Annotated in this window: 99 protein-coding genes and 1 pseudogene (1 of these 100 cut by a window edge); 49 read left to right on the plus strand and 51 right to left on the minus strand. The window is 68.6% G+C overall.

The features are described from left to right. From R5H32_RS12465 to R5H32_RS12475, 3 genes are all read right to left on the minus strand, one after another. Nucleotides 1-823, minus strand: partial view of an efflux RND transporter periplasmic adaptor subunit gene (locus R5H32_RS12465; RefSeq protein WP_318339008.1) — the 5' portion only. The gene continues 635 nt to the left of window position 1, outside the view; the window shows 823 of its 1,458 coding nt (coding positions 1-823); it begins with the start codon at nt 821-823; its stop codon lies off the left edge, out of view. Between the two features lie 88 nt (nt 824-911). Then, nucleotides 912-1,454, minus strand: a complete 543-nt coding sequence (gene moaB / locus R5H32_RS12470) for a molybdenum cofactor biosynthesis protein B (protein ID WP_318339009.1) — start codon at nt 1,452-1,454, stop codon at nt 912-914. Beyond that, a complete protein-coding gene (locus R5H32_RS12475; RefSeq protein ID WP_318339010.1) occupies nt 1,451-2,242 on the minus strand; it encodes a uracil-DNA glycosylase in 792 nt (263 codons plus the stop codon). The genes moaB and R5H32_RS12475 overlap by 4 nt, the downstream gene beginning before the upstream one ends. 109 nt (nt 2,243-2,351) lie before the next feature. Between R5H32_RS12475 and R5H32_RS12480 the strand changes: the two genes are divergently transcribed. Genes R5H32_RS12480 through R5H32_RS12500 form a run of 5 tightly spaced genes read left to right on the plus strand, consistent with a single transcriptional unit; the run spans nt 2,352 to nt 5,961 of the window. Next, on the plus strand, nt 2,352-3,314 hold the full coding sequence (locus R5H32_RS12480; protein WP_318339011.1) for an aspartate carbamoyltransferase catalytic subunit: 963 nt from the start codon (nt 2,352-2,354) through the stop codon (nt 3,312-3,314). Next, nucleotides 3,311-4,612 carry a dihydroorotase gene (pyrC, locus tag R5H32_RS12485; protein ID WP_318339012.1) on the plus strand — a complete coding sequence of 434 codons (1,302 nt, stop codon included), beginning with the start codon at nt 3,311-3,313 and terminating at the stop codon, nt 4,610-4,612. The genes R5H32_RS12480 and pyrC overlap by 4 nt, the downstream gene beginning before the upstream one ends. Further along, entirely contained in the window at nt 4,605-5,213 is a 609-nt protein-coding gene (plsY, locus tag R5H32_RS12490) for a glycerol-3-phosphate 1-O-acyltransferase PlsY (protein ID WP_318339013.1), read from the plus strand. The genes pyrC and plsY overlap by 8 nt, the downstream gene beginning before the upstream one ends. Further along, nucleotides 5,210-5,476, plus strand: a complete 267-nt coding sequence (locus R5H32_RS12495; protein WP_318339014.1) for a hypothetical protein — start codon at nt 5,210-5,212, stop codon at nt 5,474-5,476. The genes plsY and R5H32_RS12495 overlap by 4 nt, the downstream gene beginning before the upstream one ends. A 59-nt stretch (nt 5,477-5,535) precedes the next feature. Continuing rightward, a complete protein-coding gene (locus R5H32_RS12500) occupies nt 5,536-5,961 on the plus strand; it encodes a DUF805 domain-containing protein (protein WP_318339015.1) in 426 nt (141 codons plus the stop codon). Here R5H32_RS12500 and R5H32_RS12505 read toward each other — a convergent pair. The 4 genes from R5H32_RS12505 to R5H32_RS12520 all read right to left on the minus strand — a co-directional run bounded on the left by R5H32_RS12505 (nt 5,955) and on the right by R5H32_RS12520 (nt 9,378). Next, nucleotides 5,955-7,325: a glutamate--cysteine ligase gene (locus R5H32_RS12505; protein WP_318339016.1), complete on the minus strand. Its 1,371-nt coding sequence runs from the start codon at nt 7,323-7,325 to the stop codon at nt 5,955-5,957. The two genes, R5H32_RS12500 and R5H32_RS12505, sit on opposite strands and share 7 nt — an antisense overlap. A gap of 114 nt (nt 7,326-7,439) precedes the next feature. Next, complete coding sequence (locus tag R5H32_RS12510) at nt 7,440-7,955, minus strand: hypothetical protein (protein ID WP_318339017.1); 516 nt, start codon at nt 7,953-7,955, stop codon at nt 7,440-7,442. Beyond that, nucleotides 7,952-8,656, minus strand: coding sequence for a hypothetical protein (locus R5H32_RS12515; protein ID WP_318339018.1), 705 nt, complete (start codon nt 8,654-8,656; stop codon nt 7,952-7,954). Before R5H32_RS12515 ends, R5H32_RS12510 begins: the two co-directional genes overlap by 4 nt. After that, entirely contained in the window at nt 8,653-9,378 is a 726-nt protein-coding gene (locus R5H32_RS12520) for a 16S rRNA (uracil(1498)-N(3))-methyltransferase (protein ID WP_318339019.1), read from the minus strand. Before R5H32_RS12520 ends, R5H32_RS12515 begins: the two co-directional genes overlap by 4 nt. A 12-nt stretch (nt 9,379-9,390) precedes the next feature. Between R5H32_RS12520 and ubiA the strand changes: the two genes are divergently transcribed. From ubiA to R5H32_RS12535, 3 genes are all read left to right on the plus strand, one after another. Then, nucleotides 9,391-10,356, plus strand: coding sequence for a 4-hydroxybenzoate octaprenyltransferase (ubiA, locus tag R5H32_RS12525; RefSeq protein WP_318339020.1), 966 nt, complete (start codon nt 9,391-9,393; stop codon nt 10,354-10,356). A gap of 80 nt (nt 10,357-10,436) precedes the next feature. After that, nucleotides 10,437-12,389, plus strand: coding sequence for an OmpA family protein (locus R5H32_RS12530; RefSeq protein WP_318339021.1), 1,953 nt, complete (start codon nt 10,437-10,439; stop codon nt 12,387-12,389). 48 nt (nt 12,390-12,437) lie between these two features. Continuing rightward, nucleotides 12,438-12,764, plus strand: coding sequence for a hypothetical protein (locus R5H32_RS12535; protein WP_318339022.1), 327 nt, complete (start codon nt 12,438-12,440; stop codon nt 12,762-12,764). 23 nt (nt 12,765-12,787) lie between these two features. Here the strand turns inward: R5H32_RS12535 and R5H32_RS12540 are convergent, their stop codons facing one another. From R5H32_RS12540 to pgsA, 4 genes are read right to left on the minus strand one after another with little or no spacing between them, the layout of a single operon-like run. Next, on the minus strand, nt 12,788-14,080 hold the full coding sequence (locus tag R5H32_RS12540) for a SulP family inorganic anion transporter (RefSeq protein ID WP_318339023.1): 1,293 nt from the start codon (nt 14,078-14,080) through the stop codon (nt 12,788-12,790). A 34-nt stretch (nt 14,081-14,114) separates the two neighbouring features. Beyond that, complete coding sequence (locus R5H32_RS12545) at nt 14,115-14,555, minus strand: molybdenum cofactor biosynthesis protein MoaE (protein WP_318339024.1); 441 nt, start codon at nt 14,553-14,555, stop codon at nt 14,115-14,117. 2 nt (nt 14,556-14,557) lie between these two features. Continuing rightward, nucleotides 14,558-14,806 (minus strand): molybdopterin converting factor subunit 1, encoded by a 249-nt coding sequence (gene moaD / locus R5H32_RS12550; RefSeq protein ID WP_318339025.1) that lies wholly within the window; start codon nt 14,804-14,806, stop codon nt 14,558-14,560. Further along, the gene (gene pgsA / locus R5H32_RS12555) at nt 14,803-15,468 is read right to left on the minus strand and encodes a CDP-diacylglycerol--glycerol-3-phosphate 3-phosphatidyltransferase (RefSeq protein WP_318339026.1); all 666 of its coding nucleotides are present in this window, start codon (nt 15,466-15,468) and stop codon (nt 14,803-14,805) included. Before pgsA ends, moaD begins: the two co-directional genes overlap by 4 nt. Before the next feature lie 349 nt (nt 15,469-15,817). Between pgsA and R5H32_RS12560 the strand changes: the two genes are divergently transcribed. Continuing rightward, nucleotides 15,818-16,402, plus strand: a complete 585-nt coding sequence (locus R5H32_RS12560) for a hypothetical protein (protein WP_318339027.1) — start codon at nt 15,818-15,820, stop codon at nt 16,400-16,402. A gap of 45 nt (nt 16,403-16,447) precedes the next feature. Here the strand turns inward: R5H32_RS12560 and uvrC are convergent, their stop codons facing one another. The 6 genes from uvrC to R5H32_RS12590 form a co-directional block, all read right to left on the minus strand. Next, nucleotides 16,448-18,313 (minus strand): excinuclease ABC subunit UvrC, encoded by a 1,866-nt coding sequence (gene uvrC / locus R5H32_RS12565; protein ID WP_318339028.1) that lies wholly within the window; start codon nt 18,311-18,313, stop codon nt 16,448-16,450. Nucleotides 18,314-18,636: 323 nt separating this feature from the next. After that, nucleotides 18,637-19,416: an SDR family oxidoreductase gene (locus R5H32_RS12570; protein ID WP_318339029.1), complete on the minus strand. Its 780-nt coding sequence runs from the start codon at nt 19,414-19,416 to the stop codon at nt 18,637-18,639. Continuing rightward, nucleotides 19,413-19,577 (minus strand): hypothetical protein, encoded by a 165-nt coding sequence (locus R5H32_RS12575; protein WP_318339030.1) that lies wholly within the window; start codon nt 19,575-19,577, stop codon nt 19,413-19,415. The genes R5H32_RS12570 and R5H32_RS12575 overlap by 4 nt, the downstream gene beginning before the upstream one ends. A 1-nt stretch (nt 19,578) precedes the next feature. Then, nucleotides 19,579-20,382 carry a S49 family peptidase gene (locus R5H32_RS12580; RefSeq protein WP_318339031.1) on the minus strand — a complete coding sequence of 268 codons (804 nt, stop codon included), beginning with the start codon at nt 20,380-20,382 and terminating at the stop codon, nt 19,579-19,581. Between the two features lie 63 nt (nt 20,383-20,445). Continuing rightward, nucleotides 20,446-21,924 carry a glycerol kinase GlpK gene (glpK, locus tag R5H32_RS12585; protein ID WP_318339032.1) on the minus strand — a complete coding sequence of 493 codons (1,479 nt, stop codon included), beginning with the start codon at nt 21,922-21,924 and terminating at the stop codon, nt 20,446-20,448. Nucleotides 21,925-21,966: 42 nt separating this feature from the next. Continuing rightward, complete coding sequence (locus R5H32_RS12590; protein WP_318339033.1) at nt 21,967-22,851, minus strand: LysR family transcriptional regulator; 885 nt, start codon at nt 22,849-22,851, stop codon at nt 21,967-21,969. 125 nt (nt 22,852-22,976) lie between these two features. On the opposite strand from R5H32_RS12590, the gene R5H32_RS12595 reads away from it, so the two are divergent. Further along, entirely contained in the window at nt 22,977-23,996 is a 1,020-nt protein-coding gene (locus R5H32_RS12595) for a D-cysteine desulfhydrase (protein ID WP_318339034.1), read from the plus strand. Nucleotides 23,997-24,022: 26 nt separating this feature from the next. On the opposite strand, the gene R5H32_RS12600 is transcribed toward R5H32_RS12595, so the two are convergent. Genes R5H32_RS12600 through R5H32_RS12620 form a run of 5 tightly spaced genes read right to left on the minus strand, consistent with a single transcriptional unit; the run spans nt 24,023 to nt 28,565 of the window. Further along, nucleotides 24,023-24,412 (minus strand): carboxymuconolactone decarboxylase family protein, encoded by a 390-nt coding sequence (locus R5H32_RS12600; protein WP_318339035.1) that lies wholly within the window; start codon nt 24,410-24,412, stop codon nt 24,023-24,025. Between the two features lie 7 nt (nt 24,413-24,419). Beyond that, on the minus strand, nt 24,420-25,136 hold the full coding sequence (locus R5H32_RS12605) for a glutathione S-transferase family protein (RefSeq protein ID WP_318339036.1): 717 nt from the start codon (nt 25,134-25,136) through the stop codon (nt 24,420-24,422). A 15-nt stretch (nt 25,137-25,151) separates the two neighbouring features. After that, nucleotides 25,152-26,600 (minus strand): aldehyde dehydrogenase family protein, encoded by a 1,449-nt coding sequence (locus R5H32_RS12610; RefSeq protein ID WP_318339037.1) that lies wholly within the window; start codon nt 26,598-26,600, stop codon nt 25,152-25,154. Further along, complete coding sequence (locus R5H32_RS12615) at nt 26,593-27,681, minus strand: aromatic ring-hydroxylating dioxygenase subunit alpha (RefSeq protein ID WP_318339038.1); 1,089 nt, start codon at nt 27,679-27,681, stop codon at nt 26,593-26,595. The genes R5H32_RS12610 and R5H32_RS12615 overlap by 8 nt, the downstream gene beginning before the upstream one ends. Continuing rightward, nucleotides 27,678-28,565: a MurR/RpiR family transcriptional regulator gene (locus tag R5H32_RS12620; RefSeq protein WP_318339039.1), complete on the minus strand. Its 888-nt coding sequence runs from the start codon at nt 28,563-28,565 to the stop codon at nt 27,678-27,680. The genes R5H32_RS12615 and R5H32_RS12620 overlap by 4 nt, the downstream gene beginning before the upstream one ends. A gap of 68 nt (nt 28,566-28,633) precedes the next feature. On the opposite strand from R5H32_RS12620, the gene R5H32_RS12625 reads away from it, so the two are divergent. The 6 genes from R5H32_RS12625 to R5H32_RS12650 are packed head-to-tail and all read left to right on the plus strand — an operon-like array spanning nt 28,634 to nt 36,763. Next, on the plus strand, nt 28,634-31,093 hold the full coding sequence (locus R5H32_RS12625) for an FAD-dependent oxidoreductase (protein ID WP_318339040.1): 2,460 nt from the start codon (nt 28,634-28,636) through the stop codon (nt 31,091-31,093). 5 nt (nt 31,094-31,098) lie between these two features. Then, a complete protein-coding gene (locus R5H32_RS12630) occupies nt 31,099-32,163 on the plus strand; it encodes an alcohol dehydrogenase family protein (protein ID WP_412099020.1) in 1,065 nt (354 codons plus the stop codon). Further along, complete coding sequence (locus R5H32_RS12635; RefSeq protein WP_318339042.1) at nt 32,160-33,266, plus strand: mandelate racemase/muconate lactonizing enzyme family protein; 1,107 nt, start codon at nt 32,160-32,162, stop codon at nt 33,264-33,266. The genes R5H32_RS12630 and R5H32_RS12635 overlap by 4 nt, the downstream gene beginning before the upstream one ends. Continuing rightward, nucleotides 33,263-34,372: a mandelate racemase/muconate lactonizing enzyme family protein gene (locus R5H32_RS12640; protein ID WP_318339043.1), complete on the plus strand. Its 1,110-nt coding sequence runs from the start codon at nt 33,263-33,265 to the stop codon at nt 34,370-34,372. Before R5H32_RS12635 ends, R5H32_RS12640 begins: the two co-directional genes overlap by 4 nt. A 3-nt stretch (nt 34,373-34,375) precedes the next feature. Further along, nucleotides 34,376-35,479 carry a mandelate racemase/muconate lactonizing enzyme family protein gene (locus tag R5H32_RS12645; RefSeq protein WP_318339044.1) on the plus strand — a complete coding sequence of 368 codons (1,104 nt, stop codon included), beginning with the start codon at nt 34,376-34,378 and terminating at the stop codon, nt 35,477-35,479. A 9-nt stretch (nt 35,480-35,488) separates the two neighbouring features. Further along, nucleotides 35,489-36,763 carry an aspartate aminotransferase family protein gene (locus tag R5H32_RS12650; protein WP_318339045.1) on the plus strand — a complete coding sequence of 425 codons (1,275 nt, stop codon included), beginning with the start codon at nt 35,489-35,491 and terminating at the stop codon, nt 36,761-36,763. A gap of 6 nt (nt 36,764-36,769) precedes the next feature. Here the strand turns inward: R5H32_RS12650 and R5H32_RS12655 are convergent, their stop codons facing one another. Beyond that, nucleotides 36,770-37,162, minus strand: a complete 393-nt coding sequence (locus R5H32_RS12655) for a DUF3775 domain-containing protein (protein ID WP_318339046.1) — start codon at nt 37,160-37,162, stop codon at nt 36,770-36,772. Between the two features lie 183 nt (nt 37,163-37,345). Here R5H32_RS12655 and R5H32_RS12660 point away from each other — a divergent pair, with 183 nt between their 5' ends. After that, a complete protein-coding gene (locus R5H32_RS12660; protein WP_318339047.1) occupies nt 37,346-37,945 on the plus strand; it encodes a hypothetical protein in 600 nt (199 codons plus the stop codon). Nucleotides 37,946-37,960: 15 nt separating this feature from the next. On the opposite strand, the gene R5H32_RS12665 is transcribed toward R5H32_RS12660, so the two are convergent. The 9 genes from R5H32_RS12665 to R5H32_RS12705 form a co-directional block, all read right to left on the minus strand. Continuing rightward, entirely contained in the window at nt 37,961-39,139 is a 1,179-nt protein-coding gene (locus R5H32_RS12665; RefSeq protein ID WP_318339048.1) for a DNA recombination protein RmuC, read from the minus strand. Continuing rightward, nucleotides 39,136-40,983, minus strand: a complete 1,848-nt coding sequence (gene mutL, locus R5H32_RS12670; protein ID WP_318339049.1) for a DNA mismatch repair endonuclease MutL — start codon at nt 40,981-40,983, stop codon at nt 39,136-39,138. Before mutL ends, R5H32_RS12665 begins: the two co-directional genes overlap by 4 nt. Before the next feature lie 69 nt (nt 40,984-41,052). Beyond that, nucleotides 41,053-42,363 carry a pitrilysin family protein gene (locus R5H32_RS12675; RefSeq protein WP_318339050.1) on the minus strand — a complete coding sequence of 437 codons (1,311 nt, stop codon included), beginning with the start codon at nt 42,361-42,363 and terminating at the stop codon, nt 41,053-41,055. After that, nucleotides 42,360-43,700 (minus strand): pitrilysin family protein, encoded by a 1,341-nt coding sequence (locus tag R5H32_RS12680; RefSeq protein ID WP_318339051.1) that lies wholly within the window; start codon nt 43,698-43,700, stop codon nt 42,360-42,362. The genes R5H32_RS12675 and R5H32_RS12680 overlap by 4 nt, the downstream gene beginning before the upstream one ends. A 49-nt stretch (nt 43,701-43,749) precedes the next feature. Beyond that, nucleotides 43,750-44,346: a DUF3035 domain-containing protein gene (locus R5H32_RS12685; protein ID WP_318339052.1), complete on the minus strand. Its 597-nt coding sequence runs from the start codon at nt 44,344-44,346 to the stop codon at nt 43,750-43,752. A gap of 52 nt (nt 44,347-44,398) precedes the next feature. Then, on the minus strand, nt 44,399-44,869 hold the full coding sequence (lspA, locus tag R5H32_RS12690; RefSeq protein WP_318339053.1) for a signal peptidase II: 471 nt from the start codon (nt 44,867-44,869) through the stop codon (nt 44,399-44,401). A 6-nt stretch (nt 44,870-44,875) separates the two neighbouring features. After that, entirely contained in the window at nt 44,876-46,477 is a 1,602-nt protein-coding gene (purH, locus tag R5H32_RS12695) for a bifunctional phosphoribosylaminoimidazolecarboxamide formyltransferase/IMP cyclohydrolase (RefSeq protein ID WP_318339054.1), read from the minus strand. Nucleotides 46,478-46,492: 15 nt separating this feature from the next. Next, complete coding sequence (locus R5H32_RS12700; RefSeq protein ID WP_318339055.1) at nt 46,493-48,238, minus strand: heparinase II/III family protein; 1,746 nt, start codon at nt 48,236-48,238, stop codon at nt 46,493-46,495. Nucleotides 48,239-48,348: 110 nt separating this feature from the next. Continuing rightward, complete coding sequence (locus tag R5H32_RS12705) at nt 48,349-49,629, minus strand: RsmB/NOP family class I SAM-dependent RNA methyltransferase (protein ID WP_318339056.1); 1,281 nt, start codon at nt 49,627-49,629, stop codon at nt 48,349-48,351. 69 nt (nt 49,630-49,698) lie between these two features. On the opposite strand from R5H32_RS12705, the gene R5H32_RS12710 reads away from it, so the two are divergent. Next, a complete protein-coding gene (locus R5H32_RS12710) occupies nt 49,699-49,878 on the plus strand; it encodes a DUF1674 domain-containing protein (RefSeq protein WP_318339057.1) in 180 nt (59 codons plus the stop codon). A 12-nt stretch (nt 49,879-49,890) separates the two neighbouring features. On the opposite strand, the gene dapB is transcribed toward R5H32_RS12710, so the two are convergent. Further along, nucleotides 49,891-50,709, minus strand: a complete 819-nt coding sequence (dapB, locus tag R5H32_RS12715; protein ID WP_318339058.1) for a 4-hydroxy-tetrahydrodipicolinate reductase — start codon at nt 50,707-50,709, stop codon at nt 49,891-49,893. A gap of 97 nt (nt 50,710-50,806) precedes the next feature. On the opposite strand from dapB, the gene rbfA reads away from it, so the two are divergent. From rbfA to R5H32_RS12735, 4 genes are all read left to right on the plus strand, one after another. Then, entirely contained in the window at nt 50,807-51,238 is a 432-nt protein-coding gene (gene rbfA / locus R5H32_RS12720) for a 30S ribosome-binding factor RbfA (RefSeq protein ID WP_318339059.1), read from the plus strand. Next, nucleotides 51,216-51,962, plus strand: coding sequence for a phosphodiester glycosidase family protein (locus R5H32_RS12725; protein WP_318339060.1), 747 nt, complete (start codon nt 51,216-51,218; stop codon nt 51,960-51,962). Before rbfA ends, R5H32_RS12725 begins: the two co-directional genes overlap by 23 nt. 52 nt (nt 51,963-52,014) lie before the next feature. Beyond that, nucleotides 52,015-52,917, plus strand: coding sequence for a tRNA pseudouridine(55) synthase TruB (gene truB / locus R5H32_RS12730; RefSeq protein WP_318339061.1), 903 nt, complete (start codon nt 52,015-52,017; stop codon nt 52,915-52,917). Nucleotides 52,918-53,144: 227 nt separating this feature from the next. After that, nucleotides 53,145-53,588, plus strand: a complete 444-nt coding sequence (locus tag R5H32_RS12735; protein ID WP_318339062.1) for an ion channel — start codon at nt 53,145-53,147, stop codon at nt 53,586-53,588. A gap of 6 nt (nt 53,589-53,594) precedes the next feature. On the opposite strand, the gene R5H32_RS12740 is transcribed toward R5H32_RS12735, so the two are convergent. The 3 genes from R5H32_RS12740 to R5H32_RS12750 form a co-directional block, all read right to left on the minus strand. Then, complete coding sequence (locus R5H32_RS12740) at nt 53,595-55,253, minus strand: amidohydrolase (RefSeq protein WP_318339063.1); 1,659 nt, start codon at nt 55,251-55,253, stop codon at nt 53,595-53,597. Nucleotides 55,254-55,344: 91 nt separating this feature from the next. Beyond that, entirely contained in the window at nt 55,345-56,898 is a 1,554-nt protein-coding gene (locus tag R5H32_RS12745; RefSeq protein ID WP_318339064.1) for an AMP-binding protein, read from the minus strand. A 68-nt stretch (nt 56,899-56,966) separates the two neighbouring features. Then, entirely contained in the window at nt 56,967-57,383 is a 417-nt protein-coding gene (locus R5H32_RS12750; protein ID WP_264771016.1) for a RidA family protein, read from the minus strand. Between the two features lie 153 nt (nt 57,384-57,536). On the opposite strand from R5H32_RS12750, the gene R5H32_RS12755 reads away from it, so the two are divergent. Next, nucleotides 57,537-58,271 carry a hypothetical protein gene (locus R5H32_RS12755; protein ID WP_318339065.1) on the plus strand — a complete coding sequence of 245 codons (735 nt, stop codon included), beginning with the start codon at nt 57,537-57,539 and terminating at the stop codon, nt 58,269-58,271. 61 nt (nt 58,272-58,332) lie between these two features. Here the strand turns inward: R5H32_RS12755 and dapA are convergent, their stop codons facing one another. Next, nucleotides 58,333-59,208, minus strand: a complete 876-nt coding sequence (gene dapA / locus R5H32_RS12760; RefSeq protein WP_264771018.1) for a 4-hydroxy-tetrahydrodipicolinate synthase — start codon at nt 59,206-59,208, stop codon at nt 58,333-58,335. A 146-nt stretch (nt 59,209-59,354) separates the two neighbouring features. On the opposite strand from dapA, the gene R5H32_RS12765 reads away from it, so the two are divergent. Next, nucleotides 59,355-61,301 (plus strand): lytic transglycosylase domain-containing protein, encoded by a 1,947-nt coding sequence (locus R5H32_RS12765; protein WP_318339066.1) that lies wholly within the window; start codon nt 59,355-59,357, stop codon nt 61,299-61,301. Between the two features lie 98 nt (nt 61,302-61,399). After that, nucleotides 61,400-62,368: a DMT family transporter gene (locus R5H32_RS12770; RefSeq protein ID WP_318339067.1), complete on the plus strand. Its 969-nt coding sequence runs from the start codon at nt 61,400-61,402 to the stop codon at nt 62,366-62,368. A 2-nt stretch (nt 62,369-62,370) separates the two neighbouring features. On the opposite strand, the gene R5H32_RS12775 is transcribed toward R5H32_RS12770, so the two are convergent. After that, nucleotides 62,371-63,243 (minus strand): DMT family transporter, encoded by an 873-nt coding sequence (locus tag R5H32_RS12775; RefSeq protein WP_318339068.1) that lies wholly within the window; start codon nt 63,241-63,243, stop codon nt 62,371-62,373. Beyond that, the gene (mnmD, locus tag R5H32_RS12780) at nt 63,240-63,926 is read right to left on the minus strand and encodes a tRNA (5-methylaminomethyl-2-thiouridine)(34)-methyltransferase MnmD (protein ID WP_318339069.1); all 687 of its coding nucleotides are present in this window, start codon (nt 63,924-63,926) and stop codon (nt 63,240-63,242) included. The genes R5H32_RS12775 and mnmD overlap by 4 nt, the downstream gene beginning before the upstream one ends. Nucleotides 63,927-63,970: 44 nt before the next feature. Between mnmD and R5H32_RS12785 the strand changes: the two genes are divergently transcribed. Then, entirely contained in the window at nt 63,971-65,011 is a 1,041-nt protein-coding gene (locus R5H32_RS12785) for an FAD-binding oxidoreductase (RefSeq protein WP_318339070.1), read from the plus strand. A gap of 149 nt (nt 65,012-65,160) precedes the next feature. Here R5H32_RS12785 and R5H32_RS12790 read toward each other — a convergent pair whose 3' ends face one another. Continuing rightward, entirely contained in the window at nt 65,161-65,592 is a 432-nt protein-coding gene (locus R5H32_RS12790) for a GNAT family N-acetyltransferase (RefSeq protein WP_318339132.1), read from the minus strand. A 96-nt stretch (nt 65,593-65,688) separates the two neighbouring features. After that, nucleotides 65,689-66,009, minus strand: a pseudogene (locus tag R5H32_RS12795) (GFA family protein); the annotation flags it as partial. 192 nt (nt 66,010-66,201) lie between these two features. Between R5H32_RS12795 and smc the strand changes: the two are divergent. Together smc and R5H32_RS12805 are read left to right on the plus strand one after the other, a co-directional pair. Continuing rightward, on the plus strand, nt 66,202-69,657 hold the full coding sequence (smc, locus tag R5H32_RS12800; RefSeq protein ID WP_318339071.1) for a chromosome segregation protein SMC: 3,456 nt from the start codon (nt 66,202-66,204) through the stop codon (nt 69,655-69,657). 234 nt (nt 69,658-69,891) lie between these two features. After that, nucleotides 69,892-70,965: a Hint domain-containing protein gene (locus tag R5H32_RS12805; protein WP_318339072.1), complete on the plus strand. Its 1,074-nt coding sequence runs from the start codon at nt 69,892-69,894 to the stop codon at nt 70,963-70,965. A gap of 66 nt (nt 70,966-71,031) precedes the next feature. On the opposite strand, the gene R5H32_RS12810 is transcribed toward R5H32_RS12805, so the two are convergent. Continuing rightward, nucleotides 71,032-72,195 (minus strand): lytic murein transglycosylase, encoded by a 1,164-nt coding sequence (locus tag R5H32_RS12810; RefSeq protein ID WP_318339073.1) that lies wholly within the window; start codon nt 72,193-72,195, stop codon nt 71,032-71,034. A 160-nt stretch (nt 72,196-72,355) separates the two neighbouring features. Between R5H32_RS12810 and R5H32_RS12815 the strand changes: the two genes are divergently transcribed. Next, the gene (locus tag R5H32_RS12815; RefSeq protein WP_318339074.1) at nt 72,356-72,718 is read left to right on the plus strand and encodes a hypothetical protein; all 363 of its coding nucleotides are present in this window, start codon (nt 72,356-72,358) and stop codon (nt 72,716-72,718) included. Nucleotides 72,719-72,880: 162 nt separating this feature from the next. Next, nucleotides 72,881-73,231, plus strand: a complete 351-nt coding sequence (locus R5H32_RS12820) for a hypothetical protein (protein WP_318339075.1) — start codon at nt 72,881-72,883, stop codon at nt 73,229-73,231. Nucleotides 73,232-73,301: 70 nt separating this feature from the next. Here R5H32_RS12820 and R5H32_RS12825 read toward each other — a convergent pair whose 3' ends face one another. Together R5H32_RS12825 and R5H32_RS12830 are read right to left on the minus strand one after the other, a co-directional pair. Continuing rightward, nucleotides 73,302-73,850: a L,D-transpeptidase gene (locus R5H32_RS12825; protein WP_318339076.1), complete on the minus strand. Its 549-nt coding sequence runs from the start codon at nt 73,848-73,850 to the stop codon at nt 73,302-73,304. After that, entirely contained in the window at nt 73,847-75,019 is a 1,173-nt protein-coding gene (locus R5H32_RS12830) for a MalY/PatB family protein (protein WP_318339077.1), read from the minus strand. The genes R5H32_RS12825 and R5H32_RS12830 overlap by 4 nt, the downstream gene beginning before the upstream one ends. 99 nt (nt 75,020-75,118) lie before the next feature. Here R5H32_RS12830 and def (R5H32_RS12835) point away from each other — a divergent pair, with 99 nt between their 5' ends. From def (R5H32_RS12835) to R5H32_RS12855, 5 genes are all read left to right on the plus strand, one after another. Beyond that, a complete protein-coding gene (def, locus tag R5H32_RS12835; protein WP_318339078.1) occupies nt 75,119-75,640 on the plus strand; it encodes a peptide deformylase in 522 nt (173 codons plus the stop codon). Beyond that, nucleotides 75,637-76,140, plus strand: a complete 504-nt coding sequence (gene def / locus R5H32_RS12840) for a peptide deformylase (protein WP_318339079.1) — start codon at nt 75,637-75,639, stop codon at nt 76,138-76,140. Before def (R5H32_RS12835) ends, def (R5H32_RS12840) begins: the two co-directional genes overlap by 4 nt. A gap of 67 nt (nt 76,141-76,207) precedes the next feature. Further along, on the plus strand, nt 76,208-77,104 hold the full coding sequence (gene fmt, locus R5H32_RS12845; RefSeq protein ID WP_318339080.1) for a methionyl-tRNA formyltransferase: 897 nt from the start codon (nt 76,208-76,210) through the stop codon (nt 77,102-77,104). Between the two features lie 104 nt (nt 77,105-77,208). Beyond that, entirely contained in the window at nt 77,209-77,658 is a 450-nt protein-coding gene (locus R5H32_RS12850) for a YybH family protein (protein WP_263335879.1), read from the plus strand. Between the two features lie 75 nt (nt 77,659-77,733). Continuing rightward, on the plus strand, nt 77,734-77,976 hold the full coding sequence (locus tag R5H32_RS12855; protein ID WP_318339081.1) for a GlsB/YeaQ/YmgE family stress response membrane protein: 243 nt from the start codon (nt 77,734-77,736) through the stop codon (nt 77,974-77,976). Here R5H32_RS12855 and R5H32_RS12860 read toward each other — a convergent pair. The 5 genes from R5H32_RS12860 to R5H32_RS12880 all read right to left on the minus strand — a co-directional run bounded on the left by R5H32_RS12860 (nt 77,973) and on the right by R5H32_RS12880 (nt 81,266). Then, a complete protein-coding gene (locus tag R5H32_RS12860) occupies nt 77,973-78,593 on the minus strand; it encodes a trimeric intracellular cation channel family protein (protein WP_318339082.1) in 621 nt (206 codons plus the stop codon). The two genes, R5H32_RS12855 and R5H32_RS12860, sit on opposite strands and share 4 nt — an antisense overlap. Continuing rightward, nucleotides 78,580-79,059: a ribonuclease HI gene (gene rnhA, locus R5H32_RS12865; protein WP_318339083.1), complete on the minus strand. Its 480-nt coding sequence runs from the start codon at nt 79,057-79,059 to the stop codon at nt 78,580-78,582. The genes R5H32_RS12860 and rnhA overlap by 14 nt, the downstream gene beginning before the upstream one ends. Further along, entirely contained in the window at nt 79,052-79,645 is a 594-nt protein-coding gene (locus R5H32_RS12870) for a class I SAM-dependent methyltransferase (protein ID WP_318339084.1), read from the minus strand. The genes rnhA and R5H32_RS12870 overlap by 8 nt, the downstream gene beginning before the upstream one ends. Beyond that, nucleotides 79,642-80,589, minus strand: coding sequence for a 4-hydroxy-3-methylbut-2-enyl diphosphate reductase (gene ispH / locus R5H32_RS12875; RefSeq protein WP_318339085.1), 948 nt, complete (start codon nt 80,587-80,589; stop codon nt 79,642-79,644). The genes R5H32_RS12870 and ispH overlap by 4 nt, the downstream gene beginning before the upstream one ends. 104 nt (nt 80,590-80,693) lie before the next feature. After that, nucleotides 80,694-81,266 carry an NYN domain-containing protein gene (locus R5H32_RS12880; RefSeq protein WP_318339086.1) on the minus strand — a complete coding sequence of 191 codons (573 nt, stop codon included), beginning with the start codon at nt 81,264-81,266 and terminating at the stop codon, nt 80,694-80,696. 115 nt (nt 81,267-81,381) lie between these two features. Between R5H32_RS12880 and folK the strand changes: the two genes are divergently transcribed. The 12 genes from folK to recO all read left to right on the plus strand — a co-directional run bounded on the left by folK (nt 81,382) and on the right by recO (nt 91,047). Further along, nucleotides 81,382-81,957 carry a 2-amino-4-hydroxy-6-hydroxymethyldihydropteridine diphosphokinase gene (gene folK, locus R5H32_RS12885; protein ID WP_318339087.1) on the plus strand — a complete coding sequence of 192 codons (576 nt, stop codon included), beginning with the start codon at nt 81,382-81,384 and terminating at the stop codon, nt 81,955-81,957. An 80-nt stretch (nt 81,958-82,037) separates the two neighbouring features. After that, nucleotides 82,038-82,391: a DNA-directed RNA polymerase subunit omega gene (rpoZ, locus tag R5H32_RS12890; protein WP_318339088.1), complete on the plus strand. Its 354-nt coding sequence runs from the start codon at nt 82,038-82,040 to the stop codon at nt 82,389-82,391. A 30-nt stretch (nt 82,392-82,421) separates the two neighbouring features. After that, nucleotides 82,422-84,542, plus strand: a complete 2,121-nt coding sequence (locus R5H32_RS12895; protein WP_318339089.1) for a bifunctional (p)ppGpp synthetase/guanosine-3',5'-bis(diphosphate) 3'-pyrophosphohydrolase — start codon at nt 82,422-82,424, stop codon at nt 84,540-84,542. A 21-nt stretch (nt 84,543-84,563) separates the two neighbouring features. Then, nucleotides 84,564-85,232 carry a DUF2062 domain-containing protein gene (locus R5H32_RS12900; RefSeq protein WP_318339090.1) on the plus strand — a complete coding sequence of 223 codons (669 nt, stop codon included), beginning with the start codon at nt 84,564-84,566 and terminating at the stop codon, nt 85,230-85,232. Nucleotides 85,233-85,310: 78 nt separating this feature from the next. Further along, a complete protein-coding gene (locus tag R5H32_RS12905) occupies nt 85,311-86,057 on the plus strand; it encodes a pyridoxine 5'-phosphate synthase (protein ID WP_318339091.1) in 747 nt (248 codons plus the stop codon). Beyond that, nucleotides 86,054-87,037, plus strand: coding sequence for an NADPH:quinone reductase (locus tag R5H32_RS12910; protein WP_318339092.1), 984 nt, complete (start codon nt 86,054-86,056; stop codon nt 87,035-87,037). The genes R5H32_RS12905 and R5H32_RS12910 overlap by 4 nt, the downstream gene beginning before the upstream one ends. Further along, on the plus strand, nt 87,034-87,444 hold the full coding sequence (acpS, locus tag R5H32_RS12915) for a holo-ACP synthase (protein WP_318339093.1): 411 nt from the start codon (nt 87,034-87,036) through the stop codon (nt 87,442-87,444). Before R5H32_RS12910 ends, acpS begins: the two co-directional genes overlap by 4 nt. A gap of 56 nt (nt 87,445-87,500) precedes the next feature. Then, on the plus strand, nt 87,501-88,283 hold the full coding sequence (lepB, locus tag R5H32_RS12920) for a signal peptidase I (protein ID WP_318339094.1): 783 nt from the start codon (nt 87,501-87,503) through the stop codon (nt 88,281-88,283). Beyond that, nucleotides 88,280-88,969 (plus strand): ribonuclease III, encoded by a 690-nt coding sequence (gene rnc / locus R5H32_RS12925; RefSeq protein WP_318339095.1) that lies wholly within the window; start codon nt 88,280-88,282, stop codon nt 88,967-88,969. The genes lepB and rnc overlap by 4 nt, the downstream gene beginning before the upstream one ends. Further along, on the plus strand, nt 88,962-89,885 hold the full coding sequence (gene era, locus R5H32_RS12930; RefSeq protein ID WP_318339096.1) for a GTPase Era: 924 nt from the start codon (nt 88,962-88,964) through the stop codon (nt 89,883-89,885). Before rnc ends, era begins: the two co-directional genes overlap by 8 nt. Then, the gene (locus R5H32_RS12935) at nt 89,875-90,216 is read left to right on the plus strand and encodes a DUF1491 family protein (RefSeq protein ID WP_318339097.1); all 342 of its coding nucleotides are present in this window, start codon (nt 89,875-89,877) and stop codon (nt 90,214-90,216) included. The genes era and R5H32_RS12935 overlap by 11 nt, the downstream gene beginning before the upstream one ends. A gap of 108 nt (nt 90,217-90,324) precedes the next feature. Beyond that, nucleotides 90,325-91,047 carry a DNA repair protein RecO gene (gene recO / locus R5H32_RS12940; RefSeq protein ID WP_318339098.1) on the plus strand — a complete coding sequence of 241 codons (723 nt, stop codon included), beginning with the start codon at nt 90,325-90,327 and terminating at the stop codon, nt 91,045-91,047. On the opposite strand, the gene R5H32_RS12945 is transcribed toward recO, so the two are convergent. Then, complete coding sequence (locus tag R5H32_RS12945) at nt 91,038-91,454, minus strand: META domain-containing protein (RefSeq protein WP_318339099.1); 417 nt, start codon at nt 91,452-91,454, stop codon at nt 91,038-91,040. The two genes, recO and R5H32_RS12945, sit on opposite strands and share 10 nt — an antisense overlap. Before the next feature lie 133 nt (nt 91,455-91,587). On the opposite strand from R5H32_RS12945, the gene R5H32_RS12950 reads away from it, so the two are divergent. Continuing rightward, nucleotides 91,588-92,814, plus strand: a complete 1,227-nt coding sequence (locus R5H32_RS12950; RefSeq protein WP_318339100.1) for an MFS transporter — start codon at nt 91,588-91,590, stop codon at nt 92,812-92,814. 14 nt (nt 92,815-92,828) lie between these two features. On the opposite strand, the gene R5H32_RS12955 is transcribed toward R5H32_RS12950, so the two are convergent. After that, nucleotides 92,829-94,493, minus strand: coding sequence for an acyl-CoA dehydrogenase family protein (locus tag R5H32_RS12955; protein WP_318339101.1), 1,665 nt, complete (start codon nt 94,491-94,493; stop codon nt 92,829-92,831). Nucleotides 94,494-94,657: 164 nt separating this feature from the next. Here R5H32_RS12955 and R5H32_RS12960 point away from each other — a divergent pair, with 164 nt between their 5' ends. Then, on the plus strand, nt 94,658-95,416 hold the full coding sequence (locus R5H32_RS12960) for a sulfite exporter TauE/SafE family protein (RefSeq protein ID WP_318339102.1): 759 nt from the start codon (nt 94,658-94,660) through the stop codon (nt 95,414-95,416). Nucleotides 95,417-95,465 lie beyond the last annotated feature (49 nt).

A 95,465-nucleotide genomic window follows, 5' to 3' on the forward strand; every position in this document is an offset into this window, starting at 1 on the left:
CGGTGGAGACCCGGAAGGCGACCTCGAGCGTCGTCGGGTCGATCAGCTCGCCGAGCTTCTCGGTCTTGGCGACAAGCCCGCCCGCGACCACCGTCACCCCGGACAGAACCCCCGAGAAACCGGCCCTGAGCTCGGTTTCCGCGAGCCGCCGCTCGGCCTCGGCCAGCGCGAGATGCTGGCGGTCGAGCGAGGTCGCCGCCCGGTCGACGCGGCCCTCGGCCTCTGCGAGCGCCTGGCGGCGCGAGACGATGGCCTGTCGGGCGTTCGACATCGCAAGCTCTGCCGTTTCGAGATCGGCCGCCGTGCCGATGCCACGCCCGGCCAGCCCGGTCTGCCGCTCAAGCGCCTTGGCCCGGAGCGCCGCCTGCGCCTTGGCGGCGTCGAGATCGGCCTGCGCAAGCTCCAGCGCACGAGCCGCGTCGCGCACCTCGGCCTCGGCCTCGCGCAGGCCGGTCCGCGCGAGATCACGCGCCGACTGAGCATCGGCGGGGTCGATCCGCACCAGGAGCTGGCCCGCCGCGACCACCGCGCCGTCGGCGAAATCGGGGGCGAGCTCGACGATCTGCCCGGCGGCGGCGGCCCGGAGCTCCAGCTTGCGGCGGCTCCTGACCTCTCCGAACACGGTCATCTCCGGGGCGATGCGCCCGGGCTCCAACGCCATCACCCGCGCGGTGAAGACCCGCTCCTCCGCCGGGCGGGCGCTGCCCTTGTCGGCATTGCGCGCCTCGAACGCCGATCTGAGCGTGGCCCCGGCCACCGCCAGAAGCGCGATTGTCAGCGCAAGAAGGAACAGCCCGGCAAGGCTGCGCAGGAGAAATCGCATCGGTTCCCGTTTCGTTGCCCCGCGGCGCAGAAATCCTAGACCCGGAGCGCAAATCCTCCAAGTCCAAAGGGTTGAACGCGCGAAGCCGTTACTTCCGTCGCAGATGCTCGTCGAGGCGCGGCATGATCTCGACGAAGTTGCAGGGCCGGTGGCGGTAGTCGAACTGCCACTTCAGGATCTCGTCCCAGGCGTCCTTGCAGGCGCCGGGGCTGCCCGGCAGCGCGAAGAGATAGGTGCCGCCCGCGACCCCGCCGCAGGCACGGCTTTGCACCGCAGATGTGCCGATCTTCTGCATCGAGACGATGGTGAAGACGGTGCCGAAGGCCTCGATCTCCTTCTCGTAGACGGCGCGGTGCGCCTCGACCGTGACGTCGCGCCCGGTGAGCCCGGTGCCCCCGGTCGTCAGGATCACGTCGACCTCCGGATCGGCGATCCAGTCGCGGAGCCGCGCGGCGATCCGGTCACGCTCGTCCTGCACGATATCGCGGTGGGCTAGGCGGTGCCCGGCTTCGGTCAGCCGCGCCACCAGAGTGTCGCCGGAACGGTCCTCGGCCATCGACCGCGTGTCCGAAACGGTGAGGACGGCGATGCGGACCGGGATGAAGTCCTTGGTGTCGTCGATGCGGCTCATGTCCTGTCCTTGAGGCGGGCCCTGATGTCGAGAAGATCGGCCCAGGCCTCGCGCTTGGCCGCCGGGGTGCGCAAGAGATAGGCCGGATGGGTCATCGGCATCGCCGGGCGCCCGAAGGCCTCGGTCCAGGTGCCGCGCAGCCTGAGGATACCGCGCTTGCCGAGCGCGGCATCGCAGGGCGTGTTGCCCATCAGGACGAGGATATCGGGGTTCACGAGCTCCACATGCCGCTTCACGAAGGGCAGCATCATCGCGATCTCGGCCGGGTCCGGGTCGCGGTTCTGCGGCGGCCGCCAAGGCATGACATTGGTGATGTAGAGCGCCTCGTCGGCGTGATGCGCGGTCCGGGCAAGCCCGATCGCCGCGAACATCCGGTCGAGAAGCTGGCCGGCGCGGCCGACGAAGGGCCGCCCCTCCATGTCCTCTTCGCGCCCCGGCGCCTCGCCGAGGATCATCACCCGCGCCTCGGGGTTGCCGTCGGCGAAGACGAAGTTGCGCGCCCCCTTCTTCAGCTCGCAAAGCTCGAACGCCGCCTGGGCCGCGGCCAGTTCCTCAAGGCTCCCGGCCCGCGCCGCGGCCTCGGTCGCGGCGGCGACCGGATCGGCCTCCGGCTCTGCCGCCACCGGGGCGTCGGGTGCGGCCGGGGCCGAGGGCTTCGGCGCCTGGGCCGCGATCTCGTAGCGGTTGACCGGGGCCTCGCCGATCGGCTCGTCCGCGCCAAGCTCGATCTGCCAGTCGAGCAGCGCCTTGGCGGCGTGGAAATCCATATGGGCGAGGGCGGTCTGCATGGCCGCCAAGCTAGGGCCGCGGCACGACGGGGGCAAGCGCCCGCTTTGACCGTTGCCCCGCCCGCGTCCATTTGCCATAAGCTGGCGCGAAACGGGACCGGAGCACCACATGACTTTCCGCGCGCGTCACCTCCTTGGCATCGAACACCTGGCCCCGGAGGAGATTCGCACCGTCCTCGATCTCGCCGAGAAATATGTCGCGCTGAACCAGCGCACGGTGAAACAGGCCGACTCGCTGAAGGGCATGACCCAGATCAACATGTTCTTCGAGGCCTCGACCCGCACCCAGGCCTCCTTCGAGCTGGCCGGCAAGCGGCTCGGCGCCGACGTGATGAACATGGCGATGCAGCACTCCTCGGTGAAGAAGGGCGAGACGCTGATCGACACCGCGCTGACCCTGAACGCGATGCACCCGGACCTTCTGGTGGTGCGCCACCCCGCCTCGGGTGCCGTCGATCTCCTCGCCCAGAAGGTCAACTGCGCGGTCCTGAACGCGGGCGACGGACGCCACGAACACCCCACCCAGGCACTGCTGGATGCTCTGACGATCCGCCGCGCCAAGGGCCGGATCCAGCGCCTCACGGTGGCGATCTGCGGCGACATCGCCCATAGCCGGGTCGCCCGCTCGAACCTGATCCTTCTGGGCAAGATGGAGAACCGCATCCGCCTCATTGGCCCGCCGACGCTGATGCCCTCCGGCGTCCGCGACCTCGGCTGCGAGGTCTACGAGGACATGCGCGAGGGGCTGAAGGACTGCGACGTGGTGATGATGCTGCGCCTCCAGAAGGAACGCATGGACGGCGGCTTCATCCCCTCCGAGCGGGAATACTACCACCGCTACGGGCTCGATGCGGAGAAACTGGCCTATGCCAGGGAGGACGCCATCGTCATGCACCCCGGCCCGATGAACCGCGGGGTGGAGATCGACGGCGAACTCGCCGACGACATCAACCGGTCGGTGATCCAGGACCAGGTCGAGATGGGCGTCGCGGTGCGCATGGCCTGCATGGACCTCCTGGCGCGGAACCTGAGGACCGAACGCGGCCGGCAGGCGGCGGGGGTGATGGCATGACAACCCTCATCACCAATGCCCGCCTGATCGACCCCGAGGCCGGAACCGACGCGCTCGGCGCGGTGCTGATCGAGGACGGCGTCATCGCCCGCGTCTTCGACACGCCCGACGGGATGCCCGACAAGAGCCCGACACTTCGCCGACTGGATGCCGACGGCAAATGCCTCGCCCCCGGTATCGTCGACCTCGGCGTCAAGATCGGCGAGCCGGGGGAGCGTCACAAGGAGTCGTTCCGCTCCGCCGGCCTCGCGGCGGCGGCGGGCGGCGTCACCACGATCATCGCCCGGCCCGACACCCATCCCGCCATCGACAATCCCGAGACACTCGAATTCGTTACCCGCCGCGCCGCCGAGGCGAGCCCGGTCCGGATCCGCCACATGGCGGCGCTGACCAAGGGTCGCGAAGGGCGCGAAATGACCGAGATCGGTTTCCTCCTCGACGCCGGCGCCATCGCTTTTACCGATTGCGATCATGTGGTTACCGACACCAAGGTGCTCTCCCGCGCGCTCACCTACGCGCGGTCGCTCGGTGCCCTGGTGATGGGCCATCCGCAGGAGCCGATCCTGTCGGCGGGTGCCGCCACGACCAGCGGAAAGTTCGCCTCCCTGCGCGGCCTGCCCGGCGTCTCGCCGATGGCCGAGCGGATCGGCTTCGACCGCGACATGGGCATGGTCGAGATGACCGGGGTGAAGTACCACTTCGACCAGATCACCACCGCCCGCGCCCTGCCGCCCCTCGAACGCGCCAAGAAGAACGGCTTCGACGTGACGGCGGGGACCTCGATCCACCACCTCACGCTCAACGAGTTCGACGTCGGCGACTACCGCACCTTCTTCAAGGTCAAGCCGCCCCTGCGGTCGGAGGACGACCGTCTCGCGGTGGTGGAGGCCGTCGCGTCCGGCCTCATCGACATCATCTCGTCGATGCACACGCCGCAGGACGAGGAATCGAAGCGCCTTCCTTACGAGGATGCGGCCTCCGGTGCCGTGGCGCTGGAGACCTTCCTGCCGGCGGCGATGCGGCTCTACCATGCCGGGCAGCTGACGCTGCCGCAGCTCTTCCGGGCGATGGCGCTCAACCCGGCGAAACGGCTCGGCCTGCCGCAGGGGCGGCTCGCGGAGGGCGCGCCGGCCGATCTGGTGCTCTTCGATCCCGACACGCCGTTTGTGCTCGACCGCGCGAAGCTGCGCTCGAAGTCGAAGAACACGCCGTTCGACGGGCAGAGGATGGAAGGCAGGGTGCTCGCGACCTTCGTCGGCGGGCGGCAGGTCTTCGGGGCGGAGGATTGGAATGCCTGAGATCACCAGCGGCGCGGCGGCGCTCATCCTCGCCGGAGTTCTTGGCTACCTGCTCGGCTCGATCCCGTTCGGGGTGGTGCTGACCCGGCTGATGGGGCTGGGCGATCTGAGGAAGATCGGCTCGGGCAATATCGGCGCCACGAACGTGCTCCGGACCGGCAACAAGGGGGCGGCGCTTGCGACGCTGATCCTCGACGGCGGCAAGGGCGCGGCGGCGGTCCTCGCCGCCCGCGCGCTGGCCGGCGAGGATGCGGCACAGCTTGCCGGCCTCGCGGCCTTCCTCGGCCATCTTTTCCCGGTCTGGCTCGGCTTCAAGGGTGGCAAGGGCGTGGCGACCTTCCTCGGCACGCTCCTCGCGCTCGCCTTGCCCGTCGGCCTCGCGGCCTGCGCGACCTGGCTCGCCACCGCCGTCGTCAGCCGCATCTCGTCGCTCTCGGCTCTGGTCGCGGCGGCGCTGGCGGCGGTCTGGGCGGCGCTCCTTGGCCATGGCGACATGGTGGTGCTGATCGTCCTCCTCGCGATCCTCGTCTTTGTCCGTCACGCGCCCAACATCGCGCGGCTGAGGGCGGGGACCGAGCCGAGGATCGGCGGCAAGAAGTGACCCGTGACCCGTTCCGGGCGGCGCTGGACGCGATCCCGGAGGGCTACAGCGAGGGCTGGTTCGAAGGCCGCCGCTACCGGATCGAGAAGACGCTTCTCGCCGGTGGCCGCAGCGTGAAGCTGGTGGCGCGGGAACTGGGCGGGCAGGATTACATCAGCCTCAACCTTTACGCGCTTGAGAACGGCGACCGGCTGAAACCTTGCGAGATGGCCGAGGCCAAGGTGCGCGCCTTCGTCACGGGCGTCACGGTCGAGCGGGACTGACCCCTTTACAAGCGATACCTCCCGAGAGAGGCTTCGCGCGTCAGGAAGGGTGCTCGATCATGGATTTTCAAACCGCCGTTCGCACATGCTTTTCGAAATACGCGACCTTCTCGGGCCGCGCCCGTCGGGCCGAGTTCTGGTGGTTCACCCTGTTCAACTTCCTCGCCAACATCGTCCTTGGCGTGGTCGACGGGATCGTGTTCGGCTTCGGTCACGGCATGATGGAAACGGCGCCTATGCAGCCGCTCTCCTCGCTTTACGGGCTCGCCGTGATCCTGCCGTCGCTGGCCGTCGGCGCACGCCGGTTGCATGACACCGGCCGGTCGGGCTGGTGGCTTCTGATCTGGCTGATCCCGATCATCGGCTGGATCATCCTGATCTGGTGGTTCGCGACCCAAGGCGAGGAGGGGCCGAACGATCACGGCCCCGATCCCCTCGGCGGCGGCTACGGTCCGTCCTCGATCCCGCAGGTGCGGCGTCAGTAGCTGTATTCGGCGTAGATGCGGTAAAGATCACCGCCCCATTCGCCGTGATACTTCTCCAGAAGCTCGTCGGCCGGCACCTTGCCGGTCTCGATGCTCTCCTGCAGCGCGTTGAGGAAATGGGTCTCGTCCGGCACCATGCCGCCGGCGCCGGGCCGGGCACGGGCCTTGAGCCCGGCCTCGGCGATCGCCACCACCTCGCGGGCGAGGTCGTGCATCCGCACGCCGTGGGTTTCCGCCTGCAGCCCGTCGACCGAGGCCGCGACGCGCAGAGCCTCGCGCGTCTGCGTGTCCCAGCCCTTGGCGATATCCCAGGCGGCATCCAGCGCCGTGCCGTCATACAGAAGCCCGACCCAGAGCGCGGGCAGGGCGCAGAGCCGGCGCCACGGGCCGCCGTCGGCGCCGCGCATCTCGATGAACTTCTTCAGCCGCGCCTCGGGGAAGATCGTGGTGAGGTGGTCGGCCCAGTCCGAAAGCGTCGGCTTCTCGCCCGGCAGCGCGGGCAACTCGCCGTTCAGGAAATCGCGGAACGACTGGCCGAGCGCGTTGATGTACTTGCCGTCGCGATAGACGAAGTACATCGGCACATCGAGCGCGTAGTCGACATAGCGCTGGAAGCCCATGCCGTCTTCGAAGACGAAGGGCAGCGTGCCGGTGCGGGCCGGGTCAAGGTCGCGCCAGATCCGGCTCCGCCAGGACTTGTGGCCGTTTACCTTGCCCTCGAAGAACGGCGAGTTGGCGAAGAGCGCGGTGGCGACGGGTTGCAGCGCCAGCGCCACGCGCAGCTTCTTGACCATGTCGGCCTCGGAGCCGAAGTCGAGGTTCACCTGAACCGTGCAGGTGCGGTACATCATCTGTGTGCCATGCGTACCGACACGGCCCATGTAGTCGGTCATCAGCCGATAGCGCCCCTTGGGCATCATCGGCATCTGGTCATGCGTCCATTCGGGCGCGGCGCCGAGGCCGATGAAGCGCGCGCCGATATCGTCGGCGACGCTCTGGACGTCGCGCAGATGCGCGTTCACCTCGTCGCAGGTCTGGTGGATCGTCTCCAGGGGCGCGCCCGACAGCTCGAACTGGCCGCCGGGTTCGAGGCTGATGTTCGCGCCGTCCTTGGTCAGGCCGATGATGTTGCCCTGCTCCTCGATCGGGTCCCAGCCGAAGCGGTCGCGGATGCCTTCCAGCATCGCCTTGATCGAGCGCGGCCCGTCATAGGGCAGGGGCTTCAGCGTATCCTTGCAATAGCCGAACTTCTCGTGCTCGGTGCCGATGCGCCAGTTGTCTGTCGGCTTGCAGCCGGCTTCGAGGTATTCGGCAAGCTGCTCGAACCGCTCGACAGGGCCTCCGCCGGATTGGGGTATGGACATGGGGGCCTCGATCTTCTGGCTGACAGGGACGCATAGACCTGTAGTGCCATGCGCGCCGAGTCAAGCCTACGGCGCGCGGATTGTCTGTGCGAAAACATGACATTTCGTGATCGCTTACCGACTCGGCAGCGATAGGTCGGCGCGTTTCCACAGGGGCAGGGTCTCGACGCCGCGGTCGAGCGCGGCGGTGAGGGCGGCCATGTCGATGCCGGGAAGGGCCGCGAAGGCATCGTAGAGCTTCTCCGCCCCGGCCGCGTCCACCGGCACCGTCAGGACCTCGCCCGAGGCGGTCCGGAGCCGCCATTGCCTCGTGCCGTGGAACTCGGTGAGCCGGACCTCGACCAGGTCGGCCAGCGCCACGAAGCCGCCGAAGCTCGGGCCCCAGTAGCCGACCTGCCCCTCGTCGACCTCGACCACGCCGGGGGCCGCGACCGAGCGCAGGAACCGCAGCCGGCGGAGCGCGATCACCCCCCAGCCGAGCGCCAGTGCGGCGCCGATCACCCCGAGCCCCTGCAGGAACCAGCCGCCGAGCCAGAAGAGCCAGAGCGCGAAAAGCCCCGTGGCGGCGGCCGAGATCACCTCGCGCCAGCGGCCGAACTGCGCACGGACTTCGGGCCGGATCAGGCTCATGAGCCCTCTCCGTCGAGCGGGTGCCAGGGCTGCGGCTCCGCCGCGCCCGGCTCGCGCCGGTCATAGGGGGCGCGGATGGGCTCGAACGTCATCTCGGTGAAATCGCGGATCAGCACCAGGTCATTCCCGCGGCGCCGGTGGAGCCGGCCGCCTATCGTGTCGTAGAGCGACAGCGCGGGATCGGGCGGCAGCTCGCGCAGGAAGGCGCGTTCAGCCTCGGCCTTGGCGATCTTCGCCGGGCGCCCGTCCGCCGTGCGAAGCCCGGTCGGGCAGTCCTTGTCCGGTGTGCGCTGGTAAAGCCGCACGAGCCCCTCGTCGCGGCCGATCACGTCGGCGCCGCCGATGGCGACATAATGGACATTGTCAAGAAACCGCCCGCCGCCGCCCCAGGTGCTGCCCTCGGGAAAGAGCGACAGCGCGGTAAAATAAGGCGGCCGCGACAGCGCGGAATAGGCGCCTTCACTCACGCCCGACCAGTCGCCGTTCAGCGCGAAGTAGAGGAAATGCCGCCCGTCCGGCGAGAGGTCGCAGTGTTCGGGATAAACCTTGTGCTTCAGCCACTGGCCGTCCTCGAACCTGTCGGTGTCGCGATGCCAGAGGATCAGCCGGAACTGCTTCGACGGCCCCTGCCGCAGGATCACCGCGCGGTCGTTGTCGCGGGCGAAATAGAGGTGCAGCCGGACGACCGGATCCTGGGTCACCGCCAGTCCCCCAGATGCGCCTGCCAAAGCGTGATCGCCGCCAGCGCGGCCGTCTCGGCGCGCAGGATGCGCGGGCCGAGCGCGACCGGGCGGATGTAGGGCAGCGCCCGGAGCCGTGTGCGCTCGGTCTCGGAGAAGCCGCCCTCGGGCCCAGTGAGGATCGCCCAGGGACCGGGGGCGAGGCCCGCGAACGTCGTCGCGGCGCCGGCTTCGGATTCGTCGGCCCAGAGGATGCGCCGTGCCGGGTCCCAGCCGGCCAGCACGCGGAAGAGCGGCGCCGCGTCCTCGACCGCGGGCAGGGAAAGCGCGCCGCATTGCTCGGCCGCCTCGCGGACATGCGCCTCGGCCTTGTCGCGGCGGAAGCGTTCGGAATTGGTGAACCCGGTCAGCACCGGCTGGAGCCGCGCGACGCCCAGTTCCACCGCCTTCTCGACGATGAAATCGGTCCGCGCCTTCTTCACCGGCGCGAAGAGGAGCCAGAGATCGGGCAGTCCGGTCTGCGCCCGTGTCGCCTCAAGGCAGAGAAGCGTTCCGCGCTTCTTCGCGGCCTCGCTGACCTCGGCCAGCCATTCGCCGTCCTGCCCGTTGAAGAGCAATACCTGCGTCCCGACGCCCTCGCGCATCACCCCGAAAAGGTAATGTGCCTGGGCCTCGGTCAGGAGAACCGATTGCCCCGCCCCGAGCGGCTGGTCTACACAGATCCTGATCTTCGCCAATGCCATGAGGCCGACCTTATGAGTGCGCCCGACGAAACGCCAGAGCCCGCCGGACAGGTCGCCGACGCGGTGAAGGGCAACTGGGTCGACCGCCACGCGCCGGAATTCGCGCGCCCCTATCTGAGGCTCTCGCGCGCCGACCGGCCGATCGGCACCTGGCTCCTGCTGCTGCCCTGCTGGTGGGGTGTCGCGCTCGCGGCGGCGCAGGATGGCTGGCGGCCCGGGGATCTCTGGATCATCCTCGGCTGCGCGCTCGGCGCCTGGTTGATGCGCGGGGCGGGCTGCACCTGGAACGACATCACCGACCGCGACTTCGATGCCGCCGTTGCGCGCACCCGGTCGCGGCCGATCCCCTCGGGGCAGGTCAGCGTGAAACAGGCGCTGGTCTGGATGTTCGCGCAGATGGGGCTCGCCGCGCTCATCCTCTTTTCCTTCAACTGGGTTGCGGTCCTGCTCGGGGTCTCGTCGCTCGGCCTTGTCGCGATCTATCCCTTCGCGAAACGGTTCACCTGGTGGCCGCAGCTCTTTCTCGGCCTTGCCTTCAACTGGGGCGCAGTCCTCGCCTATGCCGCCCATTCGGGGCGCGTCGAATGGCCCGCGGTCCTGCTCTATGCCGCGGGCATCGCCTGGACGCTTTTCTACGACACGATCTACGCCCACCAGGACAAGGAGGACGACGTGCTGATCGGCGTGAAGTCCACCGCCCGGCTATTCGGGGCGGCGACCGGCAAGTGGCTCGGACTGTTCCTGATCTCGACGGTGGCGCTGATGACCGCGGCGATTCTCGCGGCGATCCTGCCGGCGGCGGGGCCGGTGAAGCTTGCGGTCGCCATGGTCGCGCCCTGGGCGATGGGGTGGCACCTCCTGTGGCAGATGCGGCGGCTCGACATCTCCGATTCAGGCAACTGCCTGACCATTTTCCGGGCCAACCGCGACACCGGCCTGATCGCTGCGCTGTTTCTTGCCGTGGCCGCGTTCCTGTGATTGATCCCGCAGGCCTCGGCGCTTAAGGAAGGCGGGTCCTGCTACCGGTACCCTGGTCCGATCCCATGCGCCTTTCCCAGATGACGCGCTTCACGAGCCTCGCCATCGCCTCGCCAAACGTTCTCGCGACGGCCGCGTTCACGCTTGCTGGCGCGCTCAGCATCCTCACCGCCAGCTGGACCGCCTCGGTGATCGAGCGCCGCTCGGCCGAGGGTGTGGGGGCCGCGCTCGCCACTGCCGGCCACAACTGGGCAGACGTTGCCACCGACGGTCTACGGGTGATCCTCTCCGGCACCGCCCCAACCGAGGCCGCCCGGTTCCGCGCGCTTTCGGTCGCCGGCACGATCGTCGATGCCGACCGGCTGACCGATGCGATGGACGTGACCCTCGCCGCCGCGCTGAAGGCGCCCGACTTCACGATTGAGATCCTCCGCAATGGCGACGGGATCTCGCTTATCGGCCTCGTGCCCGAAGCCGAGGACCGCGACGCGATCGTGACCGATCTCGGCGAGCTCGCCGGGGCCGGCGCGGTGACCGACATGCTCGAGACCGCCGACCACCCGGTGCCCGACGGCTGGGACGAGGCGGTGAAGTTCGGCATTTCGACGCTCGCCAAGCTGCCGCGTGCCAAGGTCTCCATCAGCGCCACACGGGTCTCGGTCACCGCGATCAGCGACAGCGCCTCCGAGAAGGCGCGGCTCGAGTCCGAACTGGCCCGCAAGGCGCCGCGCGGCCTGAAGCTGGCGCTCGACATCTCGGCGCCGCGTCCGGTGATCACGCCCTATACCCTGCGCTTCCTGATCGACGATGCCGGCGCCCGGTTCGATGCCTGTTCGGCCGACAACGAACGTGCCCGTGACCGCATCCTTTCGGCCGCGACCGAGGCCGGGGCGACCGGCAAGATCGCCTGCACGATCGGCCTCGGCGTGCCGACGCCGGCATGGACGGAGGCGGTGACGATGGGCATTTCCGCCCTGCGCGACCTTGGCGCGGGCTCGATCACCTATTCGGACGCCGACATATCGCTCATCGCCGCCGAGACGGTCAGCGCGGATGCCTTCGACCGCGTCGTCGGCGAGCTCGAATCGAACCTGCCGGAAGTGTTCTCGCTGCATGCCGTGCTGACACCCAAGCCCGCGGCCGAGGCCGACACGGGCGGCGCCAAGGAATTCTCCGCCGTGCTGTCGCCCGAGGGCCGGCTCGAGATGCGCGGCCGGCTCGGCGACGAACGCTCGCGCGATGCGGTCGAGAGCTTCGCCAATGCCCGGTTCGGCTCCGGTGACGTCCATGCAGCGACCCGGCTCGACCCCGACGTGCCCGCGGGCTGGCCGCTGCGCGTTCTCACCGCGCTCGAGGCCCTGGGAGAGCTTGACAGCGGCTCGGTCACGGTCCGCCCGGAGATCATCCGGCTTTCGGGCGTGACCGGCTCCACGTCGGCGAGCGACACCGTGGCGCGGATCCTGTCGGGCAAGCTCGGCGAGACGCAGCAATACGACCTCGAGATCCGCTACGACGAGGCGCTCGACCCGCTTCTGGGCTTGCCTACGGCTGAGGAATGCGTGACCGAGATCAACGCGATGCTCGCCGCCCGCAAGATCAACTTCGAGCCGGGCTCGGCCCAGTTTGCCCCCGATGCGGCCAAGACGCTCGACCAGATCGCCGAGCGGATGAAGGACTGCGCCGACTTCCCGATGGAGATCGGAGGCCATACCGATAGCCAGGGGCGCGAGGAGATGAACCTCGAACTCAGCCAGGACCGCGCCCAGGCGGTGGTCGCGGCGCTGCAGTCGCGCCGGGTACTGACCGGCAACCTGACGGCGGTGGGCTTCGGCGAGACGGTGCCGATCGGCGACAACGGCACCGAGGCGGGCCGCGAGACGAACCGCCGGATCGAGTTCCGGCTGATCGGCGCCGCGGCGGATACGGCCGTCGCCGGCGCCGGCGAGGGGACGGCGGAGGAGGGCGCGGTCACGGTCGCGGTCCAGACCCCCGACGACAAGACCGTGCGGCCGAAACCGCGACCGGAGCAGTAGGCGCGACGTGGACTTGACCGGCAGTTTCTGGCGCGGCAAAGGGCAGACATGAACAGAACCGAATTCATCATAGCGACCGCCATCATCCTGTTCGTGGCCTTCGCGCTCGGCTGGTTCGCGTGCTGGCTCCTGCACCGGCTGAGCCAGGTCACGCAGGCCGACATGGGCGAGCTGGAGAAGATGGCGCGCGACCTGCATGATGCCGAGGAAGCGCGCGATGCGGCGCTCGTCACGCTGGAGGAGCGGGAAGCCCAGCTTGTCAGCCAGCTCGGTCAGAGTCAGGCGGAGCTGAAGGCGGCCATGGACGGGCTGCGCGACGCCCGCCACGAGGCCGAGGAGCTGCGCGCCTATATCGAGAAGCTGAACGCCGGGTGAGCTGTCGCCATGGTGCGATCGCGTTACCTTTCGGGCGGCGTCCATTCTGCGGGTGGCGCGGCGCGCCGGCGAAGCCGTATCGCGAGCCCGGCAGCTACGCCCACACCGATTGCGACCGTCAGATCCGAAACCACGGTCAATACGAGAGTAACAATCAGCAGGAGCTTGTCAGAGCTCCGCAATGACAAGTAGCCGCGCCACTTGTGCGGCTCACTCATGTTCCATGCGGTCAGGATCAGCAGCCCGGCGAGTGCGGGCATCGCCAGATAGCCTGGCAGCGGTGCGGCCACGGTCATGACCGCCAGGATTGTCAACGCGTGCACTAGACCCGCGACCGGAGTCCGCCCTCCCGCCCGCACATTGGTGGCGGTCCGCGCGATTGCGCCGGTCGCAGGAAGTCCACCGAAGAGTGCCGATCCGATATTGGCGAACCCTTGCGCAAGCAGCTCGGCACTGGGCCGGTGCGCACCGCCGAACATCCGGTCGGCGACAATCGCCGAAAGGAGCGATTCCACGCCAGCGAGAAATGCGATCGTCATTGCGGATGGCAAAAGCTCGACGATCCGCCCGAACGTGATTTCGGGAAAAGCCGGCGCTGGAAGGCGGTTGGGCAGGGGCCCGAACCGCGACATGACCGTGTCGACATCGAGCGCGCCGAATGCGACGACCGCCGAGATAAGGGCCATAACAACCATGATCCCCGGGAGCCGCGGAAACGATCTTCGCGCAAGAACGATCAGCGCCATCGCGAGCAAGCCGATCGACAGGCTTTCGACGTTCACCGTGCTCCGCGCTTCCCAAAGCACGGGAATCTTGTTGACGAAATCTGCCGGAACCTCGGTGACCGCGAGACCGAACAGATCCTTGATCTGGCTCACTGCAATGATGACCGCGATGCCTATTGTGAAACCGTGCACAACCGCTTCGGGAACAAGCGCGATCAGGCTGCCTGCGCGGAAATAACCCGCGACGACCAGCATCAGCCCAGCCATGAGCGTCGCGAGCACCAGGCCGTCGTAGCCATGCTGCGCGATCACGCCGTAAACGACCACGATGAACGCGCCTGTCGGACCGCCAATCTGGACACGGCTACCGCCGAGCATGGATATGAGGAATCCCGCGACGATGGCAGTGACAAGCCCCGTCGATGGCGAGGCGCCCGATGAGATCGCGATTGCAAGGCTGAGAGGTAGCGCGACCATTGCAACGGTAACTCCGGCAAAGAAATCCGCCCGGAACGCCAGCCATGTATAGGTGCGAAGAGTCGTCAGTAGCTTGGGCTTCCGGATGCCATGGTGGTTGGGGTTGTTCTGCATCCGGCGTCATCATCCCCAACAGAACGCGGCCCGCTCACCAGCGCCGCAGCGCGTCCTCGTCCGCGTCCTTCGCGGCGACCCATTCGGCTCCGTCCGGGCCGAACTCCTTCTTCCAGAAGGGGGCGCGGGACTTCAGGTAGTCCATCAGGAACTCCGCCGCCGCGAAGGCGGCGGCGCGGTGGCGCGCCGCGGTCGCGACCATCATGATCGCCTCGCCCGGCACGAGCGCGCCATGGCGGTGGATCACGAGGACGTCGGCGAGGGTCCAGCGCGTCCGCGCCTCCTCGACGATCGCGGCAATCGCCTTCTCGGTCATGCCCGGATAATGCTCGATCTCCATCCGCGCGAGCGTGCCCTTGTCGTCGCGCACGACGCCGAGGAAGGTCACCACGGCGCCGACATCGCGCCCGCCCTGTCCGAAGCTTGCGCATTCCGCGCCGTAGTCGAAGGGCTCGGCCTGGACCCGGACGCGCATCCTCAGCCCCCGGTCATCGGCGGGAAGAACGCGACCTCGCGCACGCCGTCGAGCGGGGCGGAGAAATCGGACAGTTCCTGGTCGAGTGCGACGCGCAGCGCCGAGACATCGGCGAAGGCCGCAGCATACCGGTCCTCGCGCGCCTTCAGCTCCTCGACGAGGTCGGCGACCGTCGCGGCATCGGTGTCGACCCGTTCGCGCGGGCAGCCGATCCGTTCCCGGACCCAGGCGAAATAGAGAACGTCGATCATGCGTCGTCCTTGAGGAAGGGCAGCGCCTTGCGGAAATAGTCCCATCCGGTGAGGAATGTGAGCACCGCCGCGATCCAGATCAAGGTCAGGCCCGCCATCGTCGCATAGGACGAACAGCCGCGCACCCCGCAGGAGCGGATCGGATCGGCGAGGCCCGCGGTCACCAGCTCGGCATATTCCTCAGGCGTCAGGCCGCGCCGGGCGATGCCTTCGAGATGCTCTAGCCCGGTGCCGAGAAACAGCACCGCGATCGCCACCATCTGCGCCAGCGTCTTCCACTTGGCGAGCTTGGTGACCTTAAGGAGACCGGCCGAGGAGCCGAGATATTCGCGCAGGCCAGAGACGAAGACCTCGCGGAAGAGGATCACCGCGGCGGGCAGGATCAGCCAGGGATTCATGCCAGAATAGCCGGTCAGGACCATGATCGCGATCACCACCATCGCCTTGTCGGCAATCGGGTCGAGCATCGCGCCGAGCCGCGATTCCTGGCCCCAGGCGCGGGCGAGATAGCCGTCGAAGAAATCGGTGATCGCGGCGGTGACGAACAGGGCGAGCGCGAACCAGTCCGCCCAGGGGCGGTGGAAATAGAGGAACATCACCGCGACGCCGGGCGCGGCGAGAAGACGGAGCACCGTCAGGGTGTTCGGGATCGTCAAATTCATGGCGGCACCCTAGCGGCAGGCGCGCCGTTGGAAAAGAGGGATAACGCAGGCTGTCCCTTCCGCAGGCCATTCGCGGTCTTGTGTGCAACTGTTTGAAATAAATGAATATGATGGGAGATTGACGCGCCCGGTTGCCACTTGCCGTGCCCTGCCGGATGAGCGGAGAAAGCTGAAACGCGGTGCCGCGCGCGGTCCGCGCCGTGACCTGACCCGAGGTGGGAGCGGCGCTCGCATGTATCGCTGTCGCGGGCGCTACAAACTCCTGCTCGCCGGCACGGCGGTGTGGTAGATTGCCGCAGTCCGTTCCCCGAGTCGTCGATACGGGTCGGACAGATTTGGAGGGACCAGCATGAAACATGCGATTTTGACCGTCGCCGCACTGGCCGCGAGCCTGCCGTCGGTTGCTTTCGGCGACGATTACGATCTCGACGCGCTCCGCGCCTCGACCGAGAAATACAAGGATGTCAACGTCGCGCTGGCCGAGGGCTTCATCCCCGATCCCAGCGGCCATTGCGTCTCGGCCGCGCACGAGGGGCTGCCGGCGGAATGGGGCGCGATGGGGATCCATTACCTGCGCCCAGACCTGCTCGGGATCATGCAGGGGACCGAGCGCGTGGACGGCACCGGCACCCATACCGACTTCAATCAACCCGCGATCCTGCTTTACGAACCGCAGGCCGACGGTTCGATGGAACTGGTGGGGATCGAGAACCTCGTGTTCGAGAAGGCCTGGATGGAGGCCGGAAACACCGAGGGACCGTTGCTCAACGGCCGGCCTTGGGATCACATGTCGGACGATCCGAACACGGCGGCCGATGAGGCCCACGGCTTCATGCCGCATTTCGACCAGCATGTCTGGCTCTTCCGCGAAAACCCGAGCGGCGAGTTGAATCCGTTCAACCCGAACGTGACCTGCGACCACCATTCCGGCTGATGCTCCGTTGACCGGGCGGCGGCGATGCGTCCGCCCGGCCACACCCTATCCCTGCGCGTGAAAGAAATCGTAGACCGTCTGGGCGATGGTCTCGGAAATGCCATCGACCGCCTTCAGATCCTCGAGCCCGGCGCGGCTTACGGCCTTCGCCGAGCCGAAATGCTGAAGCAGCGCGCGTTTCCGCGCAGCGCCGATCCCCGGCACTTCGTCCAGGGGCGTCGCGCCCACCGATTTGGCGCGCTTCGCGCGGTGGGCGCCGATCGCCCAGCGGTGCGCCTCGTCCCGCATCCGCTGGACGAAATAGAGCACCGGCGAATTGTGCGGCAGCGCGAAGGGCGGCTTGCCGGGGCGGTGGAATTCTTCCTTGCCCGCGTCGCGGTCGATGCCCTTTGCGACGCCGATCATCGCGATGTCCTCGACCCCCATCTCCGCCATGATCCCGGCCACGGCCGAGACCTGCCCGGCACCGCCGTCGATCAGCAGGAGGTCGGGCCAGGCCTCGCCCTCGCGGTCCGGATCCTCCTTCAGGAGCCGGGCGAAACGCCGGGTCAGCACCTCCTTCATCATGCCGAAATCGTCGCCGGGCGTAAGGTCGGTGCCCTTGATGTTGAACTTGCGGTACTGACCCTTCACGAAGCCTTCCGGACCCGCCACCACCATGCCGCCGACGGCGTTCGTGCCCTGGATATGGGAGTTGTCGTAGATCTCGATCCGGCGCGGGGGCGCGTCGAGGTCGAAGGCCTCGGCGAGGCCTTCGAGGAGCTTCGACTGCGCCGCGCTCTCGCTCATCCGGCGGCCGAGGCTCTCGCGGGCGTTGCGGGCGGCGTTCTCGACAAGCTCCGCCTTCTCGCCCCGCTGCGGCACCGCGAGTTCCACCTTGCGGCCGGCGCGGTCGGAGAGAAGCTCCGTCATCAGATCGGCGTCCTCGATCGGATGGCTGAGGAGGATGAGCCGCGGCGGCGCCTTGTCGGCGTAGAACTGGCCGAGGAAGGCCTCCAGCACCTCGGCCTCCTCTGCGCCTGAGCCCGTCTTGGGGTAGAAATCGCGGTTGCCCCAGCTCTGGTTGGCGCGGATGAAGAAGACCTGCACGCAGGCCTGTCCGCCCTCCATGTGCAGCGCCACCACATCCGCCTCGGCCACGCCGCGCGGGTTGATCCCCTGCACCTGCTGGACCTGGGTCAGCGCCTTGATACGGTCGCGAAGCGCGGCAGCGCGCTCGAATTCCAGCGCCTCGGATGCCGCCGCCATCTCCTCGGCGAGTTTCGCCTGCACCTGGGTCGAGCGGCCCTGCAGGAAGCGTTCGGCATCGGCGACGAGCGCGCCGTATTCGGCCTCGTCGACGTAGCCGACGCAGGGCGCGGCGCAACGCTTGATCTGGTAAAGGAGGCAGGGCCTCGTGCGGCTGGAGAACATCGCGTCCGAGCAGTTCCGGAGCAGGAACACCTTCTGGAGCTGGTTCAGCGTCCGGTTGACCGCGCCGGCGCTCGCGAAGGGGCCGTAGTAGTCGCCCTTCTCCTTCTTCGCGCCCCGGTGCTTCTTGATCTGGGGGAAGGGATGCTCCTTCGAGACGAGGATGTTCGGGAATGACTTGTCGTCCCTGAGCAGCACGTTGAAATAGGGCTTAAGCTGTTTGATCAGGTTCTGTTCGAGAAGCAGCGCCTCGGTCTCGGTGCGCGTGGTCAGAAACATCATCGCGTGGGTCGCGTGGATCATGCGCTGGATCCGCGCCGAGTGGCCCGAGGGGCGGGCATAGTTCGAGACCCGCGCCTTCAGGTTGCGCGCCTTGCCGACATAGAGAACCCGCCCCTCGGCATCGAGCATCCGGTAGACCCCCGGTTGTGCCGTCAGGGACTTGAGGTGGGACTGGATCAGGGCGTGGCCCGAAAGTTGCCCCGACGTCACTTCAGCCATGTGCGTGCGCCTTTCCTTTCCGCCTTCGATTCCCTCTGCCGGGCTGCAATCTTAGCCCGTCCGGATCAAGAGAAAACATGTCCACCGATTTTGTGGATAACTCTGGTGACAAGTTTCAAGCGCTCCGGAATTTTCCTTGTTTTCGGCAGGGTTCGTTGGATTGCCCAAATTTTAGGCGCTCATCAAGAAACTGAAAATAAACAGATTTTTTCGTGATCTGGGCAAATCGCTGATAGCATTGAGAGAATCGTAACGCCGCCGTTACCGGTCTGTTACGGGTGGACAAGTCAAGCCCGTGCGCCACGATTTTCCGCTGATAGTTGCTAGTCCACACCCAGAATATCGGGTGTTTTCCAGCCCAGGTGCTGGCCGCCATCGGCGCAGATCAACTGGCCCGTGACGGCAGGCGCATCAAGGAAATACCCAAGCGCCGCGCAGATATCCTCGGGGTTCGCGCCACGCGCGAGGATCGACCCGGCGCGCTGGGCGCGAAACTGGGCCTCGGTCTGCTTGGCGCCCTGCAGGGTCGAGCCGGGTCCGATCGCGTTGACGCGGATATCGGGGCCGAGCGCCCGTGCGGCGGTCTGGGTGAAGGCCCAGAGCCCCATCTTGGCAATCGTGTAGGACATGAACTCGGGCGTGAGCTTGCGCACCCGCTGGTCGAGCATGTTGATCACAAGTGCCTGCGCGCGCAGTTCGCCATCGGCGTCGCGCAGCGCCTTCGGCGCCTGGGCCGCGAAGTCCTGGGTCAGCGCCACCGGCGCGCGCAGGTTCGACTCGATGTGGCGGTCCCAGCTTTGCCGGGTCGCGGTGCGGATGTTGTCGTATTCGAAGATCGAGGCGTTGTTGACGAGCACTGTGAGCGGCCCGCCGAGCGCGTCGGTGGCGCGGCTCACAAGCGCCCGCGTCTCGGCCTCGATCAGGAGATCGGCCTGGAGCGTGGCGGCCTTGACGCCCAAGGCGCGGGCCTCGTCCGCCAGCGCCTCGGCGGCCCCGGCCGAACTTGCATAGTGGATCGCCACATCGTGGCCACGGCCTGCGAGGTAGAGCGCCATTGCCCGGCCAAGCCGGTGCGCCGCGCCGGTGACGAGCGCGTGTTTCATGCCTTGCCTCCACAGTCGCAGGGGCCGCGGCCGATCATCGGCCGGCCGCAGGACGGGCAGCGCGCCGCGCCGCGCTTCGGGCCGATGCGGGGGAACCGCAGCCGCCCGAAGATCGCCAGGATGGCCATGCCGATCAGGAAGAAGGTGACGATCTTGACCATGTCAGAGCCCGTAGCGCGCCCAGAGCGCGCGCTCCTCGATCTGGTCGAGCGCCTCGCCGAGGACCCGGCCGCCGATGCGCTGGAAGATCGACCGCTTCATGCCGTACGGCACGAGCTTCACCTTCTCTCCGTAAAGCGCCTTCAGCTTCGGCACGAGATGGGCGACGCCGTCGGCGAGCCCCTCGTCGACCGCCGCCTGACCGACCCAGACATCGCCGGTGAAGAGGTCCTTCTCACCCGCCAGCCGCGCCCCGCGCCGGCCGCCGACCTGGGCCTTGAAGGCGTCGTGGATCGGGGAGAGGATCGCGTGCAGCCGCGCCACGTCCTCGGGCTTTTCCGGGCGGAACGGGTCGAGGAAGCTCTTCGACTCGCCCGCGGTGTGGACGCGCCGCTCGATCCCGTGGCGGGCGAGGAATTCGGGAAAGCCGAAGCTCGCCGAGATCACGCCGATCGAGCCGAGTACCGAACTCGCATCGACCCAGATGTCGTCTCCCGCCGTCGCCAGCCAGTAGCCGCCAGAGGCCGCCACGTCCTCGACGAAGGCATGGACCGGGATCTTCTTCTCCTCCGCCAGCCGGCGGATGCGAGCGGCGATCAGCGCCGATTGCACCGGCGAGCCGCCCGGCGAGTTGATCGCGAGCGCCACGGCGGCGGGCTTGCCGCGGCGGAAGGCCTTCTCGATCACCGGCGCGAGGGTGGCGTCGTTGAGCCCCGCCCCCATCCGCCCGGCGGTGCTGATGATGCCCTGGAGGCGGATCACCGCGACCTTCGGCGGCGACTTGAGAAAGGGGAGCAAGCGTTTCATGGGCTCCGATGTAATCCGCGCCGGGCCGCGGAACAATAGTGGATGCTCGCCCGGCACGCGGCCTCAGGCCGAGAGCGTCGCCGCCACCGCGAGCTTCCAGCGGTCGTATTTCGCGCGGCGCGTAGCCTCGTCCATCCCGGGCTCGAAGCGCCGGTCGCGTGCCCAGCCCTTCGCGAAGCCCTCGGCGTCGGGATAGAGCCCGGCCCGCGAACCGGCGAGCCATGCCGCGCCGAGCGCGGTCGTCTCCAGCACGCGGGGCCGGTCCACCGGCGCGCCGATGATGTCGGCGAGGAACTGCATCGTCCAGTCCGAGGCGGTCATGCCGCCATCGACGCGCAGAACGCCCTCGCCCCCGCCGTCGGCGCGCATCGCCTCCAGCAGGTCGCGGGTCTGGTATCCGACGCTTTCGAGCGCGGCGCGGGCGACCTCGGCCGGTCCGGAATTGCGAGTGAGCCCGAAGACCGCGCCGCGGCACTCGGCGTTCCAGTAGGGTGCGCCGAGCCCGGTGAAGGCGGGCACGAGCACGAGATCCTGCGCCGGATCGGCGGCCTCTGCGAGGGCCTGCGTGTCGCCCGCCGCGGCGATGATCCTCAGCCCGTCGCGCAGCCACTGCACGACCGCCCCGGCGATGAAGATCGAGCCTTCGAGCGCGTAGGTCGGCCTGCCGCCGAGCTGGTAGGCGATGGTCCCAAGGAGGCGGTTCTTGCTCTCGACCAATGTCGCGCCGGTATTGAGAAGCGCGAAGCAGCCGGTACCGTAGGTCGATTTCATCATGCCGGGCTGGAAGCAGGCCTGGCCGATGGTCGCCGCCTGCTGGTCGCCGGCGACGCCGAGGATCGGCACCGCGCGGCCGAGCAGCTCGGGCATGGTCATCCCGTAATCCGCGGCGCAGTCGCGGACCTCCGGCAGCATTTCGAGGGGAATGTCGAGAAGGCCGCAAATCTCCTCGTCCCAGCGCCCCTCGCGGATGTTGTACAGCAGCGTCCGCGCCGCGTTGGTGGCGTCGGTTGAATGAACGCGCCCGTCCGTGAGCTTCCAGATCAGGTAGCAGTCGACCGTGCCGAACAGGAGATCGCCCCTCCTTGCCTTTTCCCGCGCGCCTTCGACATTGTCGAGCAGCCAGGCGAGCTTGGTACCGGAGAAATAGGGATCGAGCAGCAGGCCGGTGCGGCGGGTGACCATGGCTTCGTGCCCGTCGGCCTTGAGCCGCTGGCAGATCGCGGCGGTGCGCCGGTCCTGCCAGACGATGGCGCGATGGATCGGCGCGCCGGTCTTGCGATCCCAGACCAGCGTCGTCTCGCGCTGGTTGGTGATGCCGATGGCGGCGACCTCGGCTGCGTCGATCCCGGCCTTGGCCAGCGCCGCGCGGGCGGTCACGATCACCGTTTTCCAGAGGTCCTCGGGGGCGTGCTCGACCCAACCCGAGGCGGGGTAGTGCTGCGCGAACTCCTCCTGCGCGATGGCGGCGACCGCAAGCGCCTGGTCGAACAGGATCGCCCGGCTCGACGTCGTGCCCTGGTCGATGGCGAGAATGTAGCTCATGCGCCCTCCGGTCCTATGGTCCCTGCACATCCTGCCCGCGCTTCACACGCCGCGCCAGCCCTCCGAGAGCCGCGCCCAGGCGGTGTCGAGCGCCGGGGCGGAGGCGCCGGCGAGCCGGATCATGCGGATGTCGAGCTTTTGATCCGGCAGTTGGTCATCAAGCGCCACGAGCCTTCCGTCGGTGAGTGCCCCGGCGACCATCGAGCGTGGCAGCCAGGCGATGCCGATCCCGGCGAGCGCGTATTCGCAGGCGGCGAGGGTGAGCGCGGTCTCGGCCCGGCGGGCGAAGCGGATCTGCTCCGGCACCCGCGGCAGGATCGCGCGGTCCATGATCTGGCCGAGGAAGACGTCGGCGGGATAGGCGATGAGCGGCCAGTCGCCCGCGCCCCCGGTGATGCCCGGTGCCGCGACCGGCAGGAACGTGTCGGCGCCGAGCGTCACCGCGTCGAAGCCGCGTTCCTCGGGCAGGGCGGGTTCTCCGGGCAGTGCGTACATCACCGCGAAATCGACCTCGCCCGCGAGCAGCTTCAAGAGGCATTCGTCGCGGTTGCCCGAACGGACCCGGACCGAATGGCCGCCTTGTGCGGTGAGAAGCGCCACCAGCCGCGGCGAGACGGTGGTGGTGATCGCGTGCTGGCAGGCGAGCGAGATCGCACCGGCCCCGCCGGTGCCCGACCGCCTGAGCGTGTCGCGGAGCCGCCTCAGGCCCGCGGCCAGCGCCCGCATCTCGGGTTCCTGCGCCCGCACCGTGGGCAAGAGCGCCACCGGCTTGCGGTTGCGGTCGAAAAGCTCGGCGCCGATGCTGTCCTCGATCGCGCGGATGCGCCGGGTGAAGGCCGACTGCGTGAGGTGGCGCGCCTCCGCCGCCCTTGCGAAGGAGCCGGTGTCGAGCACCGCGAGAATGTCGTCGAGCCAGTCGAGCCGCATCGGTCAAGTCTAGGCGCTGCGGGTGTAACTTGCAATTCAGGAAAGTTGTGACGCGAATAACGCATTTGATGGCGGATCATGCGCCCTGTATGTGTCGAACAGGTCAATTTGAAGGAGCCCGGCCCATGCATCTCGCCCGCTTCCCGCGCCATTTCCTCGCCCATCTGCCGACGCCGCTCGAACGGCTCGACCGGCTGACGAAGGAACTCGGCGGCCCCGAAATCTGGATCAAGCGCGACGATTGCACCGGGCTTTCGACCGGCGGCAACAAGACCCGCAAGCTCGAATTCCTGATGGCCGAGGCCGAGGCGCAGGGCGCCGAACTGGTGATGACGCAAGGTGCGACGCAGTCGAACCACGCTCGCCAGACCGCCGCCTTCGCGGCCAAGCTCGGGATGAAGTGCCATATCCTGCTCGAGGATCGCACCGGCTCGAACGACGCCAACTACAACAACAACGGCAACGTGCTTCTCGACCACCTGCACGGTGCGACGACCGAGAAGCGGCCCGGCGGCGGCGACATGAATGCCGAGATGGAAGCGGTCGCCGACCGGCTCCGCGCCGAAGGCAAGAAGGTCTACACGATCCCCGGCGGCGGCTCGAACGCGACCGGCGCGCTCGGCTATGTCAACTGCGCCTTCGAGATCCTGCAACAGGCCAATGCCGGCGGGCTGAAGATCGATCATATCGTCCATGCCACCGGCTCCGCCGGCACACAGGCCGGGCTGATCACCGGCCTCAAGGCGATGAACGCGCAGATCCCGCTTCTCGGCATCGGCGTGCGCGCGCCGAAGCCGAAGCAGGAGGAGAACGTCTTCAACCTCGCCTGCGCGACCGCCGAGAAGCTCGGCTGCGCCGGGGTCGTGAAGCGCGAGGACGTGGTCGCGAACACCGACTACGTCGGCGCGGGCTACGGCATCCCGACCGAAAGCGGGCTCGAGGCGATCCGGATGTTCGCCGAACTGGAGGCGATCCTGCTGGACCCGGTCTATTCGTCGAAGGGTGCGGCGGGCTTCATCGACCTGATCCGCAAGGGCCATTTCAAGAAGGGCGAGCGGGTGGTCTTTCTCCATACCGGCGGCGCGGCGGGGCTCTTCGGCTACGACTTCGCCTTCGACTTCAAGTCGCGCTGGCAGGCCGCCTGACCGTCGCGCGGGGCGCGCGGGCGGCCTCAGGCCGCCCCGTTCTCCTCCAGCACCTTCCGCGCCACCCGGAAGCATTCGAGCGCCTGCGGCACGCCGCAATAGATGCCGACGACATGGATGATGGCGCGGATCTCGTCCTTGGTGACGCCGTTGTTGATGGCGCCGCGGCAGTGCACTTCCCATTCGTGCATCTTGCCGAGCGCGCCGATCATCGCGAGGTTCATCATCGAGCGCGTCTTCGGCTCGATCACCTCGTCGCCCCAGCCGAAGCCCCAGCACCAGGCGGTCATCGCCTCCTGGAACGGCCGCGTGAAATCGTCGGCGGCGGCGAGGTTCTTCTCGACGTATTCCGCGCCGAGCGTCGCCTTGCGCTGGGCGAGGCCCTTTTTGAAGAGATCGTCGTCGAATGCAGTCATCTGGCCCTCATGTCCTGTGTTCCGTTTCTTCGAGCATGGCGCGCAGCGACCGCTCGATCTGTCCGCCGCAATAGGCCGCACCGGTCCGCGCATCCTCGCGGGCGATCATCGCGGCGATCTCCGGCAGGGCCGCGATCCGCTCGGACAGCGCGGCGACGCGGGGCGCGTTTCGGCGCAGCATCCCGCCCAGCCGGGGCAGCTTCGCGCCCATCGTGTGCCAGAGCGCGGCGGTCGCGAGGTCCGCGAGCCCCGGCGCATCGGTTCCGAGCATCGTGCCTGCCCCGGCGGTCAACCCGTGGCGGCGGCCGGTTTCCTCGAAGATCGCCATCCAGCGCGGCAGGCGGGTCGCGGCGAAATCGTCCCAGTCGGCCCTCGCCCACATCGTCCGGCCGCAGTTGCAGGTGATCTCCTCCAGGACGTCGTTGGCATCGCAGACGAGCTTCAGCGTCAGCGCGGCGCGGGCGGGATCCTCGGGAAGCAGGCCGTGCCCGCGCCCGAGGTGAAGAAGGATCGCCGGCAGTTGCGACAGCCAGAGACCGGCCGCGTGATCGTGGAGGAACGGCGGGGCCATGAACGGCACCGGCTGCTCCCCGACGGGAAGCGCCTTCAGACGTGCCAGGTCCGATGGATCGCCCTCGTCCCACGCCGCGCCGGCATGGGCGAGCACATAGCGCACGAAATGGCCCCGGAAGGGCAGTGGCCAGTAATAGAGCGTGTAGTCCATCGCCGCCTCCCGGCGCTACCGCAGCCTGATCGCGATGTTCTTGGTCTGGACGTAGTTCCACAAGGCCTCGCGCCCCTTTTCGCGACCGTAGCCGGATTTGCCGTAGCCGCCGAAGGGGGTTTCCACGCCGCCCGCGTACCATTCGTTGACGAAGACCTGGCCCGCGCGGAGCTTCCGCGCCGCGCGCGTCGCGCGGTCGAGATCGCGGGTGAAGACGCCGCCGACAAGGCCGTAGTCGGTCGAGTTGGCGATGGCGATCGCCTCCTCGTCGCTGCGGAACTTCAGGACCGAGAGCACCGGGCCGAAGACCTCGTTCCGTGCAATGGCCATGTCGGGGGTGACCCGCAGCACCGTCGGTTCGAGGAACGCGCCGGGGCGGTTGAGCTTGCGGCCGCCAGTCACGACGGTCGCGCCCTCGGCCTCGGCGGCGCGGACCATGCCCTCGGCGCGGTCGCGCTGGGCCTCGGAGACCATCGCGCCCATCGTGGGGCCGAACTCCGGCTGCTCGATGCCGGGGCCGACCTTCAGCGAGGCCGCGAGCCCGGCGATGCGGTCGACGAGCTCGTCATGGATCCGCTCGGAGGCGATCACCCGGCTCATGGCGGAACAGACCTGGCCGGCGTTGAAGAAGATGCCCCAGCGGACATCCGACAGGAAGGCGTCGAGATCGGCGTCGTCATGGACGATGGCGGCGGACTTGCCGCCAAGCTCCAGCACGCAAGGGACCACGTTCTTCGCCGCCGCCGTGGCGATGGCGATGCCGGTCGGGACCGAGCCGGTGAAGACGATCTGGTTGACGCCGGGATGGGCCGAAAGAGCCGCGCCCGCCTCGGCCCCGAGGCCGCAGAGCACGTTGACCGCGCCTTTCGGCAGGCCAACCGCCTCGGCGGTGCGGGCGATCCAGGCATTGGTGAGCGGCGTCAGTTCCGGCGTCTTGATCACGCAGGCATTGCCGGTGGCAAGGGCCGCCGAGAGTGACCGCGCGGTCATCTCCAGAGGATAGTTCCAAGGGATGATCTGCGCCGAGACGCCGTAGGGTTCATGCGTGGTGAAGTCGAAATAGCCCGCGCCGAGCGGGACCGAGCGGCCCTCCACCGTCTCGGCCTGGTTGCCGTAATACTCGAAGTAGCGCGCGGCCCCCCGGACCTCGATCTCCGCCTCCCAGAGCGGCTTGCCCTGTTCGAGCGTCAGGAGCCGCGCGATCTCGCCCAGATTGTCGAGAAGGTAGCGGCCCATCGCCTGCACCATGCGGCCGCGTTCGACCGGGCGGAGGTCGGAGAGCGCGCCGCTCTCGTGGCAGACCCGCGCCGCCGCGACCGCGCGGGCGACATCGGCGGCATCGGCGAGCGCCTGTTCGGCGAGGGGCTCGCCGGTGCCAGGGTCGGTGACGGCGATGCGGCCGGCACCGCCGTCGACCCAGTCGCCGCCGATCCAGTTCTGCCAGAAGGGTGCCACGTCACGCATCGACGGCCTCGCGCATCCACTGCTGCAGCGTCTGGATCGAGTGTTCGGAATTCAGCCCGCAATCGGGGTCCAGCACCAGCGGACCCGGCCGGTAGCCGCGGCTCTTCAGCCCTTTCGACACGCTTTCGACGAGGCGGATATCCTCCTCGACCGTCGTCGCCCGGTCCTGAATGGCCAACCGCCGGATCACCTCGCTGTCGACGCCGCCGGGCGTGTACCAGCCGCGCCAGACGGTGCAGCTGTCTACGTCATGGGCGCGCCAGTGGTAGGTGTTCAGCACATTGCCCGGATAGACCTGGAACGAGAACATCGGCCAGAGGAAGAACGACCGGTACTCGCCGCCGTGCGGCACCGTGGTGTCGATCGGATAGGTCATCTTGGAGAGGTCCTGGCACTCGGTCGTGTGGCGCAGGACGTAGCCCCGGTTCATCGGCTGGATGTCGTAGGTTTCGGGCCGGATCACGCCGGTCGCGAAGGTCGGATGGTTGATCGAGCAGTGGTAGCATTCGGAATAGTTCTCGACCGAGACCTTCCAGTTGCACTTCTCGGGGATCTCGACCCATTCGAGCGGTTCGAGTTCGGCGATGTTCGGGACATATTCGCCAAGCTCCTCGCGCACGCCGGGATACCATTCGTCCATCGGTGCAGCGTTGTCGTCGAGATTGACGAAGATATAGCCGTGGAAGCTTTCGGTCCGGACCGGGGTCAGGCAGATCTTCTTGCGGTCGAAGCCCGGCACCGAGTTGACATTCGGCCCGGCGCGCAGCTCGCCCGAGAGTTCGTAGGTCCAGGCGTGGTAGGGGCAGACGACGACCCGCGTGGTGCCGGAGCCCTCGACCATCTGGTGGGCGCGGTGCTGGCAGACGTTGTAGAAGGTGCGCAGTTCGCCGTTGCGGCCGCGGATGCAGAACAGGCTCTCGCCCGCGATCTCGAAGGTGAAGTAGTCGCCGGGATTGCGCACTTGGCTTTCGTGGCCGGCGAACTGCCATGTGCGGGCGAGAAGCCCCTTCATCTCCTTCTCGAAGATCGCGGGGTCGGTGTAATAACGGGCGTCGAGCGAATGGACGAGTGGAGCGTTCATTCGGGATCCTCCAGATAGAGACCGAGCTGGTGCCGGCGTTTGTGAAACTTCTCGACCCGTTCGACGATCTCGGGGCTGGCGACCGCGATCACGAAGCTGAGGAGCGTTTCGAGAAGCGCGATCGTGGAGACCGACGAGGGGAAGAACTGCGGCGTGTCGACGGACACGGTGAAGCGGTGCTGGGCGGCCGTGACGATCGGGCTCGCCGGGCTGTCGGAGATGGCGATCACGTTGACGCCCTGCTCGCGGGCGATTCTGACGGTGTCGACGACCTCGCGCCGGTAGGGGCGGCAGGTGATGGCGATCAGCACGTCGCGTTCGTCCGCCCAGGCAATGTCGTCGGCGGCGTTCGAGCCCGCCTGCGGGATCGCGTGGAACTCCACCATGCCGGTCGAGGCGAGGTAGGTGAAGTTGCGGGCATTGGCGTTGTTGACGCCGACACCGAGCGTATAGACCCGGCGCGAGGCCCAGATCGCCCCGGCCGCCGCCTTCAGCGCCTCGGCGTCGATCTTCGCGAAGGTCTCCTCGATGTTGCGAATCGCGGAACCGACCATCTCGGCATAGAGTCCGCCGAGGTCGCCCGTTTTCGAGACGTCCTGCAACCAGCGCACCCGGTCGGGGAAGCCCGCCGGCCCGCTGCGGATCGCCTCGCGGAAGGCGGCGCGGAAATCCTCGTAGCCCTCGAATCCGACCTGGCGCGCCATCCGCACCACGGTATTGGGCTTCACATTGGCGAATTCGGCGATCTCGCGCACGGTCGAGACACCCACGCAATGCGGGTTCTCAAGCACGTAGCGCGCCGCTTTCTGCGCCTCGGGCGTCAGCGTCTCGAACTCATCGGTGAGGCGGTTCAGGACGATTGATGTTACATCTGTGCCATTCATGGTTGACGATGGTATAGTTGTCCCATTAGCCTGTCGAGAGGAAACACGACTCATCTCGGGAAAAATCAATGTCGGAACGCGCTCTGCCCTCCACCGCCCGCGTCGTCATCATCGGCGGCGGGATCATGGGCTGCGGCCTTGCCTATCACCTTGCGCATGAGGGCTGGACGGATGTCGTCTTGCTGGAAAAGTCGGAGCTGACCTCTGGCTCCACCTGGCATGCCGCCGGTCAGATCACGCATTCGACCAGTAGCTTCGCGCTCGGCAAATGCGTGGGCTACAACATCGACCTCTATTCGAAGGTGCTGGAGGCCGAGACCGAACAATCGGTGACCTGGCATGGCTGCGGATCCCTGCGCCTCGCCTATACCGAGGACGAGCTTGACTGGCTGCACCAGACGATTTCGGTCGGCAAGGGGCTCGGCTTCCCTATGGAGATCGTCGGGCCGGAGCGGATCCGGGAACTGCATCCGTTCTACAATCTCGAGGGCGTGAAGGCGGCCTTGCACACGCCCGACGACGGCCATGTCGACCCGGCGGGGGCGGCCTTCGCGCTCGCCAAGGGGGCGCGGCAGCTTGGCGTGAAGGTGATTCGCCGCTGCAGGGCGACGAATGTGACCCAGCAGGAAAATGGCGAGTGGCTGGTCGAGACCGAAGAGGGCAACATCACCTGCGAGCATGTCGTCAACGCCGGCGGCACCTATGCGCGGCAGGTGGCGCTCTGGTCGGGCTACGATCTGCCTGCGACCTCGATGACGCACCATTACCTGATCACTGACACGGTTCCCGAGTTCCAGGCGCTCGACAAGGAACTGCCCGTCGTGCGCGATGACCGGCTGGTTTCGGGCTACATCCGCATGGAGCAGAAGAAGGGCCTGATCGGCATCTACGAGAAGGCCAATCCGAACACGGTGTGGGAAGACCACTGCCCTTGGGAGGCCGAGAACGAGCTCTTCGAGCCGGACTATGACCGGATCATGCCCTGGCTCGAAAACGCGATGGACCGGATGCCGATTCTCGCCGATCTCGGGATCACCCGCGAAGTTCACGGCGCGATCTCGCATCCGCCCGACGGCAACCCGCTGATCGGTCCGGCGCCGGGTCTGAAGAACTACTGGTGCTGCTGCGGCACCCAGATCGGCATCGGCTGGGGGCCGGGGCTGACGCGGGAACTGGCGCGCTGGATGGTCCATGGTGCCGCCGACATCAACATGCGCGAGTTCGATCCGCGCCGCTTCGGACCCTATGCCGACAAGGCCTACCAGATCACCAAGGCCAAGGAGGACTACCTTCTCCGCCACGAGATCCCTTTCCCGTTCTTCAACCGCCTCGAAGGGCGGCCGGTGAAGCCCTCCGCGCTCTACGAGGACCTCAAGGCCGAAGGCGCGGTCTTCGAAGAGGTCTACGGCCACGAGCGTCCGCGCTGGTTCGCGCCGGAAGGCACGGAGGCCAAGGACATCTACGGCTTCCGCCGCACGAAACTGCACGACATCGTCGGCGCCGAGGTCCGCGCGGTGCGGGAGAAGGCGGGCATCATGGACATCTCGGCCTTCTCGAAGGTCGAGGTCTCGGGCCCGGACGCGGCGGCGTTCCTCGACCGGCTGGTGCCGAACAAGCTGCCCGCCGTGGGCCGGATCGGCCTCACGCATCTTCTGAACGACAACGGTCGGATCGAGCTTGAGACGACCGTTGTCCGGCTCGCGGAAGACCGGCTCTACCTCGTCTGTGCGGCCTTCTTCGAACAGCGGCTGGTCGATTACCTGACCTTCGCGAGGAAGTCAGAGAACGTCACAATCACCAACCGCTCGACCGGCTGGGGCGCGCTGGCGCTGAACGGTCCGAAGGCGCGCGATATCCTCGGGGCCTGCACCGGTGCGGAGCTCAGCAATGCCGGCTTCAAGTGGATGACCGCGCAGGAGATCGCGGTCGGCGGTCACAGGCTCTGGGCCTTCCGCATGTCCTACGCGGGCGAGCTTGGCTGGGAGTTCCACGGGGACCGCGCCGCGATCCTCGGCGCGTTCCGGGCGCTGAAGGCGGCGGGCAAGGCGCATGGGATGGTCAACTACGGCTCCTTCGCGATGAACGCGATGCGGATGGAGAAGGGCTTCAAGGGGGCGGGCGAGCTCACGAACGAGGTGACACTGCCCGAGGCCGACGTGATGCGCTTCGTGCGTCTCGACAAGGAGTTCCGCGGCAAGGCGGCCACCGAGGCGGCGGCGGCGAAGCCGCTCCGCTGGGTCTGCGCCTATCTGGAAGTGGCCGACGACGGCCGTTCGGACGGCAACGGCGGCGAAGCGGTGATCATTGCCGGCAAGCAGGTCGGCACGGTCAGCTCCATCGCCTTCGGCCACGGCACCGGCAAGCTCCTCGCCTTCGCCTATGTGAAGGCGGACCACGCGAAACCGGGCACCGAGCTCGAGGTCGTGATCATGGGCGAGCCGCGCCGCGCCAAGGTGCTCGGCGAGCCGGTCTACGATCCCGAAAACCTGAAACCCCGAACCGAGGCCAGGGAGGTGGCGGAAGCATGAGCACGATGAAGGCGATGGTCCTGACCGGCCACGGCGGGCTCGACAAATACGTCTGGCACGAGGACTGGCCGCGGCCCGAACCCGGCCCGATGGAGGTGCTGATCAAGGTCGGCGCCTGCGGGCTCAACAACACCGACGTCAACACCCGCTCGGGCTGGTATTCCAAGGCGGTGAGCGAGGCGACGACCGGCGGAGCCTATGCGGCGGTCGGCGACAACGACCCGACCTGGGGTGGCTCGCCGATTGCCTTTCCGCGCATCCAGGGCGCCGACGCGGTCGGCGAGGTCGTGGCCGTGGGCGAGGGCGCCGACCCGGCGTTGATCGGCAAAAGGGTCATGGTCGACGGCTGGCAGCGCGACTGGTCGGACCCGACGAACATGGACAAGGCCCGATATTTCGGCTCCGAGATGGACGGCGGCTTCGCCGAATACGCGACATGCGACATGCGCGGCATGATACCGGTGGAGTCGGACCTGAGCGACGCGGAGCTTGCGACCTTCTCCTGCTCCTACACCACCGCCGAAGGGATGCTTAGCCGCGCCAACGTGACGGCCGGCGATACCGTCCTTGTCCCCGGCGCATCGGGCGGGGTGGGCGGCGCGCTGGTCCAGCTTGCCAAGAGGCGCGGCGCGCGGGTCATCGCCATGGCCTCGGAGGCCAAGCACGAAGAGGTCGCGAAACTCGGCCCCGACCGTATCCTGCCGCGAGCGCCGGAGGACCTGCGCGCGGGGCTCGGGGACGAGAAGATCACCGTCGTCGCCGACATCGTCGGCGGGCCCTACTGGCCGACGCTCATCGACATCCTCGAACGCGGCGGGCGCTACACCTGCTCGGGCGCGATCGCCGGACCGATGGTCACGCTTGATCTCCGTACCTTCTACCTGCGGGACCTGACCTTCACCGGCTCGACCGTTGTCCCGCCGCATGTCTTCAAGGACGTCGTGGGCTACATCGAGCGGGGAGAGATCAAGCCGGTGCTCGCCGCGACCTATCCCCTGAAGGAGCTTCGCGCCGCGCAACAGGCCTTCATCGACAAGAAGCACACCGGCAACATCGTGGTGGCCCCGTGAAGATCACGCGCATCCGCGTCTACAAGACCGATCTTCCTTACGTCGGCGGAACCTATGCCTGGGGTGCGGGCAACGCGATCACCGTGGCCAGGGCCTCGGTCGTGGTGATCGACACCGATGCCGGGCTTCAGGGCTCCGGCGAGTTCACGCCCTGCGGCGAGAACTACATGATCGCCCATTCCGAGGGCGTCGAGGCGGCGGCGCGGCTGATGGCCCCGGCGCTCCTCGGCGAGGACCCGAGGCAGGTCGCGCGGATCGAGCGGATCATGGACCATGTGATCCAGGGCCACGGCTATGCCAAGGCGCCCTTCGACGCGGCGTGCTGGGATATCCTCGGCCAGGCCACCGGCCAGCCGGTCTGGATGCTGATGGGCGGCAAGCTGACCGAAGCCGCGCCGATGTACCGTGTGGCGCCGCAGAAGGCGGTGGACGAGACGGTCGCCGAGATGGAGGTCTACCGCGCCCAAGGGTATCGCCAGTTCCAGATCAAGGTCGGCGCCGACTGGGTCACCGACATCGACCGCATCCGCGCCACCGTGCCGCTCTTGAAACCGGGCGAGAAGGCGATGGCCGATGCCAACCAGGGCTGGCGCGTCGACAATGCGATCCGGGTGGCGCGGGCGACCCGCGATCTCGACTTCATCCTCGAACAGCCCTGCCGGACCTACGAGGAATGCCAGCAGGTTCGCCGCGTGGCTGAACAGCCGATGAAGCTCGACGAATGCGTGACCGGGATGGCTGCGGCGCAGCGCATCGTCGCCGACCGGGGGGCGGAGATCTGCTGTCTCAAGATCTCCAACCTCGGCGGGCTGTCGAAGGCCAAGCGGGTGCGCGATTTCCTCGTCGACAACCGCATCCCGGTGGTGAGTGAGGACACCTGGGGCGGCGAGATCACGAGCGCCGTGGTCGCCCATTTCGCCGCCTCGACACCGGAAGAGTACCTTCAGAACACCACCGACCTGATGAACTACAACACCCGCTCGACCGGTCGCGGCGGGCCGACCACGCGGGATGGCCGACTGATCGCCCCGGACGCGCCGGGGCTTGGTGTAACGCCGGACTTCGCCAGCCTCGGCGCGCCGGTCGCGGAGTATGCGGCATGAAGATCACGCGTATCACGGTCTGGGCGCTCGACCTGCCGCTTGTCCAGCCCTACTGGCTCTCGGGCGGGCGGCTGAAGTTCGAGCGGCTCGATTCCACCTTCGTCCGGTTAGAGACCGACGAAGGCGTCACCGGCTGGGGCGAGGGCTGCCCCTGGGGCACGACCTACCTGCCAGCGCACGGGCCCGGCATCCGCGCCGGTATCGCGACGCTCGCGCCGGCGATCCTCGGCCGCGACCCGCGCTCATTGCGCACCCTCAACGAGGCGATGGACACCCAGCTTCCCGGCCATCTCTACGTCAAGTCGGCGATCGACATGGCGGCCTGGGACATTCTCGGCCAGACCGCCGGAATGCCGCTATGGCAGCTCTTCGGCGGCGCCGAGGCGGTGCCGGTCGCGGTCAATTCCTCGATCTCGACCGGGACGCCCGCTCAGATGATCGCGCTCATCCGCAGCGCCAGCCAGAAGGGCTACCGGGTCCATTCCGCCAAGCTCGGCGGCCACGACATCGGCGCCGACATCGCGCGGATCGAGGCGATATCGGCGGAACTTCCACGGGGCGAGAAGGTCACCTACGACATCAACCGCGCCTGGACGCCCGCCGTCGCGGTGCAGGTTCTCAATTCGGTCGCCGCGCGCGACTGGGTGGAGCAGCCCTGCGAAACGCTTGACCAGTGCGCCCATGTGGCGCGCCGGGTCGCCAACCCGATCATGCTCGACGAATGCCTGCACACGTTCCAGGACCATCTCGACGCCTGGCGGCTCGGTGCCTGCGAGGGCGTGAAGGTCAAGCCGAACCGGGTGGGCGGCCTCACGAAGGCGCTGCAGATCCGCGATTTCGGCGTCTCGGTCGGCTGGCAGATGCATATCGAGGACCTCGGCGGCTCGGCCTTGGCCGACACCGCGGCGATCCATCTGGCGAGTGCCACGCCCGAGGCGAACCGGCTCGCGAGCTGGCTTTGCCACTATCATCTTTCCGTCGATCCGGTGCCGGGGCAGGGTGCCCGCAACGACGGCGGCTTTGCGACACCCCCCTCGGCGCCGGGACTCGGCGTTGTCCCTGAAGTCGAGCGGCTGGGCGATCCGGTCGCGGTTTACGAGGTCTGAACCATGAAGATCACCCGGCTCACGCTCTGGGACGTCCCGCTCACGAGCCACGTCGCCTATCACATGGCGGGCGGCAAGACCTGCGACACGGTCACCTCGGTCGTCCTGCGCGTCGACACCGATGCCGGCGTCGAAGGCTGGGGCGAGGTCTGCCCGATCCCGCACTACCTGCCCGCCTATCCGGAAGGCGTGCGCCCGGCGCTGGAATACCTCGCGCCGGTGCTGATCGGCGCCGACCCGGTCGGCCCTGAGGCGGTGATGAGCCGCGCCGATGCCTGGCTGCAGGGCCATCCCTATGCCAAGTCCGCCCTCGATCTCGCGCTCTGGGACATCACCGGCAAGGTGGCCGGGCTGCCGCTTCACGCGCTTCTCGGCGGGCGGCAGATGGCCGACATGCCGCTTTATCACTCGATCACCTGCATCGCGCCGGAGGAGATGGCACGGATCGCCAGGGAAGCGCAGCGGGAGGGGATCACCCAGTTCCAGGTCAAGCTCGGCGCCGACGGCGACTGGCGGGCCGACGTGGCACGTTTGAGGATGGTCCGCGAGGCGGTGGGCGACGGCCCCCTCGTCTACGGCGACTGGAACTGCGGTGCCACACGGCTCGACGCGACGCGGGTCGGCAAGGCGGTCGCGGGCATGGACGTGATGCTGGAGCAGCCCTGCGCGACGCTGGAGGAATGCGCCGCCGTCCGCGCCGCCACGGGCCTGCCGATGAAGATCGACGAGAACGGGCATGACACCGCCTCGCTCCTCAAGGCCTACGAGCTCGGCTGCATGGACGCCGTTGCGCTGAAACTCTCGAAGTTCGGCGGGCTTTCCCCGATGCGGCGGGCGCGCGACCTCTGCCTGCATCTCGGCGCGAAGATGTGCGTCGAGGATACCTGGGGCTCGGATGTCACTACCTCGGCACTTCTGCATCTCGCCGCCGCGACGCCCGAGCGGATGCTTCTGAACACCTGCGACCTCTCGGGTTACGTCGGCCCGCGCCTCGACCGCGAGGCGCCCGCCCGCCGGGCGGGCCGTATCGCCCCGCCGGAAGGGCCGGGGCTCGGGGTCGCGCCGGACAGTGACATTCTCGGCCAGCCCATGGCCGTCATCGACTAGGAGACCGAAATGCTCGACAAGACCCCGATGCAGACCCTCGCCGAGCGCGCCCGCGCGGTGCTCCCGGCCGGTGGCTTCGGCAATTTCGACCCCACCGTGTTCATCCGCGAGGGCAAGGGTTCTCGCGTCTGGGACGAGGACGGGCGCGAATATGTCGACTACCTGATCGGCTCCGGCCCGATGCTTCTCGGCCACGGCCACCCCGAGGTGCTGGAGGTGGTGGCGGAGCAGTTGCCGAAGGGCATGACCTTCTTTGCCAACAATGCCCCCGGCGTCGAACTGGCCGAGGAGATCTGCCGCGCCGTGCCCTGCGCCGAGCAGGTCCGCTTCCTCTCCTCGGGCGGCGAGGCCGACATGTACGCGATGCGGCTCGCCCGCGCCCATACGGGGCGCGACAAGATCCTGAAGTTCGAGGGCGGCTATCACGGCATGTCCGCCGAGGCGCAGATGAGTCTTGCGCCGACGCGGCTGGTGAACTTCCCGCAAGCCGTGCCCGACAGCGCCGGGATCCCCGAGGCGGTCCGGGCCGAGATGCTGATCGCGCCCTTCAACGATCCCGACTACCTCGAAAGCCTGCTGAAGGAGCACGGGGGCGACGTGGCGGGTATCATCGTCGAGCCGCTGCAACGGATCATCCCGCCGGCGCCCGGTTTCCTGCAGGCGGTGCGGGAGCTTTGCGACCGCTACGGGATCGTTCTCATCTTCGACGAGGTCGTGACCGGGTTCCGCTTCGCCTATGGCGGCGCGCAGGAGGCGTACGGCGTGACGCCCGACCTCTGCACGCTCGGCAAGATCATCGGCGGCGGCTTCCCCCTGGCGGCGGTGGCGGGCCGCAAGGACATCATGGACCATTTCGACAAGGCCATCGTCGGCGCCGACAAGTGGCTGATGATGCTCGGCACGCTCTCGGGCAACCCGGTCGCCGCTGTGGCGGGGCTGAAGACGATGGAGATCCTGCGCCGCGACGGCGCCTATGCCACGCTCCGCGCCCATGGCGAGCGGTTGCAGGCGATGTTCGCCCGCCATCTCGACGCCGCCGGGGTCGCGCACCGGATCGTCGGCCATCCGACGCTCTTTGACGTGGTCTTCACTGACCGGGACGTGCGGACCTACCGCGACGTGTTGGCGGCGGATGCGAAGAAGAGCGCGGCCTTCAACGCGGTCCTGCGCGCGAACGGGGTCTTCAAGTCGCCCGGCAAGGTCTATCCCTGCCTCGCGCTGACCGAGGCCGATTTCGACCTCACCGAGGCCGCGATCGAAAAGGCCGCCGCCGCGATCGCCTGAGCGCGCTCAGAGGATGCCGTCCTCGGCATCCTCGACCGAGATCCCGAGCGCGTCGAGCCCGTCCTCGAGATAGTCGGCGAGCAAGGGCTCGCCGAGCAGATAGGTCGCGGTCGGCGAGGTCGCCTCGAGCCGGGCGGTGTCGATCGCCTCTTCGAGCTCATCCGGCCCGAAGGTCTCGCGCCCGATCCACATCAGCGCGACGAGGCTCGTCTGCTCGTCCTCGTTGAGCGCGCCGATGAAGGCGCGCAGCTCGCCCTCGGTGGCGTCACCGGCACGGGCTTCGAGGATCGTGTCGGCATCGCGGACGTCGCCGGAGGAATCCCAGGGGCTGACCTTTGCGTCAAGCTCGCGCGCGCGGATGATGACATGGGCGACTTTTTCGGGGGCGATCTGAAGCATGGCTCCTCCTTGATACCGTTAATTCTGCGCCAAACCGGGGTCCCTGGGCAATCGGGCAAAATGGCGCCCCGTGGCGGGTACGGCACACCGGCGCGGCCGATGGACGCAATTGCGCGATCCGCTCTTGCCACCGCTGCGCCGCGCGCGCCTTGTGCGCCCGATCCGGTTTCTTCGAGAACACTCATGCAGATCACATTCGGGTTGCAGGGCCGGTCCGGTCTTCGCTGGCAGCGCCATCTGCGCGGCCTGGTCGCCGCCGCGGCTTCCCTCGCGGGCGTCTTCACCTTCGTCTCGGTCGACCTCGCGCGCCGCGACGCGGTGTTCTCGCCCTCGGTCATGCCGACCTCGCTCGAGAACGGCGACGGGCTCGAGGTCACGCTGCTGAACGAGTCCGATCACGTCATGGAGAATGCCGACATCTCCTTCCGGCTCTACGACCGCTCCGGCGCGATGATCATCTTCGACGAGAACGGCGACGGAACCGGGGATCAGGCCGATCTGGCGGATCAGCAGTTCGAGCCCGAGGCGATGACGATCCCGGCGCGGAGCTCGAAGGTCGGGCTGCTTCTGGACGACAGCGGCGGCCGTGACTTCCAAGGCGTCCAGTTCCTTGCCGTTTGCGCGGTGTTCGACGGGTCGTTCTGGGTCGACCGGGTCCGCACCACCTACCTCCTGGAGCGCCTGCCCATCGGCGGCTTCGGGCAGGTGCGGCACGCGAAGGACGTGCATTTCCTGAGCGAGCCGGACTGCGGCTTCACCGCCTCGGTCCCCGCGGTGCACTGACCGCCGCCGCGGCGCTCAGTCGGCCGAGGTCTTCGCGAGCGGCACGACCCGCGGCGTCTCGGCCTCGGGCGCCAGTTCCTCGAAATCGAAATTGTCGAGCCGCGCGGCGCGTTTCCCGGCGCGCTCGGCCGCCGTCGAGATGCCGTCGAGGTCGTTGCGCGCCTGGTTGAAATGCACCGAGAGCTTGTCGACCCGTTCCACCACCAGTTCGACATCGCGGTGAAGCTGCCGAAGCGTGGTGCGGATCGCGCCCGCCTGTTCGCGCATCCGCGCGTCCTTCAGGACCGCGCGCATCGTGTTCAGCGTCGCCATGCAGGTCGTCGGCGAGACGATCCAGACCTTGGCCGCGAAACCCTCGCGCACCAGTTCGGGAAAATTCGCGTGCAGTTCGGCATAGACCGCCTCGGAGGGCAGGAACATGAGGGCGCCATCGGCGGTCTCGCCGTCGAGGATGTATTTCTCGCCGATCGCCTTGATGTGGGAACGCACCGCGATGCGCAGCATCCGCTGCGCCTCGATCAGCTGCGACTGGTTCTCGGCCCGGCGCAGCGCCTCGTAGGCCTCGAGCGGGAACTTGCTGTCGATGACGATCGGGCCCGGCGGATTGGGCAGGTGGATCAGGCAGTCGGCGCGCTTGCCGTTCGAGAGCGTCGCCTGCATCGAGAAGGAATCCGCGGGCAGCGCCTTGCGCACGATGTCGTTGAGCTGGATCTCCCCGAAGGCGCCGCGGGTCTGCTTGTTGGAGAGAATGTCCTGCAACGAGAGCACGTCGCCGGAGAGCTTCTCGATATTGGACTGCGCCTTGTCGATGGTTTCGAGCCGTTGTTGCAGTTCACCCAGCGAGCGCGCGGTGCGGGTGGCGCTGCCCTGCAACGTCTCGGTCATGCCGCGCGAGACCTCGGCCAGCCGCCGCTCCATCAGCTGCAGCACGCGGGTCTGCGAAGCCGCCTGCGCCTCGGACACATGGGTAAGGCCGCCCGAGAGCCGCTCCTGCCCGGCCGAAAGCGCGTCGACGCGGTTGCCGAGCCGGTCGAGCGAGTAGAACATCGGCTCCGCCATCCGGGCCGAGCGCGAGGCGGCGCGGAGCGTGACGATGAGGAGGACGAACAGCGCGAGGACCAGCACTGCGCCGCCGAGGACGGCAAGGACCATCGGGTCGTCAAGCGCATAGATTTGTCCGTTCAGCGTGATCATGTGCGCCCGAAAAGCCTTTCGATATCGGTCAGCTTCAGCTCGACATAGGTCGGCCGGCCGTGGTTGCACTGGCCGGAAAGCGGCGTCCGCTCCATTTCCCGCAGGAGCGCGTTCATCTCGTCGGCCTGCATCCGCCGGCCGGAGCGTATCGAGCCGTGGCAGGCCATGCGGCTCAGGACCGCGTCGATCCGGCCCTGCAGGCGCTGGCTGTCGCCGGCATCGTGCAACTCGTCGAGGATGTCTTTCAGAAGTGCCGTGGCGTTCACCTCGCCGAGAAGGGCGGGGGTCTCGCGCACCGCGACCGCGCCGCCGCCGAAGGGCTCGATCGTGAGGCCGAGCCCGGCGAGCGTCGTGGCGTGGTCGAGAAGAAGCTGGGCATCACCCGGCGAGAGCTCGGCGATCTCGGGGATGAGAAGCGCCTGCGCGGCGACGCCGCTCTCGGCGCGCTGGCGTTTCAGGCGCTCGTAGACCAGCCGCTCGTGCGCGGCGTGCTGGTCGACGATGACGAGGCCGGTCGCGGTCTGGGCGATGATGTAGTTCTCGTGCACCTGCGCGCGGGCGGCGCCGAGCGGGTGCTGCTCGGCGGATTCTTCCACCGGCAGCGGCGCGGTTGGACGCTCGAACCGGGCCGTGGCCTCGGCGAGCTCCGGGGCGAGAGGCGCCTGCGCCGCGTGGGCCATGCGCAGCGCGGTCTGCGAGGGGCGGTCCATCTGGTAGATGCGAGGGACGCCGCCGGCGGACGGTTCGGGCCGCATCGCGCCGAGCGTGGCGCCGGCGACGGTCGAGGAGGCGCGGTGCCCGGCTTCGGCCAGTGCGTGGCGCAGGCCCGACACGATCAGCCCGCGCGCCACGCCCGGCTCGCGGAAGCGGACCTCGGCCTTCGCCGGATGGGCGTTGACGTCGACCCGCTCGGGATCGCAGGTGAGGTTCAGGACCGCCGCCGGATGGCGGTCGCGCGAGAGCACGTCCATGTAGGCGGCCCGAAGCGCGCCGATCAGGAGCTTGTCGCGCACCGGGCGGCCGTTGACGAAGAGGAACTGCTCGATCGCGGCGCCGCGCGAATAGGTCGGCAGTGCGGCGAAGCCCGTGAGCCGGATGCCTTCGCGCTCGGCGTCGATGGCAAGCGCGTTGTCGGCGAACTCGGCGCCGATGAGGGTGCGGAGCCGCTGGCCGAGCGCGTCGAAAAGCTCGCCCTGCTCGGCGTCGGCGCGCAGGATCGGCTTGCCCTCGCCGCCGCCGGTCACGTCGCGCAGGGTGAAGCCGACATGCGGCTCGGCCATCGCGAGGCGCTGGACGACATCCTTGATCGCCTGCGCCTCGGCCCGGTCGGAGCGCAGGAACTTCAGCCGCGCCGGAGTGGCATAGAAGAGGTCGCGCAGCTCCACCACCGTGCCGCGGGTCAGCGCGGCGGGCCGGACCGGCGCAATGCGGCCGCCCGCGACGGCGATGCCTGCCGCCTCCGCGTCTTCGGCGCGCGAGGTGATCTTGAGCCGCCCCACCGCGCCGAGCGAGGGCAGCGCCTCGCCGCGGAAGCCGAAGCTGCGGATGTTCAGAAGGTCGGAGCCGTCGATCTTCGAGGTGGCGTGGCGGGAAAGCGCCAGCGGCAGGTCGTCGGCGGTCATGCCGCAGCCGTCGTCGCTGACGCGGATCAGGGTCTTGCCGCCGTCGGCATAGGCGATGTCGATCCGCCGCGCCCCGGCGTCGAGCGCGTTCTCGACCAGCTCCTTGACCGCCGAGGCTGGGCGCTCGACCACCTCGCCGGCTGCGATGCGGTTGATCGCCGCCTCGTCAAGCTGGCGGATTACCGGGCGTCCGGGCAGGATTTTGGGGTTCATGGCGGTCATGCTACAAGAACTAGCATGGCCCGCGCCGATTCGGCCAGTTGGCTCATGGGGGTGAAGGCGCGCGCGGCGCTAGTTCGACGGCTCCAGCCCGACCGGCTGACCGACCACGACGAAGCGCAGAGCATCGGGCTTCATCAGACGCTTGGCGACCCGCTTGACATCGTCAGACGTCACCGCCTCGACATAGGAGTTGCGGTCGCGCAGATAGGTCGTCGGCAAATCCTCCATCTGCATGCCGACAAGGATGCCCGCGATACGCCCGTTGCCGTCGAAACGCAGGGGATAGGCTCCGGTAAGGTAGGTCTTCGCGGCCTCGAGCTCCTCGTCGCTCACGCCCTCGGCGGCAATCTGGGCCCATTCGTCGCGCACCACGCCGATCGCCTCGGCGACCTTCTCGTTGGCCGAGGCGAAGCCGCCTTTCCAGGTCCAGGCCAGGTCCATCGGTACGAGGTCGGTCGAGATCCCGTAGGTCAGCCCGCGCTTCTCGCGCACCTCCTCCATCAGCCGCGCCCCGAAGCCGTGGCCGCCGATGACCTGGTTCAGCACATAGGCCGCGAAGAAATCAGGATCATGGCGCTCGATCCCCTCATGGCCGAAGGCCACGACCGATTGCGGCGAGGCGAAGTCGATCACCGTTACCCCGCCGGTGAGCCCCAGCTCCGCTTTCGGCGGCATCGGCGCGCCGGTCTCCGGCAGGTCCCCGAGCAGATCGTCGAGAAGCACGCCAAGCTCGGCCTCGGTGATGTCGCCCACCGCCGAGACGTAGAGCCGGTCGCGCGCCATGACATTGGCCTTGGCGGCGAGGAGGTCGTCGCGGGTGAGCGCCGCCACCGACTTAAGCGTGCCGTTGCGCGAGGACGCGTAGGGATGCGTGCCGAAAGCCTGCCGGTCGAATTCCCGCCAGGCGATGGCGCTGGGATCCTTCTCCTCGGACTGGATGATCGACGCGACCTGCGCCCGTACCCGGTCGACGGCGTCCTGATCGAAGCGCGGCGCGGTCAGCGCCGTCTTCAGCAGCGAAACCGCCGCGTCGCGGTTCTCGCTCAGCATCCGCACCGACACCGAGACGCTGTCGTCGTTCGCGTCGAACTCGAAACCGGCCGCCAGCGCCTCGCGTGCCTCGGCGAAGCCCTGAGAGTCGAGATCGCCCGCGCCCTCCTCGAGGGTCGCCATCATCAGCAGCGTCGCGCCGCGCTTTTCCGGCAGATCGAGGCTCGACCCGCCGCGGAAGCGGATCTCGAGCGCGGTGAAGGGGATCGAATGCTCCTCCACCAGCCATGCCTTGATGCCGCCGGGCGAGGTGAGTTCCTTGATCTCGACCGCGCTGGCGGGCAGGGCGGCGAGGAGGGCGACGAAGGTCGCCGCGAGCAGCCGGATCATTGCATCACCTCTTCCTCGCCGGTCTTCATCATCCAGCCGGTGACCGAACGGCGGCGGTCGAAGACCTCCGCGGCGGCGGCCTTCACATCGGCCTCGCTGACCGCATCGACGATATCGGGCCAGGCTTCGACATCTGCGACGGTGAGACCGGTCGTGAGAGCCTCGCCGTAGCGGCGGGCGAGGCCGCTCACGTCGTCCTTGGCGTAGATCAGGCCGGCCCGCAGCCGCGCCTTCACGCGCTCGAACTGGGCCGGATCGACGCCGTTCTCCTGCACCTCGGCCAGAACGGCGTCGAGCGCCGCCTCGGCCTCGGCGAGGGTCACGCCGTCGGCGGGCACCACGGCGAGGTCGAAGCTCGTGTCGTCATAGGAACTGCCGTCGTAGTGGGCAGAGGTATAGATCGCCTCGCGGCTCTCGAATTGCAGCTTGCGGGCGAGGATCGAGGTCTGGCCGTCGCCGCCGAGCATCTCGGCTAGCACCGTGAGCGCCGCCGCCTTCTCCTGCGCGCCCGGATCGCGTTCCGGCGCGAGGTAGCTGCGCGTCACATAGGGGCGCGAAACCCGCGGATCGGAGAAGCTGAGCCGGCGCTCGGCAAGCTGCGGCGGTTCTTCGGGCCGCGCGCGCGTGGCGATATCCGGGCTTGGGTCAAGCGGGCCGTAGTATTGTTCGGCCAGCGCGCGCACCGCATCGGGATCGACATCGCCGGCAACGACGAGAACCGCATTGTTCGGGGCGTAATAACGCCCGTACCAGTCGAGCGCGTCCTGGCGGGTGAGCTTCTCCATCTCGTGGCGCCAGCCAATGATCGGGCGGCCATAGGGATGGTTGAGATAGAGCGCGGCGCGGCGCTGTTCGCCGAAGATCGCGCCGGGGTCGCTGTCGATGCGCTGGTTGCGCTCCTCGATCACCACCTCGCGCTCGGTCTGCCAGTCGTCCTCGGTGAGCTTCAGGTGGCGCATCCGGTCGGCTTCCATCTGCATCATCAGTTCGAGCCGGTCGGCGGCGACGCGCTGGTAGTAGCCGGTGAAATCCCAGGAGGTGAAGGCGTTGTCGGCGCCGCCATTGGCCTCGACGATCTTCGAGAACTCGCCCGGCGCGAGCGTGTCGGTGCCCTTGAACATCAGGTGTTCGAGATAATGCGCGATTCCCGATACGCCGGGCTCTTCATCGGCGGCGCCGGCGCGGTACCAGACCATCTGCACCACGACCGGGGCGCGGTAATCCTCGATCACGACGGCTTCGAGCCCGTTCGGCAGCGTGAAGGTGGTGACCTCTTCGGCCAGCGCCGGTGCGCCGACCGTCGCGGCAAGGATCGTCCAGCGCAGGATGCGGAACATCGTGATCTCCCTCGTTACCTGCAGAGAGGTAAGCGCGCGGGGGACGACGTCAAGGGTGCCGGCCGAGCGGCTGGGAGTCCTGGTACTGGTAGGTCGTGGTGCTGCCCGAGGTCGCCGCCGTCGGCGGCGCGGTCTCTGTGCGTGCCCCGGCGGCGCGCCAGCGCGCGAGTTCGGCATGCTGGTCGAGCGACATCGGCTTGTAGGCTCGGAAGTAGACGTTGACGTTGAAGGCGCGTTCCAGGAACAGGCCATCGTTGCGGCGGCGGTAGTCGAGATCCTCCGCGGCCAGAACCCGGCGGATGTCGGACGCCGTGCCATAGCGTCCGGCATAGGAGACCAGCGCCCCGTTCGATGCCGGCACCGAGCCGCCGGTCGCAAGCGCCGCCGGATTGCCGCCGAGGGCGGCCACGGCGTCGGCTTCCGGCGTCGGATCGGTGATGTTGCTGCCGCCCGGCGTCGGTTCGGGCAGGCTCGCGAGGTTCTCGGGCATCTGCAGCGGCTTCGACGGCAGGACGGTGAACTCGTCCGGGCTGCGGCTTTGCGAGCGGATGTTCAGGAGCTTCGGATCTTCATTGCCGCCGCAGGCCGACAGCGCGAGGACCACGCTCGCCAATGCGATCCCGCAGATGCCACGTCTCGCCGCCATCGGTTTCTCCTTCACCGTTCCGGGCCCGGTTTAACGCATGTCCCTTCGCCCGTCACGGGGTCTTCTCCCGCCCGGTGAAGAGGACCAGCCCGAAGGCGCCGGCAAAGATCGCGATGTCGGCGACGTTGAACGAATAGGGATTGTCGAACCCCGGGACCGACATGTTGAGAAAATCCGCGACCGCGCCGTAGATCAGCCGGTCGATCACGTTGCCCATCGCGCCGCCGATCAGCAGGCCCGCCGAAAGCTGGACGATTCGGCTGTGGCGCTCGCGCCGGACCCAGAGCCAGACCCAGCCGGCGATCGCCAGCGCGAGCGCGATCAGCGCCCAGCGGCCAAGGTCCTCGGAGCTGGAGAGGAGGCCGAAGTTGATGCCCCGGTTCCAGGCCATGCGGAAGTTGAGCCACGGCGCGAGGACCGCGATCTCCTGTCGCGAATAGAGGTCGAGGACATGGACGACGAGCACCTTCGACACCTGGTCGAGCGCAAAGGTCGCCGCCGCCGCCTGGATCACCTGCCGCATGTTGCCTCAGTGCCGGAAATGCCGCTGGCCGGTGAAGACCATGGCGAGCCCCGCCGCGTCGGCGGCCGCGATCACCTCGTCGTCGCGCATCGAGCCGCCGGGCTGGATCACCGCCGTGGCGCCCGCCTCGGCCGCGGTCAGAAGCCCGTCGGGGAAGGGGAAGAACGCGTCCGACGCCACGACCGAACCCTTGACGGTCGGCTCCGCGAGGCCAAGCGCCTCGGCCATGTCGGCGGATTTGCGCGCGGCGATCCGGGTCGAATCGACCCGGCTCATCTGGCCCGCGCCGATGCCGACGGTGGCGCCCGCCTTGACGTAGACGATCGCGTTCGACTTGACGTGCTTGGCGACCTTCCAGGCGAAAAGGAGGTCCTTCAGTTCCGCCTCGGTCGGCGCGCGCCTGGTCACGACCTTGAGGTCGGCCGCGTTGATCACGCCGTTGTCGCGATCCTGGACGAGGAAGCCGCCGGCGACCTGGCGGAAGGCGAGGCCGGGCGATTTCGGGTCGGGCAGGCCCTCGGTCGTCAGAAGCCGCAGGTTCTTCTTGGCGGCAAAGACCGCCTTGGCCGCGTCGTCGGCGCCCGGCGCGATCACCACCTCGGTGAAGATCTGGCAGATCTCCTCGGCCGTCGCCGCATCGAGCGGCCGGTTCAGCGCCACGATGCCGCCAAAGGCCGAGGTGCGGTCGCAGTCATAGGCGGCCTTGTAAGCCTCCACAAGTGTCGCGCCGCGCGCCACGCCGCAGGGGTTGGCGTGCTTGATGATCGCGCAGGCCGGGGCTTCGGCCGGATCGAACTCGGCGACCAGTTCGAACGCCGCGTCGGTATCGTTGATGTTGTTGTAGGACAAGGACTTGCCCTGATGCTGGGCGGCGGTGGCGACTCCCTCGCGGGTCGAGCCGTCGGTGTAGAAGGCCGCCGACTGGTGCGGGTTCTCGCCGTAGCGCAGCGTCTGGGCCAGCGTCCCTGCGAAGGCGCGGCGGCGCGGCGCCGCATCGCCGATGGCAGCGGCGAGCCAGGTCGAGACCGCGGCGTCATAGGCCGCCGTGCGCGCATAGGCGCGCTGGGCGAGCTTGCGGCGGAACTTCGGGCAGGTCCGGCCCTCGTGCTGGTCCATGTCGCCAAGGACCTTGGCATAGTCCTCGGGGTCGACGACGACCGCGACATGGGCGTGGTTCTTCGCGGCCGCACGGATCATCGCCGGGCCGCCGATGTCGATGTTCTCGATGCAGGTGTCGTAGTCGGCGCCCTTCGCCACGGTGGCCTCGAACGGGTAGAGGTTGACGACGAGGAGGTCGATCGGCTCGATCCCGTGGGTCTCAATTGCCGCGACATGCTCGGCATTGTCCCTGAGCGCCAGAAGCCCGCCATGCACTTTCGGATGCAGCGTCTTGACGCGGCCATCCATCATCTCGGGGAAGCCCGTCACCTCGGCGACGTCGCGGACCTTGAGCCCCGCCTCGCGCAAGATCGACGCGGTGCCGCCGGTCGAGAGAAGCTCCACCCCCCGTTCGGCCAGTCCCTTCGCGAAGTCGAGAAGCCCGGTCTTGTCGGAGACGGAGATCAGGGCGCGGGCAAGCGGGGCCAGGTCGGCGGTCTGGGCGGTCAAGCGGGGCATCCTCTGCTAGGCGGTGACGTCTTCGTCGCGCATCGTGTCGCGGATCGCCGTTGGGGTATCCTGTGCCTTCGCCAAGGTCCAGCCCAACTGGCAGGCATAATCCATCACATGGGCGGAAAGCACGATCTGCCTGGTCGCGCGCGGCTTCAGTCGCCCGGATTCGAGATAGACCGAGGGTTCGAGCGTCAGTTCGCCCACGCCGTCATGGCGGAAGATCCAGATCTCGCCCGACTTCAGCGCCATCGACACGGCGGTGCCGCCGAGGTCGAGTGCCGCATCGACATCCGGGTGCAGGTGAAAGCGGAGCTGGAACGGAACGCCCTGGTACTTCGCCCGCTCCATCACCTTGTCGAAGCGGCGCCGGTCGGCCACCGTCATCGCGCCGAGCGTGTCCTCGCTGGTGAGCGTGCGGCCGTCGAGCGAGAGCATGAGCTGGCGGATGTGGCTGAGCCCGTGGGTCGGCACGTAGCCGTTGTGCCCGGCGATCAGCCGGTGGCCGTCGCTGTCGTCCTCGGGCTGGGCCCAGACCATGTCGGGCACGTCGGTGAACTGGCCGGTGCCGGACTCGGGCAGGAGCCCCTTGGCCGTGAAGCGTGACGAGGAATAGCCCTTCACGCAGAGCGTGGAATGCGAGGGCGTGGCGCGGCCGGCGCGGCGCCATTCCGGGCCGAAGCTCGCGCCCGAGCCGCAATTGACGATGACCGGGCGGCGGCCCGAGGTCAGTTCCATCGCCAGCGTCGAGGCATGGGCGTTCGTCGACTCCCGGCCCGTGGGCGGAGGTGCTGCATCGACGATGATCGTGGTGCGGCCCGCGCTCATCCGCGCGTAGCCCATCGCGAGGCCATGCGCGGTCACCGCGCGGCCGCCCGCCGTCGCCAGCGCCTGGTCGAGCCGGCCCTCGGGCCCGCGTCCGCCGCCATGGAACCGCGCAAGCCCGCCATCGGCATGGCGGAGCGCCCTGAGCGTCGGCGCGATCCGCTCGATCGCGGCGAGATGGGCGGCCGGCGGGGTGCGGCCGGCATCGGTCAGCGCGGCACTGGCCCAGGTGAGGAGCGTGAAGACCTCGAGCAGTTCCTCGGGGTTGCGGGTCGGGATCCCGCCCTCGGTGTCGATCTCGCGGTCGCATTCGCGCCCGAGCGCGGCGGCGGCGCGGGCGACGTGGCGCTCCATGCCAGTCAACGCGAGGCCCGCGTAGATGAGCCCGGTCAGCGCCTCGAACCGCGGCAGGCCGGGCCGGGCCGCGCGCCAGCGGCGGGAGATAAAGATCGTCTGGCGGCCAAGACAGCGGAAATAGGCATCCGAGGCGGCGCGGTCCTGGTTGTTCAGGAGCAGGATCGCATGGTTGATCCAGCGGATCAGCCGCCGCCCGGTGCAGTCAGGGGTCCAGCCCGGCCCGCCGCCGCGGCCATAGCGCCGGATCCAGTCGAACACCCATTTCTGCGCCCGATCGCGCGCCGGAAGGTCGGCCACCGCGGCGAGGTCGTCGAGCCAGGCGCAGCCGTGGATCTCCTCCTCGAAGCGTGGATCCGGCACTGGAAGATCCCAGATCGAGGCGGCCTTCGATTCGATCAGGAAGCCTGCGAAGAGGAAGTTGCCACCGGTAAGCTGGCGGCCGCGGGCGAAGGAGCCGATCGTCTTCGGTTCGGGCTGGCTTACGAATCCGCCCGCCGGCCGCGCGAGTGCCGCGAGCCGCGCATGGAGCCGGTTTGCCGCCCCGACCCCGGCCCTGCCTGGGTTTTTTCGTCCTGCCACGCCTCGACGTCCTTCGATCCTGCCGCGCCTTGTCCCGGGTTGGCTCCCGGGAATCTGCGCTGGCCGAGATTACCGGCAGCCCCGGCCCGTGTCACCCGGCTAAAGCCGGGTCAGACCCCGCGTCGCAGGCAGGCGATGAAGAAGCCGTCCATGCCGCCTCGCTCCGGCCAGTGGTCCGGGCGGAGCCGCAGCCCGCCCTCGGCGTCGATCCATTGGGGTTCGACCCCCGGCAGCGCGAGCGCGTCGCGGTCGGCCACGAGCCCGGAATGGCGCTCGATGGCGGCGGAAACCTGCCGCTCGCCCTCCTCGGGCAGGAGCGAGCAGGTCGCGAAGATCACCCTGCCGGCGGGGCGGAGGAGCGTCAGCGCCCGGTCGAGGAGCGCCGCCTGAAGGGCGGCGATCTCCTTTAGCCCCGAGGCGTCGCGGAGGTGCGGCAGGTCGGGGTGGCGGCGGATCGTGCCGGTGGCCGAGCAGGGCGCGTCGAGGAGCACCGCGTCGAAATCCGCCGCGCCCTCCCAGGTGAGCGCGTCGGCGACCACGGTCTCGGCGGCGAGTTGGCAGCGGGCGAGGTTCTCCTCGAGCCGCGCCATGCGGGGGCCGGAAAGGTCGAGCGCCGTGACGCGGGCGCCAGCGGCGGCGAGTTGCAGCGTCTTGCCGCCGGGCGCGGCGCAGAGGTCGAGCACCCGCTCGCCCGGCCGGGGCGCGAGCGCCCTCGCGGCGAGCGCGGCGGCGGCGTCCTGCACCCACCAGTCGCCCTCGGCGTAACCGGGCAGATCGGACACCTGAACCGGGCCGGTCAGCCGCACCGAGCCGGTCGGCAGCGCCTCGCCCCCAAGCCGGGCGGCGAGCGCTGCGGCGTCGCCGTCCTTCGGCGTGAGGTCGAGCGGCGCGCCAGCGGCGTGCGCGGCCTCCATGGCCAGCGTCGCGGCCTTGCCGTAGGCCGACATCAGGCGCCCTCGGAGCCAGCCGGGCAGGGGCGCGGGCGGCTGCTTGGCCCAGGCTTCGGCCGGGGTTTCGGCGGCGCGACGCAGGACCGCGTTGACCATCGCCGCGAAGCCTTCGGTCTTGCGGCCCGAGCGGCGGGCGAGATCCACCGCCTCGCTCACAACGCCGTGGGCGGCGGCACCCTCGGCGAGGATCTCGGTCACAGCGACGCGCAAGGTGGCGCGGATCGCGGGCGGCGGGGGTTTTCGCAGAAAGGGCTTAAGCACCGAATCGGCGCGGTTCAGGTTCCTCAACGTGACGAGCGCGAGGCGTTGCGCCCGTGCCCGGTCTGGGGGCGCGAGGCGCGAGAGCGCGCCGGACTGGATCTGGTCGCCGAGCGACTGCCGTTCCTCGGTCACGCCGAGGACGAGTCGCGCCGCCCCACCCCGTGCCGTTTCCTCAGCCATGTCGCCTCCGGTTGTCGTCTCGCTGGGGGCGCCGTATATCATGGGCCGGAGCGAGACAAGGAACCGCCGATGAGCGAGAATGTCCGAGACAACCTGCCCGAGGCCGCGAAACGCGCGCTGGCCGAGGCCGAGGCGCGCCGGCGCCGGGCGCTGGCGCCCGAGTTGCCGCCGGAACTCGGCGGCCGCGACGGGCCGGAGCCGGTGCGCTATGGCGACTGGGAGAAGAAGGGCCTCGCGGTCGATTTCTGACCGCGGCCGGGCTCAGAGCCCGAGCACGTCGATCATGTCGTATTCGCCGGGCTTGCGGTCCTGGCCCCAGAGCGCGGCCTTGAGCGCGCCGCGGGCGAAGATCGCGCGGTCGGTGGCGATGTGGCGCAGCACGATGCGTTCTCCGTCGGCCGCGAAGATCACATCATGCTCGCCCACCACGTCGCCGCCGCGGATCGCCGCGAAGCCGATGTCACCGCGCTTGCGGGCGCCGGTGATGCCGTCGCGGCCGCTGTCGCGGTGGTCGGCCAGCGCGATGCCGCGGCCTTCCGCGGCGGCCTCGCCCAGCATCAGCGCCGTGCCCGAGGGTGCGTCGACCTTCATGCGGTGATGGGCCTCGACGATCTCGATGTCCCAGTCGGCGTCGAGCGCCTGTGCCACCTTCTTCGTGATCCGGGTCAGGAGGTTCACCCCGAGGCTCATGTTGCCCGCGCGCACGATCACCGCATGGCGGGCGGCGGCCCTGATCTTCGCCAGATGCTCCGACTCGAGTCCGGTCGTGCCGATCACATGCACCGCGCGGGCCTGTGCCGCGAGCGCGGCGAATTCCACCGTCGCCGCCGGTGCGGTGAAGTCGATCACCGCCTGCGCTTTGGCGAAGGCCGCGAGCGCATCGTCGGTCACCGTGACGCCGATCGCCGCGCCGCCCATCGCCTCGCCGAGATCGCGGCCGATCCAGGCGTGGCCCGGACGTTCGACCGCGCCCGCGAGATGCGCCCGGTCGGAGCCGAGGATCAGCCGCACCAGCATCTGGCCCATGCGGCCGGAGGTGCCGGTTACGACGATGCCGGGTGTGTCGTTCGTATCGCTCATCGCGGCCTCCGCTGGTTCACCGGTTTCCTTTAGCTCGCGGCGGCGGCCTTGGCAAAGCCCCGTTGCGGGGCGCGCGCGCTTGGCCTACATCGGGGCCATGGCACAGAACCGCTTTTCCAAGGCCTCGGGCCCCTCGAACCGCCAGCTCCGCGTCGGCGAGCTGATCCGCCGCACGCTGTCGGAGGTGCTCGCGCGGGGCGAGGTCCACAACGACGCGCTGCGCGGCATGTCGATCACTGTCGGCGAGGTGAAGGTCTCGGCCGATCTTCGGGTCGCGACCTGCTATGTGCTGCCCCTCGGCGGCAAGGACGCGGAGGCGGCGCTAAAGGCGCTCGCCCGGTCGCAGGGCGAGCTGCGCCATCATGTGGCGCAGGCCCTGACGCTGAAATTCGCGCCCGAGCTCAGGTTCCGTCTCGACGAGACCTTCGACCGGATGGACGCGACACGGCGGCTTCTGGCCGATGAGCGGGTACAGCGCGACATCGCGCGGCGGGATGACGACGAGAATGGCGACGACGATCTGGGCTAGGGTCTTCCTCGCGGCCGCGCTACTCTGGCCCGCTTCCGGCTGGGCCGAAACCTGCCGCACCGTCGAGCACGAGGCGCGGTCCTACGCCGTCTGCGAGGTCGCGGCCGGCGCCGACCTGAGGCTCTTTCTGACCGGCGCGGACGGAAAGCCGATGGCCACCTTCGACCGGTTGCAGGCGACGGTCGAGGCCGAGGGGCACCGGCTCGTCTTCGCCATGAATGGCGGCATGTACCATCCCGACCGCCGCCCGGTCGGGCTTTTCATCGAGGCCGGGCAGGAGGTCGCGCCGCTGGTGACCTCGGCCGGGCCGGGGAACTTCGGGCTTCAGCCGAACGGGGTCTTCTGCATCGGCGAGGACCGCTTCGCCGTGGTCGAGACGCTGGCCTTTGCCGCGGCGCCGCCAGCATGCCGCGACGCGACCCAGTCGGGGCCGATGCTTTTGATCGGTGGCGCGCTGCATCCGCGGTTCCTGAAGGATTCGGATTCGCGCTACATCCGCAACGGCGTGGGGGTCAGTGCGGACGGCAAGACCGCGTATTTCGTGATCTCCGGCGGACGGGTCAATTTCGACGAATTCGCCCGCTTTTTCCGCGACGCGCTGAAGGCGCCGGATGCGCTCTATTTCGATGGCAAGGTCTCCAGGCTTTACGCGCCGGAGATCGGGCGCGACGATATCGGCTTTCCGATGGGGCCGATCGTTGGGCTCGCGGCGCCCGGGCGTTGACGGGGGCGCCCGCATTCGGTAGCAGGCGGCCTTCTGTCTTTGGGGGCGATGCATGGGACGCAAGAAGGGCCGCGACATTTCCGGGTGGCTCGTGGTGGACAAGCCGGCGGGAATGACCTCGACATCGGTGGTCAACAAGGTGCGCTGGGCGCTCGACGCCAGGAAGGCGGGCCATGCCGGGACGCTCGATCCCGATGCGACCGGAGTGCTGGCGGTGGCGCTCGGCGAGGCCACCAAGACCGTGCCCTTCGTCACCGACGCGCTGAAATGTTACCGTTTCGCGGTGCGCCTCGGCGCGGCGACAAAGACCGACGACGCCGAGGGCGAGGTGATCGCGACGTCCGACAAGCGCCCCACCGACGACGAGATCGGGGCTGCCCTGGCGCAGTTCCGGGGCGAGATCATGCAGGTGCCGCCGCAGTTCTCCGCCGTCAAGGTCGAGGGCGAGCGCGCCTATGCTCTGGCCCGGGCCGGCGAGGAGATGGAGCTTGCAGCGCGCGAACTCTGGGTCGAGAGCCTGGAGATGGTCGCGCGGCCCGATGCCGATACGGTCGAGCTGGAGATGGTCTGCGGCAAGGGTGGCTATGTGCGCTCGGTCGCCCGCGATCTGGGGCAGGCCCTGGGCTGCTTCGGCCATGTCGCCTGGCTCCGGCGCGAATGGTCGGGGCCGTTCGAGGCGGCGGACGGGGTGACGGTCGAGAAGATCGACGCGCTGGCGAAGTCGCCGGAGCTTGACGCGCTCCTCCTGCCGCTCGAGGTCGGTCTGGCCGAGCTTCCGGAACTCAGGGCAACGGCGGAGGGCGCTGCGCGCCTCAGGAACGGCAATCCGGGCATGGTCCTCGCCTCCGATGTCGACTGGGGCGAGGAAGCCTGGGCAAGCTATGAGGGGCGGCCGATCGCGGTCGGCACCTACAAGTCGGGCGAACTGCATCCGAGCCGGGTGTTCAACCTCTGATTCCCAGTGCCGCGCGGCTGTAAATCGTGGCGGGACGGGCTAGAACAGGATCGGATTAGACGGAGACGCGCCGGGTTCAGGCGCCTCCCCTCCCCCTCGTAGGGAGGGGATGGGGGTGGGGGCAGCCCCCCTCCCTCTCCCAAGAGGGGGGAGGGAAGCGACCGGCCTCGAACGGTCTCTTTTGATCCGGACACGCTCCATGCAGTGGGGCAGGAAGGAGCCGTGCATTGCTGATCCAGATCACCCTAGGAACCGCGTTGATCTTCCTGTCGATCCTCGTCGCGGGGCTCGCCTTCTGGGCGATGGAGGTGCTGCTCGCGCGGCTTAGGCCCTGGCTCTTGCGCGAACCGCACCGGCCGAAGCTTGCGCTCATGCTGTCGGTCTCGGTGGTCTGGGTGCTCGCGGTGGTGACGGCGGGGGTCTGGATCTGGGCCTTCACGCTCCGCGCACTGGATATCTTCGTGACGATGGAGGCCTCGGTCTACTTCTCGCTCGTCGCCTTCACGACGCTCGGCTTCGGCGACATCCTCCTGCCGGTGGAATGGCGGCTTCTCGGCGGCATGGCGGCGGCGAACGGGCTTCTGAGCATGGGACTTCTCACCGCGATGCTGATCGAGGTGCTGCGCCATGTGCGGCTGAGCCAGATCGAGGACCGGCGGCGCAAGCACTGAGCCGCGTCAGGCGCGGTGGGTGACCTTGCCGCCGCAGATCGTGAGCGCGACCGACAGGCCGGCGACGGCCTCGGGCGGGGTCGTCTCGATGTCGCCCGACAGGAGGACGAGATCGGCAGCGAGGCCGGGGCGGAGCATTCCCGTCACCGCCTCGAGATGGGCGGCCCAGGCGCCGCCGGCGGTATAGGCGCGCAGGACCTCCATCAGACCGACCCGCTCGTCGCGGGCGCCGGGCGCGTCGAAGGCGGTGCGGGTCAGCGCCGCGCCGATGCCGCGCAGGACCGAGATGTTGGCGACCGGCCAGTCCGAGGCGAAGGCGAGGGGCGCCCCGGCTGTCGCAAGGCTGCGGCAGAGGAAGGCATCCTTCAGCCGCGCCCTGCCGATCATGCCGAGCGTCGGTTCGAGGCCGAAATCCATCGCGCCCGGCACATGCGGTGGCTGCAGCGAGGCGGTGATGCCGAGCGGGCCGAGCCGCGCGATGTCGGCCGGGTCGATCAGCTCGATATGCTCGATCCGGTGGCGGCTGTCGCGGGCGCCGTTGGCCGCGCGCGCCGCCGCGTAGCCGTCGATCACAGCGCGCACCGCGCCGCAGCCCACCGCATGGACGGCGATCTGCAAGCCGCGCCGGTCGATCTCGGTCGCGATCTCGTCGAAGCTCGGCCCGGCGAAGAGCGGCGTGCCGTGGTGGCCGGGACGGTCGGGATAGGCATCGGTCCGGAACGCGGTGCGGCTGTCGATCACCCCGTCCATGAAGAGCTTGACGAAGCCCGACGAGAGCCAGTCATCCGCGAAATCGCGCGCCATCGCCTCGGCGCGGTCGAGCGCGTCGAGCTCCATATGGGGCTTGAAATGGAACGGCACCTTGACCCGGGCGGTCAGCCCGCCGGCCGCCCGGAGCGCGGCGAGGAGGTCGAGCGTGTAGCGGTTGCCGTCCATGTTGACGATCGAGGTGACGCCGTGCCGCGCGGCATGGGTAAGCCCGGCCGCCGCCTTGGCGCGGTCGAAGGCCTGGCCGGCGTCGTCCGGCCAGGGATCGGGCTCCTCGCCGGTGGCGATGCCGAGGTTGAGCCGCGCCTCGCCCGAAAGCGCGATGACCGCGGCGAAGGCCTCGAACTCCCTCAACTCGCCGGTCGCGAGCCCATCGGCGCCGATCAACACCTCATGGCCATGCGGCATTGCCGCGCCCTTCAGGAGCCCGGCAGCGGTGAGCGCGGCGGTGTTGGCCCAGACCGTGTGAAGGTCGTGCGCGGTGATCGCGATCGGGCGGTCCGGGAGGATCGCGTCGAGGTCGTGTCGGGTCATCGGCGCCCCGAGCATCGCGTAATCGCCGCCCTGCGCCATCAGCAGGGTGCGCTCGGGATGCGCCTCGGAAAAGCCGCGAAAGGCGCGGGCGAGCGCCTCGCGCCCCTCGAGGCCGCCGACATGGAGGTGGCCGAGCTCGGCGCCGCCGAGAAGAAGGTGCATGTGGCTCTCGACGAAGCCGGGCAGGACGGTTGCGCCGTTACAGTCGATCACCTCGGTCTCGGATACGGCGAGCGCCTCGATCTCGCGCCGCCGGCCGACGGCGAGCACGCGGCCCTGCCCGAGCGCCACCGCCTCGCCGCGCGGATGAGCGGGGTTCATGGTCAGGACGCGGGCATAGGTGAGGATCGTCTCGGGGGTCATGGCGGAGCTCCTCGGGCTCGTGATCGGTTTGCTGCCCCACCGGGGCAGGGTTCGACAGATACCGCCCGCCTGAGGTGGACGGTGGCGCGTCTCAGGCCGTCAGTCCGGCCTTGAGGACGCGCCGCAGGATCTTGCCCGAGGCGGATTTCGGGATCGCCTCGACGAAAGTCACGTCGCGCACCTGCTTGTAATGGGCGAGCCGGCCTTCGAGGAAGGCAATGATCTCCGACGCGCCGGCCGTGGACCCGGCCTTGCGGACGATGAAGGCGACGGGGACTTCGCCGGCCTCGGCGTCCGGCCGTCCGACCACGGCGGCATCGAGGACATCGGGGCAGGCGAGCAATTCCGCCTCGACTTCGGCGGGCGCGACCTGGAAGCCCTTGACCTTGATGAGTTCCTTCAGCCGGTCGTGGATGTAGAGGTAGCCGTCCGCGTCGTAGGAGGCGATGTCGCCGGTACGGAGCCAGCCGTCCGGCAGAAGCGTTTCGGCCGTGGCCGCCGGGTTGTTGAGGTAGCCCTTCATCACCTGCGGCCCCCTAACCCACAGCTCGCCCTGCTCGCCCGGCGCGGCGTCCTCGCCCGATACGGGGTCGACGATCCGGCATTCGGTGCCGGGCGCGGTCTGGCCGGCGGACCCGGCACGCCCCCTGCCGAAGCCGGAGATGTGGCTGACCGGGCTCATTTCCGTCATTCCATAGCCCTGTTCGCACAGGATGCCGAGCCGCTTGCTCAGAGCGTCCGACAGCGGCGCGCCAAGCGGCGCGGCGCCGGAAAAGACGCATTTCAGCGCCGAAAGGTCGAACTGGTCGACGAGCGGATGCCTGGCGAGGGCGAGGACGACCGGCGGGACGCAGAAGGCCTGCCTGGTGCGGTGGTCCTGGATGAGCCTGAGGAACAGTTCCAGATCGAAGCGCGGCATCGTTATCACGCCGCCGCCGGCGCCGAGATAAAGGTTGGCGAGCACGGTCATGCCGTAGATATGAAAGAAGGGCAGGAAGCCCACCGTCCATTCCCCCGGTTCGACCGGGCGCGAGGCCATGATCTGGTCGAAATTGGCGACGAGGTTGCGGTGGGTCAGCATCACGCCTTTCGGCAATCCGGTCGTGCCCGAGGAATACGGCATGACGAGCACGTCGTTTTCCACGTCGACCGGCACCTGATCGGCGAGGGGCGGTCCCATCAGGTCGGCGAGGGGCGTCGTGCCGGGCGCGCCGTCGAGGGTCACGATCTCGCGCAGGCGGGTGCCTTTCGCGGCCTCTGCCGCGACCTCCGCGAGGGCTGCGACGGTGATCAGGAGCTCGGCACCGGAATCGGTCAGCTGATGGGTCACTTCGGGCGCCGTGTAGGCCGGGTTGATCGTGGTGATCGTCGCGCCTGCCCATGCGGTGCCGTGGAAGGCGATCACGAATTCCGGCAGGTTCGGCAGCATGATCGCCACGGTACGACCCGGCCCGATGCCGCGCAGGGCGAGACCGCCGGCCAGCGCCTCGATCCCCTTCCGCAGTTCCGCCACCGTCATCTTGCGCCCCGAGGCGCCGTCGATCAGCGCGACGCGCTCGGGCGCGCCGATCCCGGAAAGCACGCGCTGGGTGATGGTCATGTCGCTGGGTTCGATCCCGCCGAACGGGCTTTGATATACCGTCATGCTGCGCCCCCCTTCCGCAAAGGAGGATACCACGGCCGGACCGTTGATCGTTAAGGGATTTCTGCCGGTCAGCCGAGGTTCTTCGGCCAGTCCGCGATCACCGCGTCGACCTCGAGTTCGACGAGCCATTCGGGGTTCACGAACCGGGTCACCGCCATGATCGTGTCGACCGGGCGGACGTCGCGGAAATACTCCTTGCGCACGTCGATCGCCTCGCGCCAGCGGTCGATATCGGTGAGGATCACGCGGGTGCGGACCACGTCGTGAAGCCCCGACCCGGCGCGGACCAGCGCGTCCTCGATGATCTCGATGCAGCGCCGCGTCTGCGCGCCGACATCGCCGATGCCGACGGTCTTGCCGTCCGGCCCGACCGGCGCGGTGCCGCCGACCGAAATGTAGGGCCCGACCCGGACGGCGCGGGAAAAGCCGACCACCGCCTCCATCGGGTTGCCGTTCGAGATCAGCTCGCGGTCATAGCCGGCCATGCCATCCTCCCGTTTCTCGCTTCGGCGGAGTTCCGCCGCTTGCCGGGGCAATGCTACACGAATCCGGGCCTGATCCGTCATCGGTCGGATTGGCGGGGGGGCAATCGCGGCGCAGGCTCGGCGCTGCAATCCCGCTGGATCTGGAGCGATGAGATGATCCGAAGACCCGCTGTCCTGGCCCCCCTGGCGCTCGCCCTCACCCTCGGCCTTCCCGGACTGGCCGAGGCCAAGCCGAGCCTGCCCAAGTTCGAAGCCGCGGATTTTTCCACGTCGAAGGCCAACCCCTACCTGCCGCTCAAGTCCGGTGCCGAGCGGCGGTTCGTCGGCGTCAATCGCAGGACCGGCCAGCAGGAGAGCTTCGTTCTGCGCATGGTCGGACCGGGGCCGACGATCCTCGGCGTGGCCACGACGACACAGCTCGACGAGGCCTATGTCGGGAAATGGCTGGTGGAGCGGACGCTGGATTATTTCGCCGCGGATGCCGAGGGCAACGTCTGGTATTTCGGCGAGGATGTCGTGAATTACCGCTATGACAAGACCGGCAAGCTGATCGGAAAGGACAATCACTCGGCCTGGCGGGCCGGCGTGAACGGCGCAAAACCGGGGATCACGATGCCGGCGGCGACCTCGCCCGGCCTGTCGCTGTTCCAGGAGCACGCGCCTGCCAATGGCGCGATGGACTGGTTCGAGATCGTGGCGCGCGACCTGTCGGTCAAGGGACCGGCGGGAACGTTCACAGGGGTGCTGAAAGTCTACGAGAGCAGCACCGTCGAGCCCGGTCTGCGCGAGTTCAAGTACTACGCGCCCGGTGTCGGCCTGATCCGCGCCGACGAGGAGCTGTCACGCCGCCTCGATTCACCCGCGATCGTGGTCGAGCTGCAACGCTGAAGCGATGGGAGCATGACCCACAGCCGGGGCGGGTGGTGGGTCATGCGGTGTTCTCAGGGATTCAGTTGATCAGCCCGGCATGGCGCATCGCCGAATCGATCCTGGCCTTGGTCTCGGGCAGGAGCGTCGTCAGCGGCATCCGCACCTCCTCGGCGCAGAGGCCGAGCTGCGAGAGACCGTATTTCGCCCCCGCGAGTCCGGGCTCGATGAAGATCGCCTCATGCAGCGGCATCAGCCGGTCCTGGTATTCGAGCGCGCGGGCGTAGTCGCCCGCAAGCGTCGCCTCCTGGAACTCGGCGCAGAGCCGAGGCGCCACGTTCGCGGTCACCGAGATGCAGCCGACGCCGCCGTGGGCGTTGAAGCCGAGCGCGGTCGCGTCCTCGCCCGAGAGCTGGATGAAGTCGCGCCCGCACGAGGCGCGCTGCTGGCTCACCCGCTCGATCTTGCCGGTCGCGTCCTTGACGCCGACGATGCGCGGCAGCCTGGCAAGCTCGCCCATCGTCTCGGGCGTCATGTCGACGACCGAGCGGCCGGGGATGTTGTAGATGATGATCGGCAGTGTGCAGGCGTCGTGCATCGCCTTGAAATGGGCGTACATTCCGCGCTGCGTCGGCTTGTTGTAATAGGGCGTGACCACGAGCGCGGCATTCGCGCCAACGGCTTCGGCGGCGCGGATCAGTTCGATCCCCTCCTCGGTCGAGTTCGACCCGGCGCCGGCGATCACCGGCACCCGGCCGGCGGCGGCCTTCACCACCTCTTCGATTACCCGGATATGCTCCTCGTGGCTGAGCGTCGGGCTCTCGCCCGTGGTGCCCACCGGCACGAGGCCGTGCGAGCCCTCGGCGATGTGCCACTCCACGAGTTTCTTGAGCGTGTCCAGATCCAGCGCGCCGTCCTTGAACGGCGTGACGAGGGCTGGGAAGGACCCTTTGAACATGACACGCTCCTTTGGTGTGAAGGGCCGACCGGCCCCGTGAGAATCGCGCGGAACCTATAGCCAAGCGCGGGCCTTGCCAAGTTTCCCTGTTGCGGGCGGCACCGGCCGCGTTATCCTTCCGGCAAAACATCGAAGCAGTGACAAAAATGATCCGCGATCTCGTGCGTGCCGCGCCCCTTGCGCTGGCGATGCTACTTCCCCTGACGACGACCGCCCGCGCCGACGATCCGGCGGGCCTTCGCGCCGCGCTCGCCTCCGGGGCGTCCGGCGACTGGGCGAAGGCCGCGGCCGAGGCGCGTGCCGCCGGGCCTGTCACCGCGACGGTGATCGAGTGGCAGCGGCTCCGCGACGGCGAGGGCAGCTTCGGCGACTACGTCGACTTCCTTGCCCGCCATCCCGACTGGCCCGGCCTGCCGCTCCTGCGCGACAAGGGCGAGACGGTGATCGCCGCCGATCAGGACCCCACCGCCGTCATCGCCTATTTCGGCGCCGAGCCGCCCCGGACCGGATCGGGCAGCCTCGCGCTCGCCGCGGCGCTGCGCGTCACTGGGCAGGGCGAGGCGGCCGAGAAGGAAGTGATCCGCGCTTGGCGGAGCCTTCCCCTGACCGACGAGGAGCACAAGCGTTTCCTCGCCGGATACGGCAAGCTTCTCGCCAAGCATCACGATGGCCGCACCGCGGCGATGCTACGCGCGGGCCGGCTTGCCGACGTGCGGCGGATGCTGGTCCTCAACAGTGCCAATACCCGTGCGGTCGCCGAGGCGCGGGTCGCGCTGCAAGCTGTGGCACCCGGTGTCGACGGGCTGGTCGCCAAGGTGCCGGCGGCGATGGCGGGATCGACCGGGCTTGCCTATGACCGGTTCCGCTGGCGGATTCGCAAGGACCTCTACGACAGCGCCTCCGAACTCATGCTCGATCGCTCGGCGAGCGCCGAGAGCCTCGGCGATCCCGAACAATGGGCCGACTGGCGGCGCAAGCTGGCGCGGCGCGAGATGCGGGTGGGCAGCTCGAAGCGGGCCTACCGGATGGCGGCCTCGCATCATCTGACGAGCGGCGCCGACTATGCCGACCTGGAATGGCTCGCCGGTTACATCGCGCTTCGCAAGCTTGGCGATGCCGAGACGGCGCTGGTGCATTTCGATCGCTTCACCAAGGCGGTGAACGGGCCGATCAGCCGCGCCCGCGCCGGTTACTGGACCGGACGCGCCTACGAGGCGCTGGGCCGGACCGCCGAGGCGCAGGCTGCCTATGCAGAGGGCGCACGCTACCAGACCGCCTTCTACGGCCTTCTCGCGGCCGAGAAGGTCGGCCTGCCGCTCGCCCCCTCGATGGCCGGCGGCGAGCCCTACCCGGACTGGCGCCAGTCGCGCTTCTCGGGCTCCGAAGTGCTGCAGGCGGCGCAGCTCCTGCAGGCGGCGGGCGAACGCGACCTCGCGCTGCGCTTCCTGCTGCATCTCGGTGAAAGCCTCTCGGGCGAAGAGATCGGCGCGCTCGCCGGGCTCGCGCTCGAGTGGAAGGACGCCAATGCCGCGCTGCTTCTGGCCAAGGCGGCGGCGGAGAAGGGCGTCGTCTGGCCCTCGGCCTATTTCCCGACGAATGGCATGGAAGGCGTGGACCTGCCGGTCGCGCGGGAACTCGCACTGTCGATCGCCCGGCGCGAGAGCGAGTTCGACCCGGTCGTCGTCTCCCATGCCGGGGCGCGGGGGCTCATGCAGGTCATGCCGAACACCGCGAAGATGATGGCGAAGAAGATCGGGCTCGGCTACGACGGCGGCAAGCTGACTTCGGACTGGAAGTACAACGCCCGGCTCGGCGCGGCCTATCTCGACGAGCTGATCGACGAGTTCGGCACGTCCCCGGTTCTCGTCGCGGCGGGCTACAATGCCGGTCCGGGCCGGCCGCGCGGCTGGATCGCCGAGCTTGGCGACCCGCGCTCCGACAAGGTCGATGTCGTCGACTGGATCGAGCATATCCCCTACCGCGAGACCCAGAACTACATCATGCGCGTGTCCGAGAGCCTGCCGGTCTACCGCGCCCGGCTCTCGGGTCAGACCGGACCCCTGCGATTCAGCGAGGAACTGAAGGGGCGCTGACCGGCGGACTGTCATGATCCGTTTGCGTCGTCGCGGTCGCAATCGGGCATGACAGGCCCGGCATTGTCGCATTCGCTCTCCCCGAAAGGGAGAAGCGAATGGCGCAGACCAATACGACCGATCAGGCGTCCTTCAGCATCGCCTGTGCCATCGGCGCCTCGCTCGGCTTCTCGATCAGCGACATCACCGTGCGCTCGTTCAGCACGAGCCTGCCCTTGGCAGAGGTGGTGTTGTTCCGGTCCTTCTTCGGCCTCGCCTTCGTCTTCTTGGTCTTCGCGCGCGGTCGCGGTCTCGGCGCGGCATTGCGCACCCGGCGCCCGCTGGCCCACGCCGCGCGGGGGCTCTTCGTCGTGATCTCCAACGTGAGCTACTTCGCCGGCCTCGCTGCTATGCCGCTGGCCGAGGCCTCGGCGATCTTCTTCGTCGCGCCGCTTCTGATCACGGCGCTTTCGGCGGTGATCCTGCGCGAATATGTCGGCCCTTTGCGCTGGTCGGCGCTTGCCGTCGGGATGATGGGCGTGCTGCTCATCATCAAGCCGGGCTCGATCGACTTCCAGTGGGCGGTCCTGCTGCCGGCGCTCTCGGCGCTGGCCTATGCCGGGATGCACACGATGACCCGCAACATGGGGCTTTCGGAATCGGCGCTGACCCTTTCGATCTACATCCAGCTCTCGTTCGTCGTATTCTGCTCGGCGATGGGGCTGGTCTTCGGTCGCGGCGACTGGGCCGGCACCGGCCATCCGGCGGCCGAGTTCCTGCTCAGGGCCTGGGTCTGGCCGACCCAGCAAGATTACATGCTGTTCGCGCTGGCCGGGGCCGCGAGCGCGACCGGGGGCTACCTGATCGGCCAGGCCTACCGCTGCAGCGCGGCCGGGCTGGTGGCGCCGTTCGAATACACCGCGCTGGTGCTCGCGGCCTTCTGGGGCTTCGCGATCTGGGGCGAGGTGCCGGGCGCGGTCTCCGGCCTCGGCATCGCGCTCATTCTCGGCTCGGGCGTCTTCGTCGCCCTGCGCGAGCGGGTGCGGCGGCTGCCGCCCTCGGCCAAGCGCGCCTCGGGCCGGCGCTGACCTCAGTCCGCGGCCTTGACCCTTGCCCGCCAGAGCGTGAAGAGCCCCGCTGCCACGACGATCACCGCGCCGATCGCGACGTTGGTTTCAAGCGTCTCGCCGAAGACTGTCATGCCGAGTGCGGTGGCGAAGACGAGCTGGAGATAGGCGAAGGGCTGGATCGCGCTCGCCTCGGCCACTTCGAGCGCCTTGATCATCAGCCAGTGCGCCGAGGCCGCGGTGCAGCACAAAAGCGCCATCCAGGCCCAGTCGCGCGGCACCATCGGTTCCCAGTGGAAGATGCCGACGGCGGTCATCACCACGGCGCCGGAGATCCCGGTCCAGAAGAAGCTGACCGAGGCGCGGTCGCCCCGCGTGACGTAGCGCGTGAGAAGCCCATAGAGCGCGAACATGAAGGCGGCGAGAAGCGGGATCAGCGCCGCCGGGGCGAAGACCTTGAAGCCGGGTTCGAGGATGATGAGCACGCCGACAAAGCCGATGCCGATCGCGGTCCAGCGCCGCCAGCCGACCTTTTCGCCCAGGACCGGGCCGGACAGCGCCGCGATCAGCAAAGGGTAGCAGGTGAAGACCGCGTGGCTCTCGACGAGGCCGAGTATCGTGAAGGCGGTGACCATCACGCAGATCTCGGCCGCCAGGAGCACGCCCCGGAAGATCTGCAGGAGCGGGTAGCGCGGGCGCAGCGCCGCCGCGATGCCGCCGGTGCGCCGCACCGCCACCGCGATGACGAAGGCGGCGAAGAACCAGTAGCGTATCATCACCACCATGTAGACATTGTACTCGCCGGCGAGGTGGCGCGAGATCCCATCCTGCATCGCGAAGACGAAGGCGGTCGCGGTCATCAGGATCGCGCCGAGGCGGAAGTTCTGCTCGTTCATGTCGCCTCGCGGAGAAAACCGCGGCTCATGTGCCGCTTGTGGCCGTGGCCCTTGGCCCGCTCGACCTGAAACCCCGCCGAAGCGAGGCCGCGCCGCACGAACCCGGCCGCCGTGTAGGTGGCGAAGCTGCCGCCCTGTGCGGTGTGGCGGGCGACCTCCCGCATCAGCGCCTCGGACCAGAGCTCGGGGTTCTTCGCGGGCGAGAAGCCGTCAAGGAACCAGGCGTCGGCGCGCCCCGGCCAGCGCGGCAGCGTCTCGCGCGCGTCGCCCTCGACGATCTCGACATCGACGGGTCCGAGCGCGAAGCGCCGCTGGCCCGCGCCCCAGTGGGCCAGAAGCGGGCCGGCGACCGCCTCCGCCTCGGGGAAGGCGGCGAGCGCGCGCGCCATGTCGGCGGCAGGCATCGGGTAGGCCTCGAAGCTCGTGAACCGGAGGCGCCCCGGCGGCCCCGATCCTTCCCAGGCGAGGCAGGTGGCGATGAGGTTCAGCCCGGTGCCGAAGCCAAGCTCGGCGATGCGGAACCCGTCCCGGAACCGCTCCGGCAGGTCATTGCCGGCAAGGAAGACGTGGCGCGTCTCGGCCAGCCCGTCGGCGAGCGAGAAGTAGGGGTCGTCGAAGAGCGTCGAGACCGGCGTTCCGCCGTCCCGCCAACTCACCCGCTCGCTCTGGTCCTTTGCCGTCATCTGGCTTACCCCTTTGGCCGGCAGTTAGGCGAAGGGCGGGGCCAATGGCAATCGCGGATGTGACGGTGATGGGGGCGGGGATCTTCGGGCTCTCGGTCGCCTGGACCTGCCTCAGGCGCGGCGCGAGGGTCCGGGTGATCGACGCCTACCGGCCCGGCGCCGGGGCGAGCGGCGGCACCGTCGGCGCGCTCGCGCCGCATACGCCGGAGAACTGGAACGCGAAGAAAGCCTTCCAGTTCGAGAGCCTGATCATGGCCGAGGCGTTCTGGGCCGAGGTCGACGCGGTCTCGGGCCGGTCCTCGGGCTACGGGCGCACCGGGCGGCTGCAACCCCTCGCCGATGCCGAGGCCGTCAGTTTGGCTCGGGCGCGCGAGGTCTCGGCGCGCGATCTCTGGCAGGGCAGGGCCGAATGGCGGGTGATCGCGGCAAGCGGTGACCGCTGGGCACCGGATGCGGCAAGCGGCTATCTCGTCCATGACACGCTCACCGCGCGGCTGCATCCGAGGCAGGCCGTCGAAAGCCTCGCCGCCGCGCTTGCCGCGCGGGGGGGCGAGATCACCCACGAGCCCGCGCCGCCCCAGGGTGCCGTGGTCTGGGCCACCGGCTATCGCGGCCTTCTCGATCTTGCGCGCGAGCTTGGCGCCCCGGTCGGGACCGGCGTGAAGGGCCAGTCGGCGCTCCTGGCGCTCGATGCGCGCGACCTGCCGCAGATCTTCGCCAACGGCATCCACATCGTGCCCCATGCCGATGGCACGATCGGCATCGGATCGACCACCGAGCGCGAGTTCGACCGCGCCGAGGCGACCGATGCGCAGCTGGACGCGGTGATCGCGAAGGCCGAGGCGGCGCTGCCGGTCCTGCGCCACGCGAAGGTGATCGAACGCTGGGCCGGGGTGCGGCCGCGCGCGAGAAGCCGGGCGCCGATGCTCGGGGGCTGGCCGGGGCGGCCGGGGCATTTCATCGCCAACGGTGGTTTCAAGATCGGCTTCGGCATGGCGCCGAAGGTGGCCGAGGTGATGGCCGATCTGGTGCTCGACGGTCGCGACGCGATTCCGGCGGGCTTCCGCGTCGAGGACAACCTTTAGGCGGGATCGGGTCGGACACGACCGGGCGCCTCCCTCCCCCCTCGTGGGTGAGGGAGAGGGAGGGGGGGCTGCCCCACCCCCATCCCCTCCCCACGAGGGGGAGGGGAGGCGCCTGAATCGGGCGAGGTCTTGTGCGGTCCGGCGTTGTGTCAGCCGAGGAGCCTGGTGAAGGTGAGCGAGGTCGGCCTCTCATGGCCCTCATGCGCGGTCGCGCCGGTTTGTTCGAAACCCATCGCCGCGAAGGCGGCGTGGTTGGCGGCAAGCTCGACCCTGCTTTGCAGTTCGAGCCGCCCTAGCCCGCGCGCCCGAGCCCGCTCCTCGGCCAGCGCCACGAGCTGCCGCGCGAGGCCCTGGCCGCGAAACGCCTCCTCGACCGCGAGCTTGCCGATGTAGAGCCGGTCGGGCTCCAGCGTCAGGAACAGGCAGGCAATCGGACGGCCCTCGTCCTCGAGGAGCCAGACCTCGCCCGCCTCGGCCTGACGGGCGATCGCGTCCTCGGTCAGGCGGTGGACCGAGGACGGCGGGTCGATCACCCCGTCCATATAGGCGAACGCGCGGCGGACGAAGTTGAGGACCGACACCGTGTCGTCTCCGGGTTCGAGGCGGCGGGGCGAGCGGTGGACGGGCAGGCCGTCGGCGAGCTTCACCCAGGGCAGGCGTTCGTTCCAGTGGACGTGATGGGTCGGCGCATAGCTCGACGGATCATCGAGCGTGGCGGCATAAAGGTCGATCTCGTGCGGCCGGGTCGGGCTCTGGTACGCCATCGGCGTGCCGCAGGCGGCGCAGAAGAAGCGCCGGACGCCGGGAGAGCTTTCGCGTTCGGCGGGAGGCGTTCCGGTCCAGCGGAAGGTGGCGTGACTGACGCCGAGAAAGCTCGTGAACGGCGAGGCGGTCGCGCGCCGGCAGCTTTCGCAATGGCAATGCGCCTGCCAGTTCGGCCCGCCTTCGAAGCGGAACCGCACCGCGCCGCAGAGGCAATGTCCCGAGCCGCCGTCCATTGTGCTCTCCTCGCCCGGCGGCCAGTCTGCGCGCCGGGAAAAAACCGGTCAAGGTCGCGGAAAAGGCGCGCCGTTTTCGATATCTTGTGGAAAACCCGCCCCTATCCGCCATATGCGGGGTTCCAGCATTGACTCGCAGCGCCGTCGGCCCAAGGATGGCAGACCCGTAGGAATCACTCGAAGGCGCCGACGTTGCGTTTCACCCGACTCAGACTGAACGGCTTCAAGAGCTTCGTGGATCCCACGGATCTCCTGATCCATGAGGGGTTGACCGGGGTCGTCGGGCCGAACGGCTGCGGCAAGTCGAACCTTCTCGAGGCGCTGCGCTGGGTGATGGGCGAGAACCGCCCCTCGGCGATGCGCGGCGGTGGGATGGAAGACGTGATTTTCGCCGGGGCCGCGACGCGGCCTGCGCGCAACTTCGCCGAAGTCTCTCTGACGATCGACAATTCCGAACGGCTGGCGCCGGCGGGGTTCAACGATCTCGACCAGCTCGACATCACCCGCCGCATCACCCGCGACGCAGGCTCGGCCTACAAGGCCAACACCAAGGACGTGCGGGCGCGCGACGTGCAGATGCTCTTCGCCGACGCCTCCACCGGCTCGCATTCGCCGGCGCTGGTGCGGCAGGGCCAGATCTCGGAACTGATCAACGCCAAGCCGAAGAACCGCCGCCGCATCCTCGAGGAGGCGGCAGGCATCTCCGGCCTCTACCAGCGCCGTCACGAGGCCGAGCTGAAGCTCTCCGCGACCGAGCAGAACCTCCTCAGGGTCGAGGACGTGGTCGAGAACCTCGCGACACAGCTCGCCCAGTTGGCCCGGCAGGCGCGGCAGGCGGCGCGCTACCGCGAGATCGGCGAGGAACTCAGGCGCGCCGAGGGGATGCTCCTCTACCGCCGCTGGCGCGAGGCCGACCAGGCCCGCGCCACCTCCGAGGCTGACCTGACCGAGCGCACGCGGCTTGCCGCGCAGGGCGAGACGGCGGCCCGCGCCGCGACCAAGGCCCGCGCCGCGCGCGAGGACGCGCTGCCGCCCTTGCGCGAGGAGGAGGCGATCGCCGCCGCCGTGCTGCAACGCCTGCAGGTCCAGCGCGACACGCTGAAGGACCAGGAGGCGCGGGCGCTCCAGACCATCGAGACGCTGAAGGGCCGGATCGAGCAGCTTGCCCGCGATCTGGAGCGCGAGGCGGGGCTCAACCGCGACGCGGGTGAGACGATCCAGCGGCTCGAATGGGAGCAGGCGCAGATCGCCAAGGCGGCCGAGGGCCACGACGCACGGCTCGCCGAGGCGGTCGAGGCGGCGCAGGATGCCGCGCGCGTGCTCTCGGACCGCGAGACGACGCATTCGGAACTGACCGAGGACGTGGCCCGGCTCTCGGCCCGGCACCAGTCCTCGCATCGGCTGTTGTCCGACAGCCGCGCGACGCTGGAGAAGAACGAGGCCGAGGCAGCCCGCGCCAAGAGTGCTGCGGCGGAGGCCGAGGCCGCGCTGACCCGCGCCACCGCCGATCACGACGCGGCCGAAGAGGCGCAGGAGGAGGCCGCCGCCGTCGCCGAGGCCGCCGAGGAGGCGCTGATTGCAGCCGACGAGGCGCGCAACGACGCCCAGGCGCGCGAGACCGAGGCCCGCGCGGTGATGTCCGAGGCCGAGGGCGAGGCCGGCGCGCTCAAGGCCGAGGCGGCGGCGCTGCAGAGGCTCGTCGAGCGCGAGGCGGCGACCGGCAAGCAGCTTCTCGACCGGGTGGAGGTCAAGAAGGGCTACGAGAAGGCGCTGGGCGCCGCGCTCGCCGACGACCTGCGCGCGCCCGAGATCGCGGCGGAAGCCGCGTCGGGCTGGGCGGTGCTGCCGGGTTACTGCCAGCCCCAGATGCTGCCCGAAGGCGTCGCGGCGCTCTCGAACCACGTCACCGTGCCCGAGGTTCTGGCCCGCCGCATCGGCCAGATCGGTCTCGTCGATAAGGCAGACGGCGCGCGGCTCCAGCCGCTCCTGAAGCCCGGCCAGCGGCTTGTCTCGGTCGAGGGCGATCTCTGGCGCTGGGACGGTTTCCGCGCCGGGGCCGAGGATGCGCCGACCGCCGCTGCGCTCCGGCTCCAGCAGCTCAACCGGCTCACCGATCTCAAGCGCGATCTTGAGGAGGCCAACGGCCGCGCCGAGGGCGCGCGGCGGGCGCATGACCTGCTGATCCGGCGCCTCGCCGACGCGACCGAGGCCGACCGGCGCGCCCGTGACGCGCGACGCGAGGCGGACCGGCGCGTGGCCGAAGCCTCGCGCGCGCTGTCGAAGGCCGAGGCGGATCGTTCGATCGCCGGCGGCAAGCTCGAAAGCGCCCGCCTCGCCGTCGCCCGGCACGAGGAGGAGGCACTCGGCGCAAGCGCGCGGCTGCGCGAGGCGGAGGTTGCGGTGCGCTCGCTGCCGAACCTCGATGCCGCGCGCCAGGAGGTCGAGGACGTCAAGCTGACCGTCGAGGCGGCGCGGATGACGATGATGGCCAAGCGCTCGGCTCATGACGAGATCCGCCGCGAGGGCGAGGTGCGGACCAGGCGCCGGCAGGAGATCACCAAGGAGATCTCGGGCTGGAAGCACCGGCTCGAGACCGCCGAGAAGCGTTCGGCCGAGCTTGCCGAGCGCAAGGTCGCTTCCGAGGCCGAGCTGAGGGAAGCCTCCGCCGCACCGGCCGAGATCGCGGCCAAGCGCGAGGAGCTTTCGGATGCGATCGAGACGGCCGAGGCCCGCCGCATCGGCGCCGCCGACCGGCTCGCCGAGGGCGAATCGCTGCTGCGCCAGGCCACCGACGCCGAACGCGAGTCCGAGCGCACCGCCTCCGAGGCGCGCGAGGCCCGCGCCCGCGCCGAGGCCCGCGCCGAGGCCGCGCGCGACACCGTCGCCCACGCCGCCGAACGGATCCGCGAGGAGACCGAGAATGAGCCGGCGGAGCTCTTGCAAAGCCTGGACGCCGATCCAGACCGGATGCCGGCGGCCGAGGCGCTCGACGCCGATGTGCAGCGGCTGAGGCGCCAGCGCGACGGGCTCGGCGCGGTCAACCTGCGCGCCGAGGAGGACGCCAGGGAGGTGCAGGCCGAGCACGACAACCTGGTGATGGAGAAGGCCGACCTCGAGGAGGCGATCAAGAAGCTCCGCGGCGGCATCGCCGGGCTGAACCGCGAGGGCCGCGAGCGGCTGCTGACCGCGTTCGAGCAGGTGAACGCCAATTTCCGGCTGCTCTTCACCCATCTCTTTGGCGGCGGCGAGGCCAATCTGGTGCTGGTCGAGAGCGACGATCCCTTGGAGGCGGGCCTCGAGATCATGTGCCAGCCGCCGGGCAAGAAGCTCGCGACGCTGTCGCTTCTCTCGGGCGGCGAGCAGACGCTGACGGCGCTCGCGCTGATCTTCGCGGTGTTCCTTGCGAACCCGGCGCCGATCTGCGTCCTCGACGAGGTCGACGCGCCGCTGGACGACGCCAACGTCACCCGGTTCTGCGACCTCCTCGACGAGATGACCCGGCGCACCGACACCCGCTTCCTGATCATCACCCACCACGCGGTGACGATGGCGCGGATGGACCGGCTCTTCGGCGTGACGATGCAGGAACAGGGGGTGAGCCAGCTCGTCTCCGTCGACCTCAAGAAGGCCGAGGCGCTGGTGGCGTGATGGTGCCCGGACGCGGACCTGTAGCGAAATCGGAACAGCCCGGCTGTTTCTTCCGCAACCGTATTGAATTTGACTACATTCCCGCGTTTTTTGTGGGTGCAACAGGCGCGGTCGACCCGAAAGAACTTTTCGGGTCACAAATTCGTCCGAATTGACGGTGTAGTAGGGCAAAGACTACCGGAATCGTGGCGCGGGGCGGGTGTTCCGCTGGTTATTTTGTGGAGGCGAACAGGCATGGTAACTTCAGCGACTTTTTGGGCGCGGGCCGACAGTATCACGGCGAACAACTCGACCCTGAACCCGATCAAGTCGAGCGGGGGCTCCGGCGCCTTTCCGGCGACGCAGATCTATTTCGAGAGCGGGACGCTCGGCACAAACACGACGGGCGATCTGAACCTCGAGAATGGAAGTGGGGGTTTCGATCCCGACACGACGGTCTGGATCGGCGGCGTGGAGTACAGGTTTCAGTACGATCTGACCGGCACGCTGCCCAACAACTCGCAGGTTCCGGCGGCGCTCGCGGGCAAGGAGGTCATCCAGATCACCGTGCTCGACTATCCCTCGTCCGGGGGAAAAACCGAGCTGTTCTTCGTGACGGACGGTTCGGGTACGCAGACGCTGATGAACCAGATCGGCAACGGCGCCATCCCGCTTCAGAGTGTCACCACCACGCCCAACCCGGTCTGTTTCCTGCGCGGCACGCTGATCGCGACGCCGAAGGGCGAGGTTCCGGTCGAGACGCTGAAGGCCGGTGACGAGGTGCTCACGACCTCCGGTGCCACCGCCACGGTGCGGTTCGCCGCCGCGCGCGAATTGACGCTGATGGATCTTCTGCTCAACCCCGACATGCGCCCGGTCTGCATCCCGCAGGGCGCGATGGGCGAGGGGCTGCCGCGCGCCGATCTCTGGGTCTCGCCGCAGCACCGGGTGCTGGTGCGCGGCTGGGAGCCGGAGATGCTGTTCGGCCAGGACGAGGTGCTCGTCGCCGCGAAGCATCTGAAGTTCGCGCCGACCCTGCGCCGCCCGGCGCGTCCCGAGACGGTGGAGTATTTCCACCTGATGCTCGACCGGCACGACATCGTGCTGTCGAACGGGATCGAGACCGAGAGCCTCTTCCCCGGCGACACCGCGATCGCCAGCCTGACCGAGGACGCGCGGGCCGAGATGGCGCGGGTGTTCCCCGAATATGCCGGCGACTGGACGCTCTACGGACCCACCGCGCGGCGCACGTTGTCGGCGCGCGAGGCCGAGGCGCTCTGGACCAAGATGGCGCCGCTGGGCGCGGGCGAGGTCAAGGCCGTCGCCTGAGCGACCTTCTGCAAAGAACGACAAAGGGCCGGCTCCGCCGGCCCTTTGTCGTTTCCGGCGACGCCATCAAAGCTGCCCGAGAAGCGCCCGTGTCGGCCAGGCGTCGGCCGGCAGGCCGAGGCGCATCTGCTCCTTCTGCACCGCCTCGCGGGTCTTTTCGCCGAGGATACCGTCGATGCCGCCGACGTCGTGACCGCGGGCCTGCAGCTTCTTCTGAAGCGTCTTCATCTCGCCCGCCGACAGGCCCGGCTCCGGATTGCCGGGGTCGAAGACCGGCGCGCCTTCGAGGCGGGTGGCGAAATAGGCCGCCGTGGTGACGTAGACGAAGCTCTTGTTCCATTCGAAATAGACGCGGAAATTGGGATAGGCGATGAAGGCCGGCCCCCGGCGCCCCATCGGCAGCAGGATCGACCCGTTCAGCCCCTTCGCCAGCGGCGCCGAGCGGCCCTTCACCCCCATCCGCGCCCACTGAGCCACCGAAAGCTGATGGTTGAGTCCGGTCTGCGACCAGTCGAGCCCGTCGGGCACCACCACCTCCTGCAGCCACGGTTCCCCCGGTCGCCAACCGAGGCCGCGCAGCATCTTCGCCCCCGACATCAGCGCATCAGGCGCCGAGGTCTTGAGCGAGACATGGCCGTCGCCATCGCCGTCGACGCCGTTCCTGAGGATGTCCTCGGGCAGCATCTGCACCTGGCCGATCTCGCCCGCCCAGGCGCCGCGGGTGCGGGCCGGGTCGAAATCGCCGCGCTCGTAGAGTTCGAGCGCGGCGAAGACCTGCGGCCGGAACAGATGCGGCCGGCGGCAGTCGTGAGAGAGCGTCACGAGCGCGTTCAGCGTGTTGAAATCGCCCTGCACCGCGCCGTAATCGGTCTCGAGCGCCCAGAAGGCGAGGAGGACACCGGGAGAGACGCCGTAGTCACGGGCAATGCGCCGGAAGGTGGAGGCGTATTTCTGCGCGTTGCGCTGGCCGTTGACGATGCGGTTCTTGCTGATCAGCGCGCGCGAGAAGGTGATGAAGTCCTTCTGGAACACGCCCTGGGCACGGTCGGCGCGCAGCACCTTCGGATCCTGACGGACACTGGCGAAGAAACGCTCCACCGTCGCGGGGGCATGGCCGCGCGATACCGCCTCGGACTTCAGGTCTGCGACGAAGCCACCGAAGTTCCCTCCGCAGGCCGATGCCGGACCGGCGAGAAGACCGAGGATGAGGAGGGCGAGATCGGGGCGCATCGGGTTCTCCTGCTTGGGCGGGATCGGGGCCGCGTTGGAACGGGCGGTTTGCCACCCGTCGCCGGAACAGTTTAGCAATTGCGTTGGAAGTGTTGACGAACTTCTATCGAGAGTCGAGGAACGAGGCGGCGAACCGTCCGTTCGCGTCGCGGGAGGAAACATGCGCGTTCTGATCGTCGAGAGCGACCCGAACCTTGGCTGGCTCTGGAAGCGGCATCTCGAACGCTTTGCGGCAGACGTGCGCCTTGCCGACGGCCAGGCGGCTGCGGTCTCGTTTCTCGATCTGGGGCCGGTCGATGTGATCGTGCTGGACCTGGTGCTCTCCGAGGGCAGCGCGCTGGCGGTGGCCGATTACGCGCGCTATCGTCACCCGACGTCGCGGATCGTCTTCGTCACCAATACGAGCTTCTTTTCGGACGGCTCGATCTTCCGGCACATCCCCAATGCCTGCGCCTTTCTGCCATCAGCCACGCCGCCCGAGGATCTCGCCGCGGTCGTCGAGCACTACGGCACGACGGGTTGAGCCGCCCCTGCGCGTCGCCGGCTTGCAAGCTGCACAATACTGTCACCTTGCCGTGGTAACGTGGCCGCGCGGCGACGCTTCGCGACCCTTTCCTTGTAACTCAAATGGTTAACTTGATTTTCAGCGCCGATGGGTCATGCTGGTTTGGGGGGAAGGTGTGTGATGACCGATTTTTTACCGAAGGAAGTCCGGGCCGGGCTGGAGGAAGCCCGCAAGCGGGATCTGCGCCGGCGCGCGCGACTGCGGGTGTTCGCGGGCGATGATGTCTATCCGATCCTGCGGTTCTGGGAGACCGGATTCGCGCTTGATGCCGATCAGGTTGTGCATCTGAGGGGGCTCGTGGATATCTATGACGGTCCGCGCCACCTCTACCAGTGCCTGATCGTCGCCTCGGGCGTCGAGGAGGGCGAGCTGATCTGCACGATGAAGAGATCGACCGTGGCGCAGGACCGTCCGGCGCTCGACTATGTGCGCGAGGAGAACGCGCCGGTCGGGTATCTGCCGCGCGACTGATCCGTCGGTCGCCCCGCGGTGTGCGGCGGAGGCCTCCGGCGGGGATATTTCGGGCAAGATGAAGGGGCGGTCAGGGTCGGATCTCGACCGCGGTGCCCATCGGCGCGATGCGCCAGAGTTCCACGATCTCGGCATCGGCGAGCGCGATGCAGCCCTCGGTCCAGTCGTGGCGCAGCGTTGCCTTGCCGAAGAACGCATTCGGCTGGCCGTGGATGAAGATGTCGCCGCCGGGGGAATAGCCGCCCGCCGCGGCGCGGATCAGGTCGTCCTGCTGGGGATAGTCGAGGCCGAGCGAGAGGTGGAAGGCGCTTTCCGCGTTGCGCCGGTTGATGCGGAACCGGCCCTCCGGGGTCTTGCCGTCGCCCTGCCGGATCTTGTCGCCCTCGGGCGCGAAGCCGAGCGCGATTCCGTAGCTGCGCAGCGCCTCTCCGTCGCGGAAGACGGTGAGGCGGCGGGCGGATTTCTCGACGAGGATATGATCGATCGTGCCGGTGAGGGGCGGCAGCGGCCCGGGTGGCGCCGGCGGCGTCGGGAACCGGTGCTGGTAGAGCGCTAGCATCCCGAGCGCCAGCGCCGCCGTCAGGATGGCGAGCCGGACAATCCGCCGGAGCCAGGTCATTGCAGGTCGCCGAACGCCCTTTGCATCCGTTCCACGGCGTCTGCGATCCGCACCCGCGGCATGGCGATGTTGAAGCGCAGGAAGCTCTCGCCGCCGAGGCCGAAGACCGGGCCGGGGCTCGCCGCGATCTTCGCCTCTTTGGCCACGCGGGCCGCGAACTCCTCGCGGGCCATGCCGGTGCCGGTGAAGTCGACCCAGGCGAGGTAGGTGGCCTGCATCGGCATCATCCTGAGACCCGGAATCGCGTTGATCCCGACGAGGAAGAGCCGTTGGTTGGCCGCGAGATAGGCGGTGAGCTCATCGACCCAGGCCGCGCCCTCGGGCGAGTAGAGCGCCGGGGTCATGTGCATCGAGAGCGTGTTGGGCGAGACCGAGAGCTGATGGATGCGCTTGGCATAGGCCGCGCGCAGGCCCTCGTCATGGATGATCGCGTTGCCGCAGTGCATGCCGGCGACGTTGAAGGTCTTCGACGTCGCGGTGAGCAGGATCAGCCGGTCCGCGATCGAGGGGTCCACGAGCGGCATCGCGATGTGCTTCTGGCCGGGATATACGAGGTCGTGATGGACCTCGTCCGAGATCAGAATGAGGTCGTGGCGCCTGGCGAAATCGGCCATGCCCTGAAGTTCTTCGCGGGTCCAGACCCGGCCGCCGGGATTGTGCGGCGAGCACAGGATCGCCATCTTCTCGGTCCCGTTCATCTGCGCGTCCCAGGCGTCGAAGTCCATCTGGTAGACGCCGTCGCGGATCGCGAGCGGGCATTCGACGAGCCGCCGGTCATTGGCGCGGATCACGCGGGCGAAGGCGTGGTAGACGGGGGTGAAGATCACCACGCCGTCACCGGGCCTTGTGTAGGTCTCGAGGCACATCGAGACCGCGTTGACGAGGCCGTGCGTGGTGAAGATCGCCTTCTCGTCGACCGCCCAGCCGTGACGCTCGCGCATCCACCACTGGATCGAGGCGTTGTAGTCGCCGGCATCGCCGAAATAGGTGAAGAGCGCGTTGTCGGCGGCGCGCTTGACGGCATCGACCATGCCTTGCGGCGGTCGGAACTCCATGTCGGCGACCCACATGGCGAGCCCGTCCTCGGGGGCGACGCCGAGGGTCTTCTCCATGGTGTCCCATTTCGAGGTATGCTTGCCGCGGAAGTCGATGATCTCGTCGAATTTCATGGAATGCCCCTTTGGTCCGCGCGCGAGGTTAGTGATCGCGACGGCGGACGCAAGGGGCGGCCATTGCGCGCGGCCCGGGCATGGCCTAAATCACCTTCCATGACGATACGCCCGATCCTGATCCATCCCGACCCGCGCCTGAAGAAGCGCTGCGACCCCGTGACCGAGATCACGGACGAGCTGCGCAGGGCTGCCGATGACATGCTGCAGACCATGTATGACGCGCCGGGGGTCGGCCTTGCCGGACCGCAGGTCGGGCTGATGAAGCGCATCCTGGTGATGGACTGCGTGAAGGATCCCGACGCGGCGCCGAAGCCGATGGTGCTGATCAACCCCGAGATCACCTGGTCCTCTGAGGCGGTGAACACCTACGAGGAGGGCTGCCTGTCGATCCCCGAGCAATATGCCGAGGTGACGCGCCCGGCGGAGGTGGCGGTGCGCTGGCTCACGCTCGATGGCACGGCTGAGGAGGAGCGTTTCGATGGGCTCTGGGCGACTTGCGTGCAGCACGAGATCGACCATCTCGACGGCAAGCTCTTCATCGACTACCTGACGCCGCTGAAGCGCCAGCTCATCACCCGCAAGATGCAGAAGCTGAAGCGCGAGCAGGCGCGGCTGTGACGGTCAGGGCCTTCGTTCCCTGGCCCGACAAGCGGCTCCGGACCCCGGCCGAGCCGGTTGCCGCTGTCACCGAGACGATCGGCATGATCTGGGACGACATGGTCGAGACGATGGATGCGATGCCGGGCTACGGGCTCGCCGCGCCGCAGATCGGGATCATGCTGCGGCTCGCCGTCGTCGATTGCTCGGACAAGCGCGGTCAGGCGGTGCGGATGGCCAATCCGGAAGTGCTCCACGCTTCGATTCAGCTTCGCCGCCATGACGAGGCGAGCCCGAACCTGCCCGGCGTCTTCGCCTCGATCGAGCGGCCGCGGGCGGTGACGGTGCGGTTCCTGAACGCGGCGGGCGACTTGGAGGAGCGCGATTTCGTCGGGCTCTGGGCGACCTCCGTCCAGCATCAGATCGACCATCTGAATGGCAAGATGTATCTCGACCATCTCTCGCCCATGCGCCGCAAGATGCTGGTCGCCAAGGCCGAGAAGCTGAGAAAGCGCGGATAGCGGCCGGGGGGCTTCGCGCCCCCCGGACCCCCCGCGGGGTATTTGGGCAATGAAGAAGGGGCGGGGCATGCGCGTCGTATTCATGGGCACGCCGGAGTTTTCCGTCGCCGCGCTGGAGGCGGTGCATGCCGCGCATGAGGTGGTCTGCGTCTACACGCAGCCGCCGCGCCCCGCCGGTCGCGGCAAGAAGGACCGGCCGAGCCCGGTTCAGGCGCGGGCCGAGGCGCTGGGCCTGACGCTGCGTCATCCGGTGAACCTGAAGGGGGCGGACGCGCAGGCGGAGTTCGCAGCACTTCGGGCCGATGTCGCGGTGGTCGTGGCCTACGGGCTGATCCTGCCGCAGGCGGTGCTCGACGCGCCGGCGCAGGGATGTCTCAACATCCATGCCTCGCTCCTGCCGCGCTGGCGGGGGGCGGCGCCGATCCACCGGGCGATCATGGCGGGCGACGCCGAGACCGGCGTCTGCATCATGCGGATGGAGGCGGGGCTCGACACCGGGCCGGTGCTGCTGTGCGAGCGTACCGCGATCGGGCCGGAGGAGACGACGGCGGAGCTGCATGACCGGCTTTCGGCGATGGGGGCGCGGGCAATCGTCGAGGCATTGGCGAGGCTCGAAACGCTCGTGGCCGAGCCGCAGCCGACGGCGGGCGTGACCTATGCCGCCAAGATCGACAAGGCCGAGGCGCGGGTGGACTGGACCCGCGCGGCGGTGGAGGTCGACCGGCAGATCCGTGGCCTTTCGCCGTTTCCCGGAGCCTGGTGCGAGATCGCGGGCGAGCGGGTGAAGCTTCTGCGGTCGCGGCTGGCCGCTGGCGCGGGCGTGCCGGGCGCGGTGCTGTCGGGCTTCACCGTGGCTTGCGGGACCGGCGCTGTCGAAGTTCTCGAGGCGCAGCGCGAGGGCAAGAAGCCGATGCCGGCGGCGGAGATCCTGCGCGGGCTGACGCTTCCCGACCGGCTCGGTTGAACGGCCACGCTCGGACCTGCGGGCCGGCCGTGCTATGATCGCCCCCTGTCATGTCCCCGGGTTCCGGGTCGGAGCCCCGGGCTGACCGATAATGGGAGGGGCCGATGAAGACGACCACACGCAACCTTGCCCTCGTCTGGGCAATCCTCGTTCCGACACTCGCCTGGGCGGATGACGGTGCCGCCATCGGGGAACGCAATGCCGCGTTCGAGGCCGCGTTCAACGGCGGCGACGCGGCTGGGGTTGCCGCACTCTACTCCGCCGATGCGGTGCTCATGCCGCCCGACATGGCCATGGTGAACGGGCGCGAGGGCGCCGAAGCCCTGTGGGCGGGCTTCATCGAGGCGGGGGCCACCGATCTCGACCTGACCACGGTGACGCTCGACCTCGCGGGCGACATGGCCAACGAGATCGGGACGTTCACGCTCTCGGTTCCGGACGGAAACGGTGGCATGCAGTCCGTCGCCGGCAAGTATATCGTTATCTGGAAGCGCGACGAGGCCGGGGCCTGGAACCTTCACTGGGACATCTGGAACGCCGATCCGGCCGGTTGAGCGTCGGAAGCCGGCGCCATTCACTTCCGGCCGGCCGCGCTCCATATTGAAGTGCGTAGCGGGACGGAGGTCGGCATGGCGATTATCGGGTTGATCATCATCGGGGCGGCGGCGGGCTTTATCGCGACCCGGCTGATGGGGATCGAGGCCGATCTCGTCTCGACCGTGGCGATCGGCGTCCTTGGTGCGCTGGCCGGCGGGCTGGTGATCCGGTTCATCCTGATGGTTTCAGGCTGGCTTGGCGGCTTCGTCGGGGCCGTGCTCGGCGCGATGGCGCTGATCTGGCTGTGGCGGAGCTACGGGCCGAAGGGCCGCTAGCGGCGCGGCGGGCGCGACTTGTAGACCGGCAGGCTCCAGCCGAAGATCAGGCTCCCGGCGCGGAGCGTGAAAGTCACGCCGGCGCAGGCCAGGAGCGCGAGCCCGGTCGGCAGGAACGCTGTCGCGAGAAGCGCGGCCGCGGCGCCGGCGAAGGCGGCGGTGACGTAAAGTTCGCCCTGCTTCAGGACCAGCGGCACCTCGTTGCAGACGACGTCGCGCATCAACCCCCCGAAGCAGCCGGTCGCGACCCCCATCAGGAGCACGATCCCCCAATGCTGCCCGAGCGCCAGCGCGACGCCGGTGCCGGCCGGAACCGCGACCGCGAGCGCGCAGGCGTCGAGCCAGGTCAGCACCGTGAGCCGGCTTTCGAAGAGATGGGCGGTGAAGAATACGAGCACCGCCGCGGCGATGGCGACCGCGACGAAGGCGGGCTCGGCGACCCAGAAGATCGGATTGCGGTCGAGGATCACGTCGCGCAGCGTGCCGCCGCCGACGGCCGTCAGGCTCGCAACGAAGCCGAAGCCGACGATGTCGAGCTGCGCCCGGCTCGCCACCAGCGCGCCGGTCAGCGCGAAGATGAAGACCGAGGCGTAGTCGAGAAGCTCAAGCACCGTCATTGGCGGCCTTCTTCTTCGGCTTGAAGGGCTTCATTCCCTCCCGCGCGAGCTCGTCGGCGCGTTCGTTCTCGGGGTGGCCGGCATGGCCCTTGATCCATTCCCAGCGCACCTTGTGGCGCGCCTGCGCGGCGTCGAGCCGCTGCCAGAGATCGACGTTCTTCACCGGCTTCCTGTCGGCGGTCTTCCAGCCGTTGCGCTTCCAGCCGTGGATCCATTGGCTCACGCCGTTCTTCACATAGGCGCTGTCGGTGACGACGGTGATCGCCGAGGCGCGCGTCAGCGCCTCCAATGCCGAGATTGCCGCGAGAAGCTCCATCCGGTTGTTGGTGGTTTCCGGCTCGCCGCCGTTCAGCTCGCGGGTCCTGAGCACGGTCTCGCCGTCCTTGGCGATCATCAGGACGCCCCAGCCGCCGGGGCCGGGATTGCCGGAGCAGGCCCCGTCGGTATAGGCGAAGAGCTCAGGCATGGGCGCGAACGATGATCCAGGGGTCGGGCGTTCCGGCGAGGCCGGTCTCGATGCCCTCGTCGGTGCCGGTGACGGTGAAACCCGCCGCCGCGAGCAGGCCGAGAAGCTCGTCGCGGCCGACATAGGTGTAGAACCGGTCGAGCGCGTCGCGGCCCTCGCCGGTTCCGGTCTTCATGCCGATATGGAGGAGGCCACCCGGTGTCAGCGCCCGGTGCAGCGCGGCGAGGTGGCGCGGCAGGTCGGCGCGCGGCGCGTGGAGCAGCGAGAAGTTCGCCCAGATGCCGTCATAGGCGGCCTGCGCTTCAATCTCGTCGAAGGTTGCCAGCCGGGCGCCGATCGCGTGGCGCGCGTTGGCGAGCGCGACCATCGCCGGGGCGGCGTCGACCGGATCCGGAATAAGGCCGGCCGCGCGCATGAAGGCCGAGGCATCGGCCGGGCCGCAGCCGAGGTCGAGCACCCACGCGCCCTTCGGAAGCGCGGCGATGAAGCCTACGAGGTGCCGGTCGGGCCGGTCCGCGGCGAACCGTGCGGCATAGTCCGCAGCCTTCGCCTCGTAGACCGCGATGGTGCGTTCGTCGGCGCTCATGCCTGCTCCCGCAGCACGCGCGGCACCTTGAACTCGACACGCTCGCGCGCGGTTTCCACGAGTTCCACGGTCACGTCGAAATGGTCGCGAAAGGCGTCGATCACCTCGTTCACCAGAACTTCCGGCGCCGAGGCGCCCGCGGTCACGCCGACCGCGCGGATCCCGGCGAGCGCGCGCCAGTCGATGTCGGTGGCGCGCTGGACGAGCTGGGCATAGGCGCAGCCCGCGGCGCGGCCGACCTCCACGAGGCGCTTGGAATTGGAGGAGTTCGGCGCGCCGATCACCAGAAGCGCGTCGATCTTCGCGGCAATCGCCTTCACCGCCTCCTGGCGATTGGTCGTGGCGTAGCAGATGTCCTCCTTGTGCGGCCCGACGATGGCGGGGAACCGCGCCTTCAAGGCCGCGACGATGCCGGCGGTGTCATCGACCGAGAGTGTCGTCTGGGTGATGAAGGCGAGCCTTTCGGGATCGCGCGGCGCGATCCCTGCCACGTCCGCGACCGTCTCGACCAGCAGCACCTCGCCCTCGGGAAGCTGGCCCATCGTGCCGAGTGTCTCGGGATGGCCCTCATGGCCGATCATCACCATCTGGAGCCCGTTCTGGAAATGCCGTTCGGCCTCGATATGGACCTTGGAGACCAGCGGGCAGGTGGCATCGACGAAAGTCATCGCGCGCCGCTCGGCCTCGGCCGGGACCGATTTCGGCACGCCGTGGGCGGAGAAGATCACCGGGCGGTCGGCGGGGCAGTCGTCAAGTTCCTCGACGAAGACAGCGCCCTTGGCGCGGAGCCCGTCGACGACGAACTTGTTGTGCACGATCTCGTGGCGCACATAGACCGGCGCACCCCATTTCTCGAGCGCCATCTCGACGATCTTGATCGCGCGGTCGACGCCCGCGCAGAAGCCGCGCGGCGCGGCGAGGTAGAGGGTGAGGGGCTCGGGCATGGCAGGGTCCGCAACTCGACGTGCGCCACAGACCTATGCGGCCCGGCGTCTCGCGTCCAGCCCCGGAAAGGCGAAACCGGGGCGCGGAGGCCCCGGTTCCGGTCTCAGCCGTTGGTTGCGGTCGCTTCCTCGCGCTCGAAGCGGGTCTCGCGCGGGGGGCGGCCGATCACCTCGCGGAGCGCGTCGAGCTCGATGAAGTTGTCGGCCTGACGGCGCAGCTCGTCAGCGATCATCGGCGGCTGCGAGCGGATCGTCGAGACGACAGAGACCCGCACGCCCTGGCGCTGCAGGCTCTCGACCAACGGCCGGAAGTCGCCGTCGCCCGAGAACAGCACGATATGATCGACGCGCGGCGCAAGCTCCATCGCATCGACCGTGAGTTCGATGTCCATGTTGCCCTTGACCTTCCGCCGGCCCTGGCTGTCGGTGTATTCCTTCGCGGGCTTCGTCACCATGGTGAAGCCGTTGTAGTGAAGCCAGTCGACGAGTGGCCTGATCGGAGAGTAGTCGTCGTTCTCGAGAAGTGCGGTGTAGTAGAATGCGCGCAACAACTTGCCGCGGCGCTCGAACTCCTGACGAAGGAGCTTGTAGTCGATGTCGAATCCGAGTGCTTTGGCGGCCGCGTATAGATTCGATCCGTCAATGAACAGCGCGAGCCGTTCGTCCTTGTAGAACATCAATGGGTCCTCTCAAATATCGCCGCCGATGATCCGTTAAACGTTTGGGTGGGCAAACTGGACCTACGACGACGTTCTTCCCCTTGCTTAGGACTTAGACAGAGTGACACAAAAAATGGTATCTGTCCAAAAGGATAGGCTAGCAGCAATCGCGCTCGGAGGCAACGAGCCATCGCCGTCCGGAGATCCGTCCGAAACGCTCGTTTCGGCGCTCCGCGAGATCGCCGGGCGGATCGGACCGCTCGCCGCCGTGTCGCGGTTTTTCCGCACCCCGGCCTTCCCGGCCGGTTCGGGTCCGGACTTCGTCAATGCCGCGGCAATCGTCGAAACCCGCCTCGCGGCGGAGGAGGTGCTCGCCGTGCTCCATGAGATCGAGGCGCGCCACGGCCGCGAGAGATTGCGGCGCTGGGGCGCGCGCACGCTCGACCTCGACCTGCTGTGGCTCGGCGACCGGATCGCGCCCGATCCGGAGACCCAGGCCGCCTGGGTCGGGCTGCCGCCCGAGCGTCAGCGCACCGAGGCGCCGGACCGGCTGATCCTGCCGCATCCGAGGCTTCAGGACCGCGGTTTCGTGCTGATTCCCCTCGCCGAAATCGCGCCCGGCTGGCGCCATCCGGCCACGGGGCGAAGCGTGGCGGAGATGGCAGATGCCCTGCCGGAGGCCGAGAAAGCGGAGATTTGCCCGCTTTGACGGGGAAACTTCGCTTGTCAAGGGGGAGCGGAGCGCCTAAATAGCGGGCTCCATATCTCCCAATCCGATTGGAGCTCCGAATGGCCCGCGTGACGGTTGAAGACTGCGTTGACAAGGTTCCGAACCGGTTCGAGCTGGTGATGCTCGCCGCACATCGGGCGCGCGAGATCGCTGCCGGCGCATCGCTCACGATCGACCGCGACAATGACAAGAACCCCGTCGTCTCGCTGCGCGAAATCGCCGACGAGACCCAGGCCGCGGGCGACCTGCGCGAGCGCATGATCGAGAGCCACCAGACCCAGATCGAGGTCGACGAGCCCGAGGAAGACTCGATGGCGCTGCTGATGGGCGCCGAGGTCGACCGGCCCGAGGCGGACGACATGTCGGAGGAAAAACTGCTCCGGGCGCTGATGGAAGCGCAGGGGCAGGGCTAAGCCCACTCTAGCCGAGGCGCGCGGACCGGAATGATCGATGTCGAAGACCTGATCGCGCTGGTCCGCAATTACAATCCCCGTACCAATGCCGATCTGATTCGCCGGGCCTATGACTATGGCCGGCACATGCATGACGGCCAGAAACGCCATTCCGGCGAGGATTACTTCTCGCACCCCGTGGCCGTCGCGGCGATCCTGACCGAGCAGCGCCTCGATGACGCCTCGATCGTTACCGCGCTGTTGCACGACACGATCGAGGACACCAAGTCGACCTATGCCGAGATCGAGGAGCGGTTCGGTACCGAGATCGCCGAACTGGTCGATGGTGTCACCAAGCTGACCAACCTGCAGCTTTCGTCCACGGCATCGAAGCAGTCGGAGAACTTCCGCAAGCTGTTCATGGCGATGTCCAAGGATCTGAGGGTGATCCTCGTCAAGCTCGCGGACCGGCTGCACAACATGCGCACGATCAAGTCGCTGCCGCAGGAGAAGCAGCTCCGCAAGGCGCGCGAGACGATGGACATCTTCGCGCCGCTCGCGGGCCGCATGGGCATGCAGTGGATGCGCGAGGAGCTTGAGGATCTCTCGTTCCGAGTGGTCAACCTCGAGGCGCGCTCCTCGATCATCCGGCGCTTCATTACGCTGCAGAAGGAAACCGGCGACGTGATCCACAAGATCACCGCCGATATCCGCGCCGAGTTGGAGAAGGAAGGCGTCGAGGCCGACGTCTTCGGGCGCGCCAAGAAACCCTATTCGATCTGGCGCAAGATGCAGGAAAAGCAGCTCGCCTTCTCGCGGCTGTCCGACATCTACGGCTTCCGGGTGATCTGCCGCAACGAGGCCGACTGCTACCGCATTCTCGGCGCGATCCACCGCCGCTGGCGCGCGGTGCCGGGACGGTTCAAGGACTACATCAGCCAGCCGAAGTCGAACGGCTACCGCTCGATCCATACCACGGTCTCGGGTCGCGACGGCAAGCGCGTTGAGGTGCAGATCCGCACCCGCCAGATGCACGAGGTCGCCGAGGCCGGCGTCGCGGCGCACTGGTCCTACCGCGACGGCGAGCGGGCGCGGAACCCGTTCGCGGTCGATCCGGCGAAGTGGATCGCCTCGCTGACCGAACGCTTCGACACCGGCGAGGACCACGACGAGTTTCTCGAGAACGTGAAGCTCGAGATGTATTCCGACCAGGTCTTCTGCTTCACGCCGAAGGGCGACGTGGTCCAGCTGCCGAAGGGCGCGACGCCGATCGACTTCGCCTATTCGATCCATACGAGGATCGGCAATTCGACCGTCGGCGCCAAGGTGGACGGCATCAGGGTGCCGCTCTGGACCCGGCTCAAGAACGGCCAGTCGGTCGAGATCATCACCGCCACTGGCCAGCGCCCGCAGGCGACCTGGATCGACATTGTGGTGACCGGGCGCGCCAAGTCGGCGATCCGCCGCAGCCTGCGCGAAGAGGACCGCGAGCGGTTCGTCAAGCTCGGCCAGGAACTCGCGCGCGTCGCCTTCGAGCATCACGGCCGCAAGGCCACCGAAAAGGCGCTCAGGACCGCGGCGAAGACGCTCGGGCTCTCCGACGAAACGGAGGTGCTGGCGCGGCTCGGCAGCGCCGAACTGACCGCGCGCGAGGTCATCGAGGCGATCTACCCCGAGCTTGCCACCCAGCCGGTGGAGGAGGTCGACGCCCGCCGCCCGGTCGTGGGCCTGATGGCCGACCAGTCATTCCGCCGCGCCAATTGCTGCCAGCCGGTGCCGGGCGAGCGCATCGTCGGCATCACCTATCGCGGTCAGGGCGTCGTCGTCCATGCGATCGACTGTCCTGCGCTCGCCGAGTTCGAGGAGCAGCCCGCGCGCTGGGTCGACTTGCGCTGGCATTCGGGCCGCCATGCCCCAGTCCATTCCGTCAGCCTCAACCTCACGATCGCCAACGACGCCGGGGTGCTCGGGCGCATCTGCACCTTGATCGGCGAGCAGAAGGCCAATATCTCCGATCTGACTTTCGTCGACAGAAAGCCGGATTTTTACCGTCTTATTGTGGAAGTCGATCTAAGGGATGCCGAGCATCTGCACATGGTGCTGACGGCACTGGAGGCGGAGAGCGACGTCGCGCAGGTGGAGCGTTACCGCGACCTCGGTCGCAAGCCCTGAGGGGCGGAAGGGAAACGGGAATTGGTCTTCAAGCGCCGCAATCCGAGGTCCTACCTCAGGATCATCGCCGAGGCCCTGTGGCCCCGTGGCGGCTGGACCCGCGCCTTCCATTACGTCAAGCACCGTGTCCGCCGCCTGCCCGACCGCGCCGACCGGATCGCGCGCGGCGTCGGCGCCGGGGTCTTCATCAGCTTCACGCCGCTCTTTGGGCTCCACTTCATCGGCGCGGCGCTCGCAGCCAAGGCGGTCAGGGGCAACATCCTCGCGGCGCTCCTCGGCACCTTCTTCGGCAACCCGCTGACCTTCCCGTTCATCGCCTTCATGTCGATGAAGCTCGGCCATCTGATCCTCGGCACCGATTTCGACGAGACGCAGCATGCGACGCTCTTCGGCAAGTTCGCCGATGCGGGCAAGGATCTGAAGCACAACTTCGTCGCGATCTTCACGCCGGAGACAACGCGCTGGCACGGGCTCTACAACTTCTGGAACGAAGTTTTCCTGCCCTATCTCGTCGGCGGCCTCCTGCCCGGCATAGTGGCGGGCGTGGTCTGCTACTACCTGTCCGAACCGCTGATCGCCGCCTATCAGAAGCATCGCCGCAAGCGGCTCAAGGACCGGTTCGAGAAGCTCAAGGCCAAGCTCCACGCCCGGGTCGAGGAGCGGCACGAGCAGGCGGAGCGGGAATCGTAACCGTTACATATCGGCCGTTCACAGCGTGGGGCCGGGCGGTCTAGTGTCGGGCAGGATCAACGAAGGGGAGGACGGCGCGTGGACCATCTGCGGCTTGGCGTGAACATCGACCATGTGGCGACCGTGCGGAACGCGCGCGGTTCGGCCTATCCCGACCCGGTGCGCGCTGCGAAACTGGCAGAGGAGGCCGGGGCCGACGGCATCACCGCGCATCTGCGCGAGGATCGCCGCCACATCACGGACGCCGATATCGAGCGGCTGATGGAGGCGCTGTCGGTGCCCTTGAACTTCGAGATGGCCGCGACCGAGGAAATGCAGCGGATCGCGCTCCGCCACCGGCCGCACGCGGTCTGCATCGTGCCCGAGAAGCGCGAGGAGCGGACCACCGAGGGCGGGCTCGAGGTCGCGCGCGAGGAAAACCGGCTCGCGCATTTCATCGCGCCCCTGGCCGAGGCCGGCTGCCGCGTCTCGATCTTCATCGCCGCCGACGCTGCCCAGATCGAGGCCGCCCACCGGATCGGCGCCGCGGTCGTGGAGCTTCACACCGGCGCCTATTGCGACTTCCACGCCGAGGGGAAGTTCGCCGAGCGCGATGCCGAGCTGGCGCGGCTTCGCGAGATGTCGGCCTTGGCCCATTCGCTCGGGCTCGAGGTCCATGCCGGCCACGGGTTGACCTTCGACACCGTTGGGCCGGTCGCGGCCTTCCCCGAGGTGCGGGAGCTCAACATTGGTCATTTCCTCATCGGCGAGGCGATCTTCAGCGGCCTCAAGCCCGCGATCGCGGAGATGCGCCGCCTGATGGACGCGGCGCGGCCCGCGGCATGAAGGCCGTCTGGTACGAGGCGTTCGGCCCCGCGGCCGAGGTGCTGACGGTCGGCACGCTGCCCGATCCCCTGCCGGGGCCGGGCGAGGTTCTGGTGCGGCTTCGTGCCTCTGGTGTGAACCCTTCGGACGTGAAGCTCCGCGCCGGCGCGCGGGCGGGCGCGGTCATGGCCTGGCCGAAGATCGTGCCGCATTCGGATGGCGCCGGCGTGATCGAGGCCGTGGGGGCGGGCGTCGATACCGCCCGGATCGGCGAGCGGGTCTGGATCTGGAACGGCGGCTGGCAGCGGCAATACGGCACCGCGGCCGAACTGATCGCACTTCCGGCCGACCAGGCGGTGCGGCTGCCCGAGGCGGCGGATTTCGCCGAGGGCGCCTGCCTCGGCATCCCCGCCATGACCGCCTGGCACGCGGTCTTTGCCGACGGCCCGGTCACGGGCAAGACGGTCCTCGTCACCGGCGGCGCGGGCACCGTGGGACGCTATGCCTGCCAGATGGCCGCGCTCGGAGGCGCACGGGTGATCGCGACCGTCTCGTCCGCCGGAAAGGCCGCGCATTCGACCGCCGGTGAATGGGTCAACTACCGCGACGCCGATGTTGCAGAAGCGGTGAGGGGGATGACGGGCGGCGAAGGCGTCGACCGCATCGTCGAGGTCGATTTCGCCGCCAACCAGGCGGCGTCGCTTGCGCTCCTGAAGCCCGGCGGCGTGATCGCGACCTATGCCTCGGCCTCCCAGATGAGGCCCGTGCTCGACTTCTACCCGTTCATGTTCAAGAACATCACCCTGCGCATGATCCTCGTCTATCTCCTCGATCCCGCGACGCGGCGCAGGGGCGAGGCGCAGCTCACCGAATGGCTCGCCAATCGCGCGCTGTCCCACGCGGTGGTACCCGGCGGCGGGCTAGAGGATTGCGCCGCCGCGCACGAGACGGTCGAGGCGGGCACGAAGCTCGGCACCGTGGTGATGGAGTGGGGCGGATGATCCTCGGCATCGGCACGGATCTCGCCAATATCGACCGCATCCAGGCCACGCTCGACCGCTTCGGCGAGCGGTTCCTGAACCGCGTCTTCACCGAGGTCGAACAGCGAAAGGCCGAGCGACGAATGGATCGCGCCGGCACCTATGCGAAGCGCTGGGCGGCGAAGGAGGCCTGCTCCAAGGCGCTCGGCACCGGGCTTCGGATGGGGATCTCGTGGAGGGACATGGGCGTGTCGAACCTTCCGACCGGCCAGCCGGTGATGCACCTGACCGGCTGGGCCGCCGAGCGGCTCACCGAGATGACACCGCCGGGCCACGAGGCGATCGTTCACGTCACGCTGACCGACGACCACCCCTGGGCGCAGGCCTTCGTGGTGATCGAGGCTCGGCCCGCAGCGGGCGAAACTTGACACCTTCCGCGCGGGCGATCATGTAGCGCGGGGCCAAAACAGGGACAGGCAGGATCATGGCGGCGAAGGCGAAGGCGACCGAGGGTGTCGTCGAAACGATCAAGACGGTATTCTGGGCGCTCGTAATCGCGGGCGTGTTTCGCACGCTCTTCTACCAGCCGTTCTGGATCCCCTCCGGTTCCATGAAGGATACGCTCCTGATCGGCGACTTCCTCTTTGTCAACAAGATGGCCTATGGCTACTCGGCCTATTCCTGCCCCTTCTCCGCCTGCCCCATCTCGGGCCGCCTCTTCGGATCGGAGCCCGAGCGCGGCGATGTCGTGGTCTTCCGCCACCCCGCGAACGGCTCGGACTTCATAAAGCGGCTGATCGGGCTTCCGGGCGATACCGTGCAGATGAAGGACGGCGTCCTTTGGCTGAACGGCGAACCCGTGCCGCAGCAGGATGGCGGCACCTTCGAGGAGATCAAGCAGCCGCAGGGCTCGCAGGGCAACATGCCGCAATGCGCCAACGACCCGGTCGGCCAGGGCGGCACCTGCATCAAGGAGCGCCGGATCGAGACGCTGCCGAACGGTGTAAGCCACAATATCCTCAACATCCGCGACGGGGCGGCGGACAACACGCCGATCTTCACCGTGCCCGAGGGCCATTACTTCTTCATGGGCGACAACCGCGACAACAGCCAGGACAGCCGCTTCGCGCTGCCGAACGGGGTGGGCTTCCTGCCCGCCGAATACCTGATCGGCCGCGCCGACCGGATCATGTTCTCCTCGGCCGGCCGCTCGCTCTTCTTCTTCTGGACCTGGCGGTCCGATCGCTTCTTCAAGGCGGTGGAGTGAGGCTCGGGGCCGACCTCCAGGCTTTCGCGGCCCGAATCGGGCACGGATTCGCGCGCCCCGACCTTCTGGTGCGCGCCGTCACCCATGCCTCGATCGCGACGCCGACCCGACCCGACAACCAGCGGCTGGAGTTTCTCGGCGACCGGGTGCTCGGCCTCGTCATGGCCGAGGCGCTGCTGGCGGCCGACAGGGCGGCGAGCGAGGGCCAGCTTGCCCCCCGCTTCAACACGCTAGTGCGCAAGGAGACCTGTGCCGCGGTCGCGCGCGAGGTCGGCGTCGGCGACGTCCTGAAGCTTGGCCGGTCCGAGATGATGTCGGGCGGCCGGCGCAAGGAGGCGCTCCTTGGCGACGCAATGGAGGCGGTGATCGCCGCGGTCTATCTCGATGCTGGCTTCGAGGCGGCGCGCGGCGTTGTGCTCAGACTTTGGGGCAGTCGCATCGGCGCGGTCGAGGCCGATGCCCGCGACGCCAAGACGGCGCTGCAGGAATGGGCCCAGGCGCGCGGCCTTCCACCGCCCGCCTATACCGAGCTCGGCCGCGAGGGGCCGGATCACCAGCCCGTCTTCACCGTCGAGGTGCGGCTTTCGACGGGCGAGGCCGAGATCGCGAAGGCCGGGGCGAAACGGCAGGCCGAACAGGCCGCGGCAAAGGCGCTTCTGGCGCGGATGGAGAACCCGAATGGCTGAGGCCGAACCCACAACCCGCGCGGGCTTCGTCGCGCTGATCGGCGAGCCGAATGCCGGCAAGTCGACGCTGCTCAATCGCATGGTCGGGGCCAAGGTCTCGATCGTCACCCACAAGGTGCAGACCACGCGCACCCGGATCCGCGGCATCGCGATGGAGGGCGACGCGCAGATCGTCTTCGTCGACACGCCGGGCCTCTTCCGGCCGCGCCGCAGGCTCGACCGGGCGATGGTCGCCGCCGCCTGGGGCGGGGCTGCGGATGCAGATATCGTCGTTCTCCTGATCGAGGCGCACCGCGGGCTGACGCCGGGCGTGCAAGCCATTCTCGACACGCTCCGCGAACGGATGGGCGAGGGCCAGCGCGTGGCGCTCGCGATCAACAAGATCGACCGGGTCAAGGCCGAGGCGCTGCTGGCGCTGGTGCAGAAGCTCAACGACGCCTATCCGTTCGAGAAGACCTTCATGATCTCGGCCGAGCGCGGTCACGGGGTCGATGACCTGAAGGCCTGGCTCGGCGCCGAGCTGCCGACGGGCCCGTGGTTCTACCCCGAGGACCAGATCGCCGACCTGCCGATGCGGATGATCGCCGCCGAGGTCACGCGCGAGAAGCTGACCTTGCGGCTTCACGAGGAACTGCCCTACCAGCTCACGGTCGAGACCGAACGCTGGGAGGAGCGCGAGGATGGTTCTGCCCGGATCGACCAGATCGTCTATGTCGCCCGCGACGGCCACAAGGGCATCATCCTTGGCCACAAGGGCGAGACGATCAAGGCGGTGGGACAGGCGGCGCGGGCCGAGCTCATGGAGTTCCTCGGTCGGCCGGTCCACCTCTTCCTCCAGGTCAAGGTGCGCCCGAACTGGCTCGAGGAGAAGGAGCGCTATTCCGAGATGGGGCTCGAGTTCAAGGATGGCGACTGAGCCGCGGCTGACCGCGGATTTCTGGGTCCGCGCCTATCTCGCGCGGCTCGGCGCGGCGCATATCCCGGCCTATGTCACCGCGAAGGGCGATCCGACGGCAGGTGCCGTTCTGGTCAAGCTCGCGACGCTCGACGGTAACGGCCGGCTCTACCAGCGCAGCTTCGACCTGATGACGGGCGCCCGCGCCTGGGTCGTGCTCGCCGAGGGGCCCGAGACCGAGGTCGATGCCGCCATCGCCCGCCAGCGTCGCACGGATCCCGACCTCTGGGTGATCGAGATAGAGAGCCGCGCGGGGCGCACGCTCCTCGACGAGGACGGGCTCGCGAACTGATCCCGCTCCTTCATCTTGCCGCAAGTTTCCGGGCGGCAGCGCCCCCGGCGCGACATGGACATTCGCACGACGCCCGGGGATAGTTCTCGCAGGCTGACGGGAGGGGCGATGGACTGGCGGGACGAGGGCGCTTTGCTGTCCGTGCGCGGGCACGGCGAGAGCGCGGCGATCATCGAGGTCTTCACCGCCGGGCACGGCCGCCATGCCGGCGTTGTGCGCGGCGGCGCCTCGCGCCGGCTCGCGCCGGTGCTGCAGCCCGGCGCCCAGATCGACGTGACTTGGCGCGGCCGCCTCGAGGAGCATATCGGCACCTTCACCGTCGAGCCGCTGCGGTCGCGCACCGGCCTCCTCGGCGACCGGCTGGCGCTGGCCGGGCTCAACTCGGTTTGCGCGCTCCTGCGCTTCGCGCTTCCGGAACGCGAGGCGCATCCCGGTCTATATGCCGCCTCGGTGGCACTTCTCGACCGCCTCGGCGCCGAGCCGGACTGGGTGCTTTCCTACCTGCGCTGGGAACTCCTGTTGCTCGAGGATCTCGGCTACGGACTCGACCTCGGCAGCTGCGCCGTGACCGGCAGCCGCGAGGACCTCGCCTATGTCAGCCCGAAATCGGGCCGCGCGGTGGCGCGGGCGGCGGCGGGGGAATGGGCCGATCGCCTGCTGCCGCTGCCGGCCTGCCTGCTCGGTCAGGGCGGGGCCACGCCGGAAGAGTTGGGTCAAGGGCTGCGTCTCACCGGCCATTTCCTCGAACACCACCTCGCCCACGACCTCGGCACGAGACCCTTGCCCGAGGCGCGGCGGCGTTTCGTGCAAATGCTGGGCCGTCAGGGCTGAACCCTCTCGAACACCATTTCCGGTCCGTCCGGGTCGGACAGGATCAACACCTCGCCCTGCACCTCGGCAAGGCTCACCCGGCCGAAGGCGGCGAAAAACCGGGTCTCCTCGGCGAGCGCGTCGCAGGCGCGTCGCGTCACGGCAAGCGCCTCGGCCTTGAACCAGGGGTAGGGCGCGCTTTGCCGCCCCGAGAAGGTATTGCAGGGCGCCTCGCCCGCCACCTGCCCGGCTTCGGGGAACCGGATAACCGCGCGCGCCGTGAAGGGCGCGCCGTCGATCTCGACCAGCCGCCAGGCCGTGTCGGTCCCGGCATAGCCCGATATCGTCTCGTCACCCTGGCAGGCGGCGAGGAGGGCAAGGGCGGCGAGGAGGGCAAGGGCGGCGGCGGAGGCGAGGCGAAGACGCATGGCGCGAGTGTTCCGACAAACCCGGCGCCGCCGCAAGCGGTTTCCGGCCCGACCGGCGGCGGAGCGACATCGGTGTCGCATTCGGTCGCGACAACAGGCCCCCGGCTGCGGCTTCTGACCCCGGAGGCTTTCCATGTTCAGTCGCAACATTCCCGACATCCTGCGCCACGCCCGGATTCCCGGCGTGAAGGGATTCGCCGTGCTGAACGGGATCGAGGCCTCGCTGCGCGGACTGTTGGTCTCGATCTGGCCGCTGGTCCTTTACCGGGCGCTCTCCGACGACGCGGCGGCGGTGAGCCTCTATTACTTCGGCATCGGTTTGAGTTCGCTCTTCTTCGGGCTGATGGTGCCGTGGATTGGCCGCTTTCTGCCGCGGCGCTGGGTCTATACCGCGGGCGTCGGCTTCTACCTGATCAGCTGCCCGCTCGCGATCGTCGGCGGACCGGTGCTGACCCCGCTTGCGCTTCTGCTCACGAGTCTCGCCACCGTGACCGTTTCCATCTGCACCAATGCCTATGTGATGGACTACATCGCCCGCCACGACCTCGGCCGCGGCGAGACGCTGAAGATGATCTATGCGGCGGTTTCATGGGCCGCCGGGCCGGTGATCGGCGTCATGCTCTGGAAATACTGGGAGCCGCTGCCGTTCCTCGCTGCGATGGGCTTCGCTGCGCTCCTGCTCGCGACCTTCTGGTACATGCGGCTCGGCAACGGCAAGCTGATCACCCGAGCCCGCGCGCCGGCCCCCAACCCGCTCGCCTATCTCGGCCGGTTTTTCCGCCAGCCGCGGCTGATCGCCGGCTGGCTCTTCGCGGTGCTGCGCTCCTCGGGCTGGTGGGTCTATATCGTCTACCTGCCGATCTTCTGCATCGAGGCGGGGCTCGGCGACCAGGTGGCGAGCGCCGCCTTCTCGGTCTCGAACACCTTCCTGTTCCTCTCGCCCCTGATGCTGCGCTGGATGCAGCGGCGCGGGCTGAAGCGGGCGATCCGGATCACCTTCGCCGCCTGCGCCGCCTGCTTCCTTCTCGCCGCCTTCGGCCAGGTCTGGCCGCCGCTCGCGGTGATCGCGCTCTTCACCTCGTCGCTCTTTCTCGTCATGCTCGACGCCTTCGGCGGCCTGCCGTTCCTGATGGCGGTGCGGCCGGCGGAGCGGACGGAGATGTCGGCGGTCTATTCGAGCTACCGCGACGTCTCCGGCATCCTCTCGCCCGGCGTCGCCTGGCTCGTGCTCTTGGCGCTGCCGATCACCGGCGTCTTCGCCGCCTGCGCCGGGGGGCTCGCCTCAATGATCGCGGTGGCCGGGCGGATCCACCCGCGCCTCGGCGAGCCGCGCGGCACGAACGCGCGTCAGCCCGCCTGAGCCCTCCGGCCGCCCTAGTCGAGCAGCCGCCGCGCGATCACCTGGGCCTGGATCTCGGCCGCGCCCTCGAAGATGTTGAGGATCCGCGCGTCACAGAGCACCCGGCTGATCCGGTATTCCAGCGCGAAGCCGTTGCCGCCGTGGATCTGCAGCGCGTTGTCCGCCGCCGCCCAGGCGACGCGGGCGCCGAGGAGCTTGGCCATCCCCGCCTCGAGGTCGCAGCGCTTGTCGTGGTCCTTCTGCCAGGCCGAGTGGTAGGTCAGCTGGCGCGCGATCATGATCTCGACCGCCATCATCGCGAGCTTGCCGGAGACGCGCGGGAACTCGATCAGGCTCTTGCCGAACTGCTTACGGTCCTCGGCATACTGCATCCCGATCTCGAGCGCCGACTGCGCCACGCCGATCGCGCGCGCGGCGGTCTGGATCCGGGCGCTCTCGAAGGTCTGCATGAGCTGCTTGAAGCCCTGTCCCGGCACGCCGCCGAGAAGGTTCTCGCCCTTCACCCTGAAGCCGTCGAAGCCGAGCTCGTATTCCTTCATGCCGCGGTAGCCAAGGACCTCGATCTCGCCGCCGGTCATGCCCGGCGTCGGGAACGGCGCCTCGTCAGTGCCAGGGGTCTTCTCGGCAAGGAACATGGAAAGGCCGCGATAGTCGGTCGTCGCCGGATCGGTACGCGCGAGAAGCGTCATCACATGGGTTCGCGCGGCATGGGTGATCCAGGTCTTGTTGCCGGTCACGACCCAGTCGTCGCCCTCCTTCACCGCGCGCGTTCGCAGCGACCCGAGGTCTGAGCCGGTATTGGGTTCGGTGAAGACCGCGGTCGGCAGGATCTCCCCGGAGGCGAGCTTCGGCAGCCACTCGGCCTTCTGGTCGTCGGTGCCGCCGCAAAGGATCAGTTCCGCCGCGATCTCGGAGCGCGTGCCGAGCGACCCCACGCCGATGTAGCCGCGGCTGAGTTCCTCGCTCACCACCACCATCGACGCCTTCGACAGGCCGAGCCCGCCGAATTCCTCGGGGATCGTCAGGCCGAAGACGCCAAGATCGGCAAGCTCGGTGATGATCTCCATCGGAATGAGCTCGTCCTTGAGGTGCCAGTCATGCGCGTTCGGCACCACCCGTTCCTCGGCATAGCGGCGGAACTGGTCGCGGATCATCTCCAGATCCTCGTCGAGCCCGGTCGCTCCGAAGGTCGCCCGGCCGTGATTGTCGCGCATGAGCTGGACGAGCCGCGCCCGCGCCGCCGCGGTGTTGCCGCCCGCGATCAGCGTCGCCGCCGCGCCCTCCGGCGCCCAGGACAGCCCGAGATCGGCGAGCCGCGCGGTCTCGCCCTGGCTCATCGGGATGCCGCCGGCGATCTGCGCGAGGTATTCGCCGAAGCCGATCTGCAGGATCAGCGACTCCATCTCGCCGAAGCCGCCCGCCGCCGATATCCGCCCCGCCCAGGCCCGCATCTGCCTGAGCGATTCGACGTAAGTTGCCAGCCACGAAAGCGCGTGGGCGGCGAACTGGTGGGTCTCGAGTGCCGCGCCGGACACCTTGCCTTCGCGGCTGACGCGGGCGCGCAATCCGGCGGTGGCCTCGGACAGAAGCGCCTCTACCGGCGGCAGCGCCGCCTCGGTCAGGTCGAGGAGGTCGGGAAGGGTCACGGCGTTCGGCATCTCAACTCCGTCATGCGCCATCGGGCGGCTCCTTTTCTGCAGTTGCACCCTCATAGGGATTTTGCAGTCGCAGCGCAATAATAATTCGCGAACGATGCAGGTGCAGCACGAAAGTGTCGCGGACGAAATCCGGATGCGGGGTCCGCCGCGACACGGTATAGCAGCCCGAGGAGGGCCCCGGCGCCATGATCGGATACGACCTGACCGTACTCGCCATGGCGCTCGCCGTGACGCTCTTCGCCGCCGTCGTCAAGGGCGCGGTCGGCTTCGCGATGCCGATGATCATGATCTCCGGCCTCGCCTCCTTCCTGCCCGCCGACACCGCGCTCGCGGCGCTGATCCTGCCGACCTTGGCGACCAATCTCGCCCAGGCCTTGCGCCAAGGGCCGGGCGCCGCCATCGCGACCACGGTCGAGTACCACCGCCTGCTGATCGCGCTCTGCCTCGTGATCCTCGTCGCGGCGCAGCTTGTACCGGTGATGCCGCAGGCGATCCTGCTCGCCACGCTCGGCCTGCCGATCACCGCCTTCGCCCTGACCCAGCTCGCCGGCTGGCAGCTCCGATTCGACGCCCACAACCGCGGCCGGGCCGAGATCCTGACCGGCCTCGTCGGCGGCTTCTTCGGCGGCATCTCCGGGGTCTGGGGGCCGCCGACGATCGCGCTCCTCCTCTCGCTCGACATCGACAAGCGCGAGAATGTGCGGGTGCAGGGCGTGGTCTACCTGATCGGCTCGGCGATGCTTCTGGTGGCGCATCTCGGCTCGGGCGTGGCCAATGCGACGACGCTGACGCTCTCGGCCCTGCTGACGCCACCGGCGCTCGCCGGTCTCTGGCTCGGCTTCGCCATCCAGGACCGGCTCGACGCGCGCCGGTTCCGGCGCTGGACGCTCGTCGTGCTCGCGGCGACCGGGCTCAACCTCGTCCGCCGCGCGCTGACGCTCTGATCTTCTTCATTGCCGAAATACCCCGGGGGTGTGGGGGCAGCGCCCCCCC

Origin of the sequence: Defluviimonas sp. D31, from assembly GCF_033436765.1 — a bacterium.
GTDB lineage: Bacteria > Pseudomonadota > Alphaproteobacteria > Rhodobacterales > Rhodobacteraceae > Albidovulum.

What these genes read in the sequence shown, in the direction of transcription:
- moaB (WP_318339009.1), bottom strand. Translation starts at nt 1,454, where the DNA reads ATGAGCCGCATCGACGACACCAAGGACTTCATCCCGGTCCGCATCGCC.
- R5H32_RS12475 (WP_318339010.1), bottom strand. Translation starts at nt 2,242, where the DNA reads ATGCAGACCGCCCTCGCCCATATGGATTTCCACGCCGCCAAGGCGCTG.
- R5H32_RS12480 (WP_318339011.1), top strand. Translation starts at nt 2,352, where the DNA reads ATGACTTTCCGCGCGCGTCACCTCCTTGGCATCGAACACCTGGCCCCG.
- pyrC (WP_318339012.1), top strand. Translation starts at nt 3,311, where the DNA reads ATGACAACCCTCATCACCAATGCCCGCCTGATCGACCCCGAGGCCGGA.
- plsY (WP_318339013.1), top strand. Translation starts at nt 4,605, where the DNA reads ATGCCTGAGATCACCAGCGGCGCGGCGGCGCTCATCCTCGCCGGAGTT.
- R5H32_RS12500 (WP_318339015.1), top strand. Translation starts at nt 5,536, where the DNA reads ATGGATTTTCAAACCGCCGTTCGCACATGCTTTTCGAAATACGCGACC.
- R5H32_RS12505 (WP_318339016.1), bottom strand. Translation starts at nt 7,325, where the DNA reads ATGTCCATACCCCAATCCGGCGGAGGCCCTGTCGAGCGGTTCGAGCAG.
- R5H32_RS12510 (WP_318339017.1), bottom strand. Translation starts at nt 7,955, where the DNA reads ATGAGCCTGATCCGGCCCGAAGTCCGTGCGCAGTTCGGCCGCTGGCGC.
- R5H32_RS12520 (WP_318339019.1), bottom strand. Translation starts at nt 9,378, where the DNA reads ATGGCATTGGCGAAGATCAGGATCTGTGTAGACCAGCCGCTCGGGGCG.
- ubiA (WP_318339020.1), top strand. Translation starts at nt 9,391, where the DNA reads ATGAGTGCGCCCGACGAAACGCCAGAGCCCGCCGGACAGGTCGCCGAC.
- R5H32_RS12530 (WP_318339021.1), top strand. Translation starts at nt 10,437, where the DNA reads ATGACGCGCTTCACGAGCCTCGCCATCGCCTCGCCAAACGTTCTCGCG.
- R5H32_RS12535 (WP_318339022.1), top strand. Translation starts at nt 12,438, where the DNA reads ATGAACAGAACCGAATTCATCATAGCGACCGCCATCATCCTGTTCGTG.
- R5H32_RS12540 (WP_318339023.1), bottom strand. Translation starts at nt 14,080, where the DNA reads ATGCAGAACAACCCCAACCACCATGGCATCCGGAAGCCCAAGCTACTG.
- R5H32_RS12545 (WP_318339024.1), bottom strand. Translation starts at nt 14,555, where the DNA reads ATGCGCGTCCGGGTCCAGGCCGAGCCCTTCGACTACGGCGCGGAATGC.
- moaD (WP_318339025.1), bottom strand. Translation starts at nt 14,806, where the DNA reads ATGATCGACGTTCTCTATTTCGCCTGGGTCCGGGAACGGATCGGCTGC.
- pgsA (WP_318339026.1), bottom strand. Translation starts at nt 15,468, where the DNA reads ATGAATTTGACGATCCCGAACACCCTGACGGTGCTCCGTCTTCTCGCC.
- R5H32_RS12560 (WP_318339027.1), top strand. Translation starts at nt 15,818, where the DNA reads ATGAAACATGCGATTTTGACCGTCGCCGCACTGGCCGCGAGCCTGCCG.
- uvrC (WP_318339028.1), bottom strand. Translation starts at nt 18,313, where the DNA reads ATGGCTGAAGTGACGTCGGGGCAACTTTCGGGCCACGCCCTGATCCAG.
- R5H32_RS12570 (WP_318339029.1), bottom strand. Translation starts at nt 19,416, where the DNA reads ATGAAACACGCGCTCGTCACCGGCGCGGCGCACCGGCTTGGCCGGGCA.
- R5H32_RS12575 (WP_318339030.1), bottom strand. Translation starts at nt 19,577, where the DNA reads ATGGTCAAGATCGTCACCTTCTTCCTGATCGGCATGGCCATCCTGGCG.
- R5H32_RS12580 (WP_318339031.1), bottom strand. Translation starts at nt 20,382, where the DNA reads ATGAAACGCTTGCTCCCCTTTCTCAAGTCGCCGCCGAAGGTCGCGGTG.
- glpK (WP_318339032.1), bottom strand. Translation starts at nt 21,924, where the DNA reads ATGAGCTACATTCTCGCCATCGACCAGGGCACGACGTCGAGCCGGGCG.
- R5H32_RS12590 (WP_318339033.1), bottom strand. Translation starts at nt 22,851, where the DNA reads ATGCGGCTCGACTGGCTCGACGACATTCTCGCGGTGCTCGACACCGGC.
- R5H32_RS12595 (WP_318339034.1), top strand. Translation starts at nt 22,977, where the DNA reads ATGCATCTCGCCCGCTTCCCGCGCCATTTCCTCGCCCATCTGCCGACG.
- R5H32_RS12600 (WP_318339035.1), bottom strand. Translation starts at nt 24,412, where the DNA reads ATGACTGCATTCGACGACGATCTCTTCAAAAAGGGCCTCGCCCAGCGC.
- R5H32_RS12605 (WP_318339036.1), bottom strand. Translation starts at nt 25,136, where the DNA reads ATGGACTACACGCTCTATTACTGGCCACTGCCCTTCCGGGGCCATTTC.
- R5H32_RS12610 (WP_318339037.1), bottom strand. Translation starts at nt 26,600, where the DNA reads ATGCGTGACGTGGCACCCTTCTGGCAGAACTGGATCGGCGGCGACTGG.
- R5H32_RS12615 (WP_318339038.1), bottom strand. Translation starts at nt 27,681, where the DNA reads ATGAACGCTCCACTCGTCCATTCGCTCGACGCCCGTTATTACACCGAC.
- R5H32_RS12620 (WP_318339039.1), bottom strand. Translation starts at nt 28,565, where the DNA reads ATGAATGGCACAGATGTAACATCAATCGTCCTGAACCGCCTCACCGAT.
- R5H32_RS12625 (WP_318339040.1), top strand. Translation starts at nt 28,634, where the DNA reads ATGTCGGAACGCGCTCTGCCCTCCACCGCCCGCGTCGTCATCATCGGC.
- R5H32_RS12630 (WP_412099020.1), top strand. Translation starts at nt 31,099, where the DNA reads ATGAAGGCGATGGTCCTGACCGGCCACGGCGGGCTCGACAAATACGTC.
- R5H32_RS12640 (WP_318339043.1), top strand. Translation starts at nt 33,263, where the DNA reads ATGAAGATCACGCGTATCACGGTCTGGGCGCTCGACCTGCCGCTTGTC.
- R5H32_RS12645 (WP_318339044.1), top strand. Translation starts at nt 34,376, where the DNA reads ATGAAGATCACCCGGCTCACGCTCTGGGACGTCCCGCTCACGAGCCAC.
- R5H32_RS12650 (WP_318339045.1), top strand. Translation starts at nt 35,489, where the DNA reads ATGCTCGACAAGACCCCGATGCAGACCCTCGCCGAGCGCGCCCGCGCG.
- R5H32_RS12655 (WP_318339046.1), bottom strand. Translation starts at nt 37,162, where the DNA reads ATGCTTCAGATCGCCCCCGAAAAAGTCGCCCATGTCATCATCCGCGCG.
- R5H32_RS12660 (WP_318339047.1), top strand. Translation starts at nt 37,346, where the DNA reads ATGCAGATCACATTCGGGTTGCAGGGCCGGTCCGGTCTTCGCTGGCAG.
- R5H32_RS12665 (WP_318339048.1), bottom strand. Translation starts at nt 39,139, where the DNA reads ATGATCACGCTGAACGGACAAATCTATGCGCTTGACGACCCGATGGTC.
- mutL (WP_318339049.1), bottom strand. Translation starts at nt 40,983, where the DNA reads ATGACCGCCATGAACCCCAAAATCCTGCCCGGACGCCCGGTAATCCGC.
- R5H32_RS12675 (WP_318339050.1), bottom strand. Translation starts at nt 42,363, where the DNA reads ATGATCCGGCTGCTCGCGGCGACCTTCGTCGCCCTCCTCGCCGCCCTG.
- R5H32_RS12680 (WP_318339051.1), bottom strand. Translation starts at nt 43,700, where the DNA reads ATGTTCCGCATCCTGCGCTGGACGATCCTTGCCGCGACGGTCGGCGCA.
- R5H32_RS12685 (WP_318339052.1), bottom strand. Translation starts at nt 44,346, where the DNA reads ATGGCGGCGAGACGTGGCATCTGCGGGATCGCATTGGCGAGCGTGGTC.
- lspA (WP_318339053.1), bottom strand. Translation starts at nt 44,869, where the DNA reads ATGCGGCAGGTGATCCAGGCGGCGGCGGCGACCTTTGCGCTCGACCAG.
- R5H32_RS12705 (WP_318339056.1), bottom strand. Translation starts at nt 49,629, where the DNA reads ATGGCTGAGGAAACGGCACGGGGTGGGGCGGCGCGACTCGTCCTCGGC.
- R5H32_RS12710 (WP_318339057.1), top strand. Translation starts at nt 49,699, where the DNA reads ATGAGCGAGAATGTCCGAGACAACCTGCCCGAGGCCGCGAAACGCGCG.
- dapB (WP_318339058.1), bottom strand. Translation starts at nt 50,709, where the DNA reads ATGAGCGATACGAACGACACACCCGGCATCGTCGTAACCGGCACCTCC.
- rbfA (WP_318339059.1), top strand. Translation starts at nt 50,807, where the DNA reads ATGGCACAGAACCGCTTTTCCAAGGCCTCGGGCCCCTCGAACCGCCAG.
- R5H32_RS12725 (WP_318339060.1), top strand. Translation starts at nt 51,216, where the DNA reads ATGGCGACGACGATCTGGGCTAGGGTCTTCCTCGCGGCCGCGCTACTC.
- truB (WP_318339061.1), top strand. Translation starts at nt 52,015, where the DNA reads ATGGGACGCAAGAAGGGCCGCGACATTTCCGGGTGGCTCGTGGTGGAC.
- R5H32_RS12740 (WP_318339063.1), bottom strand. Translation starts at nt 55,253, where the DNA reads ATGACCCCCGAGACGATCCTCACCTATGCCCGCGTCCTGACCATGAAC.
- R5H32_RS12745 (WP_318339064.1), bottom strand. Translation starts at nt 56,898, where the DNA reads ATGACGGTATATCAAAGCCCGTTCGGCGGGATCGAACCCAGCGACATG.
- R5H32_RS12750 (WP_264771016.1), bottom strand. Translation starts at nt 57,383, where the DNA reads ATGGCCGGCTATGACCGCGAGCTGATCTCGAACGGCAACCCGATGGAG.
- R5H32_RS12755 (WP_318339065.1), top strand. Translation starts at nt 57,537, where the DNA reads ATGATCCGAAGACCCGCTGTCCTGGCCCCCCTGGCGCTCGCCCTCACC.
- dapA (WP_264771018.1), bottom strand. Translation starts at nt 59,208, where the DNA reads ATGTTCAAAGGGTCCTTCCCAGCCCTCGTCACGCCGTTCAAGGACGGC.
- R5H32_RS12765 (WP_318339066.1), top strand. Translation starts at nt 59,355, where the DNA reads ATGATCCGCGATCTCGTGCGTGCCGCGCCCCTTGCGCTGGCGATGCTA.
- R5H32_RS12770 (WP_318339067.1), top strand. Translation starts at nt 61,400, where the DNA reads ATGGCGCAGACCAATACGACCGATCAGGCGTCCTTCAGCATCGCCTGT.
- R5H32_RS12775 (WP_318339068.1), bottom strand. Translation starts at nt 63,243, where the DNA reads ATGAACGAGCAGAACTTCCGCCTCGGCGCGATCCTGATGACCGCGACC.
- mnmD (WP_318339069.1), bottom strand. Translation starts at nt 63,926, where the DNA reads ATGACGGCAAAGGACCAGAGCGAGCGGGTGAGTTGGCGGGACGGCGGA.
- R5H32_RS12785 (WP_318339070.1), top strand. Translation starts at nt 63,971, where the DNA reads ATGGCAATCGCGGATGTGACGGTGATGGGGGCGGGGATCTTCGGGCTC.
- R5H32_RS12805 (WP_318339072.1), top strand. Translation starts at nt 69,892, where the DNA reads ATGGTAACTTCAGCGACTTTTTGGGCGCGGGCCGACAGTATCACGGCG.
- R5H32_RS12810 (WP_318339073.1), bottom strand. Translation starts at nt 72,195, where the DNA reads ATGCGCCCCGATCTCGCCCTCCTCATCCTCGGTCTTCTCGCCGGTCCG.
- R5H32_RS12815 (WP_318339074.1), top strand. Translation starts at nt 72,356, where the DNA reads ATGCGCGTTCTGATCGTCGAGAGCGACCCGAACCTTGGCTGGCTCTGG.
- R5H32_RS12820 (WP_318339075.1), top strand. Translation starts at nt 72,881, where the DNA reads ATGACCGATTTTTTACCGAAGGAAGTCCGGGCCGGGCTGGAGGAAGCC.
- R5H32_RS12825 (WP_318339076.1), bottom strand. Translation starts at nt 73,850, where the DNA reads ATGACCTGGCTCCGGCGGATTGTCCGGCTCGCCATCCTGACGGCGGCG.
- R5H32_RS12830 (WP_318339077.1), bottom strand. Translation starts at nt 75,019, where the DNA reads ATGAAATTCGACGAGATCATCGACTTCCGCGGCAAGCATACCTCGAAA.
- def (WP_318339078.1), top strand. Translation starts at nt 75,119, where the DNA reads ATGACGATACGCCCGATCCTGATCCATCCCGACCCGCGCCTGAAGAAG.
- fmt (WP_318339080.1), top strand. Translation starts at nt 76,208, where the DNA reads ATGCGCGTCGTATTCATGGGCACGCCGGAGTTTTCCGTCGCCGCGCTG.
- R5H32_RS12850 (WP_263335879.1), top strand. Translation starts at nt 77,209, where the DNA reads ATGAAGACGACCACACGCAACCTTGCCCTCGTCTGGGCAATCCTCGTT.
- R5H32_RS12855 (WP_318339081.1), top strand. Translation starts at nt 77,734, where the DNA reads ATGGCGATTATCGGGTTGATCATCATCGGGGCGGCGGCGGGCTTTATC.
- R5H32_RS12860 (WP_318339082.1), bottom strand. Translation starts at nt 78,593, where the DNA reads ATGACGGTGCTTGAGCTTCTCGACTACGCCTCGGTCTTCATCTTCGCG.
- rnhA (WP_318339083.1), bottom strand. Translation starts at nt 79,059, where the DNA reads ATGCCTGAGCTCTTCGCCTATACCGACGGGGCCTGCTCCGGCAATCCC.
- R5H32_RS12870 (WP_318339084.1), bottom strand. Translation starts at nt 79,645, where the DNA reads ATGAGCGCCGACGAACGCACCATCGCGGTCTACGAGGCGAAGGCTGCG.
- ispH (WP_318339085.1), bottom strand. Translation starts at nt 80,589, where the DNA reads ATGCCCGAGCCCCTCACCCTCTACCTCGCCGCGCCGCGCGGCTTCTGC.
- R5H32_RS12880 (WP_318339086.1), bottom strand. Translation starts at nt 81,266, where the DNA reads ATGTTCTACAAGGACGAACGGCTCGCGCTGTTCATTGACGGATCGAAT.
- folK (WP_318339087.1), top strand. Translation starts at nt 81,382, where the DNA reads ATGGTATCTGTCCAAAAGGATAGGCTAGCAGCAATCGCGCTCGGAGGC.
- rpoZ (WP_318339088.1), top strand. Translation starts at nt 82,038, where the DNA reads ATGGCCCGCGTGACGGTTGAAGACTGCGTTGACAAGGTTCCGAACCGG.
- R5H32_RS12895 (WP_318339089.1), top strand. Translation starts at nt 82,422, where the DNA reads ATGATCGATGTCGAAGACCTGATCGCGCTGGTCCGCAATTACAATCCC.
- R5H32_RS12910 (WP_318339092.1), top strand. Translation starts at nt 86,054, where the DNA reads ATGAAGGCCGTCTGGTACGAGGCGTTCGGCCCCGCGGCCGAGGTGCTG.
- acpS (WP_318339093.1), top strand. Translation starts at nt 87,034, where the DNA reads ATGATCCTCGGCATCGGCACGGATCTCGCCAATATCGACCGCATCCAG.
- lepB (WP_318339094.1), top strand. Translation starts at nt 87,501, where the DNA reads ATGGCGGCGAAGGCGAAGGCGACCGAGGGTGTCGTCGAAACGATCAAG.
- era (WP_318339096.1), top strand. Translation starts at nt 88,962, where the DNA reads ATGGCTGAGGCCGAACCCACAACCCGCGCGGGCTTCGTCGCGCTGATC.
- R5H32_RS12935 (WP_318339097.1), top strand. Translation starts at nt 89,875, where the DNA reads ATGGCGACTGAGCCGCGGCTGACCGCGGATTTCTGGGTCCGCGCCTAT.
- recO (WP_318339098.1), top strand. Translation starts at nt 90,325, where the DNA reads ATGGACTGGCGGGACGAGGGCGCTTTGCTGTCCGTGCGCGGGCACGGC.
- R5H32_RS12945 (WP_318339099.1), bottom strand. Translation starts at nt 91,454, where the DNA reads ATGCGTCTTCGCCTCGCCTCCGCCGCCGCCCTTGCCCTCCTCGCCGCC.
- R5H32_RS12950 (WP_318339100.1), top strand. Translation starts at nt 91,588, where the DNA reads ATGTTCAGTCGCAACATTCCCGACATCCTGCGCCACGCCCGGATTCCC.
- R5H32_RS12955 (WP_318339101.1), bottom strand. Translation starts at nt 94,493, where the DNA reads ATGGCGCATGACGGAGTTGAGATGCCGAACGCCGTGACCCTTCCCGAC.
- R5H32_RS12960 (WP_318339102.1), top strand. Translation starts at nt 94,658, where the DNA reads ATGATCGGATACGACCTGACCGTACTCGCCATGGCGCTCGCCGTGACG.